Below are 110,361 nucleotides of genomic sequence, written 5' to 3'. Positions count from 1 at the left end.
CCACGGCAAAATGCGCGAGCGCCGCGACGGTTGCCGAAAGCGGATCTTCTGGACGGATGGCGACATAGGCACCGACCAGGCATGTGAGCGAGCAACCGAGCGCCGTCACCTTCGGCATCAGCACTGAGCCGCCGGAAAGCCTGACCGCATGGCGGCCATCGGTGACGAAGTCGGTCGCGCCGGTCACCGCAACAACGCATGCCTGACGCTCGGCCAGTTCATTTGCCGCTTCCTCGGCAAGCTCTACCGGATCGCGGCTATCGACGCCCTTCGCGCTGCTCGTGCCGCCTGCAAGGGAGATGATTTCGGAGGCGTTGCCGCGGATCACCGTCGGGGCGAGCGCCAGAAGCTCGGCTGTCGCCCTGCGGCGATAGGCGGTTGCGAAATGGGCGACCGGGTCGAGCACCCATGGCCGGCGGGCGGCAGTCGCCCCCCCGATCGCCGCCTTCATGCCGGCAATCCATTGCGGCGAGGCCGTGCCGATATTGACGGTGAGCGCACCGGCGAAGCCCGCGAATTCGCCGGCCTCCTCTTCCGCATGGACCATGGCAGGCGATGCGCCTGCGGCCAGAAGCACATTGGCGGCGATGTTCATCGCGACGTAATTGGTGATGCATTGCACCAATGGCGCGGCCTCGCGCATCTCGCGCAGCAGGTTTCCGGGAAACTGGATCTCGTTCATTTGCCCCTTTCAGGCGGGGCAAATCGGCAGGAACGCGACAGTCACGAAGACGGGTGAGCGGTCCCGAGCGACTCCCTCCGCCAGCATTATCTGGTTCAGGTTCGAAGGGTGCGTCTCAGCCCGTCTTGCGACGAGCGCCCCTGTCTCTCAACGATGCCGTTATAGACCGCGCCACGCCGGCTGTCACCCCGGGGGATAAAACTCAATCAGGACAGGCGTTCAGCGCGACATGCTTTGGAAAGCCGAACGGAAATGAACGCCCCTCTCCCCCACGCGGTTTTGAACCTCAAGCGTTTGCCGCCTCAGTCAAAACCGGCTATCTCCTTGCCAATCGCGATCACCTGCCTCGAGGAGCCGAAATTGACCACCAGCGGAACGACAGTCTTCGACAAGCGCTATGCCGGCTTTCTCTTCGACATGGACGGCACGCTGCTCAATTCCATTGCAGCGGCCGAGCGAGTCTGGAGCCGGTGGGCCGAACGACAGGGGCTCGATGTCGAGGCCTTCCTACCGACGATGCACGGCAAGCGCGGCATCGACACCATCCGAGGCCTTGGCCTGCCGGGCATCGATGTCGAAGCGGAAGCGCTGGAAATCGAGCGCGGCGAGATCGAGGATGTCGAGGGGGTCGTGCCAATTCCCGGCGCAGTCGATTTCCTCAACGCGCTGCCGTCGTCGCGCTGGGCCATCGTGACATCTGCGCCCATCGCGCTGGCGCGGGCGCGGATCGAGGCCGCCGGCCTGCCGCAGCCGCCAAGAATCATCACCGCAGAGGATGTGAAGATCGGCAAGCCGGACCCGGCCGGCTATCTGCTCGCAGCCCGAAATCTCGACGTGCAGTCGTCGCGCTGCCTCGTATTCGAAGATGTAACGGCAGGCGTGAAGGCTGCTGAAGCCGCAGGGGCTGATGTAATGGTGGTCACGGCTACCCACAGCCACAGGATGGAAACGTTCCACCCGACGATCGCCTCCTACGAAGGCATGACGGTGCATCTCGACGGCGCCGGCGAGATGCGGATCGTCAGGGAAGCCTGACCAGCCCCGTTACGAATTGTTTAAGCCGATATCACGCCGCCTTGGCGACGTGATATTCCTTGATCGCAACCATCTTGATGGCCGGAGAGCGCTCGGACTCGTAACGCAGCGAGAAACCGTCCTGCGCCATGAAGACCGGATCGCCGTCGAGGTCGCGGCAGATATCGCCGCGATGAGACGACATGAACTTGTCCAGATCGGCCACCTGCTCTGCGGAGATCCAGCGGCAGACCGAGAAGCGCGACATTTCAAAAGAAACCGGCAGGCCATATTCCGCCGACAGACGTTCCTTCAAAACGTCGAGCTGCAGCGCGCCGACGACGCCGACGATGGCGGGCGAACCGTCTTCCGGCTGGAAGAGCTGGACGACGCCCTCTTCGGCCATCTGCTGCAGGGCTTCCTTGAGCTTCTTCGCCTTCATCGCATCTTCCAGACGCACGCGGCGCAGGATTTCCGGCGAGAAGTTCGGCACGCCCTGGAACACCAGCGGTTCGCCTTCGGTCAGCGTGTCACCGATGCGCAGTGTGCCGTGGTTAGGAATGCCGACCACGTCACCGGCATAGGCCGTATCGGCAAGCTGTCGCTGGGAGGCGAAGAAGAATTGCGGCGCGGTGAGACCGAGCTGCTTGCCGGTGCGCGCGAGCCTTGCCTTCATGCCGCGTTCCAGCTTACCCGAGCAGATGCGGGCAAAGGCGATGCGGTCGCGATGGTTCGGGTCCATGTTGGCCTGGATCTTGAAGACGAAGGCCGTCATCTTGTCTTCCGCCGCATGGACGGTGCGGATATCGGCCACCTGATCGCGCGGCGGCGGCGCGAATGCGCCGAGAGCGTTGATGAGGTCGCGAACACCGAAATTCTTCAAGGCCGAGCCGAAGAAGACCGGAGTCATGTGCCCCTCAAGGAAAGCCTCGCGGTCGAAGGGACGGCAGGCCTCGCGAGCAAGTTCCAGCTCGTCGATGAAAACCTTGCGTTCGTTTTCCGGCAAATGATCTGCAACCGCCTGCGGTCCATTGACCGGCGTCGGCTCGACCTGCGTATCAGAGCCGCGATAGGTGTTGCCCGCGAGATTGTAGGAACCGCAGAAGGTCTTGGACCGGCCGACCGGCCAAGTGACGGGCGCGGTATCGAGCGCCAGCTTTTCCTCGACCTCGTCCAGGATCTCGAAGGGATCGCGGCTTTCGCGGTCCATCTTGTTGATGAAGGTGATGATCGGGATGTCGCGCATGCGGCAGACTTCGAAGAGCTTCAGCGTCCGCGGCTCGATACCCTTGGCGGCATCGATGACCATGACGGCCGCGTCGACGGCCGTCAGCGTGCGATAGGTATCGTCGGCGAAGTCCTCGTGACCGGGCGTATCGAGAATGTTGAAGACATTGCCTTCATATTCGAAGGTCATCACCGAGGTGACGACCGAGATGCCGCGCTCGCGCTCGATCTTCATCCAGTCCGAACGGGTCTGGATGCGATCCTTCTTGGCCTTAACCTCACCGGCGAGCTGGATCGCGCCGCCGAACAGCAGCAGCTTTTCGGTAAGCGTGGTTTTGCCGGCGTCCGGATGCGCGATGATCGCGAAAGTGCGGCGGCGGGATACCGCCTCTGCGAGCGTTTCAGCCATGAGTGTGAATCCTGTGGAATTGCCGCGTATCTAGCGACTAAAGGCCGGCAATGCAATTGACCTGCGGCTTTCGCGCGCAAACTAATGGAAGCATGAACATTCATAACGACATTCGCCCCACGCTCAAGCTCGTCCGCCTGCCTCATGGACAGGATTTGCCGCTGCCCGCCTACGAGACGGCAGGCGCCGCCGGCATGGATCTCAGAGCCGCCGTTTCCGACGATCAGCCGATGACGCTTGCGCCCGGACAGCGCGCGCTCGTTCCGACCGGCTTCGTCATGGAAATCCCGGAAGGGTTCGAGGCGCAAATCCGGCCACGTTCCGGCCTTGCCTTCAAAAACGGCATCACCTGCCTCAACACGCCCGGCACCATCGACAGCGATTATCGTGGCGAGGTGAAGGTGCTGCTGATCAACCTCGGCGACGAGCCTTTCGAGATCGCCCGCGGCATGCGCATCGCCCAGACGATCATCGCCCCGGTGACGCAGGTGCGGGTTCAGGAAGCGACCGAAGCATCCACCACCGATCGCGGCGCAGGCGGCTTCGGCTCCACCGGCGTGGCATGAACCCCTCTGACAAGGGCCTTGCTGACAGGTCGGGCCTCGTCTTCCGTCAGGATTATTTCGACGATCCGGCGGGATGGTCGGCGATCAAGACGCTGCTCATCGATATCTTCGATGTCGATATCAGTGCGCTCGACGGTTTGGGTGGCCATGACCGCACCAGCTTTCCTTCGGCCTATTTCGACGGCGACGGCCGCTGCATCGCCAATCTCAGCGCCTTTTCCATGCCGCTGATGATCGATGGACGCGCCATCAAGGCTGCCGGGTGGCAATCCGGCGCCGTGCGGCCGGAATATCGCGGCCGGGGCCTCTATCAGGATCTCATCCGCATCACGCTCGATCGTTGCGAAGAGCAGGGTCTGGAAGCCATCGTGCTCTACACGGACAAGCCCGGTCTCTATACGCCTCACGGCTTCCGCATCCTGCCGCAATACAGCTTCAAGGGGCCGGCACCGGCAATATCCGGAACGCCACGACCGGCGCGCCTGCTCGACATCGACAGGGATATCGATCTGCTGCGAAAGCTTCTGGCCGACCGGATGCCGGTTTCCGACCACTTTGCCGTTGCCGACCAGCGGCTGATGTTCCTGCTGAACTGCCACTTGATCGAGGATATTTCGCTTTCCCTGCTCGCCGATGGCAAAGCCGTCGTCGTGTGGCGGTTGGCGGATGACGGAGCGTTCCAGCTTCTCGACGTCGCTGGCTCCCACATTCCGCCGCTCGCAGAAATCATTGCCAGCCTCGGTATCGCTCCTGCTTCCGTCGAGGCATTCGTCACGCCGGATCGGCTTTCATGGGAATCCGAGGCCATTGCGGATACCGGATCGCAGGTCTTCATGATGCGCGCGCAGGACGAGATCTATCCGACCGGGCCGACCTGCATTTCGCCGATGGCGGAATTCTGAAAATCCCCTAACCGACCGGCGGTGGCAGGCGTCGCTTCACCGGGGTCGACTTGATCATCGACGTATTCGTCTGCGCCCGCTCCACGACGCGGTCGAGGATGCGATCCAGATCGGTCATGCTGCGCACGGCCATGCGGCAGATGAAGCAATCGTCGCCTGTCACCTTGTCGCATTCGGTGATCTCAGGCGTTTCCTGAATGATCCGCTCGACGATATGCAGCATGCCCGGCAGCGGGCGTACCCGGACAATCGCCTGCAGGGGATAACCGAGCGCCTCCAGCTCCACATCCGCGCTGTAGCCGGTGAGCACGCCCCGCTCCTCGAGCCGGCGAAGCCGTTCCGAACAACTGGGCGACGAGAGACCCGCCTTCGCCGCAAGTTCCTTCAGCGAGATGCGCGCATCCTCGGCCAGCGCCTCGACGATCCTGCGATCCGCAACATCAAGATAAAGATAAGTCTCCACGCTCCGTTCCCCTACGAAAATTAGTCGGAGGAGATTATCAGCCTAATCAAAGCACAGCAATATCGTGCAAGACCGCAATAGAATACGCCCATCGCAAAGGAGAGAACGATGGCTGACGCGTCACGACGGGGAATCTGGGAAATGACCGCCGCCATGGCGATGTCGGGAACCATCGGATGGTTCGTGGTGATGTCGGGCGAACCGCCCGTCAACGTCGTCTTCTGGCGCTGCCTGTTCGGTTTTCCGGCGCTGCTCCTGATCTGCCGGCTTGGTGGCCATCTGCGCCTCGATGCATTCGACAGACGACGGCTGATGCTGGCGATTGCGGGTGGCGTGGCGCTGGTCCTGAACTGGCTGGCGCTCTTTTCCGCCTACCCTCTTGCCTCCATTTCCGTCGCCACGATCGTCTACAACGTCCAGCCCTTCCTGCTGGTCGGCCTGGGCGTCGTGTTTCTCGGGGAGAAGATCTCGCGCAGCAAGGTCTTCTGGCTGGTCGTCGCCTTTGCCGGAACGGTGGCGATGACGATGGGTGGTGTTCAGATCGGAACGGCCGCGGGGTCGTTCGGATATATTCTCGGCATCCTGCTCTCGCTGACCGCCGCCTTCTGCTATGCGCTTGCCGCGCTCGCCGCCCGCCAGCTCAAGGGCACGCCGCCACAGCTGATCGCACTGGTTCAGGTGGCGACCGGGGCCGTCATGCTGGCTCCGCTTGCGGACTGGACATCGCTGCCTTCCACGCCGGCCACATGGTCGATACTCGCCACGCTCGGCTTTGTGCATACCGGTCTGATGTATGCCCTGCTCTACAGCGCCATCCAGCGGCTTCCGGTCGCGCTGACCGGCACGCTGTCATTTCTCTATCCGGTCGTCGCCGTGCTCGTGGATATCTTCGCCTTCGGCCACGTGCTAACCGCAACGCAGGCGGCGGGTGCTGCCGGCATCCTGCTTGCCGCCATCGCCGCCACGCTCAACTGGGCGCCGCCGTTTCTCAACACACCCCGCAGAAAGGAAAACCGTGCATGATCACCTGCAGCCTTCGCTACGTCATCGATCCCTACAAGCTTGCCGAATTCGAGCACTATGCGAAGCTCTGGATCCCTCTCGTCAACCGGCTTGGCGGCACGCATCACGGCTATTTCCTGCCGTCCGAGGGAGCGAACAACATCGCGCTTGCACTGTTCACCTTCCCTTCGCTTGCCGAATATGAAGTCTACAGGACACGCATGGCCGAAGACGAAGAGTGCAAGGCTGCCTTCGCCTATGCCGAGGAGACACGCTGCATCCTGAGCTACGACCGCAGCTTCATGCGCCCGCTCTTCTAAGCCTTCAGGGCATTTCCGGACGCAAAACCGGTTTCCGCTTTTGCAGGAATTGCTCTATCTTTTTGTTTTAACGCATTCTCCGAGCGCAAAAGCGACCTCGCTCTTGCTGGAAATGCTCTAGCGCTGCGCTTCCGTGGCCATCCGCAAGGCGAGCGCTGCAAGCACCGTGCCCATCAGCCAGCGTTGCACGACCATCCAGAAGGGACGGCCCGCAAGGAAGATGGCAATGGATCCCGCCATCAGCGCAATCATGGAATTGACCGTGACGCTGATGGCGATCTGCGTGCTCCCCAGCACCAGCGACTGCAGCAGAACGCTGCCCTTGGCGGGATCGACGAACTGCGGCAGCAGCGAAAGATAGAGAACGGCGGCCTTCGGATTGAGAAGGTTGGTCACAAGGCCCATGGCGAAGAGTTTGCGGGGGCTATCCTTCGGCAGGTCGCGCACCTGAAAGGGCGAACACCCGCCCGGCTTCAGCGCCTGCCATGCCATCCACAGCAGATAGGCGGCACCTGCGAATTTCAGAACATCATAGGCGAAAGGCACGGCCATGATGAGGACGGTGATGCCGAGCGCCGACATCAGCATGTAAAAGACGAAGCCGAGCGCCACGCCGCCGAGGGAAACGAGACCTGCGGCCGGTCCCTGGCAGATGGATCGCGACACCAGATAGATCATGTTCGGCCCCGGCGTCAGGACCATGCCGAGGCAGATCAGGGCAAAGGCGAGGATAGCAGGCAGGGAGGGCATCGGAAATCCATTTGGAGACGTCGGGCAAAGGTGGGCGCAGCGACCCTATGCAGGGCGCGATGTCAGCCGCAAGTGCAATCCTGTCACCATTGCAAGTTTGGGCGCATAGGGGTACGTCCTCAACAAAGGCCGGAGCGAATACCGGCAACCGAAGTCGCGGCCTCTTCCCAGGGGGGCCAATGAGTTCGGACGAGTTGAGGAGGAAACCATGACCCCTGCCACCCTGCTCGCCTATGGTGGCGCGCTCTTCATTGCCGCCGCCATTCCCGGCCCCGGCATGACGGCAATCGTTGCGCGCGCGCTCGGCTCCGGTTTCCGGCCGACATTCTTCATGGGGCTCGGTCTCATTCTCGGCGATCTCTGCTACCTGACCGCGGTCGTTCTCGGCCTCGCACTGGTGGCGCAGACCTTCACCACGCCGTTTCTCGTCATCAAATATCTGGGCGCGCTCTATCTCTGTTACATCGCATGGAAGCTCTGGACCGCCGGGCTCCTGCCGCAGAAGATCGAGGCGCAGCGCGCAACGCATGCCGGCATGTTGTTCCTCTCCGGTTTCCTGCTGACGCTCGGCAATCCGAAGACCATGCTGTTTTATGTCGCGCTGGTCCCCACACTCATTCCCCTCCAGCAGATCGGATGGCAGGATTACGCCGTTCTTGCCGGCACGACATTTGCGGTGCTGATGGCGGTACTGCTGCCATACATCCTGCTTGCCTCGCAGGCGCGGGCGCTGCTGAAGAAGCCTGCGGCCCTCAAGACCCTGAACCGGTCGGCGGCCAGCGTTCTGGCCGGCACCGCCGCCTATATCGCTGCCCGCGCATAGAGCATTTCAGGCGATGACGGAATCGCCTGAAGTGCTCTATCTTCATTGTTCTTGGCAATTCCGGGCGCAAAGCCGCACACCTTTGCTGGAATTGCTCCGACTGGAATGACCTTCGCCACCGGGACGCCAGGTCGCAGCGTTTTTTCCAGACTATCGCCCGCAAGCGGATGAAGGCTTCTGGTAGGGGGCACTATTTGACCCTATTGTGATTTCCAATCAGAGGCTTTTCCAAGGAGCAATATCATGTCGGAAGCCAAGAAGCCGGGCCGCGGCCGCGTCTACAAATCGATTACCGAGACCATCGGCGACACGCCGCTCGTGCGTCTGGACAAGCTCGCGAAGGAGAAGGGCGTAAAGGCCAATCTTCTTGCCAAGCTTGAATTCTTCAACCCGATCGCCTCGGTGAAGGACCGTATCGGCGTCGCGATGATCGAAAGCCTCGAGGCTCAGGGCAAGATCGCGCCCGGAAAGACCACCCTCATCGAGCCGACCTCCGGCAACACCGGTATCGCACTCGCCTTTGCCGCCGCGGCGAAGGGCTACAAGCTGATCCTGACCATGCCGGAAACCATGTCGATCGAGCGCCGCAAGATGCTGGCTCTACTCGGCGCCGAACTGGTCCTGACCGAGGGTCCGAAGGGCATGAAGGGCGCAATCGCCAAGGCTGAGGAACTGGCCGCGACGCTGCCGGATGCCATCATTCCCCAGCAGTTCGAAAATCCTGCCAATCCGGAAATCCATCGAAAGACGACCGCCGAGGAAATCTGGAACGACACCGATGGCCAGGTCGACATCTTCGTCGCCGGCATCGGCACAGGCGGCACGATCACTGGCGTCGGCCAGGTGCTGAAGGCGAAGAAGCCTTCGATCAAGGTCATCGCCGTCGAGCCCGCCGACAGCCCGGTCCTCTCCGGCGGCAATCCCGGCCCCCACAAGATCCAGGGCATCGGCGCGGGCTTTGCGCCTAAGATCCTCGACACCACGATCTATGACGAGATCGTGCCTTCCACCAATGACGAGGCTTTCGAAACGGCCCGCCTCGTGGCGCGCCTCGAAGGTGTGCCGGTCGGCATTTCTTCCGGTGCAGCACTTTCCGCCGCGATCAAGGTCGGCAGCCGCGAGGAAAACGCCGGAAAAACCATCGTCGTCATCATCCCCTCCTTTGCCGAACGCTACCTGTCGACGGCGCTCTTTGCCGGTCTCGGCGAATAACAGTTCGTCCAGCTTGAGCGGCATCAGGGGGCGCTTGACGGCGCCCCTTTCGCTTTCCGCTCGGCTCTCTTGCCGACCCGCTCACTCACGCAGCGGCAGACAGCCGCTCCGACGGGATACGGTAGGAAATCGCCTCGGCCAAGTGAATGCGCCCGAGCATCGCCGAGCCGTCGAGATCGGCAAGCGTCCGCGCCACCTTCAGCACCCGATGATAGGCCCGGGCGGAGAACCGGAACTTCTCCGCGGCATCCCTCAGGAGCTGCGTACCGCCAGCATCCAGTTCCGCGATTTTCTCGATCGTCGCCGTGGAGCAACGGGCATTGGTCGATATTCCCGGAGTACCCGCCGCCGCAAAACGCTCCCGCTGCCGTTCGCGGGCGGCGAAAACCCGGCGAGCAACATCCTCGCTGCGCTCTGCCGCCATCGGCTTGATGAGGTCGGTCGCCGAGACCGCCGGCACATCGATGCGGATATCGATGCGGTCCATCAGCGGCCCGGAAATCCTGCCCTGATAATCGGTGAGGCAACGCGGGCCGCGGGCGCAGGTATGCCCGGGTTCACCAGCCATGCCACAGCGGCAGGGGTTCATTGCCGCCACCAGCTGGAAATCGGCCGGATAGGCAACCCGGTGATTGGCCCGCGCGATGATGCATTCGCCGGTTTCCAAAGGCTGGCGCAGCGCATCCAGCACCTGCGGCGAAAATTCCGGGAACTCGTCGAGAAAAAGCACCCCGTGATGGGCAAGCGAGGCTTCGCCCGGCCGTGCGCGCAGGCCGCCACCGACAAGGGCTGCCATGGTGGCGGAATGGTGCGGTGTACGGAACGGCCGTCGGTCGGAAAGCTTGCCGCCCGAGAGCTGACCGGCAACGGAATGCACCATGGAAACATCCAGCAGCTCGGCCGCGGAAAGCGGCGGCAGGATGGACGGCAGGCGGGCCGCAAGCATCGACTTGCCGGAGCCGGGAGGCCCGACCATAAGCAGGTTATGGCCGCCGGCGGCGGCGACTTCCAGCGCCCGCTTGGCGCTCTCCTGTCCCTTGATGTCGGCGAGATCAGGCAGATTGGCAGCAGGAGCGCGGATCGCCGGCTCGGGCCTCGACAGGACCTGCGTGCCACGGAAATGATTGGCAAGCGCAATCAGGCTGCGGGGCGCAAGGATATCGATGTCCGAGCCAGCCCACGCCGCTTCCGCGCCGCTTTCGCCCGGGCAGATCAGGCCCTTGCCCATGGCATTCGCGCCGATTGCCGCCGGAAGAGCACCGGCGACGGCAGCGATCGTGCCGTCGAGATTGAGTTCACCAATCACCACGAAACCCGAAAGCGCTTCGGCGGGTATGGCGCCGAGTGCGGCCATCAGGCCAAGCGCGATCGGCAGGTCGAAATGCGAGCCTTCCTTGGGAAGATCAGCGGGGGCGAGATTGACCGTTACGCGCTTGGGTGGCAGTGCCAGTCCCGAGGCATGAAGCGCCGCCTGCACGCGTTCCCGGCTTTCGGCCACCGCTTTGTCGGGCAGGCCGACGATCTGCATGCCGATCTTGCCCGGCGCGACCATCACCTGAACATCAACCGGAACGCCCTCTATGCCCTGAAATGCAACCGTACTGACACGCGCCACCATTGCCCGTTCCCCTGCTCGCCCCGAAGCCTGCAATGCCCACGCAACTACATCTTGCGCGGGCTGCCGATTGCAATCTTGCACGATCGCAACGCAAAAACAAGAACATTAACGGAACAAACTCCCGTCAAAGTCGGAAACAGGTTGTTTCAGGTTGTAATTGGCGAACAAAACCGGATCGCAGGCAGCTGCGATCCGGAGGGCGGTCAGGCGCGCTTCTTTTCGATGGCGTCCCAGAGGAGTGCCGCAATGTCGGCGCCGCCGAATTTCTTCACTTCGCGAATACCGGTCGGAGAGGTGACGTTGATCTCGGTCATGTAATCACCGATGACGTCGATGCCGACCAGCAGGAAGCCGCGCTCCCTCAGCGCCGGACCGATGCGGGCGCAGATTTCCCTTTCGCGCGCAGTAAGTTCCGTTGCCTCGGCGCGACCGCCGACATGCATGTTCGAGCGGCTGTCATGCTCGGCCGGCACCCGGTTGATGGCGCCGACCGGTTCGCCGTCGATCAGGATGATGCGTTTGTCGCCCTTGCGCACCGCCGGCAGATAGGCCTGGGCGATGAAGGGTTCGCGGAACATCTGGTGGAACATCTCGATCAGCGACGAGAAGTTGCGGTCGTCGCGGGAGGAATGGAAGACGCCGGCGCCGCCATTGCCGTAAAGCGGCTTCAGGATGATATCGCCCATCTCCTCGCGGAAGCGGGCGATCTCGCCTGCATCGCGGGTAATCAGCGTCTTCGGCATCAGGTCGGCAAATTCGGTGACGAAGATCTTCTCCGGCGAATTGCGCACCCAGGCCGGATCGTTCACGACCAGCGTCTTCGGATGAATGCGCTCGAGCAGATGGGTCGAGGTGATGTAGGCCATGTCGAAGGGCGGGTCCTGACGGAGCAACACCACATCCATGGTCGAGAGATCGACCTGTTCGGCGTCCCCGAGGCTGAAATGATCGCCCTTCACATCGCGCAATTGCATGGGCTGAACGGTCGCAAGGATGCGACCGTCACGCATGCTGAGCTGGTTCGGCGTGTAATGAAACAGCCGGTAGCCGCGAGACTGCGCCTCCAGGCTCATCGCAAAGGTGGAATCGCCCGCGATATTGATGGTGGAGACGTGGTCCATCTGGACCGCGACATTGGTAATCTTCGCCATAACCCTGCCCCTGTTGAAAGCCCTGGAGATTTAGGCCTCCTCAGCGTCAAAGGCAACGTCCGGCCGGCTTCAATTTTGCTGATCGGCGGATCAGCCGAGCACGCTCTTGGCCGTCGGAGAACGCAAGGCGTTGCGGATGCGATAGAGTGTCGCGAGCGGTTCGGGAAAAGGCTTGCGCAGGAAGGCGATCTTGCGGACATAGTCATCGACGCGCCATGTCGCCCAGGTGCCGCCGCGAAAATAGGCGATATCGCCTGCCCGCAGGATGCGCTCCGTGCCGTCCTCAGCTGTCACATGCACTTCGCCTTCCTGGATCACCACGGTTTCGTCCCAGCCGAAATACCAGCGGAATTCGCCTGCGGTGCAATCCCATACGGCCGTGGAACTGGCTTCGTCCGTGCTCGATGAATGGTCGCCTACGCGAGCGACCGGCGTTCCGCGAATGATCCACTCCGGATTGATCGGTGCGGGCTTCAGCGCGAGATGGCCGCTATGCGCCGAAACCACCGGCGGCATTTCGCTGGCGCGTGGCTGCCGCGGCATGGTCATCAGCACGCCGGCCATGCCGGCAATCAGAAGCTTCAAAGGCATTTCCGTTCCCATGTGATTGTGCGATTGCGGGAACGCTACCCTAGAGCGGTTATATTACCGTTTGCGGGATCGCTAGAATTGTAACGATCCCGCAATGCGGCGCTGATTTGCAACGCCCCAAGCGACGCTGGCGATCAGGCAGGACGTTCAGGCGGGCGATACCTCGATCACCGGATTTACCTCACCGGCAAGCGGCAGCCCTGCCGTCGGCGTTGCGATCCGGCGGCCGTTTTCCCGGTCGAAGAAGTGCAATCGCTGCGGCGAGACCGTCAGGCGCATATCCGCCGGGATTTCCATGCCGAGAGCGATCACGGCAGTCACGATCTGGCCTCCAACGAGACCGTGGACGAGGCGATGAGCGCCGAGCTCCTCGACGTAATCGACCTTGAACGGCAGCGATGGTTCGGCTCCGGTTGCCGGCATCAGGTCTTCCGCCCGGACGCCCACGGTCACGCCGCCGCTGACGGGAAGGTCGTTCCCGAAATCGACCGTCGTTTCACCTATGGATAGCCTGCTGGCTTCCGCGGTCGCCTGAACGAGGTTCATCGCGGGAGAACCGATGAAGCTCGCGACGAAGGTGGAGGCGGGACGATGATAGACCTCGAGCGGCGTGCCGATCTGCTCGATGGCGCCGCCGTTCAACACCACCAGCCGGTCGGCAAGCGTCATGGCCTCGAGCTGGTCATGGGTCACGTAGATCGCGGTCGTGCCGAGGCGGCGCTGCAGCTTGCGGATCTCGCCGCGCATGGTGACACGCAGCTTGGCGTCGAGGTTGGAAAGCGGTTCGTCGAACAGGAAGACCGCGGGCTTTCGCACGATGGCGCGGCCCATGGCGACGCGCTGGCGCTGGCCACCGGAAAGTGCGCGCGGCTTGCGCTTCAGATAGGGCTCGATTTCCAGCATGCGGGCGGCTTCCGCCACGCGCGTCTCGATCTCCGCCTTCGGAGTCTTGCGGTTCTTCAGGCCGTAGGCGAGGTTGTCGTAGACCGTCATGTGCGGGTAGAGCGCATAGTTCTGGAACACCATGGCGATGTCGCGATCGGCGGGCTCGATCCGGTTGACGATTCGGTCGTCGATGCTGACGGTCCCCTCCGATATAGTCTCCAGCCCGGCGACCATGCGCAGCAGCGTGGACTTTCCGCAGCCCGAGGGACCGACGAGCACGATGAACTCACCGTCGGCGATATCGATGTCGATGCTTTTGACGGCCCTGACGCCGCCGTCGTAGATCTTCGAGACCTGGTCGATTTGAATGGAAGCCATGGGCTCAACCTTTCCTACTTGTCGGTTTCCGTCAGGCCCTTGATGAACCAGCTCTGGAAGATCACCACGACGATGACAGGCGGCAGCATGGCGAGTACGGCCATGGCGAAAGCCTCGTTGTAATCGGGAATCTGCGAGCCGACCCAGACCTGAAGGATCTGCTTGATGCCGCGCATCAGGGTGTAGAAGCTTTCGTCCGTCGTCATCAGCAGAGGCCAGAGATACTGGTTCCAGCCGTAGACGAACATGATGATGAAGACCGCCGCGATCATGGTGCGCGACAGCGGCACCAGCACGTCGAAGAAAAACTTGATCGGCCCGGCGCCGTCGATGCGCGCGGCCTCCAGCAGCTCGTCCGGCACCGACTTGAAGAACTGCCGGAAGAAGAAGGTGCCGGTCGCCGACGCCAGGAGCGGCAGGATCAGGCCGGTATGGGTGTTCAGAAGCCCGAGCTGGCTCATCACCTGATAGGACGGCATGATGCGCACTTCGAGCGGCAGCAGGAGCGTCGTGAAGATCAGCCAGAAGGCGAGCGTCGCGAACCGGAAGCGGAAATAGACGATGGCATAGGCCGCCATCATCGACAGCACGATCTTGCCGACGGCAAAGCCGACGCCGAGGACCAGCGAATTCCAGGCCATCGTCAGGCCAGTCACCTTACCGGTGAAGCCGCCGCCATGGAACAGCACCCTGCTATAGGTCTCGTCGAACTGGTCGCCGATCGACAGCATCAGGCCCTTGGAGTGAATTTCCGCGGCACTGTGGGTGGAGGTGGTGAAGGCGACCACCAGCGGCCCGAGCATCAGGACAACGCCGGCAATCAGGATCAGGTGGTCGAAGAACTTGGTTCTGTACATGCGCCTCTCCTCAACCGTAGTGAACGCGGCGTTCGATGAAGCGGAACTGGATCAGCGTCAGCACCAGAACCACGACCATAAGGATCACCGACTGGGCCGAGGACGCACCAAGGTCGTTGCCGCGGAAGCCGTCGAGATAGACCTTGTAGACGAGGGTGATCGGATTGTTGGCCGCCTTGTCCTTCACGATGACGTCGATGACGCCAAAAGTGTCGAACAGCGAATAGGTCATGTTGATGATCAGCAGGAAGAAGGCCGTCGGCGTCAGGAGCGGCAGGATCACCGTCCAGAAACGCCGGGTTCCCGATTTGCAGTCGATCGCCGCAGCCTCGCGAATGGAGGTCGGAATGCCCTGCAAGCCCGAGAGGAAAAAAATGAAATTATAGGGGATCTGGTTCCACACCGCGACGGCCACCATGGCGAAGGCGGTGTCGAAGTAGTTGATCCCGACCTTCATATGCCAGCCGAACAGCGAGACAAATTTCACGAAGGGGCCGATATGCTGGTCGAAGAACATCATGCCGATCAGGCCGGCCACCGGCGGGGCGATGGCGTAGACCACGATCAGAAGAGTGCGGTAGGCAGATTGGCCGCGGATGACGGCATCGGCCTTCAGCGCCAGGAGCATGCCGAGCGACAGCGTGAGGAAGGTCACGATCAGGCTGTAGGCGATCGTGAAACGGGCGACCTTCAGATATTCCGACGAGTTCAGCGCGTCGGTGTAATTGCTGAAACCGACGAAGCTTGCACCGAAGCCGAAGGGGTCCTCGATGAAGAACGAGGAATGGATTGCCTGCGCCGACGGCCAGTAGAAAAAGATCACAATGATCGCAAACTGCGGCAGCAGGAACAGATAGGGCAGAAATCGCGAGGAAAACTGGACGCGCTTCATCGGGTGCCTTTCAAAGCAAACCCCGGGGGCGAAGACCCCCGGGAGTTCATCACATCAGGTTCCGGAAATCAGCCGGCCGTCTTGGCGAAGCGGGCGAGCAGCTCGTCGGCTTCCTTCTTGATGGTTTCCATCGCGTCCTTCGGCGTGGTTTCGCCGGAGAAGATGCGGTTGTATTCGCGTTCCATCACCGAGCGGATCTGCGGGTAGAAACCCAAGCGGTAGCCCTTGTCCCACTCGGCGCCCGGCAGTGAAAGCTGCTGGATACCGACTTCGGCGGCCGGCTTCTCGTTGTAGTAGCCTTCCTTCTTGGCCAGCTCGTAAGCTGCCTTGGTGATGGCGACGTAGCCGGTCGACTGGTGGTAGAACTTCTGGATCTCGGCCGAGGTCAGGAAGTGGAAGAAGGAAGCAACGCACTTGTTTTCGGCTTCCGGCTTGCCGGCCATTGCAAACAGCGAAGCGCCGCCGATGAAGGTGTGCACGCCTTCCGGAATGATCGACTTCCAGTAGGGCAGGAAGGTTGCCGAGAAGGGCATGGTCGCGGTCTTCTGCAGGCCGCCGAACGAGCCCGAGGAGCCGATCCAGAGGGCAACCTTGCCTTCTTCGAAGGGCTTCTGGTTGTCGTTCCAGCCGGCGCCGTAGTAGCCGAACAGGCCCTGATCGTACCAGGCCTTCAGCTTTTCATACATCATGACGTGGTTCGGGTCGGTGACGTTGATCTTGGTGTCAACGACACTGTCGTAACCATTGTTGTTCGAAGCGAACTGCAGGTTATGGCGCGAGAAGAAGTTCTCTGTGAATTCCCAGGTGAGCTGGGTCTGGACCAGCGGGATGTAACCGGCTTCCTTGAGCTTCGGAGCGATGGCTTCGAACTCTTCCCAGGTCTTCGGCGCTTCGACACCGGCCTTCTTCAGGGCGTCGGTGTTCATGTACATGATCGGAGCCGAGGAGTTGAACGGCATGCCAACGAACTTGCCGGTGGAGTCGGCGTAGAAGTAGCGGACGCCTTCGATGAAGTCTTCGCGGCTGAAGTCGTAGCCGGCCTGCTTGATCAGGTCTTCAGCCGGAATGACGGCGCCCTTGGCGTTGATGATGGTGGCGGCGCCTGCGTCGAAGACCTGCAGGATGTTCGGCTGTTCGCCGGAACGGAAGGCCGCGATGCCGGCCGACAGGGCTTCTTCATAGGAGCCCTTGGAAACCGGCGTCAGCGCGCATTCGCTCTGGGCTTCGTTGAACTTCTGGGCAACTTCGTTGATGACTTCGCCGTTACGGCCGCCCATGCCATGCCACCAGGTGATGTTGGTCGCAGCAAGCGAGGTGCTTGCGGTCATGGACAGGGCCAGAGCTGCCAGTGAAAGCTTCTTGAACATGGATAAATCCTCTCCGCCAGTGTTGGGGTGAGGACTGCATTATTCGGCTTCTGTGACGCGCCCTTGAAAGTTACATGACAGAGAAATGACAATCCCCATTCCCATGTCGCGGATAGGTCAGGTGGTCAGAAAGCGTCCATGAAATGCTTCGGCCAGCGACCGGGAACGATGGCGACGATGTCGCATCGCACCGAAAGGGCAGCCGCATCCCGCTGGCGTGATAGCCAGTGATCGCCCGCGGACCGGATGCGCTGCTGCGAGGAAAAGCCGACCGCATCGACTGACTGGGCGGCGGACCGCCGGGCCTTCACTTCCACCAGGGCAATCAGCCCTCCCCTGCGCGCGATGATATCGACCTCTCCGCCCCGGCTGCGGTAACGCATGGCGACGATGCGGTATCCCTTCAGCAGGAGATAGAGGGCCGCGACATATTCGGATAACCGGCCGCGCCGTTCGGCCTTCACCCGTCCACGATCCGGACCGGGGCGTATGTTGCGCCGCTTCCCCGATCGTATCTCGCTCATGCCGCGCCCTTGAGATCGAGCAGGCGCTGATAGAGTTCCTTGCGGGGAAGGCCGGTGATCTTCGATGCTTCCGTCGCAGCCCTGGCGGTCGGAAGACTGCTCGCGAGTTCGAGAAGGAGGCCGTCCACCTCGCTCGCATCGGGTGCGGCCTTCTCCAGCGGCGGGCCAATGACCAGAACCACCTCACCCTTTACCGTCTGGTCGGCATAGGAGGCGGCGAGATCGCCGAGTGTCCCGCGCCGGAATTCCTCGAAGGTCTTGGTCAGCTCCCGGCAGACGGAGGCCGGGCGCTCCGAACCGAACACGTCGGACGCGGCGACAAGCGTATCGCCGATGCGATGGGGGCTTTCGAAGAAGATCAGCGTCGCCGGCACATCGGCCAACTCCGCCAGACGGTCGCGCCGCGCCTTGTCCTTGGTCGGCAGGAAACCCGCGAACAGGAAGGCGTCGTTCGGCAGACCGGAACCGACCAGCGCCGCGAGCGGGGCGGAAGCGCCGGGGATCGGCACCACGCGGTGGCCGGCCTCGATCGCCAGTTGCCCAAGGCGGTAACCAGGATCGGAGACAAGCGGCGTGCCCGCATCCGAAACCAGCGCGACAGACTTACCCGCCTCGAGCGCCGCAATCAGCCGAGGTCCGGCCTCTGTGGCATTGTGTTCGTGATAGGCGAATGGACGGTTCTGGATGCCATAGCGGTCGAGAAGCACGCGGGTGACGCGGGTATCCTCGCAGGCGAGAACGTCGGCACCGGCCAGTGTTTCCAGCGCCCTCAGCGTGATATCGCCGAGATTGCCGATCGGGGTCGCGACCAGATAAAGCGCCGGCTGAAGTGGCCGGGCCGCGACACGCGTATCGTTAACCCGATAGGTCCGTTCGCTGCCGTTTTCGTCGTTCCTGTCGCCCGTCACTTTGCTTTCCATTCACGCCTTCATATCGATCACCCTTTATCGCTCTGCCTCTGCCAGGGGGCAAGGCAATCCTTTGCTCTGTGGATTAACGTTGATCGTATCGAATCGACGCAAGGTGGACACCGTCCCTCTTGCAATCCATGCGCAATTGCTGCCATTTTGCCCGTCCACATCATCCGGCCGCAACCTGCTGCCGGGAAGAGCATTGCGGTCCGCCCAAGGCCGCGACAGGTCGAAAGCGGTAGCGTCATGCGTATTACTCTTGAACGGTCCAACCTTCTCAAATCGCTGAACCATGTTCATCGCGTGGTCGAACGTCGCAACACGATCCCGATCCTGTCGAACGTGCTGCTGCGGGCCGAAGGCGCAAGCCTTGCCATGAAGGCGACCGACCTCGATCTGGAAATCACCGAAGCCACTCCGGCCATGGTCGAGCAAGCCGGCGCGACCACGGTTCCGGCGCATCTGCTCTATGAAATCGTCCGCAAGCTGCCGGATGGCGCAGAAGTTCTGCTCGCCACCAATCCTGACGGCTCGTCCATGACGGTTGCTTCCGGTCGTTCCAAGTTCTCGCTCCAGTGCCTTTCGGAAGCCGACTTCCCCGACCTGACAGCAGGCAACTTCACCCATGCCTTCAAGCTCAAGGCTACCGACCTGAAGATGCTGATCGACCGGACACAGTTCGCCATCTCTACGGAAGAGACGCGCTACTATCTGAACGGCATCTTCCTGCACACCATCGAGGCCGGCGGCGCGCTGAAGCTGCGCGCCGTCGCAACCGACGGCCACCGGCTGGCCCGCGCCGACGTCGAGGCTCCCTCGGGCTCCGAAGGCATGCCGGGCATCATCATTCCGCGCAAGACCGTCGGCGAGCTGCAGAAGCTGGTCGACAACCCGGAAATGATCGTCACGCTCGAAGTGTCCGACGCCAAGATCCGCCTGACGATCGGCTCGATCGTCATGACCTCGAAGCTGATCGACGGCACCTTCCCGGACTATCAGCGCGTCATCCCGACGGCGAACGACAAGGAAATGCGCGTCGATTGCCAGACCTTCGCGCAGGCCGTCGACCGCGTCTCGACGATTTCCTCGGAGCGCGGCCGCGCCGTGAAGCTCGCCCTTTCCGATGGCCAGTTGCTGTTGACGGTCAACAACCCCGATTCCGGCAGCGCAACCGAAGAGGTGGCCGTCGGATACGAGAGCGACGGAATGGAAATCGGCTTCAACGCCAAGTATCTGCTCGACATTACCGCCCAACTTTCCGGCGACGATGCGATCTTCCTGCTCGCCGATGCCGGCTCGCCCACGCTCATTCGCGACACCGCAGGTGATGATGCGCTCTACGTGCTGATGCCTATGCGTGTATGACGGTAACTATTCCTTTGGATTTTTTCCTATCCGCGCCAATGCGCCTTGTTTTTGCGACATATTGCTCCAACATTCGCACATGCGGATGAGCCGCATTTAGGCTGGCATGGAGGCGTGGCAATGGCATTGCGCTTGAAAGAGCGGTTCGAGAAGAAGTTCGACGACGAAATCCGGTTCTTCAAAGGTATGATGCAGGGGCCGAAAACGGTCGGCGCCATCGCACCCACTTCGTCGATCACGGCACGGCGCATGGCCAGTGTCGTCGATACCCCCCATACCGGACTGCCGGTGCTGGAACTCGGGCCGGGTACGGGCGTTATCACCAAGGCGATCCTTGCCCGCGGCGTGAAGCCCGAGGACATCGTTTCCGTTGAATATTCCGAAGACTTCTACCGCCACCTGACGCGCACCTACCCCAAGGTCCGCTTCGTTCATGGCGACGCCTTCAACCTCGGTAAGACGCTCGGCGCCCTGTCGGACCAGAAGTTCGATTCCGTCATCTCGGCGGTTCCGCTCCTCAACTTTCCCATGGACGCGCGCATCAGCATGCTCGAAGACCTGCTCGACCGCGTTCCGGCGGGCAGGCCTGTCATGCAGATTTCCTACGGTGCGGTTTCACCGATCATCGCCCGTCCGCATAGCTACCATATCCAGCACTACGACTTTATCGTCCGGAACATTCCGCCGGCGCAGCTCTGGGTCTATAGCCGGGCATAATCGACCATGTTCGCACTTTATATCACGCACCCGCAGGTGAAGATCGATCCTGGCGTGCCTGTTCCCCAGTGGGGATTGTCGGACATCGGCGCGGAAAGAGCTCGTGCTGCCGCCACCCTTCCCTGGGCCGGCCGATTGAAACGCATCGTCTCCAGCGCCGAGGTCAAGGCGATGGAGACGGCAGCGATCCTCTCGAAAGCCTCAGGCATCGGTTATGAAAGTGTCGAGATCATGCATGAAAATGATCGGTCGGCCACCGGTTTCCTGCCGCCGCCGGAGTTCGAGAAGGCGGCCGACTGGTTTTTCGCCCATCCGACCGAAAGCTTCCACGGCTGGGAAAAGGCAGCGGATGCGCAACGGCGGATCGTCGATGCCGTGGAGACTGCGCTGGCCGGTCATGATCCTTCCGCTCCGATTGCTTTTGTCGGCCATGGCGGCGTCGGAACGCTGTTGAAATGCCATCTTGCCGGCCTTCCCATCGCGCGCAGCAAAGACCAGCCGGGCGGCGGAGGCAATCTTTTCGCCTTCTCCCTTGCGGATCGGCGCATCACATGCGACTGGACGCCCATGGAAACCTGGCAGGAGGAGTGGACCGTTGACCGCACGTGAACGCCTGATCGTCGGACTGGACGTGCCGACACTGCGCGAAGCCGAAACCATCGTCGACAAGCTGGCGGACGACATTCTCTTCTACAAGATCGGGTATCAGCTCGCCTTCGCCGGCGGTCTCGAATTCGCCCGCGATCTTGCCGCCAGCGGCAAGAAGATCTTCCTCGACATGAAGCTGCTCGACATCGACAACACCGTTGCCTCGGGCGTCGAGAACATCGCGAAGATGGGCATGTCCATGCTGACGCTGCACGCCTATCCGAAAGCGATGCGGGCGGCGGTCGAGGCGGCCAGGGGCTCCGGCCTTTGCCTGCTCGGCGTAACCGTGCTCACCTCCATGGACGAGCAGGACCTGATCGACGCCGGCTACGAATACGATCCCCATACGCTGGTATTGAAGCGGGCCGAACAGGCGTACATCGCCGGCATGGGCGGCATCGTCTGTTCGGCGGAAGAAGCCTCCGCCGTGCGCAAGATCATCGGCCCGGACATGGCGCTGGTAACCCCGGGCATCCGGCCGGCCGGCGCGGACAAGGGCGACCAGAAGCGGGTGATGACGCCCGCCGATGCGCTGAAGGCGGGCTCCAGCCACCTCGTCGTCGCCCGGCCGATCGTGAAGGCGCCCGAACCGAAGGAAGCCGCCCGCGCAATCCTTGCCGAAATGGACGCAGCGCTTGCCTGAGGGCGCAGTTGGCGGAATCAAAAGCCGGGAAGGTCCACGAAGTCATCCGCGCTGAAAGCGCAAGCAGGGAGAGAGAACATGCCCAAAGGTTACTGGATCGCCCGTGTCGATGTTCGGGATCCCGAGCGCTACAAGGACTATGTGGCAGCCGCAAAACCCGCCTTCGAAAAGTACGGCGCGAAATTCCTCGCGCGCGGCGGCGCTTTCACGGAACTCGAGGGAAAGGCACGCGGCCGCAACGTCGTCATTGAGTTTCCGTCCCATCAGGCAGCCGTCGACTGCTACAACTCGCCCGAATATCAGATCGCCGCCAAAATCCGTCAGGAAGTGGCCGATGCGGAGATGGTCGTCGTCGAAGGCGCATGAGACGATCGGAAGCATGCAATGGCGGAGGATGGCTCTTTCGCTGACAAAGGGATTCGGCTAAGAGACGAAAAGACCATAGCGCATTCCGCACCAGCCTTTTCATGGAGCCCATCATGACCCTGTCCAACCTGCCGCCGCTCGTCACCGTGTTTGGGGGATCGGGCTTCGTCGGGAGGCATGTCGTCAGGGCGCTGGCTCGCCGCGGCTACCGCATCCGGGTCGCCGTGCGCCGGCCGGACCTCGCCTTTCATCTGCAGCCGCTCGGCAATGTCGGGCAGATCTCGTTCACCCAGGCGAACCTGCGTTACCGCGCCTCCATCGACGCCGCCGTGCAGGGCGCAGACCATGTCGTGAACTGCGTCGGCATCCTCTTTGAAAGCGGCCGCAACAACTTCGGCTCTATCCAGGAGTTCGGCGCCCGCGCCGTGGCCGAGGCCGCCCGTTCGGTCGGCGCGAAGTTCACCCATATCTCGGCCATCGGCGCCGATGCCAATTCCCCGTCGCTTTACGCCTCCACCAAGGGCAAGGCCGAAGCCGCTATCTTCTCGATCCTGCCCGATGCCGTCATCATGCGTCCGTCGATCATCTTCGGTCAGGAAGACGGCTTCTTCAACAAGTTCGCCGGCATGGCCCAGAACCTGCCCTTCCTGCCTCTCATCGGCGGCGGCAAGACCCGGTTCCAGCCTGTTCATGTCGAGGACGTCGCCGAGGCAATCGCCCGGTCGGTGGACGGCAAGCTTGCCCGTGGCAAGATCTACGAACTCGGCGGCAAGGAGGTGCTGACCTTCCGCCAGTGTCTCGAGACGATCCTCGAGGTCGCCAACCGCAAGCGCCCGTTCGTCCCGATGCCCTTCGCCATCGCCTCGCTGATCGGCTCCATCTCGTCCGCGATCCCCTTCGTCAAGCCGGCGCTTACCAGCGACCAGGTCAAGCTCCTGAAGGTGGACAATGTGGTTTCCGACGCCGCCAAGGCCGAGGGACGCACTCTCGAGGGCATGGGAATCAATCCCGCGGCGCTCGCCTCGATCCTGCCGACCTACCTCGTGCGCTACCGTCCCCACGGCCAGTTCAACGGTGCCGGAAAGGCTGCCTGACGGCAGCCTGAGGCTTTTTGGCCCGTCCCAGCGTTGCACAAAAGACGCAGCCGAAAAATAGCTGCGTTAACGGGGAATTCAGCAAGATATTCTATTGATGAGAGTGTCGGCAATGCGTAAACACTCGACCCGTTCGCGCCTCGCGCTGCTGCCGGCGACGACTCACAGCATCACTCTCAAGAGGCCTCTTCATGGGTAAGTCTATCGCACTGTTTTTTGCGTGTGCGGCACTGGTGATCCTCGCCGGATCTTTCGTGGCACCTTCGACTGTCGCAGCCCGCAAGGGCAACTGTGCCCCCGCTTATGGCGTCGATCCCTGCAGCACCGGCGCCATCGCCGTTACCCAGTAAGCCTCTCCCAGATATTCATATGAAAAAGGCCGGACATTCGCCCGGCCTTTTGTCGTTTCGGGATGTCGCGCCCGGTCAGTAACCGAGCGCCAGAGCCACCAGGCCGATGGAGCCGATGGCGATACGCCACCAGGCGAAGGGCGCATAGCCACGCTTCGAGACGAAATCCAGCAGCGCACGCACGACCAGCAGAGCCGAGACGAAGGCCGCGATGAAACCGATCGCGATGATGGCGGTATCGTCGAAGCTCAGGGCGTTCCTGTTCTTGTAGAGATCGAGCGCGAAGGCGCCAACCATGGTCGGCATGGCCAGGAAGAAAGAGAACTCCGCGGCAGAACGCTTGTCAGCGCCCAGCAGCAACGAACCGACGATGGTTGCGCCCGAGCGGGAGACGCCGGGGATCATCGCCACACACTGGCAGAGGCCGATCTTGAAGGCGAGCGGCATTGGATAGGTGAGCGCGTTCTTGTAGCGGGGGGTCAGATGCAGGCGATCGACCCACAGCAGCACGAAACCGCCAAGGATCAGCGTAATGCACATCAGCGCGGGGGTCTCGAACAGCACCGACTTGATAAAGTCATGCGCAAGAGCGCCGATCACGGCTGCCGGGAGGAAGGCAACGAGGATCGACAGGACGAAGCGACGGCTGGCGGGGTCCGACGGCAAGCCGATGGCGATGAGGAACAGCTTGCGGAAATAGACGCTCAGGATAGCGAGGATAGCTCCGAGCTGGATCAGCACGGCGAAGGTATTGCCCGGCGACTTGAAGCCGAGAAAGTGCCCTGCTAGCAACACATGCGCTGTCGACGACACGGGGATAAACTCCGTGAGGCCCTCGATCAGGCCGAGGAAAAGCGCGCTGAGAATTGATTGATCTTCCATGGGGTTTCCTTGAGGGGGAGGGACAGGAAAGCGATTTGCTTGTATTGCGCGAACCAAGCTCATATAGCTTGGAAGCCGTGGTCATGACCAGCCGCTCTACGCATCATGCCGGAACCAACAGCCCATAGAATTCGAGTAACAATGCCGACGTTGTATCATCATTCCATGTCCACCGCGTCCCGGTTCATCCGGCTGGTACTTGCCGAATACGGCTTTCAGGTGGACCTGGTGGAAGAGCAGACCTGGGAAAAGCGGCGGGAGTTTCTCTCGCTCAATCCGGCCGGCACCCTGCCGGTCTATGTCGATGACAATATGCGTACGCTCTGTGGGCCGACGGTCATCAGCGAGTTTCTCGACGAGACCCATGGCGTACTGAAGCGCGATCGCCGGCTTCTGGCCGAGGATCCCTTCCAGAGGGCGGAAATCCGCCGGCTGACGGAATGGTTCCTGCAGAAGATGGAGCACGACGTCACCAAGCCGCTGGTGCGCGAGCGGGTCCACAAGCTGCTGATCCCCAACGGGCTCGGCGGCGGTGCGCCCGATTCCAAGATCCTGCGGACCGCGCGCACCAATATCCGCCAGCATATGAAGTATCTGAGCTGGCTCGCGGGATCCCGCACATGGCTCGCTGGCGACCGGCTGAGCTATGCCGACCTTGCCGCCGCATCGGCCATCTCGGTGCTCGACTATCTCGGCGAGATCGAATGGTCGGAATTCCCCATCGCCAAGGAATGGTATCAGCGCATGAAATCGCGCCCCTCCTTCCGGCCGATGCTGGCCGAGCGCATTCGCGGCCTTACCCCGGTCTCGCATTACGCGGACCTGGATTTCTGACGGGGGCGGCAATGCCTGCGCCTGCACCCGACAATCGGAACGACAGGCGGCGCGCCGGGCTGACGGCATTCATGAAGAGCGAGGCGGCGGTGCAGGGGTTTTCCGTCTGCCGCATCACCCTGCCCGATTCCATACCGGAAGCGCCGGAACGACTCGCAGCCTTCATCGCTGCGGGCCAACATGGCACCATGGCCTGGATGGAGGAAACGCAGGCGCGTCGCGCCGATCCCCGAGTGCTGTGGAGCGAGGTCCGCTCTGTGGTGATGTTCGGCCTGAATTACGGGCCGAATGAGGATCCCCGCCACCTGCAGACAAGACCGGACAGGGGCGCCATCTCCGTCTATGCGCGCAATCGCGATTATCACGACGTGATGAAAGGCCGGCTGAAAGAGGTTGCGACACGCTTTGCCGCGCGCGCCGGCGCGGATGTGAAGGTTTTCGTCGATACCGCGCCCGTGATGGAAAAGCCGCTGGCAGTGGCAGCCGGACTCGGATGGCAGGGTAAGCACACCAATCTGGTCAGCCGTGAATTCGGCTCCTGGCTTTTTCTCGGCAGTCTTTTCACCACTGCCGAACTCGATATCGATACGCCGGAGATCGATCATTGCGGCTCCTGCCGCGCCTGCCTCGGAGCCTGCCCGACCGATGCCTTTCCGGCTCCTTACCAGATCGATGCACGGCGCTGCATTTCCTATCTCACCATCGAGCACAAGGGCGTCATAACGAAGGAATTGCGACCGGCCTTCGGCAACCGGATCTATGGCTGCGACGACTGCCTTGCCGCCTGCCCGTGGAACAAGTTCGCCCAACAGGCCAGCGAGATGAAGCTGAAGGCGCGCGAAGATCTCCTGGAGCCGGAACTGCGCTTCCTCCTCTCTCTCGATGACGCCACATTCCGCACCTTCTTCAGCGGCTCGCCGGTGAAGCGCATCGGCCGCAACCGCTTCATCCGTAACTGTCTGATCGCTGCCGGCAACTCCGGCAGCGCGGAATTCGCCGACATCTGCTTTACCCTCATGGACGACGAGGCGGCGGAGGTGCGTGGAATGGCAGTCTGGGCGCTTTCACGCCTGCTGCCGACGGAGACGTTCAAGACGCTGCGGGAAACGCGGCTCAATATAGAAGAAGACGCAGACGTGCGGCAGGAATGGAACTGAGGGACAATGGCGATGCATATGATGATCTTCGGCGCGGGCTATTCCGGCAAGGCAATCGGCGCGCTCGCCGCATCCCAAGGCCATGACGTCTCCGGCACGACCCGCAGCGCCGAAAAGGCAGAGGCACTCTCCGCATCCGGCATCCGTCCTCTTATCTTCGACGGCACGACGCTGACCGAGGAACTGAAGAGCGAATTCGCCAAGGTCACCCATCTGGTTCAGTCTATCGCACCGGGCCGTGACGGCGATCCGCTTCTCCGCCTGCTGGGCAACACGTCGCTTTCCGAAGCCATGCCGTCGCTGGAGTGGATCTCATATCTTTCCACCGTCGGCGTCTATGGCGACCATGGCGGCGCCTGGGTGGACGAGGAAACGCCAGCCAAGCCCGTGTCACAGCGTTCCGTCGAGCGGGTGGAGGCGGAACAGGCCTGGCAGTCGCTGGCCGAGGCCTCCGGCCTGCCGCTCGCCATTCTCCGGCTTTCCGGCATCTACGGCCCGGGCCGCAACGCCTTCGTCAATCTCTCCAATGGCACCGCACGCCGTCTTATAAAGAAGGATCAGGTGTTCAACCGCATCCGGGTGGAAGACATCGCGGCGGCTGCGGCATTCCTCGGCGAGCGACGTATTGGCGGCATATATAATGTCACCGACAGCGAGCCCTGCCCCCCGCAGGATGTCGTTTCCGAGGCGGCGAGGTTGATGGGCGTAGAGCCGCCGGCCGAGCAGTCCTTCGAGACAGCGGAACTGACGCCGATGGCGCGGTCATTCTACGGCGAGAACAAACGGGTTTCCAACGCCCGTATCCGCTCACTCGGCTTCCGGTTCCAATACCCGGATTACCTGATATCGCTCGCCGAGATGTGGTCCGAAAACCGCTGGAACAAATAGGCCGCAGGCCTCGTTTACCCCGGTTGAGCACACGCTGAGAGAGTGTCGATAAAGACGCTCGCCCCTGAATCACCATAATTAGGGCGGCAAATATGGCGTGGCGGATTTTTTTTGCGCGATTTTCTTCGTGATCGCTTCATTTTGGGATTCATCTGAAATTCCATTCCATTTATCGCCTGTAAATAAACGATTTTTTCTGGATTATTTATAAACCGTTAATTCGACGATTCGAGTTGCGTAATCACGAATGTTACAGTCTGTAATGTTACGTGATCGACATGAGGCACGTTTTTGCCATTTTTTCCCATGCTTAAGCCCCGCCACGCAAAAACTTTGCGGAGTTCAACAACAAGGGAAATGCAAATTGACGAAGATCCGGCGCTCTACCTTCACCTCGGCAATGATTGTCGCGCTCACGGCTTTCGCCCCGCTCTCGGCTCATGCAGCCTCTTCATGCGGTGGCGCATCCTGGTATGCACTCAGATCCAAGACTGCTTCCGGTGAACGTATGAACCCGTCGAATCTGACTGCGGCCCACAAGTCGCTGCGCTTCGGCACCAAGCTGAAGGTCACCAACGCCAGGAACGGCAAGAGTGTCGTCGTGCGCATCAACGATCGCGGCCCGTTCATCCGCGGCCGGGTGCTCGACCTCTCCAAGGCTGCAGCCCAGAACATTGGCATGATCAGTTCCGGCCACGGCAAGGTCTGTTACGAAGTCATCGGCTGATTGGCTGATATCCGCAAAGTGGTGCCGACGCACCGCTTCTGAGGCGGGACGCTTGCTCTTGCCCGCGTTCGCCGCTACCACGCTCTCTTCGAAATGAGGAGAATGAACATGCGTCTGGGCGGCCGACTTGCCGGTGCGATCGAGGTTCTGAACGATATTGAAACCCGCCGCCGTCCGGTTGCGGATGCGTTGAAGGACTGGGGGCTCGCCCATCGTTTCGCCGGATCTGGCGACCGCGCCGCCATCGGCAACATCGTCTATGACGCCCTGCGCATGAAACTTTCCCATGCCTGGCTGATGGACGACGACAGTGCCGCGGCACTCGGGTGGTCGGTGCTGCTGCGTCAGTGGGGTTATACCGCAGAAGCCTTGGCCGCCGAATTCGACGGCGACAACTTCGCTCCCCAGCCTTTGACGGCGGACCATCTGTCCGCCTTTTCCAGCCGCAGACTGGAAGACGCCCCACTCCATATACAGGGTGACATTCCGGATTGGGTTGAACCCTCCTTCGAGAAGGCCTTCGGCGAAGGCTGGCTTGCGGAAGCAAAGGCGCTTGCCGAACGACCGACACTCGATCTGCGCGTCAACACCCTGAAATCAACCCGCGAGAAGGTCCTGAAGGCGCTCGACCGCGCCGGCGCCCAAGCCGCGGCAATCGCACGCTTCGGCATGAGGGTCGCGGCCGGCGAGGGACCGTCGAGACTTCCCAACGTCACGGCCGAACTCAGCTTCCAGAAGGGCTGGTTCGAAGTGCAGGACGAGGGCTCCCAGATCGTTGCCGATCTCGTCGATCCCCGCGAGGGAGATCAGGTGCTCGACTTCTGCGCCGGCGGCGGTGGCAAGACGCTCGCCATGGCGGCGGCCATGCACAACAAGGGTCAGGTCCACGCCTATGATGCCGACCGCAAGCGTCTCGCGCCGATCATCGAACGGCTGAAGCGCGCCGGCACCCATAACGTTCAGGTTCATGACAGCCTAAAGGCGCTCGGCGGCCTCACGGGCCGGTTCGACCGCGTTCTCGTCGATGCGCCCTGCACCGGCACCGGCACATGGCGCAGACGACCCGACACCAAATGGCGTCTGACGGCGCGCAATCTGCAGGAGCGCGTCAGCCAGCAGCAGGAGGCGCTGACCGAGGCGGCGGATTATGTCCGCCCCGGCGGCCAGCTTATCTATGTGACCTGCTCGCTGCTGCCGGAGGAAAACGACGCGCAGGTCACGGCCTTTTGCGAAAACAATCCGGAATTCGAGATCGCGCCCGCGCTCGAAACCTGGGACAAGCTGTTTGGCGCCGCCGCGCCGCGCCCCCTGTCGTTGAACGGTCGCACCATCACGCTCAGTCCCGCCTCGACAGATACCGATGGTTTCTTCTTCTGCCGGATGACACGCAAGACCTGAGAAAACAGCCGCTCCCGGGCCCATGGTTGACAAACGTCAGAAACAGCGCCACGCGCTGTTTCTAGACTATTTGACACCAGTTTATTTTTCCGCCAAGACAGGCTCGTTCGTTTCAAGGGATTGGCGCCGAAGCGTCAAAGGAGAGACCATGACCCGGAAAACTGTGATCGGCGCTTCGCTTGCGCTGCTGGTTGCCTCGGCAGCCTTCGTCGCCGGCCCGGCAGCCGCCGCGACCGACGAAGCCGCCGTACTCAAGCATTATGCCGAACTGGCGCATGCGAAGTACGAGGATTCGCTCAACACCGCGAAGGCTCTGGATACGGCAATCGACGCCCTCATCGCCGCGCCGAGCGAAGACACCTTGAAGGCTGCGCGCGCCGCCTGGATCAAGGCACGCGTTCCCTACCAGCAGTCGGAAGTCTACCGCTTCGGCAACCCGATCGTCGATGACTGGGAAGGCAAGGTCAACGCCTGGCCGCTGGATGAAGGCCTGATCGACTATGTCGACGCTGCCTACGGTACCGAAAGCGATGAGAACTCGCTCTACGTCGCCAACGTGATTGCCAACAAGCACATCAAGATCGGCGGCAAGGACGTCGACGCAACCAACATCACGCCCGAATTCCTCTCCGAGACGCTGCATGAAGCCGGCGAGATCGAAGCGAACGTCGCGACCGGCTACCATGCCATCGAATTCCTGCTCTGGGGCCAGGACCTGAACGGCACCGGTCCCGGGGCCGGCAACCGCCCCTACACGGACTACGACACCAAGAACTGCACCGGTGGCAATTGCGATCGCCGCGCCGCCTATCTCAAGGCCGCCTCCACCCTGCTCGTCTCCGACCTGCAGGACATGGTCACCGCCTGGGCTGCCGACGGCGAAGCCACCAAGCATGTCGAAGCCGACCCGAAGGCGGGCATCACAGCCATCCTGACCGGCATGGGCTCCCTCTCCTACGGCGAGCTTGCCGGCGAGCGCATGAAGCTCGGCGTGCTGCTGCACGATCCGGAAGAAGAGCATGATTGCTTCTCGGACAACACGCACAACTCGCATCTCAACGATGCGATCGGCATCGCATCCGCCTATACCGGCGAATACACCCGCGCCGACGGCACCAAGCTGACCGGCCCGTCGCTTTCGGAACTCGTCGCCGCCAAGGATCCGGCGCTCGATGCGGAAATGAAGGCGAAGCTCACCAAGACGCTCGACGCGATGCACGCCATGGCCAAGCGCGCCGAGACCGTGGAAGCCTACGACCAGATGATCGGCGAAGGCAATGCGGAAGGCAACGCCACCGTACAGGCCGCCATCGATGGCCTGATCGACCAGACGAAAACCATCGAGCGCGTCATTGCGTCGCTGGATCTCGGCACGGTTGAGCTTGAAGGTTCCGACAGCCTCGATAATCCTAACGCCGTGTTCCAATAAGACAAAGGCGGGCCACCGGACAGCATCCGGTGGCCCGGTCACATTGACGATGCCCGGTTCCTTGCTTCGCGCCATGAGACGCGCCCTTCTCGCAGGCTTCTGCACGATTGCCCTAACGGCCCCGGTGGCCGGCGAGGAAGCGCCCCCGCAACGGACCGACCTCTCGGCCAAGGACCTGAAACGGGTCCTCAAGGTCACCGAACCAACCACTGATTTTTCCAAACCGGAACAGTTCGAGCCGATGCAGGGCGGGGCCGGCACGTCGACCAAGCCGATCAACGGCGACTCCTTCTCGCATTTTTCCGCCAATATCACCTTCTCCGAGGAGGAGACCTTCAAGCTCGGCAATGCGCTGTTTCGCAAGTTCTGGGTTTCCTCCCCCTCGTCCACGCAGGCTTCCGACGGTCTGGGTCCGCTGTTCAATGCGCGCGCCTGCCAGAACTGCCATCTGAAGGATGGGCGCGGTCGGCCGCCGGAAGGCAATGCCGACGCGACATCGATGTTCCTGCGGCTTGCCCGCCCGGCCCGTACCGACGAGGAGCGCCAGGCGGTCGCCGATCTCAAGGCGGTCAATTTTCCAGACACCATCTACGGCGCTCAGCTGCAGGACATGGCCGTGCCCGGTATCCCGGCAGAGGGCCGGATGGTCATCACTTATACGGAAGAGCCGGTGACGCTTGCGGGCGGCGAGACCACGATGCTGCGCAAGCCCGCCTATAGCGTTGCGGACCTGAATTACGGGCCGCTCGAAGCGGATACGACCCTTTCCCCACGCGTCGCCAACCAGATGCCGGGTCTCGGCCTGATCGAGGCCATTGCCGATGCCGACATCCTGGCGAAGGCCGATCCCGATGACCGCGACGGCGACGGCATTTCCGGCCGCGCCGCCCGCGCCCGCGATCACCGGACCGGCGAGATGAAGCTTGGCCGCTTCGGCTGGAAGGCGCAGAACGCCTCGGTTCGCGACCAGAGTTCGAGCGCATTTGCCGGCGATATCGGCATTTCGACGCCCGATGCGCCCCGCCACTATGGTGACTGCACCGAAGCGCAGGAGAAATGCCGCTCCATGCCGAACGGCGTGCAGGCGCGGCTCGGCGATACGGAAGCGCCGGATCCCGTGCTCGACCTCGTCACCTTCTACTCGGAAAATCTCGCCGTACCGGCGCGCCGCAATGTCGGCGATGCCACGGTGCTCAAGGGCAAGTCGCTGTTTTACGGCGCCGGCTGCGCCTCCTGCCACACGCCGAAATACGTGACCCGCCGGGATGCTGCGAACAAGGCGCAGTCGTTCCAGCTCATCTGGCCCTATTCGGACTTTCTGCTTCATGATATGGGCGATGGACTGGCGGATGGCCAGCAGGTCGGCGACGCCTCCGGCCGGGAATGGCGGACGCCTCCTCTCTGGGGTATCGGCCTGACCGAGGTGGTGAACGGCCATACCTTCTTCCTGCATGACGGGCGGGCCCGCAACCTCACGGAAGCGATCCTCTGGCATGGGGGAGAAGCCCAGCCTGCCCGTGATCGTTTTGCCAGCCTGACACCCGAAGAACGCAAGGCGCTCGTCACCTTTCTGGAGTCCCTATGAAGCGGAATGCCCTTCTCCTCCTCGCCGCAATGCTTGCCACACCCGCCGCGGCGCAGGATGCTACGCTCGCCGCGCCGAGACTTCATGAGGAAGCCATTTCCACCGTGCTGGAGAAGGCAGTCGACGGCTTCATTCGCCCCGGCTACCGCAATTTCCGCGACCATGCAGATGCAATGGGCGCCGCCATGCAGACGCTCTGCTCCGCACCCTCGCAGCAGAACCTCGATGCCGCAAAGACTGCCTTTGGCGAAACCGTTACCGCATGGTCCCATATCGAAATCGTTCGCATTGGCCCGGTGATCGAGGATAACCGCTTCGAGCGCATCCTGTTTTATCCCGACCGCAAGAGCACCGGCCTGAAGCAGGTGCAGGCGGTTCTCGCCAAGCCTGACGAAACGGCAACGAGCGTCGACACGCTGAAGGACAAGAGCGTCGCTATGCAGGGTCTGGGCGCGCTGGAATTCGTGCTCTACGGCACCGGCTCGGAGGTTCTTGCGACCGAAAAGGACGGCTTCCGTTGCCGTTACGGCACCGCGATTGCCGGCAATCTCGAACGGCTCGGTGGCGAACTGGTCGATATCTGGGACAAGCCGGACGGCATTCAGGACGCTTGGAAGCATCCGGGACCTGACAATCCGGTCTTCCGCGATGGTCGGGAAGCGATCACCGCCCTGCTCGGCATTCTGGTGCATGGCGCCGAGGCCGTGCGCGACCAGCGTCTCGAGACCTTCTACAAGGGCGAGGCCAACAACACCTTCCCGAAACAGGCGATCTACTGGCGTTCGCAGAACACCTTCAAATCGGTCGCCGACAACATCGATGGCATCCGCACGCTGCTCGACAGTTCCGACATGGTCGAGTTGCTGAACGAGGACGTCCGCTCCACCGTTTCGTCGATCAATTTCGTCGCCAAATCGCTGGAACGCGTAGCGATGGACATCAATCCGGACGTCGAGGTTGCGGTCACCGATCCTGCCCAGCGAGCAAAGCTCGACTTCCTGCTCCTGAACGGCAAGGACCTGATCCTCCGCCTCAACAACGATTATGGCGGCGCCGTGGGGCTCGGCGCGGGCTTCTCCTTCTCCGACGGGGATTGACATGGCCCGGCGCGCGCTGATCGATCGGCGTCTCTTCGTCAAGGCCGCCGGCCTTGCCTTCCTGCAATCGCTGACGCCGCGCGCGGCCTTTGCGCTGGAGCGGACGGACGCCGTTTTCGCCTCCGGCTTTCGCGCTCCGGACGGCCATTACGGTATCGGTCTCGTCAGCGAGGACGGAACCTTCATCGACGAAATACGGCTGCCGGACCGCATCCACGGCCTCGGCCATAGTGCCGCAACGGGGCTGACCGTCGCCTTTGCCCGCCGCCCCGGCACCTTTGCCGTTATCTTCGACAGCCTGAAGCGTACGGAACCCGTCATCATCTCCGCGCCGGAGAACCGCCATTTCTTCGGGCATGGCAGCTTTTCGCCGGATGGCCGCCTGCTTTACGCCAGCGAGAACGATTTCGACGCCAATCGCGGCATGATCGGCGTCTATGATGCCCGTGACGGTTTCCGCCGCGTTGGAGAATTTCCCGCACATGGCGTCGGCACCCATGACATGACGGTCAGCGATGACGGCCGGTTTCTCCTTATCGCCAATGGCGGCATCGAGACCCATCCCGATTTCGGCCGCACCAAGCTCAATCTCGATCACATGGAGCCGTCGCTGGTCATCGCCGACGCAAAAACCGGCGAACTCATCGAGAAGCATGCGATGCCGGACAAGCTGCGTCAGCTCTCCACCCGCCATCTCGACATCTCTGCCGACGGGCGCGTCTGGTTCGCCTGCCAATATGAAGGCCCGCGCAACGACCTGCCGCCGCTCGTCGGCCATTTTGCCCGGGGAGAAGATGTCACCTTCATCGATCTTCCCGAAGAGACGACGACGGGGCTTGGAAATTATGTCGGGGCCATCGCCGTCAACCGCGGCAAGGGGCTGGTCGGGTTGGCGTCGCCCCAAGGTGGCTTCACGGTGACGCTCGATGCGAAGACCGGCAAGGTGATCTCGCAGGCGAGAGTTGCCGACGCAGCAGGCATCGCCGCCGGCAAGGAGGGCTTTGCCGTTTCTTCCTATGACGGCAGTTTCGAGAAAACCCGCAGCCCGGTCGCCTGGGACCAGCATATCGTCCGCATCGCCGCCGGCTAATCACTTCATGTTTGTCGGTCCGCATCTTGGCGGACGGCGCCAGCGCGCTATCTTCCTTCCATGCGCAGGCTCATCATCCATCTGGTCTTCATCGTTGTCGTCGTCGGCTTCGGCGTGCTTTCCGGCCTCTCCAACATGCCGGGAGAGTGGTACCAGTCGCTGGCAAAACCGTTCTTCAATCCACCATCATGGATTTTCGCGCCGGTCTGGACCGTGCTTTACGTGCTGATTGCCATTGCCGGCGCACGCATATGGGAAAAGGCGCCGGCGTCCGCCGCCATGCAGATCTGGTTTGCGCAGATGATCCTCAATCTGGTCTGGTCGCCCACCTTCTTCGGTCTGCAAGCTCCGGGGCTGGCGCTGATCGTCATCGTCGTCATGCTTCTTGCCATTCTCGGCTTCATGCAGCAGGCAGAACCGATCGACCGTCCGGCGAGCCTCCTGTTTGCCCCTTACGCGTTATGGGTCGCCTTTGCGACGCTGCTCAACGCATCGATCTTCTTGATGAACTGATTTTGGATTTCGCCCTCTTCTGCCGCTTGCCGAAGCGCATGGGGCGTGCCAATTTCGCACCTGCGAGAGGGGCCTGACTTATGAGTGAAATCAACAGCGACGGGGTGAGCGAGCGGATCCGGCAGAGCTTTGGCCGCCAGGGCGCCATGCGCACGCTCGGTGCGGAACTCACCCGCATCAACCAGGGCGTGGTCGAGATAGAACTGCCCTTCGACGAGAAGCTGACGCAGCAGCACGGCATCCTGCATGCAGGCGTGATCTCGGCGGCGCTCGATACCGCCTGCAATTATGCGGCCTATACGGTGATCGACGCCGAGGCCGCCATGCTGACGATCGAATTCAAGGTGAACCTGATGTCACCGGGACGCGGCGAGCGCTTCCTGTTCCGCGGTGAGATCACCAAGCCCGGCTCGACCATCATCGTCGCGGACGGGCGCGGCTACGCGCTCAGCGACGGTCCCGCCAAGCTGATAGCCTCGATGACCAGCACGATGATGGTCGTTCGGGGTCGAGAAGGTATTTCCGGATGACATTCGAACTCAAGTCGGTTTCAGGCAAGTCCGTCCTCTTCGTCATGGCGGTGGATGCGGAATACGGGCCTTTCCTGCGTTCGCGCATCGATCCGCTGATGACCGGCGTGGGCCCGGTGGAAGCGGCGATCGTGCTGACGCGGACGCTGGCAAAGCTGGAGGAAGAGGACGAACGCCCAGATCTCATCGTTTCGCTCGGCTCCGCCGGGTCAAACAGGCTGGAACAGACCGAGGTCTATCAGGTCTCGTCGGTCGCCTACCGGGACATGGATGCTTCGCCGCTCGGTTTCGAGAAGGGTCGCACACCCTTTCTCGACCTTCCGGCGGCTGTCGAACTGCCGCTGCGCATTCCCGGCATTCCGGCGGCAAGCCTTTCCACCGGCGCGAACATCGTCTCCGGTCCGGCCTACCAGTCGATCTCGGCCGATATGGTCGACATGGAAACCTTTGCCGTGCTTCGCGCCTGTCATGCCTTCAACCTGCCCCTGATCGGGCTCAGGGGCATTTCCGACGGCCGCGAGGACCTCGCCCATGTCGACGACTGGAAACAATACCTGCATGTGGTCGACAGGAAGCTGTCGCTGGCTGTCGACGGGCTGTTCGACGCACTGGAAGATGGCGTCTTCTGGTTCTGAACCACGGAAAAGAGCGCTAAAGCAATTCCAGTAAAAGTGGGAACCGGTTTTGCGTCCGGAATTGCGAAAAAATTACGAGATAGAGCATTGGAGGCGATTTTGTTATCGCCGGAAACGCTCTGACACGCCCGAATTACGGACAATCGGCACAATTCTTCGATTGAAAGAACCGCCGCTTTTCTTTAAAGGCTCGCCATGACCCAGACAGCACATCCCGACAGCGTTCTCATCATCGATTTCGGCAGCCAGGTGACACAGCTCATCGCCCGGCGCGTCCGCGAAGCGGGCGTCTATTGCGAGATCGTTCCCTTCCAGTCCGCCGAGGAAGGCTTCGCCCGGCTGAAGCCCAAGGCAGTGATCCTGTCCGGCAGCCCGGCATCGACCCTCGACGAGGGAAGCCCGCGCGCGCCGCAGGTGATCTTCGACAGCGGCCTGCCGATCTTCGGCATCTGCTACGGCCAGCAGACGATGTGCATGCAGCTCGGCGGCAAGGTCGAGGGTGGCCATCACCGCGAATTCGGCCGCGCCTTCCTTGAGATCGACAAGGAATGCGCGCTGTTCGAGGGGCTCTGGTCCTCCGGTTCGCGCCATCAGGTATGGATGTCCCACGGCGACCGTGTCACCGCGATCCCGCCGGGCTTCGAGGTGGTCGCCACTTCTTCCAACGCACCCTTCGCCTTCATCGCCGATGAGAAGCGCAAGTATTACGCCGTGCAGTTCCATCCGGAAGTGGTGCACACGCCGGATGGCGCCAAGCTGATCGGCAATTTCGTGCACAACATCGCCGGCATCAAGGGCGACTGGACGATGTCCGCCTACCGCGCCAAGGCCGTCCAGCAGATCCGCGATCAGGTCGGCGACAAGAAGGTCATCTGCGCGCTTTCCGGCGGCGTTGACTCTTCCGTTGCCGCGCTGCTGATCCACGAGGCCGTCGGCGACAATCTCACCTGCATCCTCGTCGACCACGGCCTGATGCGCAAGGACGAGGCGGCCAACGTCGTCGCCATGTTCAAGGAACACTACAACCTGCACCTCATCCACGTCGACGCCGTCGACCGCTTTGTCGGCGAACTGGAAGGTGTCAGCGACCCGGAAACCAAGCGCAAGATCATCGGCCGCCTGTTCATCGAAACTTTCGAGGAAGAGGCCAAGAAGCTTGGCGGCGCGGAATTCCTCGGCCAGGGCACGCTCTATCCCGACGTGATCGAGAGCGTCTCCTTCACCGGCGGCCCCTCGGTCACCATCAAGTCACACCACAATGTCGGCGGTCTGCCCGACCGCATGAACATGAAGCTCGTCGAACCGCTGCGCGAACTGTTCAAGGACGAGGTCCGTGTGCTCGGCCGCGAACTCGGCCTGCCGGACAGCTTCATCGGCCGTCACCCCTTCCCGGGGCCGGGCCTCGCCATCCGCTGCCCCGGCGGCGTTACCCGTGAAAAACTCGACATCCTGCGCGAAGCCGATGCCATCTATCTCGACGAGATCCGCAAGGCAGGCCTCTACGACGCGATCTGGCAGGCTTTCGCAGTGCTGCTGCCGGTCCAGACCGTCGGTGTCATGGGTGACGGTCGTACCTACGAATTCGTCTGCGCGCTGCGCGCCGTGACCTCCGTCGATGGCATGACCGCGGATTTCTATCACTATGACATGGAATTCCTCGGCCGCGCCGCGACCCGCATCATCAACGAAGTGCGCGGCATCAACCGCGTCGTCTACGACGTAACCTCGAAGCCCCCGGGCACCATCGAGTGGGAGTGATCCCAACCGATCATCATTGTTAAAAAGCATTGCGGCCGGGAACCCTGTTTCCGGCCGCAATGCTTATTGTGGTTATAAAAGGTTCCGGGAGCGGCGTTCGGTCACACAAATCTATGCGTGTTGATGCTGCCTTAGGACCTTGTGGAAGTATAGACTTAAGGAATCCGGTTGCGTTCCGGCCACGGCAACCGGGTTGATGCTGACGACACAGGCAAGGACCAGTCACGGTGACTATCGCATCCATCGGCACGCCCCCGCTTTCCGTAAGCGACTATATTTTCCGCAAGATCGTGACGGAAATGGAAGACGGGATCATTGCGCTCGACGAGCAGGGGATCATCCGATACTGCAACCCATCGATAGAAGGCCTTTTCCTGCACGCGCCCGAAAGGCTCATCGGCCGGCCGCTGGAAGTCATTCTCCCTCCGCGCTACCGGAAAAATCATCACCATCACCTCTTGGACTTCGCAAGCGGGCCGACCGATGCGCGTTACATGGGAAGCCGCAGCTCCTTCATTGTCGGCTACCGGGCGGACGGGACGGAGGTCAATCTCGGCGCGACGATCCTGCGCATGCGCGCCGAAAACGGCATGATCTTCGTCGCCGTTCTGCGGGATCTCACCGAGCGGCATGGATACCAGCACGAGCTGGAACGACTGGCAAACACAGACCCGCTGTCCGGCCTCAACAATCGCCGCGCCTTCACCAATCTGGCTGCACCGGAAATTGCTCGTTGCCGGGACATTCACGCGCCCGTTTCCATCGTGCTGTTCGATGTCGATCACTTCAAGGCGATCAACGACCAGTATGGACACGATGTCGGCGACACGGTGATCTGCGAGTTCGCCGATGTTCTGAAATCGGTGACTCAGGCCGACGATCTGCTGGCGCGCTGGGGCGGGGAGGAATTCATCCTGTTCATGCCGGAAACAGGCCTCGTCCGCTCGGGGGCGATTGCGGAAATGGTCCGGCGCAGCATTCAGGTTCTGGAGTTCGGCCAGCCCAATGGCCTCCGTCTGCACCTGACAGTCAGCGCCGGCGTCATATGTTCCAACGACGCGGACGAGACGCTTGATAACATGATCCGCCGCTCCGATCACGCGCTCTATGCCGCCAAGGAAGGCGGCCGGAACCGCGTGACGCTGGCCGGTCCCCGGGAAGCTCTCGCGGCACTCGCCTGATTCCCGGCACCCGTCCTGAGCCGGTATTCGTGTGGAAGAACAGAGAATGCGACGAATCAACTCATGAAACTGATCGGACAGCGATCGCGCACGCAGACGTTTTCATCGCAGACGCGGCAGACGACGTTCTGGTCGTCACCTAGATCGACGAGGGCGGGCAGCACCTTTTCGGCCAGATGGCCGAGCAGATGAATTTCCTCCTCGCTCAACGCTGCAAAGGCGCGGTCCGTCACGCTTCGGCGCGCCTGAACGCTCCGCTCATAGAGTGACCGGCCCTTCTCCGTTAGGGTCAACGTCTTGGCGCGACGGTCACCCTCCATCGGCTCTCCCCGACGAACCAGATCGTCGCCTTCCAGCTGGTCAATCAGCCTGACCGTGGCGGAATGGGAAAGGCCGATGATCCGGCGGAGCGCCTCGACCGTATGCCCGGAGCCAAGACCTATCTGGATGATCGCGGCAACCGCGCTGGGACCAAGCCCCGTCTCGGTAGAAAAAGCCCGCTCCATCTTGTCGACGAGAGCAAGACTCATCGCTCCGAAGATGTTTTCAAACCTGAATTTCTCTTTCTCGTCGATCACGCGGCACCTCTATATGTATATTGCATATATTGCCCGCGAATGACAGCTATGAGCGATGGAAAGGTTTGAGCCGGCCTCATTTTCCTTCACCCTCCGCCATGCTATCTGCAACCGATCACGAGTCAGGGATAAAGCCGAACCATGCCCACCACGATCTACGGCATCAAGAATTGCGACACCATGAAGAAGGCCCGTGTCTTTCTGGACGAGCACGGGGTGGAATATGCCTTCCACGACTATAAGGCTTCCGGCATCGACCGGCCGCATCTCGAGCGCTGGTGCCGCGAAGCGGGGTGGGAAACCGTTCTCAATCGGGCCGGCACGACCTTCCGCAAGCTGCCGGATGCGGCGCGGGAAAATCTGGACGAGGCGCGAGCCATCGAACTGATGTTGGAGCAGCCATCGATGATCAAGCGACCCGTTCTGGAAAAGGACGGCCGGCTGCTGATCGGCTTCAAGCCAGAAACCTACGAACGCTTCCTTGCGGAGTAAGAACTGCCATGTCGAAGACCACTCGCGCCACGCAGGCGCTCGCCAAGGAAGGCATCGCCTTCACCGTTCACACCTATCAATACGACCCGGATGCCGAGCGGATCGGGATGCAGGCAGCGGAAGCGATTGGCGAAGAGCCTCGTCGCGTGTTGAAGACGCTGATGGCCGAACTCGATGGCAAGCCGGTCTGCGTCGTCGTTCCCTCCGACAGGGAGGTCAGCATGAAGAAGCTTGCCTCTGCCCTTGGCGGCAAGTCGGCGGCGATGATGAAGCCCGCCATGGCGGAGAAACTCACCGGCTATGTCGTCGGCGGCATCAGCCCCTTCGGCCAGAAGAAGAAGGTGCCGACCGCAATCGAGATCGCCGCGCTCGATGAGCCGCATGTCTTCATCAACGGCGGCCAGCGCGGGCTGCAGGTGAAGCTTGACCCGAAGGATGTTCAGCGCGCGCTGGGAGCGGTTGCCGCCCCCGTCGTCGCCTGAGTTGCCGTAAGCCGCACCTTACTTCCAGGTCGCGGCCCAGTCCCTCAGAGCGTCCCTGGCCGTGACAGGCCATTCCTTGACCTCCGGCCGGACGATAATCTTCTGGTCCTGCGGCTTCCACGCGAGATAGACCCGCGTCGTGGCGGGATCGGCCGCCACCAGCGCCTCGACGCCACCGCAATTGTGCGGCTGGCAAGCGGTGCCGATATAGAAACCGTTCTTCATCTCACCGCTGCCGACGCCGGTGATGATCTGCTTGTAGTTTTCCGCGTCGTTACCGAGCATGCCTTCCATCTGCGTGGCGATCTCGGCGTAGCCGAAGAGATCGCCGGGATGGCCGGGAGCGGCTGCCGCAAGTTCCCGCCACCCCTTGGCCGCATCCGGCACGAAGGCCACCGCATCCAGCGTCTTGAAGCCGCCGGTCGGATCCCAGCTCCAGCGTTCGCCGTCCCGACCCGGCAAGGGTGGTGCTTCGAAGACCAGCCTGCTCTCTTCCTCCTTCGCCGTGACCGGCATGCAGGTATCGAGCGGCTCTTCGAAGTTCGGAGCGCCGCCCTTCGGCAACATCAGGACAAAAGGCGAGCCGGCACAGGCATTACCGCCAGCCGAGGAATCGCCGATCACTACCGGCATGCCGGCAACGAGCGCGACCTGCGTGACCGAGACATAGATGTTGGTGTGAAGCGCCTTGCCATCGACCTTGAGCGTCTCGCCATCGTCATTGCTGTCAATCGTCACCTCATGGCCGAACATCGTCATGCGGAATTCGCTTGCCGAGGCGGCGTTCAAGAACACAGGCGCCGTCGCCAGCAGCAGTGAAAAGGTTGCCCCGGCCAGATACCGGACTGCCGGACCCTTGCCGTCGCCCTGGTCTTGCCTTTCGCCATTTTTCCACCCCCGCGCTTCAATTTCGCCTCAAAGCAATCTACGTTGAGATCTTCAATGCAAACAACCATCAGGCCTAATTCCATGACATTCCTGCCCGAATTCGAAACTGCCGTCGACCCTGTCCGCCTCGATAAACTCGCCGAAGTCGCGGTCAAGGTCGGCCTGCAGTTGCAGCGGGATCAGGATCTGGTGATCACCGCGCCGCTCGCCGCCCTGCCGCTGGTGCGCCTCATCACGCAGCATGCCTACAAAGCCGGCGCCGGCCTCGTCTCAACCTTTTATGCCGACGAAGTGGCAACTCTTGCGCGCTATGAAAATGCGCCGGATGGCAGCTTCGACCGGGCATCCGACTGGCTCTACGAGGGCATGGCGAAGGCCTATCAGAAGGGTGCTGCCCGCCTTGCGGTCGCCGGAGACAATCCGATGCTGCTCTCGGCTCAGGATCCGGCCAAGGTCGCCCGCGCCAACAAGGCCAATTCGATCGCCTACAAGCCGGCGCTGGAGCATATCTCCAATTTCGATATCAACTGGAACATCTGCTCCTATCCGAACCCCTCCTGGGCAAAGCTGGTTTTCCCCGACCTGCCGATCGCGGAAGCCGTCGCCAGGCTCGCAGACGCAATCTTCGCCGCTTCGCGCGTCGATGAAGCCGATCCCATTGCTGCCTGGGCCACCCACAACGCCAACCTTCGCAAGCGTTCCGGCTGGCTGAACGGCGAACGCTTCGCCGCGCTGCATTTCACCGGTCCCGGCACGGACCTGACCGTCGGCCTTGCGGACGGCCATGAATGGCATGGCGGCGCATCGACCGCCAAGAATGGCGTGACCTGCAATCCGAACATCCCGACCGAAGAGGTGTTCACCACGCCGCATGCGCTGAAGGTCGAGGGAACAGTGTCCAGCACCAAGCCGCTTTCCCATCAGGGCACGCTGATCGACAATATCCAGGTCCGCTTCGAGGGCGGCAGGATCGTCGAGGCGAAGGCTTCCAGGGGTGCGGAAGTGCTGAACAAGGTGCTGGACACCGACGAGGGGGCACGTCGTCTCGGCGAGGTGGCGCTGGTGCCGCACTCGTCGCCGATATCGGCCTCGGGCATTCTGTTCTACAACACCCTGTTCGATGAGAACGCCTCCTGCCACATCGCGCTCGGCCAGTGCTATTCGAAGTGCTTCCTCGACGGCGCCTCGCTCAGCCCCGAACAGATCAAGGCACAGGGCGGCAATTCCAGCCTGATCCACATCGACTGGATGATCGGTTCCGACAAGGTTGATATCGACGGTATCAGCGCCGATGGCGCGCGCGTGCCTGTCATGCGCAAGGGCGAGTGGGCCTGAGTATCAGGGGATAAGGGCCGGCCTCGATCTCTGTCGAGGCCGGAGATCAGCCATCAGGCCTGTCTCGCCTTACGATTGGCATAGCGACGGTCGCGTTCGGCCTTGCGCGCCGCCTCGTCTTCCAGCACCCGGGAAATGCGGTTCTTTTCAGCTGCTTCGCGCGCATCTATCTCGGCGCGTGCGGCTGCCGCAATCGCGGCTTCACGCTCCTCCGCCTCGGCGCGGATACGCTCCCGTTCCTCGGTCTTTACACGTTCACGCTCGGCGCGTCGTCCCTCGCGGGCTGCCGCGATGGCCACGCGCTCAGCCTGACGGGCAAGCTGGGTCGGCTCCGCTGCCGCCTTGGCAGCACGATACGCCTGAAGAAGAGCTGCTTTCGCGTCGGCAGCGCTGCCGCGACGCTCGGAAACTTCGTTATTTCTGATATTTCTCAAATCTCTATTCCAGTTGGGGTGTCGAGCCGACCGAAGGTCAGGCCTTTCTGACACGTTTCGAAACGGGGCCGGTCTTCGACTTCATGCTATCCTGCAATTCCTTGGCAAGGCGGGCTTCCCGCAACCGCAGGGTCTTTTCCTCGCGAGCAAGCACGATCGTGTCGAGTTCTTCGAAAGCGCGTTCACGTGCGAAGAATTGCGATTGCTCCCTGCCAAAGGCAATTTCTGCCTGCTGGCGGGATTTGCTGTGCGTCTCTGTCATGCTCATCCTCACTCTCCGCGGCTCGGCTCAGCGAGCGGCAATAAAAAAGGCCAGGCTATTGGCCTGACCTTCGTTGGGATCATGCTTTCGACAGTGCCAGTACATCCGTGGTCAAAGGAAAGCAGATACCGATTTAAGCAGCCTGGAGATTGCAGGCCGACATCTTGCCGGACTTGTTGTCGCGCTCCATGTCGTAGCCGATCTTCTGGCCCTCGACGATTTCGCGCATGCCAGCGCGTTCAACGGCGGAGATATGGACGAATGCGTCCGGGCCGCCATTGTCAGGCTGAATGAAGCCGAAGCCCTTGGTGGAATTAAACCATTTAACTGTGCCAGTGGTCATGATGAACCCTTTCATAGCATATTGAGTGACCACAACGCGGATGCGCTGCGGATTAAGATAGCGATTTTTGAAAGGAAGGTTCGTTCAGGGCGCAGATGTCAAATGCGCGGTAACCAAAGCTCAGCAAGCAAACATCGATAAACTGTAAATAGAGACAGGCGCACCAATTGTCAACCTTTGGTTTTTCGATTGCGCCTTTTGATCCCATCGGGCGCTCCGGCCGCCCGGTCGCGCGCCGTCATGCCGGCTTGGCTGCAACCGCTGGCAATCCCACCGGATGGGCCATCCGGACACCGACTTGCACCAGCAGGAAACGGAGCGACACGGACACTTCGTCCCCGTCGCTACCACCGCGGAAGGGAGATCGACTATCGAGCAAAACTCACTCAGTAATAGTAGACGATCTTGCCGCCGTTCATGGCAGTCTGCACCCAGACCACATTGCGCGGGCTGATATTGCGTCGCTCCAGGGCTGACAGAAGGTTGGGGTCGTTCATGATCATCGCCTGAGCCTGTCGAATACGGGCCGGCGTCGCATACAGCACAGCCTGAGGCAGGCTATCGCCAGCGTGGCTGGGCCGATGCACGATCTGGACTGCAGTCACGCCGTCATTGTAGCTCCTGCCGAACAGAATGGAGGACAGGCCGTCATCGGCAAAAGCGGGAAGTGCGCCGGAGGTCAGCAGCGCAAGACCGGCAAAAAGGGCGGCAGAAGTTTTCTTCATGACATGTTTCTCCTTGGCGCATGAATCGGGGTCCAGGACATCCCGCGCCACACTATTAAACCTTATCGGCATCCAAAATAGTGAACGAAACGACGAAATTAAACACCAGCCGTCACACGCCGCTGCAAATAGTCGTGCGCGATGAAATCCGGCCACCGTGCTGCCCATGGGCCTGCAAGGTCAAAGGCGGGAGAGCGCCTGCTTGACCTTGCCGATGAACCGTCCGCATCTTTCCTCCGTGACGCGGTCCATGTCATGCAGCGAGAACATGCGGAAATCGAGACCGCGGGAACAGAAGGCGGCCACGCCGCGCTTCAGGATGCGCCGGACCGGATTGCCCATGTAGAAATGCACGACCCACCAGGGGGAGCCCGTGGTAGTGACGACCCAGAATGTGCGGATATTGCCGAGCTTCGGCACTAGCCGGCCCCCTTCAGGATCGTGATCGAAGGCCACGCCCGGTACGAAGACACGGTCGATGAAGCCCTTGAGGATTGCCGGCAGGTTGAACCACCATTGCGGAAAAACGAGAATGAGCCCATCGGCCGCGCGAAGCCGCTCGACCAGTGACTCAACACCGGAGAAATCGTAGGGCGGCTGCATGTAGCTCGCCCGCTCGGCTGCGGTGAGCCGCGGGTCGAAATCCTCGGCATAGAGGTCGAGCAGGTCGACGCTGTGCCCCTTCGCTTCCAGCGTTTCCCTGATCCCCCGTGCCATCGCGGCGGCAAAGCTCTCCGCCAGGGGATGAGCGAGCACAACAAGAAAGCGCCGTCCGCTCATCAGAAGAGGCTCCCCTGCCCGCTCGGCGGTTCGGTTTTCCTTGCCGCGCGGCTCGCTGACGCCGGCTTCGCCTGCGCCGGGCCAGGTGATGGAGGAGCGGGCGGCGTTCCGTCTCTCTCGCCCGTTATCGCAGCGACACGTCCGTCAGCAAACTCGATCGAGATTGCATCCCCTGCCGACAGTGCGGCGGCGCGCGAAACAGGTCGGTCTTCGCCATCGCGGATGACTGCGTAACCACGCATCAGCACGTTCTTGTAGGAGAGCGACTGCAGCATGCGTTCATGCCCCGTCAGCGCCGCGCGCTGCGCCCTCAGTTCATTGCCGATGGCGCTGTCGGCTCTCAGCATGAGGCTCGACAGCCGGTCACGCCCGCGATCCGTATGCCCTTTAAGACGCGCTGGAACTGCCGTCAGGGCAGCATCGGCGCGGCCGATCCGGGTTCTCAGGCGGTCGATCATCCGCTCGATGATGCGTTCGGCGAGCGCCGACCGCTCGGCAACGGTCTGTCGCCGTTCCTGGATGCGGCGCACCAGCATATCGGGCCGAAGCGCGCTTGCCACGCGCTCGAAGCTTCGACGCTTGGCCATGGTGTTGAGCTCAAGGCTTCGGCCAAGGGCGGTCGCCGCCTCGTCGAAACGACGTCGCGGCAAAGCCAGCAACTGGTCGAGGGAGGGAAGCGCGCGGGCGAGCGCACGCAGGTTCTGCCGCCGCTGGTCCATCTGCCTTGCAAATGCGCCGGAATGACGGGCCGCGAGATTGGCCACCTGCGCAACCAGTTCCGCCTTGACCGGCACCGCCATTTCGGCGGCGCCGGTCGGTGTCGGCGCGCGCACGTCGGCGGCATAGTCGATCAGCGTCCAGTCGGTTTCGTGACCTACGGCGGAAATCAACGGAATTTGGCTTGCGGCCGCGGCCCTGACCACGATCTCGTCGTTAAAGCTCCAGAGGTCTTCGAGGCTGCCGCCGCCCCGCGCAACGATCAGCACATCCGGCCGCGGGATATCATCCCCGGGGCGCAGGGCATTGAAGCCGTTGATGGCGTTGGCCACCTCCTCGCCCGAACCCTCGCCCTGCACCTTGACCGGCCAGACGACGACATGCACCGGAAAGCGGTCGGAGATGCGGTGGAGGATATCCCGGATGACCGCCCCGGTCGGAGACGTCACGACGCCGATCACTTTGGGCATGAAGGGCAGCGGCTTCTTGCGCGCCGCGTCGAACAGACCCTCGGCGCCAAGCTTGCGCTTGCGTTCCTCGATCAGCGCCATCAGCGCGCCGGCGCCGGCCGGCTCCATCTGCTCGATAACGATCTGGTACTTGGACGAACCGGGGAAGGTGGTGATGCGCCCGGTGGCGATGACTTCCATGCCCTCTTCCGGCCGATATTTCAGCTTGGAAAAGGATCCTTTCCAGATCACCGCGTCTATGCGTGACTTGTCGTCCTTCAGGCTGAAATAGGCATGGCCCGACGAATGGGGACCGCGATAGCCGGAGATTTCGCCACGCACCCGCACATGGTCGAAGGCGGTTTCGATCGTGCGCTTGATCGAGCCCGACAGTTCCGAGACCGTGAACTCGGCGAGATTGCTGCGCGAATCGTCGTTGAAGAAACTGTTCATGCTTCTTCCCTAGCGCAAATTTCGGGGAAGTTCAGCAACGGGGTTTTCCAATCCCCGGCTTGCCGCTTCCGCAAAACCTCTCCTGTTTTCATGGTCTTGACTGCAAGACACGCGGTACGGACCGGATATTTTCGCTCGAAAACTGCGCCCGACCATCCCCGCCCGGCCATTTCAGGGGACAATGGGGCATCCACCAGCCCCAAAAGGAAACCCCGACATGACCGATCGCTTCTCCAACGTCCATCCCTCGCTCTCCGGTCCGGCCTCGACCGGCTTCGCTATCCTTCCCGACGACGACGTGGACCTCGTCGAGACCACCCGCGGCCTCTATCTCGGTTCGGGCGGAGATATAGCCGTCGTCATGGCATCCGGCGCGAGCATCGTACTCACGAGCGTTCCCGGCGGTTCGATCCTGCCGTTGCGGGTGAGCAGGGTGCTCGACACAGGCACGACGGCGGACGGCATCGTCGGCCTGGTCTGACCGATCGCCGCTCCCTTAAATCCGGGGCAGGCGGCCTTCCCGCCTGCCCCAACCCGGCCGGTTCCCTCCCCCGCGGAACCGTTCCTTTGCTTTTGTCAGGCAAGAAAGTGCAAGACCCTTGGCAAAATGCCGAAAAATCTGGCGCTTCCGGGTGAATTTCCGCTATGCCTCTTTGATGTGGATCAGGATGATTCCCGGCCGTTCGTGCCAGGATTTGTCATGATCAAGGGGTAGGGACAACTGTGATATTCTTCTCAACCATGGCGATTGGTATCGCCGCGGGAATGACGCGTTCGGCCTTTGCAATAGCGTTGGTTGCGCTTCTTATCCCGCTCGTCTTCGTGCTGGCGCTCGTCTTGCCGCCCGAGCCGGCATCGCTGCTGCCGCTCGCCATCGCGGTCATAGGTTTCAACATCGGGCTCGTCGATCTGTTGCTCGTGCTGTTTGCCTGTCGCAGACGGCCCGTGCTTTAGGGCCCCTTGCGTCCATACTCGTCTACATGCCAGGGACTAGCCGGTAGAGAACGAAGCCGGATACCGGGTCTTTCGGCAGGACCTGAAGATAGGCCGGAACCTCGCCCTTGGCCAAGGCGGCATATAGCCCGTCGGGCTCCAACGTCGAAACCATCTTCACCTGCGGATCCATCTTGCAATAGGCAATGACGGTTGCTCCCGAACTGCGTAGCAGAGGCAGCGCGGCCTCGGGCGTCGCCATACCGATGTGCAGTTCCGCCAGCATGCCGCCCTGATCGCGATGATAGGGCGCCGTCAGCACGCGATGCGGCGTATAGCGCAGGATCTTCACGCCCGCTTCCGATCCCGCAACGACGGTCGTCGGCTCCAGTTCGCCGAGTTGCATCAAGGCACGGGCGCTGGTGCAATCCTCACCCGGAACGGCGCTCTTCGAAATCTGCCCACGCAGGCGATTGATTACCCCGTCGGAACCTTCCGTGAAGAAGGTGCCGCCCAGCATCCATACGCTCGGCACGGCAAACAGCGTGGCGGCGGCAAAGGCGAGGCCTGCCCCCATATGCTCGGGATTGCGATTGGCATTGCGCCGCAATTCCGCAATCAGCACGGAGAGCGGCAGGATCGAAAGAAGATTGGCAAAGGCCGCGCCCCTAACCTGAACGAGCGCAATGGCCCAGCTCGCAAGGATGAGCGGCAGGAGAACGGCATGCGCTTCGACGCGGTCCCTGAGCACGATACGGGAAGCGCAGACGATGACCGCAAAGAAGCCGACGATATAATATCCGCCGAAGCTTCCCGGCTCGCGGTGCAGTTGCGCAAGGGCCGACTGCGCCTCGGTCACCTCGTTGAGCCACATCGTCACCATCAGCGGATCGAGATCGTTCAGCGGGTTCTGCAGGCATTGCGGCGCAAGCAGCAATGCCGCCGCCAGCACCACCACGCCATCGAATGCGAGAATGGCGAAACGCTTTCCGCGCGATCCTTCCGTGAAAAGGAACGTGGACAGGAAAAGCGCCACGCCGCCGACGGTCGCAATGCCGAAATATCCGAGCGAAAGGCTGTCACAGGTGACATTGGCGTAAAGACGGGGCGGCACCGTCAGGAAGAAGAAGGCGGACACGCAGAGCGCCAGGGTCAATCCGAAAGCACGAGCGGCTGCGGCATAGGCCGCTCCATGCCAGGCCCAGACCACCGCGACGACGAGGCAGACGACCGCGATCAGAGGGGTTGTTTCGGCCCCGATCGCAATGGCGAGCGCGCAGCAAAATCCGGCAAGTGCATAGCTTGCAGCCCGATGCAGCGGGTCGACCAGCATCGCCGCGATGGTCGCGACGAGAACGAGCTGGACATTGTGATGATCGAGCGCGCCGGGGAGGAAGCGGTTGGAGGTGACGACATAGACGCAGGCGAGACCCAGAGCGATGTGCATGGCCGGCGTGCCACCGAGACGCCTCGCGCCAAGGCCGATCGCCGCCAGCAGCGGCAGGATCAGGAAGACCGGCCAGACGAATAGGGCCGCAGCTTCAGCCTGTTCGGGCGCGAGAAACTGTCCGAATAGCAGGATGAGCGCGGCGATGGGCAGATCGATGAAGCGCGACCAGTGCATCGGCGTGCCGCCCGCCAGACCGAGCCGATACTGGGTCATGTCGAACCAGCCTTGCCCGCCGATGAGGTCGCGCACCTCGATCAGGCGCATCCAATCGTCATTGTCCGCGCCGACATAATCACTGGCGCCAGGCAGATGGATCAGAATGAGGGTAGCGACCACAACCATATAGTAGATCGGCAGAACCAGCCGGAGGCGTGTCCAGAACGGCTCTGTCGTTCCGACGGAAATGGCATGATCGGCCATGGGCATTCATTCCCCGCGAACCGGCCTCGCTCAGGAGAAATGGCCGGCAAGATCACAGATAGTGTCGATGCGGGAAACCTAGCTTTAACGTTCTCAAGAAATAGTAAAGCGCCGCCGTTCGCGTGACGGCAGAACCCTTTTCAAGCGAGAATTCCACATGCGCGGAACATGGCCTGACAATATCGAGGTGGCCGTTCTCCTGCCCTGCTACAACGAGGCAGCGACCATCGGCAATGTCGTGCGCAGCTTCCGCGAAGCGCTGCCGGATGCCCGCGTCTATGTCTACGATAACAATTCGACCGACAGCACCGCGCTGACCGCCATGCTGGCAGGCGCGACCGTGGTGCGAGAGCGCCGCCAGGGCAAGGGCCATGTCGTGCGCCGCATGTTCTGCGACATCGACGCCGACATTTATATCATGGCCGACGGCGACGGCACCTACGCGCCCGAGGACGCCGAGGAACTCATCCGCACCCTGATCACCGAACGCGCCGACATGGTTGTCGGCACGCGGCGCGGGGTGCATGCCGATGCCGGCCGTCAGGGCCACGCCTTCGGCAACCGCATGTTCAACTGGCTCTACCGCTTCCTGTTCGGCAATGATTTCACCGACATCCTGTCCGGCTACCGGGCCTTTTCGCGCCGTTTCGTGAAGAGCTTCCCCGCCGTTTCCGGCGGCTTCGAGATCGAGACGGAAATGTCGGTGCATGCGACCCGGCTGAAACTGCCGGTCTGCGAGCTAGAACTCGATTACGGCCGGCGTCCGGAAGGTTCGCACTCCAAGCTTTCGACCTTCCGCGATGGCGCGAAAATCCTCTGGATGTTCGCCATGCTGATGAAGGAAATCCGTCCCTTCGCCTTTTTCGGCAATATCAGCGCCGCTCTTCTGGCGCTGAGCGTCGGGTTCATGGTGCCAGTTCTCTTCGAATTCTTCGCCACGGGTTATGTCAGCCGCGTCCCGAGCTGGATTCTCGCCACAGTCCTGTTGATGATGTCGTTCCTGTCGCTGACGGCTGCGCTGATCCTGGATTCGCTCGCCCGCTCGCGCGCGGAACACCTGAGGATCCACTACATGAACCTGCCGGCCCTGCGCCCCGCGCTTTCCGAAAAGGCTGCCACGGACAAGCAGGGAATCAACGCCGCCCACAGCAGCAAGGCGGATGCCGCATGAAGAAGCTTCTGCGCTTCGGCATCGTCGGCACGGCGGGTTTCCTGATCGACGCGGCGGTGCTGATGCTGCTGCTCAAGACGACGCCACTCGGCCCTTTTCTCGCGCGCCTCGTCGCGATCGCCGTCGCCCTCGTCTGCACATGGTTTCTCAACCGCAGCTTCACCTTCGGGGCTTCACGCCATTCGATTGCCGTCGAAGGTTTCCGCTACGGTTCTGTGGGCATCACGTCTGCCGTGGTGAACTACCTGCTCTATTCGGCGCTGCTGATCTCGGCGCCGATGCTCACGCCGTTTGCGGCACTCGTGCTCGCCTCGATCGCCGCCATGGCCTTCAGCTTCTTTGGCTATTCCCGCTTCGTCTTCCGGCGCTGAGGGCGGTTTACACTGCTTCCCACCCGTCCCTTTCGCCGGCGCGGTAGATCGCGTCGATGAAGAGCTGGTTGGCGCGGGAGTTCTCGAGGCTCACGACATCGCTGTAATCACCGGTTTCCACGGCATGCGCAAAGGCCTCGGCCTCGCGGCGATACTGGCGGCTGTCCTGGAAACGGAAAATCTGCGACTCGGTGTGCGCCCGGTTGGTCAGTTCCACCTCTTCCGCGCCCCAGCGGTCGGCGTTGAAGGGCGAACGGACCTCGATGAAGCCTTCCGTGCCGTGAAACACCATGGTCTGGCGATTGGCCATCTGGGTGGAGACATAGAAGCTCAGCTCGAAACCGCCGAAATCGGCCTTGATGCTGGCATAGATGTCGGTGCCGAATTCCGGATCGCGCTCGACCACGGCCTGCACGCGCTGCGGCTCCGTACCCGTCGCAAACCGGGTCGAGATCGCCGGGTAGACGCCGATATCCGGCAGGCCGCCACCGCCGAGTTCGGGCTTGTTGCGCATGTTGGCAGGGTCGCGGTTGAAATAGGTGAAGGCGCCCTGCACATGCCGCAACTGCCCGATTGCACCTTCTGCCAGCAGCGAGCGCACCTTGCGCCACACGGGAGCGTAAGTCACCATGAACGCTTCGGTGACGAGAACGCCATTGCGGTCGCGGGCGGCAATGACGTCGTCGATCTCCGCGGCCTTGAGCGCCAGCGGCTTTTCACAGAGCACATGCTTGCCGGCATCGGCCGCCTTGATCGCCCATTCGACATGCTGCGCCGTCGGCACGGGAATGTAGACGGCGTCGATCAAATCGGACGCCAGCATTTCCTCATAGGAACCAAAGGCATGCGGCACGGAAAAGCGGTCTGCCATGGCACGGGCCTTGGCCAGATCGCGGCTCGCCACGGCGGTAACGACGCAGGTTTCCGCATCCTGTATCGCCGGAACCACCAGATCGCGCCCGATCTTAGCCGTCGACAGAATTCCAAAGCGCAGCATAGCTCTTCCTCCGCATTTAAATCGTTTCAGGTGGGCAACCTATTGGCGGAGGAGAGCCTTGGCAAGGTCATCTTCGGATAGGAGAGATCATCTCCTCAACCGGTCAATCGCCGCCGTCGCCGCCATCCGCGCCATTGTCGTCGGCTGGCGATCTATCCTTGTCGGCAGCGGATGCCGCTTCCCGATTGCTGCGCTCGAACATGAAAAGCAATTCGTAAGCGGCATAGGCGGATGCGCCGAAAAACAGGATGGCCCAGCCGGAGGCACCGTTCGAAAGCTCGACCAAACCCCAGGCGGCGGGGGCGACCACCGTCAGGATACGGCGCCAGAGCGGCTTGAAAAACGGATGCTTTGGGTCGAGAAATTTCACGCCGTCTCCTACTCCAGCCCGGCCTCCCTGCCATGGCTTCCTGCTGTTCGCCTCCGATCCTAGTAGCAGTGCGGAGCCTTCGTCCGCAAGGCGCGCCATCGCGACTGCCTCTCACAAGCTCGCGACGAAGCGGCTTGCCGCCGCCCTGAGGTCCTCGCCGCTGAAACCGGAGAAGCCGATGACGAGCCCCTGCCGGGGCTTTCCCGAAACGCTCATGGAGGACAAGGCCCGCACGCCCAGTCCCGCCGCCCTCGCCTTTTCCACCAGCGCCGTATCCTCGACACCTGCCGGCAACCGGGCGATGAGATGAAGTCCCTGATCGGGCGTCTCGACCTCGATACCCGCTCGTGGATTGGACAACAGCCCCGCGACCAGTTCGTTCCTCGCGGCCTCGGTGCGGCGACGGGCGCGGCGCAGATGGGCGGCGAAATGCCCTTCGCGCAGGAGATCGGTAAGGGCCGCCTCCGCCAGCGTCGGCGGATATCGGTCCGTGCGGCTCTTCAGCGCCACGGCCTTTTCCCGCAGGGGTGGCGGCACGACCATGTAGCCCATGCGGAGACCGGGAAAGAGCGCCTTGGAAAAGGTGCCGACATAGATGACGTGGCCCGTGTCATCCATGCCCTGCAGCGAGGTGAGCGGCGGTCCGGCATAGCGAAACTCGCTGTCGTAATCATCCTCGACGATCCAGGCGTCGTTGCGCCGCGCCCAGTCGATCAGCGCCAGCCTGCGCGGCATGGTCATGGTGACGCCCAGAGGAAACTGGTGCGATGGCGTGACATAGACGGCACGCGCCGAGGGCATCAGGCTTTCTCCCGCCACCGGATCCAGACCCTCGCCATCCACGGGAATACCCGAAAGCCGCATTCCGGCTTCAGCAAAAGCGGTCCGCGCCATGGGATAGCAGGGATCCTCGATCCACACGCCATCTCCCGGCTGCAAGGCGCTGCGGATGAAGAGATCGAGCGCCTGCTGGGTGCCATGGGTGATAACGACGGAGGCGCCATCACAGCGCACGCCGCGTGCCGTCCGCAGATAGCTGGCGACGGCTTCGCGCAGATCCGCCGAACCGCGCGGATCGCCATAATGGAAATGTTCGAAGCCCGGCCGCGCCAGATGCCAGGATAACAGTGCCCGGAACGTCTTCAGCGTACGGGCATCGGCAGTGGCGATCCCCAGCGTGCCCGGCAGGGGCGGCGCGATGTCGCCCGCCGCCTCCACGACCATATCGGGTGCGCGAAGGACTGGGACCTGCCCCGCCACGAAGGTTCCGGCACCCGTCCGCGCCTCGGCAAAGCCATCGGCAATCAGCATTTCGAAGGCGGCGACCACCGACCCACGAGAGACCTTCAGGCGGGCCGCAAGATCCCGCGTCGGGGGAAGCTTGGTTCCCGGCGTGATGCTGCCCGTCTCGATCAGTCGGCGGACGGTTCGGTAGAGCGCGGCCGTATGCGGCCCGTCATCCGGCAGGACCGGGATCAGGGCCGACCAGTCGGCCGGATTGGTCTTCATTTTTGACATGGAATTGGAGCTATTTCGAACCAATGTTCCTGCATAGATAGACCGACAGCATTGAGGAAGGCAAGTTCATGTCCACCAGCACCATCGAAGCCGAAACCGGCTCCTACCCCATAACCGACCGCAACCGCATCAAGCGCCTGCACGAGCGCGGCAGCTATGATCACGCCGCCGTGCATGCGATCCTCGATGCCGGCATGCTCTGTCATGTGGCCTACGTTATCGACGGCCAGCCCTTCTGCACGCCGACGATCCACTGGCGCGAAGGCGATATGCTCTACTGGCACGGTTCGTCCGCGAGCCGCATGCTGCGCCATCTCAAGACCGGAACGCGGGCCTGCCTGACGGTTTCGCATCTGGACGGGCTGGTGCTCGCCCGCTCCGGCTTCAATCATTCGGCAAATTATCGTTCGGCCATGTGCTTCGGCACCGCCCGGCTGGTCGAGGATCCCACGGAGAAGGAAAAGGCGCTGCGCGCCGTCATTGACCGCTTTTATCCCGACCGCAGCGCACTGCTTCGACCAACCACCGGGCAGGAGATCAAGGCGACGGCCGTCATAGGCATGCGGATCGAGGATGCTTCGGCCAAGGTCCGCGCCAAGGGCGTCGGCGATGACGAGGAAGATTACGGTCTGCCTGTCTGGGCCGGCGTCATTCCCGTCCGCACGGTGATCGGCGAGACGGAAGCTTCGCCACATCTTCCGGCCGGCGTGTCGAAGCCGGAAACGCTCTCGCTTTTCGGTGCCGGAAAGAGGCTGGACGACGCATTGATCGAGGCCCAGCGGCTCTATGAAGAGGCCGGCAATCGATAGGGCGCCAAGGTCTCACTTCCACTCGTGGGCGCGGTCTCCCTTACAGGGCCGCGCAGTCACGAAGACCGAAGCGTCAGCGGCCTTTTCGGCAAAGGCGCGCGCATCCTCATCATCGTTGAAACCGATGAAGACCATCAGCATGGAAAGCGCCTTGGGGTGTCCCTTCTTCCGATAGGAGAAGTTGACGGCGCAATGCGGGTACCCGGCATCCATCGCGTGGTTCTGCGAGGCATCCCCCGCAAGAGCGATGAACTGGCCGAGTGCCAAGAAACGATCGATCGCGGCGAAGGCCGTGGCCTGCGAGATCTGCTGGTTGGCGCCGGTGCTGGCGGAGCGGCCGTAATAAAGGCTGTCTGTCAGACCCTTCCGGCGCTTTGTTTCATAAACGATGAGACCGCCTGCGGCCGCCAGTTCCAGCCGCACGTCGAATGTCTGGAACTGTTCCGGCGAGCGGTCGAGCTCGGTGAACAGGCTTCTCAGATCCGCGACATAGTCAGCATAGAGTGCAATGGTCATGGAGCCTCGCCGGTCGTTTCGATCAAAAGAAGCGCCGCTCTAGCACGAGCCATCCGCCAGCGATACCGGGTCTTCACAGTGATGGTGCCCCACAAACGGAAACGGGAGCCCGGCAGATAGCCGGCCTCCCGTCGTTTCCTCTGGCCGTTCCGATACAACGGCCCGGAATGCCTCCGGCTGTTTACGCGCGCCGCTGGCTTGGCAGGCGCGGCAGGAGAATGGTCAGCAGGCCGAGAAGCGGCATGTAGGAGCAGATGCTGTAGACGAATTCGATGCCCTGCCTGTCGGCAAAGACGCCGAGGACGGCTGCGCCGATGCCGCCGAAGCCGAAGGCAAAGCCGAAGAACAGGCCGGCGATCAGCCCGACGCGGCCCGGCACCAGTTCCTGCGCGAAGACGACGATGGCCGAGAACGCGGAGGAGAAGATGAAGCCGATCACCACCACCAGCACCGAGGTCCAGAACAGGTCGGCATAGGGAAGCATCAGAGCGAAGGGGATGACCCCGAGGATCGAGAACCAGATCACCGCCCGCGAGCCGAAGCGGTCGCCGATCGGCCCGCCGAAGAAGACGCCGGCCGCCGATGCGCCGAGGAAGAGGAACAGCATGATCTGGGCATCCTGCACGCCCACCCCGAACTTGTGGATGGCGAAGAAGGTGAAATAGCTCGAAAGACTTGCCAGATAGGCATTCTTGGTCGCCGTCAGCACGATCAGGATGGCAAGCGTCCAGGCTACCTGATTGCGCGGCAGCGGCAGTGTACGGTTCGGAGACGGCCGGCCGGCATTGCTGCGGCGATGGCGCATGTACCAGACGCTGACGCCCGAAAGTACGCAGAAACCGAGAAGCGCGATGAGCGAGAACCAGCTCAGGACGCCCTGTCCACGCGGAATGACGATGAAGGCCGCAAGCAGCGGGCCGATGGCCGTGCCGGTATTGCCGCCGACCTGAAAGAAGGACTGCGCCAGACCATGGCGTCCACCGGATGCAAGCCGTGCCACGCGCGATGCTTCCGGATGGAAGATCGCCGAACCGATGCCGATCAGGCAGGCCCCGAGCACCAGCACGGAAAAATGGCTGGCATAGGCAAGGGTGATCAGGCCGGCGCAGGTGGACAGCATCGCCGCCGGCAGGGAGAAGGGCATGGGCCAGCGATCCGTGACAATGCCGACGGCCGGCTGCAGCAGCGATGCCGTGACCTGAAAGGCAAAGGTCAGAAGGCCGATCTGCACGAAGTCGAGGGCGTAATTATCCTTCAGAAGCGGGTAGAGCGACGTCAGAAGCGACTGCATGATGTCATTGAGCATATGGCAGAAGCTTGCGGCGAAAATGATGGAGAAGGCGGTCCTTTCGACCTGGCTTCCGGTGGCGGCTATACTGGCCATCCCTCTTGTCCCTTGTCTGTAATGATAAACCCGATCCGCTCATCCTCCTGCGCGGATTGATCGTCGTCATATCCGGCTTGTCACTGGCCCGCTTTTGTGTTCTGGTCGAATTCTTTCGTGAGTGGGCCAAATGCGCGTTATTGACCTCACCGGGGCGGCACAAAGCGTCGACCAGGACTATCACAACCAGAGTCTGATCTGGATCGATCAGGCAAACGAGCCGGTTCTGGCGCTTGGCCGCGTTTATCCCGCCGGTTTCAAGGTTTCCCTTCATTCGCACAGGCGCGCGCAGCTCTGGTTCGCGCGGCGCGGCATCGTGCTCGTCAGCACGGATGACAGGCGGTGGATGATCCCGCCCGGCCATGCCCTGATCATTCCCGCCGGCGTGGAACATTCCGCCGAGATGATCAGCGCCGTGGAGATGCGCTCCATCTATGTGAATGTCGCCAGCGACGAGGCCAGACGGCCGCGGGTGGTCGAAGTCACCCCGCTTGCGCAAAACCTGATCGAGGAACTGGTCGAGGAGGAGGACAGGCCGGTCAGGGAAAACCGACTGACGATGGTCACCGACCTGCTGCTCGACGAGTTCCGCCAATTGCCGGAACGGCCGCTCGGCCTGCCTTTTCCCAATGACCAGAGGCTGGCGCGGCTTTGCCGGCAATTCCTGAAAATTCCCTCGGCAACCGTCAGCATCGATGACTGGGCGCGGGACATGGGGATCGGCCGCCGCTCCTTCACGCGGCTGTTTCGGGCGCAAACCGGCATCAGCTTCGTGACGTGGCGGCAGCAGGCATGCCTTTTCGCATCCCTGCCGCGGCTGGCGGATGGAGAGGCAATCACCAATGTCGCGCTCGACGCCGGCTACGAAAACATCGCGGCCTTCTCCACCATGTTCCGGCGCATGCTCGGCCGCTCACCCAGCACCTATCTGAAAACGCGAACATCCTGAAGCGGGCCGACGCGGCGGCTCTGCAATCACGGTATCGGGCTTCCGCATCACGGCAAAAAGCCCCGGACCTTTCGATCCGGGGCTTTTGAATTCGTCAGCCGCGCGGTTCAGGCTCAGAGCGTGCCGGCGCGCTGCTGCAGCATCATGTAGGTGTCGAAGCCGTATTCGGCGACCTGAGCCCAGAGATAGGCGTCCTTCTTGAAGGCCTGCTGGCTGTCGTAGAGCTTCTTGAAGTTTTCGTTCTTGGCGCTGAGATCGGCATAGGTCTCGAGCGCTGCCTTGTGGCAGACGTCGAGGATATCAGAAGAAAAGGCACGAAGCTGCGTGCCTTCGGCAACGAGCTGGCGCAGGGCCGTGGCGTTGGACGCGTCATAGCGCGCAAGCATGCGGGCGTTCGCGGCAGCGCAGGCGTCGGTCAGCATGCGCTTGTAGTTTTCCGGAAGCTCGTTGAACTTGTCGAGGTTGAACATGGCGTGCACGGTCGGGCCACCTTCCCACCATGCGGGATAGTAATAATACTTGGCGACCTTGTAGAAGCCGAGCTTGTAATCGTCATAAGGACCGACGAATTCGGTGGCATCGATCGTGCCCTTTTCCAGCGCCGGATAGACGTCCGAACCGGCGATCTGCTGCGGCGTCACGCCGACCTTGCCCATGATCTCGCCAGCGAGGCCGGCGATGCGCATCTTCAGGCCCTTGAGGTCGTCGATGGTCTTGATTTCCTTGCGGTACCAGCCACCCATCTGGGCGCCGGTATTGCCGGCCGGCAGCGCATAGAGCTTGTAGCCTGCGAGGAATTCGTTGAGCAGTTCATTGCCGCCGCCGGCGGTGAACCAGGCATTGGTCATGCGGGCATTGAGGCCGAAGGGAATGGCCGTACCGAGCGCGAAGGCCGGGTCCTTGCCGATGTAGTAGTAGCAGCAGGTGTGCGCCATCTCGACGGTGCCGGCAGCGACCGCGTCTGCGGCCTGCAGTGGCGGCACAACTTCGCCTGCGGCAAAGGCCTGGATGGTGAAGTTGCCACCCGATGCTTCCGACACACTCTTGGCGATATCGGTCGCGGCATCGAAAATGATGTCGAGGCTCTTCGGGAAGGACGAGGTCAGGCGCCAGGTGATCTTGGGGTTTTCCTGCGCGATGGCCGGCGCGGCAAGTGCTGCGGAAGCTGCGGCACCCAGACCGACGGAGCCGGCCTGCTTGAAAAATTTACGGCGGTTCATGGTCATCGGCTCTGGTCGCTCCCTGTCATCGTGTTTCCTGCCAGCCTCCTGCGGCCGCGCGCTGTTAAGCATGCCCATCATCAGGTTGCAAGACCGATGGCGATCGGAATTGCGCGAGCAGGCCTCATAGTTTTCGTGAAATTGCGCCAAATAAGGACACAGGATCAAGAAAGCTGCGCGGAAGACTATCCGGCAGACGTCTTGCGTCGAGGGTCGTCGAAGGCCGGGTTGTAGAAAAGAGAGAGCACGAGGCTGCGGGCAATGCGCTCGGCCGTCGCCATGAACCAGGCCTGCGCCGCCTCGCTCGCCTGAAGATCGGCAAGCGTCGCGCGAAAAAGCGCGAGCCATTCGATGAACAATCCTTCCTCAATGCCTTCGACTCCGTGATGGGCCTGAACCGGCTTGCCGCCATAGGCGCCGTTCTTGAAAGCCACCGAAGTCCAGAAGGCCTTCATGCGCTGAAGATGCGCGGACCAGCGGCCGGCAAGCCGCGCGTCGAAAACGGGTCCAAGCGTCTCATGCGCCTGCACGCGGCCGTAAAAGGTCTCGACCAGACGGTCGATGAAGGCGGCATCGACGCCCATCGCCGCCATCTCGGCGGCAGCCCTTTCCAGTATGTCCGCCCGGTTGGCGGCCCTGCCGGCCAGATCGTTTTCCACGGACTTCTCCTTCACGTGTCCAGCCTTCTAATGCGCCTCGGGCTGACTTTCGTCAAACACAGGAACACGAGGCCTATCGTCGCATATGTGCTGCCCACACTGGCGCCGCCTCGCCGGGTCTGCGTCGATTGGCCCGCCAGCCAGCCCTTGACCAGCGATGGGGCGAATGTTTATTTTAGAATAATTCTAAAAATTGGAGTTTTCCATTCATGTTCCGCAGCCTCTTTTCGATGGCCAAGCGTTCCTTCGACAGCCTCAGCGAGCAGGAAATCCTGGCGCTGGCGATATCCTCGGAGGAGGATGACGCGCGCATCTATCTTGCCTATGCCGACCAACTTCGCGCGCAATATCCCCAGTCGGCGAAAGTGTTCGAAGACATGGCCGAAGTGGAGCAGACCCATCGCAACATGCTGATCGACATGCATCGCCAGCGCTTCGGCGAGCGCATTCCGCTGATACGGCGAGAGCATGTGGCCGGCTTCTACGAGCGCAAGCCGGACTGGCTGCGCGCCAATCAGTCGCTGGAGCAGATCCGCGCGGAAGCCGGCAAGATGGAGGAAGGCGCCTATCGCTTCTATGTCGAGGCGGAAAAGCGGACGAGCGATGCATCGACACGCAAGCTGCTCGGCGATCTTGCGCTGGCCGAACAGGGTCACGAGGAAATCGCCGCCATGCTCGGCGAGAAACATGTGCCCGGCGAAGTCGCGGCAGAGGAAAACGAAACGGCCCGCCGGCAGTTCATCCTGACCTATGTCCAGCCGGGTCTAGCCGGCCTGATGGATGGCTCCGTCTCGACGCTCGCGCCGATCTTTGCGGCGGCATTTGCCACCGGCGACACCTGGCAGACCTTCCTCGTCGGCCTCTCGGCCTCCGTCGGCGCCGGCATTTCCATGGGCTTCACCGAAGCCGCCCATGACGACGGCAAGATCTCCGGTCGCGGCTCGCCGATCAAGCGCGGTCTCGCGTCCGGCATCATGACCGCATTGGGCGGCCTCGGCCACGCCCTGCCCTATCTCATCCCGCATTTCTGGACGGCAACGCTGACCGCGGCGGTGGTGGTGTTCTTCGAACTCTGGGCCATTGCCTTCATCCAGAACAAATACATGGAAACGCCGTTCTTCCGTGCGGTCATGCAGGTCGTGTTCGGCGGATCGCTGGTGCTCGCCGCCGGCATCCTGATCGGGAATGGGTGAGGAGTGATCCGGCGCAGCCGGAGAAATCGATCCAGTGAATCGATTTCAACGACGAACGCCACGAGCACAAAGCGAGTGGCCGGGCGTATCCTGATCCCGACCACCCCACCAAACCCGCCCCCTCACCGCAGCAGTTTCAACGACCCCGTCAGCGACTTCACCCATTTCGACGGCCCGACAATACCGAGGCCGTCGATCTTTTCCTCGCCAAGATCCCTGCCCGGCATGGATGCCTCGTAGTCGGCATAGACGTGCAGCGCACGGGCGAAAGCCGGGAACGGGACAACCGCGCTCGCCGGACCGGCTCCATCCAGCGCCTTCAGCATCAGTCGGCGCAAGGTCTCATCATCCGCCTGAAGGATCGGCACCGGCAGGGTGGAACTGCTGTCGATCCGCCGTCCCTGCCCGTCCTCAAGCTGGCGCGCGGCCAACACAGGCAGCTTCGAACCGATCCCTATGGAGATAGCTCCGACGGTGTTGGCGAGAAGGCCCTGAGGCAATTCGGGGTTGACGACGATGGCAATACGAAGGTCTTCGGTCATTTCTGCTCCGGCATTGGGTTTTCAGGCAAAAACTAGTGCCGTGCGCCGGAAATTTCCTGCCTTTTATTGCCGCCTCAATCCATAATCAGGTAGATATTGCCGATTTATGGAAACATGGAGGTAGATCATGCCGAACGATCCTCTTGAAGCGGTCGATGTCAGGATACTGGAGGCGTTACAGACCGACGGACGGATGACCAACCAGACGCTATCGGAGGAGGTCGGGCTTTCGACCTCGCCATGCTGGCGGCGTGTGCGGCAACTGGAAGAGACCGGCGTTATCAAGGGCTATCGCGCCGAACTGGACCGGAAGAAGATGGGCCTCGGCGTACTCGCCTTCATTCGCGTCAAGATCGACAGCCACAGCGAACAGGAAGCGGAAGAATTTTCGGCCAGCGTCTCGAAGCTCAAGGAGGTCGTGGCCTGCTACAGCATTGCGGGCGACGCAGATTTCCTGCTGCAGGTCGTCTCGCCCGACCTCGATACCTATGCGGATTTCGCCATGGCGGTAGTGCGCCGCCTGCCCCGCATCAAGGAAATGCAGACGACCTTCGTGCTGAAGGAGATCAAGCCTTTCGAAGGCTTGCCTCTTTCATTCGCCCGGGGATAGCGGGAGCGCCGCTCCCGCCGTGAGCGCGCTTACTTCAAAGCGCCAACCATGACGTCGGTGGTGCCGTTCTCGATGGTGACCCAGCGACCCGTATCGAAGCTCGCCTGACGCTTCAGGTAGGTATAGGGCGTGTCCGTCCAGGGCTTCACTTCGTCGACGAGGTTGTCGAGAATGAAGTCGCCCTGGGCGGTGCGCAGCGTCAGGACAGCATGGCCTTCGCCATCGGGCTTGCGCACAACGGTAATCAGCAGATCGGCGGGAGAGAAGCCGGCATCCATGAGCTTGCGGCGCTTGAGGAGAACGAAATCCTCGCAATCGCCAGCGTCGGCGGGATAGGCCCAGACTTCCTCACGCCCGTAGATCTCCATATCGGTCATCGGCGTGATTGTCGTGTTCACGGACAGATTGATATCGCGCACGACCTCCCAGCCATGAGCGGTGACGCGCGCAGCCGAACCCGGCCTGAGGCGAATGCTGCACTCGTCGCGGTGGCTGCGGCAGAATTCATAATGGCCAATCGGCTGGGACGTGACATTGCCCGTCTGCATGGACAACTGGGTCTTCGGCGCCGTCAAGGCAGTGCTGGCTGGCGCCATGACCGCCAGCGAAACCACCAGCGCGGCAAGCGCGTTCGAACCGTTCATCATGAACTCGTCCCTTCATTCGTTAACAAAACGTTAAGGTTCAGAAGGGTTACGAGTCAATTACTGCGACGGGAGGCGCGTTAGGGATTTATCAACTATGGTTAAAATGCGACAGATCCGGGATTGGATCCGGGCACAATCAGGCCGGCAGCATGGCAACGACCGCCGCCTTCATGCGGGCGATATCTTCGGTCCGAGAAAGCCTGTGGTCGCCATCACGCACCAGCGTCAGCACAACATCGTCAGCCGGCAGGAATTCCATAAGCTTCAGCGCGTGCTTGTAGGGCACGTCGGGATCGGCCATGCCCTGCAGGATATGCACCGGGCAGCCGGTCTCGATGATGCCCTTCAGCACCTGGTTTTCCCGACCGTCCTCGATCAGGGCGCGGGTAAAGATGTTCGGTTCCGGGCTGTATTCGGAAGGCTCCTCAAAATAGCCGCGCTCGGAAAGAGACGTGCGCTCGGCTTCCGAGAGATTCGGCTCGATGAGGTCGATGGTGAAATCCGGCGCGGGTGCGATCAGCACCAGACCCGCCACCTTCGGCCCGCGGCCAAGCCTTGCCAGCTCCTGGATGACCCGGATCGCGATCCAGCCACCCATGGAGGAGCCGACCAGAACCACACTTTCGGGCGCGACATGCTCCAGCACGGCAAGCGCTTCCTCCGTCCAGCGGCTGATCGTGCCCTTGCGGAATTCGCCACCGGAGGCGCCGTGGCCGGAATAGTCGAAGCGGATCGCTGCAAGACCGTTTTCGGCTGCGAGTGCGTCGAGTTCGATCGCCTTGGTGCCGGCCATGTCGGAGCGGTAGCCGCCAAGCCAGACGAGCGCCGGTGTCGAAGGGGAAGCATTTCCGGCGGCAGGGCGCAGCAGCATGGCGATCGGCCGGGAATCATCCCCCTCGCCCACCGTCAGATGCGTTGCGACGATCCCGTTTTCACCCTCGGCCATACCCGTTCTCCTTCTTGCCTGCACCATGCGACGTTGCGGCCTGTAAAACACACTCGCGAATGAACGGACAACAGGTGATTTTCTATGACAGGCATGCTATTGACATAAAATCCGCAATCGCCATTTTGCCTGCGCACGAGATTCCAGCGCAGCGAGGACGTTGCGGCTATCCGGAACAGTTCGAGGAGAATACGACCATTCGCAGACCTTTCAAAGCCGACGCCCCCGTCAAGGATGGGCCGCGCTCCAACCGGGAAATCAGGATTCCCAAAGTTCAGTTGATCAATGAAGAAGGCGTGAATCTCGGTGTTGTGCCGACGGATCAGGCGCTGAAGATGGCGGAAGAAGCGGGTCTCGACCTCGTCGAGATCTCGCCCAATGCCGAGCCGCCGGTCTGCAAGATCCTCGACCTTGGCAAGCTGAAATACGCCAACCAGAAGAAGGCGGCGGAAGCGCGCAAGAAGCAGAAGATCGTCGAAGTCAAAGAAATCAAGATGCGCCCGAACATCGACACCCATGACTATGAGGTGAAGATGAAGTCGATGGCGCGCTTCTTTGAAGAAGGCGACAAGGTCAAGGTGACCCTGAAGTTCCGCGGCCGCGAAATGGCTCACCAGGAACTCGGCATGAAGCTCCTGATGCAGGTCAAGGAAGACACCCTGACGATTGCCAAGGTCGAAGCCGAGCCCAAGCTCGAAGGACGCCAGATGATGATGGTGCTCGCTCCGAAGTAAGTGTGCTCCAAGGCCCCATGAAAAAAGCCGCCCAGGGCGGCTTTTTTCATGACTTGCGCTGACAATCCGCTGACAGACAGACGGGCCATCCTGTCAGGACAACGAGTGCAAGGTGTTGTTCATCGAGATCATTCATGTTCAACATCGGAGGAAAAATGATGTTCGCCCTGCTGCGCAAACCCCTGCTCCTATCGAGCACCGCCCTGCTCTCCCTGACCCTGTTGCCCGCCATTGTCTCGGGCATTTCCCTTCCGCTGTCCTCCTCGATCATATCCGTCGCCTATGCCGACGATGATGGCGGAGACGATCATGGAGGCAACGACCATGGCGATGACAGCGGAAACGACAGTTCAGACGATAGCGGTGGTGACGACGATAGCAGAGATGATGCTTCCGACGACGACAGCGATAACGACGTCTCTGATGACGACAAGACGGACGACAGAGATATCCATGACGACCAGACCAGCAACCGCCGCGATCGCAATGTCGAGACCAGTCTGGTCGTCAACGAAACCCAACTGCGTGGCCTGACGAACGGAACGATGATCGCGGTAGACCAGAACGGTCGTCAACTGCGGGTCGAAATCGAACAGGAACGCGGCATGACCGAGGTCAAGTTCGCAGCTCCCAGAGGCACGGTCACGCGAGTTACTGTCGTCCCTGTAAACTGATTGCGCTTGAAATGGCCGCGGCGCAGCCGCCGGTGCTGCGCGCCATTTCTCCCCGCCCAGCCTCGGGCGGGGGTTCCTTTCGCCCCGGTGGCGCGGCAATGAAACAAACGCTACTCTCCACCATGAACCAGGTCCGAGGAGAAGCGTCATAGGCATGATGGCTATGGAAAGGCGACATTTCATCTTGTTGCTCGCAGCGGCGATGCCGCTTGCCATCACGCTTGCGCATGCCGGACCAGCCAGAGCCGACGACGACGGCGGCGATGACAGCGGCGGTGATGGCGACGGTGATGGCGGTGACGATAGCGGCGGCGGGAGCAATTCCGGATCCGAAGACAACGAGAGCAACAGCGGAAATAATGAGAGCAATGACAGCTCCGCTGGCGAAAGCGAAGCCGGCAAGAACGATCACGTCAAGGCGCGCGACGCCGTCCGCGAGGGACGCATCCTGCCGCTTCGCGAGATCCTTCGCCGTGTGAACGCCATGGGGGCCGGGCGCGTGATCTCCGTCGATCTCTCGCTCGAAAGCAAATCGCCCTTCTATACGCTCAAGGTCGAGAACGATAACGGCAGCGTGCGAACCCTTCGCCTCAACGCGGTGACCGGCCGCAAGCTGTCCCTGTTCGGGTGGTAACGCGATGCGACTGCTGCTCGCCGAAGACGATCGCGACATAGCAGATCACACCAAGGCCAAACTTGAGGCCGAGGGGTATCTCGTCGACCATCTCGCGACAGGTCCGGAAGTATGGGCCGAGGGTGAAACCGGCGACTATGCGGCGATCATTCTCGACCTCGGCCTACCCGGCATGGATGGCCTCTCCATATTGAAGCGCTGGCGGGCAGCTGGCCTCGACACGCCGATCCTCGTGCTGACGGCCCGGGGTTCATGGATGGAGCGGGTTGACGGCTTCGAGGCCGGTGCGGACGACTACCTGCCCAAGCCGTTCCGCAGCGAGGAACTGCTCGCACGTCTCAAGGCGTTGCTGCGCCGCGCACGGGGCAAGCCTTCCCCAGTCAACTCCGCCGGCCGGTTTGTCATCGATGACCAAACTCGCCGCGTTACCTATGACGGCCGTCCGCTCGAACTCACAACACTGGAATATCGCTTGCTGCAGCTTCTTGCCAGCGCCCCCGGTCGCGTCTTCGACCCCATCGAAATTGCTCGCCATGTCCAGGGCCGCGATGACGATGCCGCCAAGAACGCCGTCGAGGCAATGATCACAAGGCTCCGTCGCAAGACCGATCCGGAAGCGATCGAAACACGACGCGGCTTTGGTTACCTGTTGCCGGACAACCAGACATGATCCAATCCCTCCGGATCCGGCTCGCCGTCGGCGCCATGGTGGCGATCGTCTTCATCTTGCTGCTGGTGGGCTTCGGTCTCAGCCGCGTCTTCTCAAACTACGTTGCAGAGCGGTATCGGGTCGAATGCGCGACGATCATCGATCAGCTTGCAGCAGCTCTCGAGCTTCGCGACGGAAAAGCCGTTCTGGAAAAAACGCCGAGCGATCCCCGCTTCAACCTTCCGGGAAGCGGCCGTTATTGGCAGATAACGCCCGCGACGGGCGCCGCGCTGCGTTCGCGGTCGCTCTGGGACGTCGAACTGCCCGCCGACCTGCCACGAGCCGACCATGGCTTCATGGCCGCGGAAGGACCGGATGGCGCCGGCCTTCTCGTCTACAGACGCCAGATTGCGCTCGACGATGAAGGCGGATCCCACAGCTTCATGCTTTCGGCCGCGTTCGATAGAAACGAACTCGATGACGCCGTCGCACAGTTTCACAGCACGATGGCGCTGATGCTCGTTCTGACGGCAGCGGTTTTGGTCGCTGCCGCGATTTTCCAGGTTGGCGTCGGGCTTTCTCCCCTTGTGCGACTTCAGCAACGGGTCGGCCTTGTCCGCTCGGGACAGGCCAACTCGGTCGAGGATGTCGGCGCCTCCGAACTCCGGCCACTCGTGTCCGAACTGAACCTGCTGCTGACAGAGCGGGAAACCGCGGTGGAAAGGGCAAGGGCACGCGCGAGCGATCTTGCCCACGGACTGAAAACGCCGCTCACCGTGCTGCTGCAACTGACCGATCATCTGCCTCCGGCCCAGAAGAAGCTCGCGCGCCAGCAAGTGGACCTGGTTCGCCAACGCGCCGACCGTCAGCTTCAGTCGGCAAGGCTCGGCGTAGAACAGATGGCGCGGACGGACCTGGCTCCCCTGGTCGGCAAGCTGGTGAGCGTGCTGAAACCCGTCACCCAGTCCCGCGATGTCGATTGGGAAATCCATATCGTTGAGCGACTGACCGCCGACATGGATGCGGCCGATCTCGCGGAAGCGCTCGGCAATGTGCTTGATAACGCGGCACGCTATGCCCGCGGTCGGATTCATATAGCGGCCATTGTTGCGGATGGAGCAATCGTCATCACCGTCGAGGACGACGGACCCGGGATCGCTCTGCACGAACTCGCGACACTTCCCTCCAGGGGTCGGCACCTCGGGGCGGACGATGAGGGTTCCGGCCTTGGTCTGTCGATCACGGCGGAGATTCTTGCTGCCTATGCCGGCGCAATGGAGCTCGAAGGCTCCCGACTCGGCGGTCTGGCGGTCAGATTGAGGGTTCCGCTGCGCACGTAGCGGATTGCGAGGAGAGACAAAGCCCAAGAATCCGTCGACCCCCGTTGCGCTTTTTTCCCTTCGCGGTTATAAGCGCCCGTCCGAACGGTCCGGCAGGGCATGCCGTGGCCGTTTCTAATGCTTGAAAACCGGCTTTCGTCGGCTGGTCTTTCACAAAAACAATGGAGTAGCAAAATGCCCAAAATGAAGACGAAGTCCTCGGCCAAGAAGCGGTTCAAGATCACCGCCACTGGCAAGGTTGTCGCTGCGGCTGCCGGTAAGCGCCACGGCATGATCAAGCGGTCCAACAAGTTCATCCGCGATGCTCGCGGTACGATGATCCTCGCCGAAGCTGACGGCAAGAAGGTTATCAAGAACTACCTGCCGAACGGTCTCTGAGACCTTCCGCCCAACTGGACCAAGTTTAAGGAGATCATGACATGGCACGCGTAAAACGCGGCGTTACCGCCCACGCCAAGCACAAGAAGGTATTGAAGGCAGCCAAGGGCTTCTACGGCCGCCGCAAGAACACGATCCGCGCAGCAAAGGCTGCCGTCGATCGTTCCAAGCAGTTCGCCTACCGCGACCGCAAGGTCAACAAGCGCAACTTCCGCGCCCTGTGGATCCAGCGTATCAACGCTGCCGTCCGCGAATTCGGCCTCACCTACGGCCGCTTCATCGACGGCCTCAACAAGGCCGGTATCGAAGTCGACCGCAAGGTTCTGTCCGACATGGCCATCCATGAGCCGGCGGCTTTCGGCGCCCTCGTCGAAGCTTCCAAGAAGGCACTTGCCTACCTCAAGGAAAAGGGTACGGCCAACGAGTTTGAAAGCGCGGTCAAGTAAGCCAGCGCTTCCCAAGCTCATTGCACAATCCGATTGGGAAACCCGCGCTGGCAGGGCTGGCGCGGGTTTTTTCATATCATCGTCACGCCGGGACGTCAGGCTCGGCAGAGGAACCAGGGCAGGAAAGACAAGATGTCCGATCTCGACAGTCTGAAAATAGCGCTTCTTTCGGATGTTTCGGCCGCCGAAGACGAAGCCGCGATCGAGGCAGTGCGCGTTGCCGCGCTCGGCAAGAAGGGTTCGGTTTCCGAACTGCTGAAGACGCTGGGCAGCATGACGCCGGAAGAACGCCAGACGCGCGGTGCCGCAATCAACGCGCTGAAGAACGAACTGACCGAAAAGATCACCGCCCGCAAGAGCGAGCTGCGCGACGCGGCGATCAACGCCCGCCTGAAGGCAGAGACCGTCGATGTCAGCCTGCCGGTGCGCTCCTCGCCCGCTGAGCGCGGCCGCATCCATCCGATCAGCCAGATCGTTGACGAGATCACCGCCATCTTCGCCGACATGGGCTTCTCCATCGCCGAAGGCCCGGATATCGAGACCGACTACTACAACTTCACGGCACTGAATTTCCCCGAGGGTCATCCGGCCCGCGAGATGCATGACACCTTCTTCCTGTCGCCCGACGAGAACGGCGAGCGCAAGGTTCTGCGCACCCATACCTCGCCGGTGCAAGTGCGCACCATGGAAGCGCAGAAGCCGCCGATCCGCATCGTCATTCCCGGCAAGACCTATCGTCAGGACAGCGACGCCACCCATTCGCCGATGTTCCACCAGGTCGAGGGCCTCGTCATCGACAAGACCGCCAATGTCGGCAACCTGCGCTGGGTCCTCGAGGAGTTCTGCAAGGCCTTCTTCGAGGTCGACAAGGTGGTGATGCGCTTCCGCCCGTCCTTCTTCCCCTTCACGGAGCCGAGCTTCGAGGTCGACATCCAGTGCGACCGTTCCTCCGGCCCGATCGTCAAGTTCGGCGAAGGCACCGACTGGATGGAAATCCTCGGCTGCGGCATGGTTCATCCGAACGTGCTGCGCGCCGGCGGTCTCGATCCGGACGAATATCAGGGCTTTGCCTGGGGCATGGGCCTCGACCGCATCGCCATGCTGAAATACGGCATGCCGGACCTGCGTGACTTCTTCAACGCCGACGTGCGCTGGATGAGCCATTACGGCTTCCGCCCGCTCGACGTGCCGACCCTGTTCGGCGGTTTGAGCGCGTAACCACCGATAGTCCTGCGGAAGTCTTCTGCGATGAGCCAGACACCGACATACTATTTCGTGACCGATATCGAGACGAATGGGCCGGATCCCCTGCACCATTCGATGCTGAGCTTTGCCACCGTCGTCCTGCATTCCGATGGCGCGCTGTGCGGCGAGTTCGAAGCCGTGCTCCAGCCTCGTCCCGATCGTCAGACAGATGATCGGACCATGGGATGGTGGAAGACACAGCCGGAGGCATGGATGGCAGCGACGACTGATCCGGAAGACCCGGCAATCGTCATGAAGCGTTTCGTCGACTGGATCGAAAACTTCAGCGGACAGCGGGCCTTCGCGGCGAGACCGGTGATGTTCGACGGCTTGTGGATCGACCACTACCTGAAAACATTCGCCGATCGCTTCCTGCTCGATGCCGCGATCTGGGGCCATTGCGTCTTCAACCGCGCGCCGCTCGACATCGGTACCTACCTGCTCGGCGTCTTCGGCAAGACGGAACCGCCGGCAGGCCCAACTGAATTCCCCGCCGAGTGGCTCGGACATCATCCGCACACTCACCGGGCTATCGACGATGCGCGCGGATACGCGTCGCTTCTTTCAAAACTATTCGAGGTGGCTCGGGAGCTGCCGGCAAACCCGCTCGATTTTACAAGGGTGCAAAAATGAAATTCACACTCTCCTGGCTCAAGGATCATCTGGACACCGAAGCCACGCTCGACGAGATCTGCGAGCGCCTGACTGCAATCGGCCTCGAAGTCGAGGATGTCGATGACAAGGCGGCTTACAAGCCCTTCGTCATCGCCAGGGTTCTCTCCGCCGAGAAGCATCCGGAAGCCGACCGGCTGAAGGTTCTGGTCGTCGATGCTGGTGACGGCAAGCCGGTGCAGATCGTCTGCGGCGCGCCGAATGCGCGCGCCGGCCTCGTCGGTGCTTTGGCGCGTCCCGGAACCTATGTTCCCGGCATCGATGTGACGCTTTCGGTCGGCAAGATCCGCGGCGTCGAAAGCCACGGCATGATGTGCTCCGAAAAGGAGCTCAACATTTCCGACAATCATGACGGCATCATCGACCTGCCCGAGGACGCCCCGGTCGGCACCTCGTTCGCGTCCTATGCCGGCCTCGACGATCCGGTCATCGAGATCAACCTGACGCCGAACCGTCCGGATTGCACCTCGGTCTTCGGTATCGCCCGCGACCTCGCCGCTTCCGGCCTCGGCACGCTGAAGCAGCCGAAGGCACCCGACTTCAAGGTCGATGGCGAAACGCCGCATGACGTGAAGATCGTGCTGGACGACGAGCGTCTGTGCCCCGGCTTTGCCTATCGCCTCGTGCGCGGCGTGAAGAACGGCCCGAGCCCGAAGTGGATGCAGCAGCGGCTGCTCGCCATCGGCCTTCGCCCGATCTCGGCGCTGGTCGACGTCACCAACTACATGACCTTCGACCAGGGCCGTCCGATGCACGTCTTCGACGCCGACAAGGTCAAGGGCACACTCACCGTGCGCCGCGCGCGCGAAGGCGAGGAAATCCTCGCTCTCGACACCCGCACCTACAAGCTCAATCCTTCGAACGTCATCATCTCCGACGACAACGGTCCGGAATCGATCGGCGGCATCATGGGCGGCGAGCATTCCGGCTGCGACGAGAACACCGTCAACGTGCTGATCGAGTCGGCGCTCTGGGATCCGATCAACATCGCCAAGACCGGCCGCTCGCAGGGCATCATCACCGATGCCCGCTATCGTTTCGAACGCGGCGTCGATCCGGAATACATGGTGCCCGGCCTCGAACGCACCACCGAACTGGTGCTTTCGATGTGCGGTGGCACGGCGGCGGCCACCAAGGTCACCGGTTACAAGGGCCATGTCCGCAAGATCGTCGACTTCCCGTTCTCGGAGGTGAAGCGCCTCACCGGCCTCACGGTCTCCAACCAGGAAGCACGCACAATCCTCACCGGTCTCGGCTTCGAGGTGATCGGCGAAGGCGAGCAGGTCAAGGTTTCTGTTCCGTCCTGGCGTCCGGATGTCGACGGCAAGGCCGATCTTGTGGAAGAAGTCATGCGCGTGCATGGCGTCGACAACATCAAGCCCGAGCCGCTGGCACCCACCGGCTCCGTTAACGGCCGCATCCTGACGACGCTGCAGATCCGCACCCGCACCGCCAAGCGCACGCTTGCCGCACGCGGCATGCTGGAAGCCGTCACATGGTCCTTCATCTCCGCGGAACAGGCAAAGCTCTTCGGCGGCGGCAGCGCCGCGCTCAAGCTCGCCAACCCGATCGCCGCCGACATGTCGGACATGCGGCCTTCGCTGCTGCCCGGCCTGCTTGTCGCCGCCCAGCGCAATGCCGACCGCGGCTTCGGCGACGTTGCAATCTTCGAGGTGTCCGGCACCTATGAGAGCGATACGCCGGAAGGCCAGCGCCGCGTCGCCGGCGGCATCCGTCGCGGCACGGCCTCGCTTGCCGGCGCCGGCCGCATGTGGTCGAACGCCTCCAAGGGCGGCGGCAAGCCGGTCGACGTCTTCGACGCCAAGGCCGACGCGCTCGCAGTGCTTGAGGCCTGCGGCCTGCCGATGGGCAATGTGCAGATCGAGGCCGGCGCTCCGGCATGGTATCATCCGGGCCGCTCGGGCACGATCAAGGCCGGCCCGAAGGTGATCCTCGGCTATTTCGGCGAGTTCCACCCGAAGACGCTCGAGGCGCTCGATGTCTCCGGCGCTCTCTGCGGCTTCGAGGTCTTTGTCGACGCCCTTCCGGAACCGAAGAAGAAGGCGACCCGCACCAAGCCGGCGCTCGATCTTTCGCCGTTCCAGATGGTCAAGCGCGACTTCGCCTTCGTGGTCGACAAGACCATCGAGGCCGGTACGATCATCAAGGCCGCCGGCAGCGCCGACCGCAAGCTGATCACCGGCGTCAACGTCTTCGACATCTTCGAGGGCGCTTCAGTCGGCGAAGGCAGGAAGTCGGTCGCCATCGAGGTGCTGATCCAGCCGATCGACAAGACGCTCACCGACGAGGATTTCGACGCCCTCACCAAGAAGATCGTCGGCAACGTCGAAAAGACCACCGGCGGCAGCCTTCGGGCGTAAGGCTGATTGGATCCAAACAAAAAGCCCGTCGGGAAACCGGCGGGCTTTTCTCATTTCAGACCTTGAAAGCGGACCGGGCTTCGGCCTCACAGATTGAGCGCGTCCTTCAGCGTCAGCGCCTCGCCGATGCGAAGGTCGAGGTCGGCCTCGATATGGGCGATGTGGTGGAGCATGCATTCGGTGGCGCGGGCCACGTCCTTGTTCTCCAGAGCGTCGAGGATTTCGCCATGCTCGTCATGGCCGCAGCTCGAAACGCCGGTGCGGCCATAAAGCGCGATCACCAGCGATGAGCGGGCGACGAGTTCGTCCATGAATTTTTCGAGAATGGCATTGCCTGCGACCCTGGCCAGCATCAGGTGAAAATCGCCTGATGCCTTAATCTCGGCGCGCCGGGCGCTCGCTCCACGCTCGCTGCGAAAGCGTTCCTCTTCCCTCAACTGTTCACGAAAACCGGCGATATCGGCTGCGGTGATCCGCTCGGCTGCAGCCGCGACGATACCGGGCTCGATCAGCCGGCGCGAGGCGAAGACCTGCATGGCCTCTTCCGGCGAGGGATTGGAGACGAAGGCGCCGCGATTGCGTTCGGTGCGCACCAGTCCCTCGAAGGCCAGCATCTGCAGCGCATAGCGAACCACGGTGCGGCTGACATCGAACAGCGTGCCGACTTCGGCTTCTGAAAGCTTCGTGCCGGGCGCCAGACGCCGGTCGACGATGGCATCGCGCAACTGGTCGCGGATGGCGCGTGCGCGATCCTCCTGATTGGGATCGATCAGGCTCTGGGTTCCGGGAGCGGGCGACATGTCTTCTTTGCGCATGCGGCCTTTTTATCGTCAATGCGATGCAATGGGAACAGAAAGGTGGCGCTGATTAAGCAAAATGATTGTCGACAATTTCATCCATGGATCGAACACAATAGCATCTTTTTTATGCATACACAGACCGGAGGCGCACAACCTTCCGGCACAACCCAAGGACACGCACGCGATTCCAGACACTTAGGCGGCAAATTGCAAACTGGCACGGCTCATGCATCTGAAATTCCCATGCAGAGGGGTAAATCATGACGAAAGCCGCAGAGATCGATATCGCCGCAGTCTCCAAGGTATACGGAACGACCACCGCAGTGCATGCGATCAGCCTGAAGATTCCGGCGGGCACCTATTGCTGCCTGCTCGGTCCTTCGGGCTGCGGCAAGACCTCCACGCTCAGGATGATTGCCGGTCATGAAAGCGTTTCGAGCGGAGACATCCTGCTCGGCAACGCCAATGTCACGGATCTGCCACCAGCCAAGCGCGGCACGGCAATGATGTTCCAGTCCTATGCGCTGTTCCCGCATCTCGACCTCGTCGACAACGTCGCCTTCAGCCTGAAGATGAAAGGTGTCGAGAAGGAGGCCCGACGGCGCGAAGCACTGGAAATGCTGAAGCTGATGCAGCTCGAGCCCTATGCCACCCGCCGGCCGGCGCAGCTTTCGGGCGGCCAGCAGCAGCGCGTGGCGCTTGCCCGCGCGCTCATCACCAAGCCGGAAGCGCTGCTTCTCGACGAGCCGCTTTCGGCGCTCGACCCCTTCCTGAAGATCCGCATGCGCGCGGAACTGAAGAAGCTGCAGACGACGCTCGGCATCAGCTTCATCCACGTCACCCACAGCCAGGAGGAAGCCATGGCGCTTGCCGACCTGATCGTGGTGATGAACGAGGGCCGCATCGAACAGGCCGCCCATCCGCGCACCGTGTTCGAACGCCCCGCAACAGCCTTCGTTGCCCGTTTTATGGGCGATCATAACGTAATCTCGGGCAAGATCGCCGCATCGGGCGAGGATGGCCCGGTGATCGAGGTCATCGGTGGCGGGCGCTTTGTCGCCCGAGGCGCCGCGCCGGAGACGGGCACGGCCGCCGATATCGCGGTGCGCACCGACCGCGTGCGCATCGGGCAGGAATTCACCGAAGGCCTCGGCTTCACCGGCATCGTCTCGAATATCGAATATCGCGGCTCGTCCGTGAAGCTTTCGCTTTCCGGCGCGGGCATCGAGGACTTCACGGCCATCGTCAGCGATGCGGACTTCTTCGCAAGCCCCGTCAAGGTGGGCGATGCCGTGCCGCTTTCCTGGCCGGCGGAAGATGCCATCGTGCTCGGCCGCCTGCAGCATTGAGCGCGCATAAACCAGAAACAACCAACCAAAACCTCAGAGGAGAACTGGGCCATGACTGAGAAGACCAAGACCGAAACCGGCGGAATGACCCGCCGCAATCTCTTGAAGACCGGCGCGGCCGCCGCCGGCCTCGCCGCCGGCTCCGGCGTCATCACCGGCTTCCCGACCATCTGGGCACAGTCGAACATCACGCTGCGCCAGTTCGGCACCGGCGTCTCGAACATCAACGCCATCGCCGAGCAGTGCAAGAAGGACCTCGGCATCACGCTCGAAATGACGGCAACAGATTCGGACGCCGCCGCCCAGCGCGCCGTCACCCAGCCGAAGTCCTACGACATCGCCGATATCGAATACTGGATCCTGAAGAAGGTCTATCCGACCGGCGTGATCCAGCCGATGGAAACCAAGAAGCTGAAGTATTACGACAAGGTCGTGCCGCTGTTCAAGAACGGCAAGCTGCTGCCTGACAGCGTGATTGCCCAGGGTACCGCGCCGCACACGGTCGGCTATGTCGAAAAGCCCGGCGACAAGACCTTCGCCAAGGCCGAAACCGAATACTTCACCATGATGCCGACGATCTACAACGCCGACACGCTGGGCATCCGCCCCGACCTCGTCGGCCGCGAGATCACCACCTGGGCCGACATCATGGACCCAGCCTTCAAGGGCAAGACCTCGATCCTCAACATCCCCTCCATCGGCATCATGGACGCCGCCATGATCATGGAAGCGATGGGCAACATCAAGTATGCCGACAAGGGCAACATGACCAAGGAAGAGATCGACAAGACGATCGACTTCCTCATCAAGGCCAAGCAGGACGGCCAGTTCCGCGCCTTCTGGAAGTCCTTCGACGAGTCGGTCAACCTGATGGCCTCGGGTGAAGTCGTCATCCAGTCCATGTGGTCGCCGGCCGTCGCCGCCGTCCGCTCCAAGGGCATCGCCTGCAAGTACCAGCCGCTCAAGGAAGGTTATCGCTCGTGGGGCGGTGGTCTGGGTCTTGCCTCGCACCTCAGCGGCGCGCAGCTCGATGCAGCCTATGAATACATCAACTGGTACACGTCCGGCTGGGTCGGCGGCTACCTCAACCGTCAGGGCTACTATTCGGCCTGCATGGAAACGGCAAAGGGCTTCATGACCGCCGACGAATGGGGCTACTGGATCGAGGGCAAGGCCGCCGCTGGCGACATTCTCTCGCCGGAAGGCAAGGTCATGGAAAAGGCCGGCGCCATCCGCGACGGCGGCTCCTTCGAGGAACGCATGGGCAAGGTCGCCTGCTGGAACTCGGTCATGGACGAAGACCGCTACATGGTCCGCCGCTGGAACGAGTTCATCGCGGCATAAGGGATAATCCCCTCCCCACAAGGGGGAGGGGATTCCAGAACATCCCGTCACCGGGGTGGTGGATGCAAGGTCACAACACGGTGTCTCCCCCCTTGTGGGGGAGATGGCCGCAGGCCAGAGGGGGTCCAAAGCGGGACCTTCGTTGGGACATGCAGACAATCGAGCCAACACGGAGAGACAGACGATGAACACAGTGCGATTTATCGGCGTCGGCGAGGAAAAGCCGAAACGCGAAATCCGTCTGCCTGCCTGGCTCCCCGCTTATCTGCAGGCCGCGCCGCTGGCGCTGATCCTCGGCTGTTTCCTGCTCCTGCCGATCCTGATGATCGGCATCGTCAGTTTCTGGGATTACGACTTCGCCCAGATGTATCCCGATTTCGTCACCTTCAACTATACCGAAACCCTCGGCTCGTGGGTGACATGGAAGACCTATCTCAACACGCTGAAATTCGCGCTCATCGTCTGGGCGATCACCGTTTTCATCGGTTTCTGGGTCGCCTATTTCCTCGCCTTCCACATCCGCACCACCACCATGCAGATGGTGCTTTTCCTCGTCTGCACCGTGCCGTTCCTGACGTCCAACATCATCCGCATGATCTCGTGGATCCCGGTGCTCGGTCGCAACGGTCTCGTCAACAGCAGCCTAATCGGCACCGGCGTTATCTCTCAACCGATCGAATGGCTGCTCTATTCCGATTTCGCGGTGGTGCTCGCCATGGTGCATCTCTACACGCTGTTCATGGTCACGCCGATCTTCAACACCATGATGCGCATCGACCGCGCTCTGGTGGAGGCCGCGCGCGACGCCGGCGCTTCCGGCCGGCAGATTCTCACCAATGTCATCATTCCCTTGTCCAAGCCCGGCATGGCGATCGGCACGATCTTCGTGGTGACGCTGGTCATGGCCGATTTCTCGACCGTTCAGGTGATGTCCGGCGGCCAGAGCGCCTCGGTGGCGCTGATGATGAAGAACCAGATGTCGCTGCTGCAATATCCGGCCGCCGCCGCCAATGCGGTGATCCTGCTGGTGCTTGTCCTCCTGATGGTCGCCGCCATCCTGCGCGTCGTCGATATCCGCAAGGAACTCTGAGATGAATTCCGAAAAACGCTCCCGCGAATTCTACGTTCTCGCCGCCTTCTTCGTGCTGTTCGTGCTGTTTCTCTACGGACCGCTCTCGGCGATCCTGATTCTGTCCTTCCAGGGCGAAAATGGCGGCCTGACCTTCCCGCTGAACGGGGTATCCGTGCACTGGTTCGGCAACCTGTTCGAACAGCAGGCGGTCGGCGATTTCGGCGGCTCCTTCCGCCGCTCGCTGGCGCTCGGCCTGATGGTCATGGTCGTCACCGTCGTCGTCTCGCTGCTGGCAGGCCTTGCCTTCCGCCGCAAGTTCATTGGCGCCACCGCCCTGTTCTATCTGTCGGTCGCAAGCCTCGTCGTGCCTTCCATCATCATCTCGCTCGGCATCGGCGTGGTCTTCAGTCAGGCCGGACTGCAGCCCGCATGGTATTCGTCGGCCTTCGGCGCGCACCTCACCTGGACGCTGCCGTTCGGCGTGCTGATCATGTTCGCCATCTTCAACCGCTTTTCGCCGTCCTACGAGGAAGCCGCCCGCGACCTCGGCGCCAACGCCTGGCAGACCTTCCGCCATGTGGTCCTGCCGATGATCGCACCGAGCCTGATCGGCGTCGGCCTGTTCGGCTTTACACTGTCCTACGATGAGTTCGCCCGCACGCTGATGACATCCGGCACCTACAACACCCTGCCGCTGGAGATCTACGGCATGACCACCAACGTCACGACGCCGGTGCTCTATGCGCTCGGCACCGTGACCACCGTCTTCTCCTTCCTGGTAATTGCCGGCACGCTCGGCCTGATCGTCGCCATGAACCGTCGCAGGGCACGCGGCTGATGCGCATACTCGTCGTCAATCCCAACACAACCCGCAGCATGACGGCGACGATCGCCGATGCCGCCCATCGCGTGGCAAACCCCGGTACGGAGATCGTCGCCGTCACCTCTTCAATGGGTCCGGTTTCCATCGAGGGCTATTATGACGAGGCCTTCGCCGTCCCCGGCCTGCTGGTCGAGATCGCCCGGGCGGAAAAGGCCGGGGCATCGGCTGCGATCATCGCGTGCTTCGACGATACCGGCCTCGATGCCGCCCGCGCGCTTGCCCATATGCCCGTGATCGGCATCTGCGAGGCAGCACTTGCCGCTACCTCCTTCATCGCCCAGCGTTTCTCGATCGTCACCACCATGGAGCGCTCGCGCCTGCCGCTCGAACATCTGGTCCATCGCTACGGCATGAGCGGCCGCGCCAAGGTGCGCGCCGCCGATATTCCCGTGCTTTCACTGGAAGACCCTCAATCGAACGCACGCGACCGGCTGCGCAACGAGATCGCCGTGGCGCTGCGCGAGGACAAGGCGGAAGCCATTGTGCTCGGTTGCGCCGGCATGGCAGATCTGACGGCCGAACTTAGGCGCGAATTCGGCGTTCCGGTGATCGACGGTGTCGCCGCCGCCGTGAAGCAGGCCGAGGCACTGGTAGCGCTGGGTCTTTCGACTGCCAAGCGCGGCGTCTATGCCTCGCCGATCAACAAGACCTATACCGGCGCGCTCGAAGCCTTCGCCCCGGCTGTAATGGCCGGGATATGAGCATGCCGGCCACCGAGATCCGCCCGCTTTCACCAGCGGAGGTCGCCACGCTGGTCGGCTGGGCCGGTGACGAAGGCTGGAATCCGGGGCTTGCCGATGCGAGTGCTTTCCACGCCGCCGATCCGCAAGGTTTTCTCGGCTGCTTCGTGGATGGCGTGCTTGCCGCGGGCATTTCGGCGGTCGCCTACGGCACGGATTTCGGTTTCATCGGCCTCTACATCTGCCATCCGGATTACCGCGGCAAGGGTTATGGCCGGCAGGTCTGGGATGCCGGAATAGCCCATCTCGAGGGACGGACCATCGGTCTCGACGGCGTTCCCGAACAGCAGGCGAATTATGCCAGCATGGGCTTTGTGCCGACTTACCAGACCTTCCGCTGGAGCGGCCGAGTGACAACGCCATCCCCATCGTCGCCGTCCGCATCGACCATCAAGGTTTGCGCGGCAACACCCGACCTGCTGCCAGCCATCGGAGCCTTCGACAGCCGGTTTTTTCCGGCAGAGCGCAGCGCCTTCCTCACTGAATGGCTTTCCGCTCCCCGCGAAACCTTCGTCGCCACCACCGCCGCAGGCATAGCCGGCTATGCAGTCTTGCGACGCTGCCTTGTCGGCTACAAGCTCGGTCCGCTTTTCGCCGTCGACAACGATGCGGCCGACGCCCTGCTTGATGCCTGCCTGCTACGCATTGGCGCCGAGGAATTGCAGATCGACGTGCCGGAGGCGCAGGAGACCTTTTCCGCCCGTCTCGACCGGCTTGGCTTCACACGCGGCTTCGCCACCCGCCGCATGTATCGCGGACCGGCGCCGGCAGTGGAGCAGTCCGGCGTCTACGGCGTTACAACGCTGGAACTTGGCTAGAGCCACCCCGACTTCAGGGAGCAATCCCGGCAAGGACACGAGCTGTCTTGGATTCCGAAGATATTGGCTTGTGGCTCCCCCCCTGCCCCGCCGGGCATCTCCCCCTCGAGGGGGAGATCGGCAGAACGGCTGACCTCTCTGCCTCCCCAATTTTTTCCCCCACATGTCAAAAGTGTTTTCGCTAGAGAGGGAGCGAGAGGCGGCGACTATCCGATCTCCCCCCTTGAGGGAGAGATGCCCGGCAGGGCAGAGGGGGGTAAACCCAAGAACGTCGCCGCTTCAGATGTCAGAGGTTCGTCATCGCCAGCGAAGCGTCGCTGTAGCGCTTGCCGGCCACCTTGTCGGGCGAGAGCGCCGTTGACAGGCGGGCGAGTTCCTCGGCCGAAAGTGCGATGTCTGCAGCGGCGGCATTTTGCTCCAGATGCGGGATCTTGCGAGCGCCTGGGATCGGCACGATGTGCTTGCCCTGATGCAGCACCCAGGCGAGCGCCAATTGTGCGGCCGTCACGCCCTTCTCTCCGGCCATCGCGGTCAGGAGATCGATCAACGCCTCGTTGGCGGAGAGGTTTTCCGCCTGAAACCGGGGGAGCTGCGAGCGGAAATCATCAGCTCCGATGTCCTCCGGCTTGCGGATCGCTCCCGTCAGCATACCGCGTCCGAGCGGGCTGTAGGGCACGAAACCGATGCCGAGTTCGCGGCAGGTGGCGAGCACACCGTTTTCTTCCGGATCGCGGCTGAACAGCGAATATTCGCTCTGCACGGCGGCGATCGGATGAACGGCGTGGGCGCGACGGATGGTGGCGGCACCCGCCTCGGAAAGTCCAAGGGCGCGGACCTTGCCCTCGGCCACCAGTTCGGCCATCGCGCCAACCGTATCCTCGATCGGTACGGAGGGGTCGACGCGGTGTTGGTAATAGAGATCGATGACATCGGTGCCGAGCCGCTTCAGCGAAGCCTCGGCCACGGCCTTGACATGTTCGGGACCGCTGTCGACGCCAACGATATTCTGACCATGCGGCTTGCTGTCGTCGATCCTGAAGCCGAACTTGGTGGCGATCACCACCCTGTCGCGCACGGCCTTGAGTTCGCGGCCCACGAGGATTTCATTGTCATAGGGGCCATACATTTCTGCGGTGTCGAAGAAGGTAACGCCAAGTTCGACGGCGCGGTGCAGGGTGGCGACGGCCTGCTTTTCGTCGGTTGCGCCATAGGCGTAGCTCATGCCCATGCAGCCGAGGCCGAGGGCGGAAACGGAAAGACTACCGAGCTTGCGGGTTTCCATGAAAGGCTCCTTTGATCGAGCGTTTATCCTTTTGATGTCCGCAAATTGCGGCCGGGAGGCGGTCTGCAGCGGACAAGTGGCAAGGTAGGCCATGATTGCCGCTCTGATAATTGCTGCAAAGCGGCTCACTTTATTCTATCAAATAGAACAATGAACCGGATCCAGCTTTCCCAGCTTGCAGTCTTTGCCGCCGTTGCGGAGCATCGCAGCTTCCGCAAGGCAGCCGACGAGCTGGCGATTGCGCCTTCGGCGGTCAGCCATGCCGTCGCGTCGCTGGAGGCAAGCCTCGGCATCCGGCTTCTGGCGCGCACCACCCGTAGCGTCGCGCCGACCGAGGAGGGCCGGAGGCTGCTCGACAGCCTGGCTCCAGCGCTTCACGATATCGATGGTGCTATCGCGGCCCTTGCCGACAGCCGCGCCGCACCGGCCGGCCTCCTGAAGATCACCATGCCACGTCCGGCAGCCGAATATCTGATCGCGCCGCGTCTTGGCGATTTCCTTGCGCGTTATCCCGATATCACCGTCGAACTTGTAACCGACGACATCTTCGAGGACATCGTCGTGCAGGGATACGATGCCGGAATACGGCTTGGCGAAAGCCTCGAGGCCGACATGATCGCGGTGCGCGCCTGCGGCCCCTTGCGCGGCGCGGTCGTGGCGACGCCGGGCTATTTCGCCGATCATCCGAAGCCCGCCCATCCGCGCGATCTGGCCGATCATCGCTGCATCCGCCGACGCTTTTCCAGCGGCCGCCTCTATCGCTGGGAATTCGAGAACGACGGCCGTCCGCTCACGGTTTCCGTCGATGGCCCGCTGATCCTGCCGGATGACAAGCTCATCCTTTCGGCCTGTCTCGACGGCGCTGGGCTCGCCTATCTGTTCGATGCCCGCATCCACGAGGAGCTTCAAAGCGGGCAGCTGGTCAGGGTGCTGGAAGACTGGTGCCCACCCTTCGAAGGCTTTTACATCTATTATCCATCGCGCCGGCAGATGCGGCCGGCGCTCAGAGCCTTCATCGATTTCTTCCGGCATACGGACTGACAACAGACGTCAGTCGAGTGTCAGCCGATAGCGCACGTGCCCGTCTTCACGGGCGTAGGTGTCATAGAGCTTTCGCGCCTGTTCATTGTCGCGGTCGGTGTGCCAGTAGAGGCGGGACCAGCCCTTCTCCCGCGAAATCCCGATCAGGTCGTCGATCAGCGCCCGGCCAATACCATGGCCGCGAAACCGCTCGTCGAGATAGAGATCTTCCAGATAGCAGTCCGGCGTCTTCACCCAGGTCGAATGATGGTAGTGATGGATGGCGAAGCCGGCGAGTTCCCCGTCTACGACCGCCACCCGCATGGCAACGCGGGACTGCGGATCGAGGATACGGGACCAGGTGCTCGCGACGACATCCTCGCCGAGCGTCACCTTGTAAAAGGCGAGATAGCCGGCCCAGAGGCGGCGCCACGCCGCCTCGTCTTCCGGCCGCACGTCACGGATCTCAAACGACATAGCCTCAGGCACCCGCCGCGGTCAGAAGCGCCATCTGCGCATCGGAAAGCTGCAGCTTGCCGGCCGCGATCATGCTTTCAAGCTGGCGCAGGCTGGTGGCGCTGGCGATCGGCGCGGTGATGCCCGGGCGCGCGGCAACCCATGCGATCGCGATCGCGGCAGGCGTCGCCCCCGTTTCCTTCGCCACCTGATCGAGCGCGGCCAGAATGCGGAAACCCTTGTCGTTCAGGTAATCGTTGACGCGGTAGCCGCGGGCCGCACCCTCGGTATCCTTGGCTTCGCGATACTTGCCCGTGAGGAAGCCGGCGGCCAGCGCGTAGTAGCTGATGACGCCGATATCCTCTGCGATGCAGAGATCGCCCAGCGCACCCTCGAACTTGTCACGGGTGTAGAGATTGTATTCCGGCTGGATCACGTCGTAGCGCGGCAGGTTGTTCGCCTTGGACACCTCGAAGGATGCGGCAAGCTGACCGGCATCGAAGTTGGAGCAGCCGATGGCGCGCACCTTGCCCTGCTCCTTCAGCCTGGAGAAGGCGCCGAGCGTTTCCTCATGGGGTACGCCCGTATCCGGGGCGTGGGAGAGATAAAGGTCGATGTAATCGGTCTGCAGCCGGCAGAGCGAAGCCTCCACGGCTTCCGCGATCCACTTGGCGCTGAGCCCCGTCTTGCGTCCCCTGTTGTCGAAGCCGACCTTGGTAACGATCACCGCCTTGTCGCGGGCAACATGGCCGCGCTTCAGCCAGTTGCCGATCACGATTTCGCTTTCGCCGCCTTCATGGCCGTCCACCCAGGCGGAATAGACATCGGCCGTGTCGATGGCGTTGTAGCCAGCATCGAAAAAGGCGTCGAGCAGGTCGAAGGAGGTCTTCTCGTCTGCCGTCCAGCCGAACACGTTGCCGCCGAAAACGACCGGGGAGATCGAAAGGCCGGTACGGCCGAGTGCGCGCATCTGCATGAAATAACTCCGGAATCTTGAAAACGACCATGAAGGTCAGGCAGGTATTGCGCAAGGTTAGCAACCGGAGAGACGATCCACCATTCAATTTCTGTGATCCGACATTCGCGACGGCGGGCGAAAGCCTCTCCGTCCAAAAAAGCTGTCTTCACCCTTCCCCGTATCTCTCCCTGCGATACTGGCTCGGCGGCAGGGGCTGATGTTCGGCCCAGACGCGACGCAGATGGCGGGTCGAGGAGAAGCCTGCGCGTTCCGCAACGCTTTCCATATCGAGACGGGTCTGGGAAAGGAGATCGCGGGCGAGCGCCACCCGCATGGTGTTGACGTATTCCGTCACCGACAGGCCGGCATGTTCGCGAAAAAGCCGTGTCAGATGGCGTTCGCTGAGCGCGCCGAGACGCGCGAGATCGCCAAGGCTCCAGTCCCGCGCCGGCTCCTGCATCACCGCATCCTGAATGCGATGAATGGCCGGATGAATGTGGTTGCGGCCGGAGAGCCAGGGCGACAATTGCGGATCCGACCCGCTCCGCCTCAGATAGATCACCATGCGACGGGCGGCGGCGAGTGCAACTCGCGCCGAAGTGAGCCGCGCCACCACATGCAGCATGAGATCGATGCCGGTGGAAATGCCGGCGCTGGAAAAACGGTTGCCGTCCTCGACATAGAGGCGGTTCTCCAGCACGTTCGCGCTCGGCGCAAGCGCCTGAAGCTCCTCGATGCAATCCGAATGGGTGGTGCATTGCCGGCTATCCATCAGCCCGGCAGCACCTGCGAGCAATGCGCCGGAACACACCGTCACCAGCCGCGTATCGTCCGTGACGACCCCACGCAGCCAGTCTCTCAGGCGCTGAAGCTCTGGATCGCTGCGCAATTCCGCGAGCCCGACCGAAAGGCTGCCGGAGATGACCAGCATCGCCCCCGGCGGCAATCGCTCCGGCAAGGGTTCGAGGCCGTCGATCTTCAACCCGATCGAGGTCGTCTGGCTCGGCCTGTCGGAAATGTAGTGGCAGTCGAAATGCAGATCGCTCTGCTCGAGATTGGCATAGCGCAGCACTTCAAGCGGCCCGGCGATGTCGATCAGCAGCGCCTCCGGCGGCACAAGCGTGAACACCGGAACGGTCTGCGTTTCTCCCGCCGGGCCGCTTTTCGTCATGCGGCGAGCGCCTTCTTGCCGAGCGCTTCCTCGACAGTTGCGATGCGGGCGAAACGGCCTGAAAGCACCAGTTCGGTGCGCTTGCGGATTGCATCGGCATCGAAAGTCTCGCCCGAGGCATGGGTCATGGGGAAGGTCAGAGTCGCCTCGGAAACGAAATCGACGTCCCAGCCGAGATCGGAGGCATGCCGCGTGGTCGTCTCACAGCATTGCTCGGTGCGGATGCCGGATACGATCAGCCGGCGAATGCCGTTTTCCACCAGCCAGACATCGAGGCCGGAACCGACCAGCGCCGAATGCCTGTGCTTGTGGAAGGTGACGTCGGGTTCGAGCCGCAGTTCGGCAAGCGTGCGCACGAAGCCGCTTTCGAGCGTAAAGGGTTCATCGGCGTCGACATGGAAGATACGCACGATCGGAATGCCGGCGGCGCGGGCGCCGTCGATCAGCGCCTGCTGGCGCTCAAAGTAGGTCGCGGCCTTCGCCTGATCCCAGTAAGGCCGCTGACGGAAGGATTCCTGCGCGTCGATGACAATCAATGCGGTGTTGATATCGGACATTTCTCGTTCTCCATGGGTTCAAGGATAGCCGAGAATATCCCTTGCAACATAGGGAAAAAGCACCGTACTGGACGAATGGCGGACATATCCGGCCAAAATATTCGGCTCCGGGATCGACGTCCCGAAGCCGTTTTTTCATGACGCCGTCAGTGGCAGCAGCCGCTCTTCGTTTCCGTTGTCGAGCAGCAGCCGGCGTCGCGATTATCCCGACTGTGGGCGTTCTTCTCCGGCGGCAGGTCCATGGCGATATTCGAGGCGAAGAAGCCGTTCGGCTTCAGGGTAAAGCCCGCATATTCCACCGGCATGATCGGAAAGTCTTCCGGCTTACAGACATGGGTGTGGCCGAAGGAATGCCAGACGACCAGATCGGCGTTCTCGATCGGACGGTTGGCCGTCACGTATTTCGGCAGTCCGTCGCCGCCGGCATGGACGTTCGGATAATCGCCGCTTGCGTATTTCTCCGCCGGGTCGAAGGCCGTCACCCAGATGTGCTTCCTGGCGAAGCCGCCACGGCTTGCGACCGTCGATCCCTCCTGCGCCAGCATCAACGGCGAGGGCATGGCGACCAGCTTGTAGCCCGGTGCCTTGCCGACGCTGTTTTCGACATTGGGATTCTGGATCTTCCAGTAGCGTCCGGTCTCGCCCTTGGCGATGGAGGGCGAATCGAGTTCCCGCTTCAGCACCCGGCTCTTCGTATCGAAGACGTTGCCGTAAGGGTTGTCGTCGCCCCAGGGGCGCGGCACGAATTCGTGCTCCGTCACCGTGTTGCCGCCGCCGTCGACATCCATGTGCAGGCGGGCGTTGAAGAAATGCTGGTGGGTCGGACCGCCGAGATTGTCGTCGACCATGCCGCCCCAGGGATAGGCCTCGCCGGTCGCGATCGCCTTGGTCTGGATGATGCCCGTGAGCTTGGCCTCGAGCTGGATCGTTCCGTCCTGATAGAGATACCAGTAGAAGCCGTAGTCGTAATTGCCGACGGTGGCGAAGAAGGAAATCACCAGACGCCGCGAACGGCGCACCTCGTGGATGCCGTTCCTGAATTCGTTGTGCTTCCATAGGATACCGAAATCCTCCTCGTGCATGCAGATAGCGTTCTTCATGACGAAGGGCTGGCCGAGGTCGTCGGCGGCCGGCACGTCGAAATAATGGATGAGACCGAGGCAGTCGCAGCCGAGTTCGAGGCAGTTCGCCAGCCGGCCGAGACCGTATTCGCCGGCGTCGAAGGCGCTCTTCCAGTAGTGGTTCGCGGTCGGATCGGCATAGGGCACCACCATTTCGGTGACGCTGGCGCGGAAAATCACCGGGCGATGCCTGTCCTTGTCCTTGATGCCGAGTTCGTGCAGCACCAGCCCCTCGCGCGGGGTGAAGCCGAGGCGGAAACTCCAGCCCTGCCACTCGACCTTCCATCCGTCGACGGTGAAACTCGGCCCTTCCGGCTGCACGATATGCAGAGGCTTCAGGTCCTTGCGGGTTTCCGGAAAGGTCTCGCGGCCGTAATTGCGCTTCTTCTTCGGAACCGGCACCACCTTCTCGTCGTCGACAAGGTCGACCACCCGGTTCTCGATCAGGTCGACCACGGCCACAACGCCTTCGATCGGATGGGCATAACCGTTGTCGCGGATATCCTCCCGCCAGTAGGAAACGGCACGCACGATGCGCCGGCCCTTTTCGAAATCGCGACCGAAATAGCCTGATGAGAACGGGTCGATCTGGACGAGGGGAATATCCTCGTCGGTAATGCCGCGCTTCTTGACAGCAGCGATCCAGCGGGGATCGGACTTGACGGTTCCTTCCACGGTCTCGAATTCGCAGAGCATGACCGGCGGCTGGCCGTAGGGCGCCTCGTCGAGCGGCAGGCGCTTGAAGTCCGCAACCTTGCCGTCAGTGAGGTTGATGATGGCCTCGAAGGTCTGACCGTCGGCGATATCCATGGTCAGGATGAATGCGAGGCGTGGCAGCTCGCCCCCGGCACGCCAGGTGGCGACCGCCGCCTTGTCCGGCTCCTCCAGCCGGACGATCGGAAAGCGGAAGGTTTCAGCCAGCGCCCGATCGTCCCTGAGGATCGCCACGGCGGCGGCGATTTCCTTGAGGCTCAGGGGATCGAGCGGATGGGTTTTGACTGTGACGATGGCGTCCATGAGTTCTTGCCTTTCGGAGGGAGGAAGCAGCGCGCGTCAGGCGCGCGCCGCATTGGCGGCTCAGGAGCGGCCGGCGCAGATTTCCGTTTCCGCGGCACGGTCGCCATGGATGCAGAAGATCGAGCAGAAGGCGTGGGCCTCGGCGGCTACCACCAGGGTTGCGGCAGTCAGCGCGGCGAAGGCGAAAGCGAGCAGCCGGTCGGCCGGATTGAAATGCTGGAGCGCGGTCATTCGAATACCTTTCCAAGGGATGCATAGTGTTCGGGGCGGGCCTTGCTGATCCAGACGGCGAAGGCAGCGCCGGCGAGACCGACCGCGACCATGGCGTAAGGGAAGCTCGCGACGATCGGGCTTTCGCTGCCGGAGAGAAGAGAGAGGTTGGACGTGACAAGCAGCAACGAGCCGAGGAGCCCGATCAGCGCTACTGCCGGAGCAACCATTGTGGTCCAGACGCCGTAGCCGGTGGCGTTGCGGCGGAAGAACAGGATGATGGCGACCGAGACGAGCGCCTGCACCGCGAGGATGCCGATAACGGCAAGGGCCGACATCCAGGAGAAGACAACAGCATACGGGTCGGCGCCGGCCAGGATGAAGAGCAGCAGGATGGCGGCTGCCACCGCGCTCTGCACGAGGCCCGCGACATGGGGAGAGCCGTGTTTTTCATGCACCTTTCCGAGTGCACGCAGCGCCAGACCTTCCCGGCCGAGCGCAAAGAAATAGCGGTTCAGCGTGTTGTGGAAGGAAAGCACGCAGGCGAACAGGCTGGTGATCAGCAGCACGTTCATGATCTGGCTGGCCCAGGCGCCGAGGACTGCGTCGGAAGCGGCGAAGTAGAAGGTTTCAAGGCCTGCAGCCGCGGTTTCCTGCACTTTGGTCGGACCGTAGAACTGGACGATGGCCCAGGTGGAGAAGGCGTAGAAAAGGGTGATCAGCAGCACGGCGACATAAGTTGCGCGCGGAATGGTCTTTTCCGGATTTTCGGCCTCTTCGCCGAAGATCGCGGTCGCCTCGAAGCCGATGAAGGAACCGACGACGAAGACCAGCGCCACACCGAGACCCGGCGAAAACACGGTCGCCGGAGCAAAGGAAGTGAAGCCGATGCCTTCCGGCCCGCCGCCGGCAAACAGGATACCGAGGTCGAGCAGCAACAGGATGGCGATCTCGGCGATCATGCACACCCCGAGGATCGCACCGGAAAAGGCGATGTTGCGCTGGCCGCAGACCATCACCACCAGCAGGGCCACATAGGCCCAGACCCACCAGGGCAGATCCAGACCGAGCGGCGCGATGGCGCCGGCCATGAAGACGCCGAACAGCGCATAGACGGCGATCTGCACGGCGCTGTAGGTGACGAGCGCCATCAGCGCCCCGCCGACACCGGCCGGCTTGCCGATGCCCTGGGTGATGTAGGTGTAGAAGGCGCCCGCGCCGCCGACGTGCCGGCCCATTGCCGTGAAGCCGACGGAGAAGACAAGGTAGAGCAGCCCGGCGAGCACGAAGGCGCCGGGCACGCCGGCACCGTTGCCGAAGGCGAAGGCGGCGGGCGAAGCGCCGACGACCGCTGTCAGCGGAGCGGCGGCGGCAACGACGAAAAAGACGATATGGGCGAGGCCGACCGAGTTCTTCGCGAGGCGCTCGGCGGGTATGGGCATACTTGCTTCCAAAGTCATGGGAACCCCTCTTGTGCTTGATTTTGGTCAAGAGGGTACGTGCGACAATCTGGCCCCGAAATTGCAGTTTGTGCCAATGATTCGATAAATTGCGCCACATGGCCGGCTGGAGACGCATAAAATGGCATCTGCACCGCAAATGATCAGTCGCATGCCCGCGATCGCTTCAATTCGTGCCTCGGTTCTGGAGCCGCTGGTGCAACAAATCGACCGGCGATCCGGAAAAACCGATGTCCTGCTGGCCACCCACGGCATTCTCCGCTCCCAGCTGGAGGATCCCTATGCCATGGTGCCGATCGCCCGTTATGTCGCGCTTTTCGAGGATGCGGCGCTCATCACCGGCGAAAGCACGCTCGGCGCCCGGATGGGAACGATGTTCAAGCCGAGCGATATCGGTCCGATCGGCGTGCTGTTCTCGATCTCGCCCACCATCCGCAGCGGCTTCCAGCGTATGGCCAAGTATGTGAACACGGTGCAGGGGGCCACCAGTTCAGGCGTGTTAGAGGAGGACGGAAACCTGGTCTGGAGCTACCGTCTGGAGGACCCGAGGATGTGGCCGCGGCGGCAGGATAGCGAATTCACGCTCGCCGCCTCCTGCCAGCTCGTGCGCTCCTGTTTCAGCAAGGGCTGGAAGCCGATGGAGATCCATTTCGAACATGCAGCCCCCCGCGACCGCTCGACGCTCGAGCGCATCTTCCGTGCGCCGATCCGCTTCGGCCAGTCCGGCAACCGCATCATCGTTTCGGCGGAGGACGCCAACCGCTTCTACCGTCAGGAGGATGCCGGCCTTGCAGCCGTGCTGGAGCGCCATGTGGCCGATCTCGCCGGCAGCGAAGTGCCGACCGACCGGATGACGGAGAAGGTGCGTGCGCTGATCGGCATCCATATCGGCCACAAGCCGATCACCCTGCCCGCCATCGCCGGCGACCTGAAGATCTCCGTCAGGACGCTGCAACGACGGCTCTCCGAGGAAGGCACGTCGCTGCGCGAACTGGTGCGCGACTACCGCCAGACGCTCGCCGCCCTGCAGGTGCGCGCGCATGTGCAGAAGTCGCGCATGGCCGAGGCACTCGGTTATGCGGATTCGACCGTTCTCTGGAGAGCCCGGAAAGGATGGACGGAAAACGCCTCCTGAAACATCCGCCGCGAACTCGCGGTTATCCCGCGGCGCCAGTCACCGATGCACCCGGCTGCGATGCCCCGGGCATCCATGCGATCATTCCTTCTGTCCGGGCGCGCACCTCCGGCGGCGCAAGGCAGGTTGCCAGGGCTTCATAGCCCGGCGCGCCCGGACGCGGCACGACCTGCATCGGCAGGCTGTGATTGGCCGGGCAGAAGATCACGGTTTCCGATGGGGTGATCGTCGCCAGATCCAGAATGACATTTGAGCGCGTCAGCAGGAAGAGCGGCGGCGCATCCGCCGTTCTCCGCCGGAGAAGGCCGCGCAAGGCAAGCTGTGATCGTCGATCGAGGTCCTGCTCGACCATATCGATGACGACAGCTCCCGGTTCCCTGTCCTCAAGCGCGGCCACAAGGGCCACGTGCGCCGCTGTTTGCGGCACCCCCTCCGCGGCAAGATTTTCGAGCACGGCATCGACCCGCCGGCGAAGCCCGCCGTCCGCATCCATGCGCGCCTCTGCGCATCCACCCGCCGCCCTGTCGAGGCCGACGAATTTCGCTCCATCGAGGCCTTTCGCAATGGCATGGGCAAGCCGCGTCTTGCCGCTGCCGAGCGGGCCGACCACGTAGTTGATGGCCCTGATGTCGAACAGGTCGAAGCGCTCGCCGTTCCACGGCCAGGGGAGATCGACGGAAAGCCACGGCGGCGCCGTCGACGGCATATCGTTCAACTCCGCAAGCGAGGGGATGCGACCATGCGCCAGTTCCGACCGAGCGTAATGAACTCGGGCCACCGTTGCGGCAAGGGTACTTGCCTGCTTCTCCAATGCGGTCTGTCGGGCGGCCAACACGCGGTCGAGCACGTCGCCGTCGCCGTTGAGGATCGTTGCGGCTTCCGCAAGGCTGACACCCAGCGATCGCAGTGCTACGACCGCGCCCGCGCGCTTCATCTCTTCCGGCCCATAGGTTCGCCATCCCGCGGCCGTCCGATCCGGCGTGATGAGGCCATGGCGTTCGTAAAGGCGCAAGGCCTTGGGGGAAATGCCGAGGCGGCGCGCGGCCTCGGCGGAATTCAGAAAGGAAGCATGGGAGCGCACGAATCATCTCCTTCGGGGTTGACCGCCTCCTTATCCGGCCTGTCCTAGGGGCAGGGTCAAGCCGGTCATTCCCTCGCTAGCCTTCCAACCCCTTCAGCACGTTGGCGACGTTGAGGCCGATTTCCGGCACGCCGTAGCCGCCTTCCATCACGGTGAGCACCGGCAGACCGGTTGCAGCCACCATCTGGCCCATGCGGATATAGTCCGGCGTGGTCAGCTTGAAGAAGCTGATCGGGTCCTTCTCGAAGGTATCGACCCCGAGCGACAGCACGATGGCCTCGGCACCATAGGCCTCGATCCGCTTCAGCGCATCGGCAAGGGCTTCCGACCACACGTCGAAGGGCGTGCCGGCCGGCATCGGATAGTTGGCGTTCAGCCCCTCGCCCGCGCCTTCGCCGGTTTCGTCGGCATAACCGAGGAAATAGGGGAAGGCATCGGCCGGATCGCCATGCAGGGAGGCGAAGAAGATGTCGCCGCGATGATAGGTGATATCCTGCGTGCCGTTGCCGTGGTGGAAGTCGACATCGAGGATGGCCACCTTCTTCGCGCCATGGTCCAAGAGGCGCTGGGCGGCAACGGCGGCATTGTTGATGAAGCAGTAGCCGCCGAAGAGATCGATGCCGGCGTGATGGCCCGGCGGGCGGCAGAGCGAGAAAGCGAAGCGATTGCCCTCCTTCAGCCAATCGGCGCCCGAAAGCGCGACGTTCATCGACGACAGCGCCGCCTCATAGGTGCCCTTGGAGATCGAGGTCTCGACGGAATTGGCATAATAGCCGACGGCGCCGTCGATATTGCGCGGCGCGCGGTTACGGCTGCGGCGATAGGCATAAGCCGTCGGGATCGCCTCTCCGGGATAACCCGCCTCGGTCCAGCGGTCCCAGCAGGTGCGCAGGAATTCGAGGAAGTTCTCGTCATGCACCTTTCTCGCGGTATCGAGACCATATTCCGCCGGGGCGACCACGTCGGAAAAACCCGCTTCCTTCACCGCCGCCAATATCCATTCTGCCCGGAACGGCCCCTCGAAAGGCTTCACCAGCAGGCCGCCGTGCAGCTCCGTCTTGGCATCCCTAAGCTTATGTTTTTCGGAATAGAAAACCCGCATTTCGTTCCCTCTGTTTTCACGGTCGGCGGAAGCTAGCGCTGCCCGTCGCGGCAGGCAAGCGAAGAGAGACGTGCAATCCCGCCTACCCGCACCGGACTTGACGGCTGGCAATTCCATCGCTATTTGGAAACGATCATTTCCAAATAGCCCAAAGATACGGTTCGATCATGTCCGCCACCAGTCACCGCACCGCCGGCCGTCCCCGGGAGTTCGACATCGACGCAGCGCTCGACGCGGCCATCGTCGTCTTCACCGAACGCGGCTATCACGGCACCTCGATTGCCGATCTGAAAGCCGCCATGGGCCTGACGGCCGGCAGCATCTACAAGGCTTTCCAGGACAAGAAGTCGATCTTCCTTGCGGCTTTCGATCGCTACAAGCAGGTGCGCAATGCCCTGCTCGAAGCCGAACTCGCACCGCTCACGACCGGCCGCGACAAGGTGCGCGGCATGCTGCGTTTCTATGCTGCGGCCGCCTGCGGCGAGACCGGACGCCGCGGTTGCCTTGCCATCGGCGCTGCCGTGGAACTGACGCTTTTCGACGCCGATGTCGATGGACGGGTCGCCCTCTCGCAGGCCCGCACGCTGGAGCAGATCCGCGGCTTCATCCGCGACGGACAGGCGGACGGCTCGATCTCGTCCGATGTCGACGTCGATACGGCCGCGCTCGCCGTCATGGCCTTTCTCCAGGGCATCCGCATCGTCGGCAAGACCAGCCCGAAGCCGGCGGCCACCCACGCCGCCGCTGATGCGCTCCTCAGAATTCTCGATTGACCCTCTCCCCTCCCCCAAAGGACCGACCCCCAAGGAATTCCCGATGACCAGCATATCCGCCAGCCCAACCAAAGCCTCCGGCATCTCGGCCGGAATGACCTTCGTCATGGCTGCCGCCTGCGGCCTGATCGCCGCCAACCTCTATTATGCGCAGCCGCTCGCCGGCCCGATTGCCGATGCCATCGGCCTGCCGGTGCATGCCACCGGCCTGATCGTGACACTGACGCAGATCGGTTACGGGCTCGGCCTGCTCTTCCTCGTGCCGCTGGGTGACCTTGTCGAAAACCGCCGGCTGATCCTCACCATGATCGGCGTCGTCACACTTTCGCTGATCGCGGCCGGTCTTTCCTCCACGCCCGGCCCCTTCCTCGCGGCATCGCTTGCCATCGGCCTCGGCTCGGTCGCGGTTCAGATGATCGTGCCGTTCGCCGCCAATCTGGCACCGGATTATGCCCGAGGCCGGGTGGTCGGCAATGTCATGAGCGGCCTGATGGTCGGCATCATGATGGCGCGGCCGGTCGCGAGCTTCCTCGCCCGCTTCACCTCCTGGCACGCGGTGTTCTTCCTCTCGGCCGGCGTCATGGTGGCGCTCGCCGCCGTGCTCGCCACGCGTCTGCCGGAGCGCCGTCCGACGACCCAGCTCGGCTATCTCGGCCTGCTTCGCTCGATGGGCCGCCAGCTTGCCACGCAGAAGGTGCTGCAGCGCCGTGCCGCCTATCAGGCCTTTCAGTTCGCCGCCTTCAGCCTGTTCTGGACGGTCACGCCGCTCTATCTCGCCGGCCCCGCCTTCAATCTCAGCCAGGCGGGCATCGCCCTCTTTGCGCTGGCCGGCGTTGCAGGTGCCATCGCCTCGCCGATGGCCGGGAGGCTGGCCGACAGGGGTCTCGGCAAGCCCGCAACCGCGCTCGGCATCGCCAGCGTCGCGGCAGGCTACCTCGTCACCCATGTCGCGCCCGAAGGCAGCACGCTCGCACTTGCGCTGCTGACGCTCGCCGCCATCCTCGTCGATTTCGGGGTGAGCATGACGCTCGTAACAGGCCAGCGCGCCATCTACGAACTCGGCGCGGAACTGCGCAGCCGACTGAACGGCCTGTTCATGGCGATCTTCTTCACCGGCGGCGCCGTCGGCTCGGCCGTCGGCGCATGGGCCTATGCGGAAGGCGGATGGTCGCTTGCCTCGATGATCGGCCTTGCCCTTCCGGTTATCGCCTTCCTCTATTTCCTGACGGAAAAGCGCGCGACCGCCTGACAGGATTTGATCGCAGGCGGACAGGATCGCGTTCGGGGACGCCCTCGAACGCGATCCAGGTCGCGAAACACTGCGGCGGCATGAAGAAAGAGCCATCTCCAGCAAAACAGGACGAGGCTCCCATGCGACTGAAACTTTCCCTCCTTGCCTTCCTTCTAACCGTTACCCCAGCCTTCTCCGGCGAGACGGTCGGCATCCAAAAGATCAGCGTGGTTTCACCCGAGCGAGACCGCTCGCTGGCGGTCACCGTCTGGTATCCATCCACGGGTGGCGGCGAAGAGATGATCGCCGGCGAGAACCGCATCTTCGAGGGATCTCCCGCCTTGAGGAACGGCTCCATCAGGCAGGGCCGCTTTCCGCTCGTGCTCCTGTCCCATGGCTCCGGGTCCCGCGTCGAGGGCATGGCGTGGATCGCCACGCAGCTCGCAGCGGCCGGCTTTATCGTCGCCGGCCCCAACCATCCCGGCACCACAAGCGGCGATTCCACGCCTGCCGCCACACCGAAGATCTGGGAACGCACCCAGGATCTTTCGGAGATCATCACTGCATTGACCGCCGACAGCCGCTTCGAAGCCGCCATCGACCCGGATCGCATCGGCGTCCTCGGCTTCTCTCTCGGGGGCAGCACGGCGATGGAACTTGCCGGCGCGCGCGCCGATCTCGATGCCTTTGCCCGTTATTGCGACACCTATCCCGAAATGATGGATTGCCGATGGTTCCGTGGCGGGCGCGGCTTTGCCGACAATGAGGAGGTCACGGTGGAAAAGCTGGATCTGCGCACGATCGACCGGACCCGCTTCGAACAATCGAACCGCGATCCGCGCATCGTCTCGGCCGTGCTGGTCGATCCGGGCCTTGCCACCGTGTTCAAACCGGAAAGCGTGGAGGCCATAGACATTCCGCTGACCTTCATCAATCTCGGCAGCGCGGGCGAAATCCCGGTCGCGGTGCTATCGGATAACCTGGCGAAGCAGGTGCCAAATGCCAGCTATGCGCAGGTGGACAATTCCGATCATTTCAGCTTCCTGCCTGTCTGCAAGCCGGGTGCCGCCGGTTTCCTGGCATCCATCGGCGAACCCGACCCGATCTGCAATGAGAACCCGAAGAGATCGCGCGCGAGCATCCACGAGGAACTGACGGGCCTGATCGTCTCCGCCTTCGAACGCACGCTGCAGGCCGGACAATGAGCCTTCAGCCGACGCGCTTCCAGAAGAAGGTGGTGTCGCAGTAGCGGCCATCGGGGAAGAGCGCGTAGTCGGGAATGACACCGCTTCTGGTCCAGCCGAGCTTTTCGTAGATCTGCTCGGCCAGTTCCCCGGTCGCGGTGTCGAGCACCAGCAGGCTGCGGCCCTGCTTCGCAGTCTCCGCTTCCGCCGCCTGCATCAGCAGCTTCGACAGGCCAAGGCCGCGCGCGCGGCGATGCACGAGCAGCTTCATCAGGTCGGCGCGGTGCGGCTGGTTCGGCTTCAAGGCAAAGCCGATCTGCACCGTGCCGCTGACGCGACCGTCCACCTCGGCGACGAAGAGCAGAACTTCACGCCGGCCGACGGCCGCGGCCACGCCCCGCCAGTAGAGTTCGCCATCTTCCGGCGTAAATGGCGACATGAAGCCCACGGAAGCGCCGCCCTCGACGCAATCCGCCAGCACCTCGCAAAGGTCCGGCAGGGCGGCAAGCGCCTGTTGTTCGTCGAGCATGCGGATCGTGACCATGGGAGCATCTCCGGGAGGCAGGAATTATCGGTGGCCGAGGTCGATGACGACGGCATAGCGGGCGGGTTTCGAGGTGGCGTTGCGAAAGCCGTGGACATCGCCGACATTCATGAAGACGCAGTCTCCGGGCCGAAGCGTGTAGATCGTCTCGCCGACCGTCAGTTCCATCTCGCCTTCGAACAGCCAGACATGCTGCCACTGGACGCGGCTGGCCTGTTGCCCCTCGAAACGCACTTCGGCACCGGGCGGAAACTCCACCTCGACCACATCCACCCGCGAACCGGTGCCGCCGGGCGAGACGGCGCGGCGGAGGTAACCACTTTCCGGATCGCGCCAGATCGGCTGGTCCTCTCGTCGGGCGATCGGTGAGGGCTCCGGCCCTGCGCTTGCAAAGAAAACCGAGAGAGAAACACCAAGCGCCGAGCAAAGCCGTGCCAGCAGAGCCGCTGTCGGACTTGCCTCGGCACGCTCGATGCGGGAGATCATCGCCCGGCTGACGCCGGAAAGCTCGGCCAACTGGTCGAGCGTCAGGTTGCACTCACCCCGGAGGCGCTTCACCCGCTCTCCGACCGTCTTCTCGAAATATGCATCCATTGATTCCATTATTAGAGAATGCATTTCTCATATACTGGAGTCAAGCGACAAACAAAAAGGCGGAGGTCACAATGACCGCCCGCCCTTCGATGAGTGCCGATATAACCCGGCGCCTGCCCGTTCAGCCCTGAACCTGACGGATCCAGTCCGGGAGGCTGTAGTAGTTGGAGATGCGGGCAACCTTGCCGTCCTTCAGTTCGAAGAAGGCGCCGGCCGGCAGCTTGTAGGTTTGGCCGTTGGCTTCCGGCAGTCCTTCGTCGGTCGCGAGATATTCGCCGTTGACGATGAATTCGGCAGCGCCCCGAGTGCCGTCCTCGCTTGTCATGATGACCATGTCGGTCAGCGTTTCCTTGTAGCAACGGTTCATGTGGTCCATGAACTTTGCGAAGGTCTCCTTGCCGATCTGCCGGTCGCCCTGGTTGATGTCGTGGGCAACATCGTCGGTCAGAAGCGCCAGGAAGCGCTCCATGTCCTGGGCGTTGAAGGCATCGTAATAGGCGCGGATGGTGTCGGCGGCGGTCATGCAGAACTCCCTGGCATATGCAAACTTGGATCGAATGATTCGAGACGTTATAAACGCCTCCAAACCGTTAGAAGACAATCTATGACTCTGGAAATCAAATCCTTTTCGGGCAGCGACGCCAGCCCCTTCTTTGACGACCTGGCCCGGCTTCGGATCACCGTCTTCCGCGATTTCCCCTATCTCTATGACGGCGACCCCGCCTATGAGCACAAGTATCTGGCGACCTACGCGAAGTCGGAAGGCTCGGTTTTCGTGCTGGCCTTCGACGACGAAAGGGTCGTCGGCGCGGCGACCGGCATGCCTATGACGGCTGAAACCGACGAGGTGAAGGCACCGTTCATCGCCACCGGGCATGACCCGCAGGACTTCTTCTATTTCGGTGAAAGTGTGCTTCTCTCCAGCTACCGAGGGCGCGGCATCGGGGTGAAATTCTTCGAGGGACGCGAGGCGCAGGCCAGAAAACTTGCCCTTTCCTTCTGCACCTTCTGCGCGGTCGAGCGGCCGGTCAACCATCCGCGCCGGCCTGCGGATTACGTGCCCCTCAACGGTTTCTGGGCAAAACGCGGCTACACGCATCACCCCGAGCTTCGGACCACGTTCTCCTGGCGGGATCTCGACGAAACCTCGGAAAGCCCGAAACCCCTCTCCTTCTGGATCCGCGACATCCGCTGAACCCCAACGGCGGGGACCGCTGCACCTGCGCAGCGCTGATGCCTGTCATGACGTTTCCTGTCGCGAACGCGCCGCAGCCCGCGCTTGCCTTGCCGCAATCCTGCCCCTAATCAGTAGTGTATCGCGCTGGCTATCCCGGCTTCGACGATTCGATCCTTTCCAGCCCATCCAGCGCAGATTTCATGTCCGAGCATCCGGCCCACAACGCCTCTCTCATTTCCATCTTCAGCATCATCGCCTCGATGTGCGTGGTCGCCATCGGCAACGGCATGATGTTCGCCTATATTCCCTTCATGCTGTCGACGACGGATGCGCCGTCGTGGTCGGCGGGTGCGGCGGTGACGGCATCGGCTGCCGGCGGCCTGATCGGCTGCTTCATCACGGGACCGCTGATCCGCCGGGTCGGACATGCGCGCGTTTTCGCCTGCTCCATGGCGTTGGTGGTGCTGAGTTGGGTCACGGTCGGCTTCGGTCTCGATCCACTGGCCTGGATCTTCGCCCGCGGTCTTTACGGCGTGGCCGGCAATGTCAACTTCATCATCTCGCAGAGCTGGCTCAACCATGCCGCCGCCAATTCCTGGCGCGGCAAGGCGATGTCTGCCTTCTACATGATCTATATCTTCGGGTTGGGACTCGGCGCCTGGGTGTTCGGGCAGATGCCGGTCACTGGCAATGTCGTTCCGCTGATCGCCGTCGCCTTCACGGCCATCGCCATACTGCCCATCGGCCTGACGCGCCTGCCCAATCCACCGCCGCCGGCGCATGTCAGCGTCGACGTGAAGATGGCGTGGCGTGCATCGCCGGTCGGCCTCGTCGGCGTTCTCGCCGCAGGCGGGCTTTCGATGATGGTGCAGGGCTTTGCGCCGATCTATGCCGCCGGCAACGGGGTCGGCCAGCAGGACGTGGCGCTGCTGATGTTCGTCATGCAGTTCGGCATCGTCTTCATCCAGTATCCCATGGGCATCGTATCGGACCGGATCGACCGGCGTCTGGTGCTGCTCCTCACTGCCGGGCTCATCGTCGTGGTCGGACTTGCGGCGCTCGTCGTGCCCTTCTCGCACTTTGTCCTTCTGATGCTGATCTTCTCGATTTTCGCGGGCTCCGTCGAAACCGTCTATTCGATCGCCAATGCGCACGCCAACGACCGCACGGCGCCGGAGGATTTCGTGTCGCTTTCGTCCACCATGCTGCTTGCATGGTCGGCGTCCGCCGTGTTCGTCCCGCTTCTGGTCACGACGCTGACGCCGGTGCTCGGCGAACAGACCTTCATTTACGGCGCGATCCTCGTTGCAGCGGCCTACGGCCTCTTCGTGGTGGCCCGCGTCCGGGTCCGTGCGCCCGTTCCGGCCAGCGACGCGGAAAGCTTCGAATTGATGAGCGCGCAGGTTCCCCATGCCGGAGCACTGATCGAGACGGCGGAGAATGAGGGAAAACCGGCTGCAGCCCCCGGCCCGCAAGGGGAAAGATAGTCCTGCCGGCGCATTCTTTCCCCTTTGCGGGTTTCGCTACCGCTGCTATATGCGCAAGCCATGAGCACACAGAACCGCACGCCCCTCGACCATATCCGCAATTTCTCGATCGTCGCGCATATCGACCATGGAAAGTCGACGCTTGCCGACCGGCTGATCCAGCTGACCGGCGGCCTTGCCGAACGCGAGATGTCGGAACAGGTTCTGGACTCGATGGATATCGAGCGCGAACGCGGCATCACCATCAAGGCCCAGACGGTGCGTCTGCACTACAAGGCCAATGACGGCGACACCTATATCCTGAACCTCATCGACACGCCCGGCCACGTCGACTTCGCCTATGAAGTGTCGCGCTCGCTGTCGGCCTGCGAAGGCTCGCTGCTCGTCGTCGACGCTTCGCAGGGCGTGGAAGCCCAGACGCTCGCCAACGTCTATCAGGCGATCGACAACAACCACGAAATCGTCACGGTCCTCAACAAGATCGACCTGCCGGCGGCGGAGCCCGACCGCATCAAGGAACAGATCGAGGAAGTGATCGGCATCGATGCTTCGGAAGCAGTGCTGATCTCGGCCAAGACCGGCCTCGGCATTCCTGATGTTCTGGAAGCGATCGTGCACAAGCTGCCGCCTCCGAAGAGCGAGCTTGGCGACAAAGGTCCACTGAAGGCGCTTCTGGTCGATAGCTGGTACGACACCTATCTCGGCGTCATGGTTCTGGTGCGCATCCTCGACGGCGTCCTGACCAAGGGCCAGACGATCCGCATGATGGGCACGGACGCCAAGTACACAATCGAACGTGTCGGCGTGCTGACACCGAAGATGGTCAATGTCGACAGCCTCGGCCCCGGCGAGATCGGCTTCATCACCGCCTCGATCAAGGAAGTGGCCGATACCCGCGTCGGCGATACCATCACCGAAGACAAGCGCCCGACGGCACACGCCCTTCCGGGCTTCAAGCCGGCCCAGCCGGTGGTGTTCTGCGGTCTCTTCCCGGTCGATGCCGCGGACTTCGAAGACCTGCGTGCCGCCATGGGCAAGCTGCGCCTCAACGACGCTTCGTTCTCCTTCGAAATGGAAAGCTCGGCAGCGCTCGGCTTCGGCTTCCGCTGCGGCTTCCTCGGCCTCCTGCATCTGGAAATCATCCAGGAACGTCTCGAGCGCGAATTCGACCTCGACCTGATCGCAACCGCTCCTTCGGTCGTCTACCAGTTGACCATGACCGACGGCACGGAGCGCGAACTGCACAATCCGGCCGACATGCCGGATGTCGTGAAGATCGCTGAAATCCGCGAACCGTGGATCAAGGCGACGATCCTGACGCCGGACGATTATCTCGGCGGCATTCTCAAGCTCTGCCAGGATCGCCGCGGCATCCAGACGGAACTGACCTATGTCGGCAAGCGCGCCATGCTCTCCTACGAACTGCCGCTCAACGAAGTGGTGTTCGACTTCTACGACCGCCTGAAGTCGATCTCGAAGGGCTATGCCTCGTTCGACTACCACCTGCACGGCTATCGCGAGGGCAACCTCGTGAAGATGTCGATCATGGTCAATGGCGAGCCGGTCGACGCGCTGTCGATGCTGGTCCACCGTTCGGCTGCAGAAAAGCGCGGACGCGACATGTGCGAAAAGCTGAAGGACCTGATCCCGCGGCACATGTTCAAGATCCCGATCCAGGCGGCCATCGGCGGCAACGTCATCGCCCGCGAAACCATCTCCGCCATGCGCAAGGACGTGACCGCGAAGTGCTACGGCGGCGACGCCACCCGCAAGCGCAAACTTCTGGACAAGCAGAAGGAAGGCAAGAAGCGCATGCGCCAGTTCGGCAAGGTCGACATCCCGCAGGAAGCCTTCATCGCCGCCCTGAAGATGAAGGACGACTGAGGGCTTTCCGTCCGGGCCAGCAAGGCTTATCCTTGGCTCTGTTGCACCGGAGATGGCCATGGCTTCCCAGCCGAGAAAGACTGCCGCAGTTCCCTTGGATCAGTCGCTGATCGCGGAAGCCCGCGATCTTTCGATCGACGTGTCGCATGCCGCCGAGGAGGGTATCGCGCAGGCGATCAAGGCCGAAAAGGAACGGCGCTGGCGGATCGAGAATGCAGACGCGATCCGGGCCGCAAACGAATATGTGGAAAAACACGGTCTGCCGCTGGCGAAATATCGGCAGTTCTGATGGCCCGTTTCAAGGTCTATCGACTGAAGAACGACAGATCGCTTGTCATCGATCTCCAGAGCAATCTGCTCGACAATCTTGAGACCCGCGTGGTCGCACCGGTCGTAAGCTTGCATCTGATCAGCAAATATGTTGCTCGGCTCAATCCCCGGTTCGAAATTGAGGGCGTCATCTGTGTTATGCTGACTGAGTTCATCGCAACTCTGCCCGCAAGCGAAATCGGCGAACAAGTCGCCGATCTCTCCGACAAGGCCGACGATATCATAGCCGCCACCGATTTCCTCTTTCAGGGCTTTTGACGGGCGCGGTTCAACGCACGCCCTTTTCCAACGTCCCTCAATCCCAGGCGATATCGAACTTCAGCCTGGCATTACCGCTGGTCATGGAGTGGCCGGTGATGTCGCAGTTGGTCTTGGAGCGGATCGGGGCCGCTCCTTCCAGCGTGAACTGAGACATGCCGTACATGACGTGGTAGCGGCCGCGCACGGGATATTCGGTCGCGTCGCATCCCTTCTTGAAGGTGTGGGCAACGCCGTCGATCGAGGCGCCGTCGGGATTGTTCATGTCCCAGGGCTTGCCGCGGAAGAGCACGGTGCCGCGCTTCACGGTGCCGGCGATCGAGTTCTTGGGATGGTCATAGACGATGACGCCCTTCGCGCCGTCGACGATCATGATGGAGCCGTTGTGGTCATAGGGAATGCCATCGAGGGAGGCGACGTCGATCACCTCGACCGGAGAGAGCGTGCCAATGCCGTTTCCGCCCGAATGGCTCGCCGGTTTCGGCTTCGCCACACCACTCGCCAACCCGCTCGGCACGGCGTTGTCGCGCAGTCCCTCGGCATAGACGAGCTTTCCGTCCTCGCAGGTGCGCCAGATGCCGTAGCTGCCCTCATGGTAACGCCAGACGGGAAAGCAGAAACCGGGGCCGAGGATCTCGACATCCGGCCAGTCGCTATCGGTGCGCGGATGGAAGGCGAGATCGGAACCGGGGAACCCGAAGGTGTCGGTCCAGCCGCCCTTGCCGTCGGAAATCAGCAGGCTGATTTCAGAGCCGGCATGGCCGAAACAGCTGGCAGCGCCGCTCGCCTGCTGATGAACGATGATCTCGTCGATGGCATCGCCGTTGATGTCCTTGATCTCGTAGGGAAGCTCGAGCTTCGAGCCGTTCGATTCGGGGCAAAGCCGGGCTTCCGGCGTGTCGAGTGTGGCGATCGCGGCGTCGATCTCCGCTTGGGTCCAGGCAAAGGCAGGCGTGGCGGCAAGAAGCGCCAGCGCGCCCGCCATTCCCGTCAGCACTCCCCAGATGGAATTCGTGTTCGCCGCGTCCCGCTTCATCATTGCCCGCATGATCTTCCTCTTCAGTTTCCGGCGCGACACTGGCCGGCAAAACTGAGCGAGGCCTTAACGAAGAGGGGAAGCGTGGTTACAGGCTTTCCAGCCTCCTAACCGTACGGATCGCATTCGACCGATCGACGCGTAGCCATGCATCTTGTGCTTCCTCAAATTGCATTCTAAGTATTCTTGACAGTTGTCGGGCGAAAGCAGCGCCGACGTCGGTGTCCGGAGGAAACATGCACAAGTTCAAGATCTTGAAGAATGAAAAGGGCGCTTTCCGCATCCAGTTCGTCTACAATTCGGAAGTCATGGTCTGGTCTGAAAACTACGCATCCAAGGCAAGCGCCAAGAATTGCATCGACTCGATCAAGAAGAACGCCCCCGACGCGGCCATTGTCGACCTGACGAAGGAAGAAACCGGCAGCGGCTATCGCTTCGAAATCGATGAGGCGAAGAACGGCGAAACCTTCGTCCGCTTCCGGGCATCGAACGGCGAGATCATGGTCCGGTCCGAGACCTACTCGTCGAAGTCCAGCGCAAAAAACTGCGCCGAATCCATCAAGAAGAATGCTCCCGAGGCTCCGGTCGAAGACGAGACGGTCATCGCCTGAGCCTATTCAACGGATCGCTGCATGGGCTTTCGGGCCGGTCATGAGACCGGCCGCATGAGAAGTGCGGATATATCCCGCCTCAGTCATTGCCTTCCTTGAGCTCGCGGAAGCGAGCCTCGAATTCGCGGCGGAGCGTACGGCGCACTTCGGCCTGGCGCGCGCGCCGGCGTTTTGTTTCTGTTTCAAGCGCAAGTTCCGGAACCGGCGTCGGCTTGCCCTCCGCGTCGACCGCCACCATGGTGAAATAACAGGAATTGGTGTGCCGCCGCTCGCCGGTGCGCAGATCCTCGGCCTCGACGCGGATGCCGATTTCCATTGAGGTGCGGCCGGCGAAGTTGACCGAAGCCGAGAAGGTCACCAGTTCGCCCACATGGATCGGCTGGCGAAACACCACCTGATCGACCGAGAGCGTCACGGCATATTGCTGGGAAAAGCGCGAGGCACAGGAATAGGCCACCCGGTCCAGCAGGTTCAGCAGCGCGCCGCCATGCACCTTGCCGGAAAAATTCGCCATGTCCGGCGTCATCAGCACCACCATTTCCAGCTGGCTTGGATCATGGGCTCGGTCCATCGGATGTCCTTTCGCAATTGCAGTGCCGGGCAGTGTCTTGCGAAGAAGTAACCGCAGCTTGCCGGATCGGAAAGGGGGCGGATCGATTTTGCCGTCAACCGGGATGGTACACACCGTCATCAACCTTGCCCTACGTTCCTTCGGCCCGCCCCCTTTGCAGGCAATGCCTTCCAAGAGCCGCCGGCGAAAAAGCCCCTCACCCCTGCTGCCCCTCTCCCCGCAGGCGAGGAGCGGGAACGGAAGCGTTGCGGCTCGTCCCGCGTCTGTTCTGCGCCGTGCCCCAGACCCCTTCTCCCCGCCCGCGGGGAGAAGGTCCCGGCAGGGGGATGAGGGGCAGGCTTCACCTCGTTTCGCGGTGCCCCCCTTTCTTCCCCGTTTTCCCTCCAAATCCCCGCGCTCTGTGCCTGGCCTAGAATGGCCCCGTCCCGTCGCGGTTACACCGGTTTGCGTTGCCGGCGAGGCGGGACCGGTGATCCGGCTGTCTGTTCGAAACGCGGAACAGGCTCCGGGGGCTGGATGAGAATGGTCTCCCTCTCGCCTGAAACAGGGCGGGGCGTGCCTGCAGGGCACACATGACTGGACCGGCGACTGGCCGCCAAAACGGCCTTTCGTGGCGTCACGAACGAGAATGTTCGCGAGCGCAACCCTGGGAAAGGTGCCGTCATCCGCGCAGAGAGACCGAGTTCGTCCGGAAAAACACACCGAACGGGGCGCCGGAAGGTGTCACATATTTTTACTTTACGAGGCAGCTTCCAGCGCCCCGACCGATCCCTTGGCCGAAAGGCCGGAAAGGGAACCGAAATGATCCAACCACGGCGGGAGACCGCGCGTGAAGGTTTCGGCATGTCCGGTTAGCGGTGAATCGGGGACGCGTGGCGAACAGGAATCGGACAGGGGACCTGCACAACAGGGATAGAGAGCCTGCTATGAACCCCGAGAGACGATTACACCCAGCCGACGGCCTGGCCTGTCAGGGCAACGGCGAAGAAGACCAGAAAGCCGGCTGCGACACGTCCGATCAGAGCCGGATGACGCCGGCTGATCAGGCCAAGGATCGCGGCACCAAAGCTCAGCCAGAGACTTGCGACCACGAGAATCAGCCCGGCAAAAACGCCGAGATAGGCAAAGGTCGCGGGGAAGCCGACGGGTGGCACCAGCACAAGGCCAATGATCAGCCCCTTCGGGTTCATCACCGTCGTCCAGTAGACGGCGCGTGCACCGATGTAACTCTCGCCAGACTGCCCGACAGGCATGACCCAGAGCTTGGCGGCGAGCGTCAGCACCCAGGCGGCGGCGCAGAGCCGCACGACATTGGCAGCCAGCGGCTGACTTTCCAGCCAGGGGCCTGCAAACGTCACCAGCGGTATGACTGTCGTCATGTAACCGGCAATCTCTCCCCCCATCAGCGGCAGGGAGCGCCGCACGCCTTTCGCCGCGCCGGAAAGCGCCAGCAGGGTATTGGTCGGCCCGGGCGTCAGCAACAGAAGAAGCACGGCGGCGGCAAAGGCAACAAGGCTCATCGGTGTTTTCCAGAGGGCAGAACGGATGTCACCATAATGCAGACGATGCGCTGTGAATTGACACGGGTCAATGTTTCGGCGGTTTTCGTTTTCTCATGTGCGCGTCAACGGTCTTGCCGGATTGCCGACAACGGTTTCGCCCGCCGGAACGTCGCGGGTCACCACGGCGCCCGCGCCGACGATCGCACCGTCGCCGATGGTGATGCCGGCAAGAATGACCGCCGCCCCGCCGATCCATACGTCACGGCCGATGGTGACTGGCCTGGCGATCTCGATGCCCTCGGCGCGCAAGGCCGTCTCCTTGTGGTGTTCGGCGCAATAGATCTGCACCGCCGGTCCCAGCATGGAGCCATCGCCGATCGTAACCGCGGCACTGTCGAGGATGACGCAACCGGCGTTGAGATAGACGCGCTTGCCGAGCGTGATGTTGAACCCATATCCGCAATGAAACGGCGCTTCGATGAACGCGCCTTCGCCGAAACCGGCAAAGAGCGATACGAGTTCCGGCGCTGCGGACCCGCGCGCCGCCGGCGGCAGGGTGTTGTGACGATGAACCGCCTCTCGCGCCGTGTTGCGCAGAAGGTCGAGTTCCGGATCGATGCAATTGTACCAGAGGCCGGCGGCCATCTTGTCCCGTTCGCTTGCCGTCATCGCCCTCTCTCGCCCTTGGATCGTCATACAGAGCCGTTCGGCCTGTCATCAGATGCGGGATACCCAGGCACGGGCAATCGCAAGGCCGGCGGCTTCAGCGGCCGCTCCCTGCGTCTCAGCATATTGCGGATGACGGATAAGCCAGCCGGGCTCCTTGCGCTCGACCAGTTCCGGGAACAGGCGGTTCCATTCCGCGACAACCGAACGGTTCGCCTCGAAATGAAACTGCATGCCATAGGCGGCACGTCCCACGCGAAAGGCCTGATTGGCGGCAACGCCATTGCCGGCGAGATGCACGGCGCCGGACGGAAGCGTGAAGGTATCGTCGTGCCACTGGAAGGACAGGAAGTCTCCACCCGCCTGTTCGGCGGCGGAGATCACCGGGTCGTCTTTGCCCTCGCTCGTCTGGGAAATGCTGCGCCAGCCGAATTCGGGGGCGGCACCGATCAGGTTTTCAGCGCCATAGGCCCGGGCAAGAATCTGGCTGCCGAGGCAGATGCCAAGCACGGCCTTGCCGGCATCCGCATATTCGCGCATCAGCGTCGCAAGCACCGGCAGGTAAGGGTGCTTTTCGTCGTCACGGGCATTCTGCTCGCCGCCGAGCACAACGAGAGCGTCATGCGCGTCAACGCTCGCCGGCAACGGTTCTCCGGCATAGGCGCGGATAACCTCGACAATCGCTCCCGCCTCGGCCAGCGCCACGCCCACCTGGCCCGGATCCGAATATCCGGTGTTCTCGATAATCGCCACGCGCATGGTCCGTCTCCCGCCGATTCGTTCGGCGAGGAGATGACCACGGCGGACGGCGCTCTTCAAGCCTGTGAGCGCCCAGTCAGCGGCCGGGCTTCAGAAGACTTTCCCGAGACGCGCATCGACCGAATGGCGATTGCCGCCCCGGAAGGCGAAGAACAGGAAGATCGCCGCCCAGAGGATCGATTTTTCCGCGCCGCCCAGCCCCTCGGCCTTCACGATCCCATGGAAATAGACCGTGACCAGCAGCACGATCATTGCCGCGAAGGAGGCTGGACGGGTGAAGAGCCCGATGGCAACCAGAATGCCGCCGAAGAATTCGGTTGCCGAAAGAAGCGGAGACCAGAAGATACCGGGGTAAAATCCGAGGCTCTCGACCATTCCCACGGCGCCGAAGGGGTTTATGATCTTGCCGTAACCATGGGTGACCAGAAGAACGCCTGCGAGCACACGAAGCACGGTTTCCACCGTCTCGTAACCTCCGGCGTAGACGGGCTGAAGCTGGGGCACGATCAGCCGATCGCGATCGGCGGGGTTGGACATATCGGCACTCCTTGTTCCGTTTTCCGGGTTTTGTTTTCCGGGTCTTGGTATCCTGTGATTATGCTAATGGCCGGGGCGGCAGACTTGCTCAAGCGGCCCACGGTAAAACATGATTATTTAGGTTAACTTTTTCGTGAAGACGAGTGATGAGGAACGGAAAAACGATGAGTGAGAAGCCGCGGGTCACGATACTTTACTGCACGCAGTGCAACTGGTTGCTGCGCGCAGGCTGGATGGCGCAGGAGCTGCTGCAGACGTTTCCGGAAAGTCTTGGCGAGGTGGCGCTCATTCCCGGCACCGGCGGCAATTTCGAGATCCGGGTGAATGGCGACCTGATCTGGGAGCGCAAGCGCGATGGCGGTTTCCCCGGTCCGAAGGAATTGAAGCAGCGGCTTCGCGACATCATCGAGCCGGAGCGCGATCTCGGCCATACGGACCGGGTGAAGGCGGCCACGGGCGGAAGCGGTGCCTCGGACGAGAATTGAAAAAGGGGCAAGCTTTCGCCCACCCCTTTCCGGATTGCAATCAGACCGGTCAGTAATAGGGAGACCGGCAGACCTTGAAGTAACCGCTCGAGGACAGGAACCTGTTCGTCTGCGGGTTATAGGACTGGTAGCGGTCGAGGCACCAGCGCACGTGGCGGTTCCAGTTGCGTCCCGGCGGCATGCCATAGGCCGGCGGCGGAGGAGGACGACGGTAGACCGGTGGCGGCGGCGGCGGCGGACGGCGATAATAACCGTCGTCCCAGCCCGGCGGGCGCCGACGGGGGTAGTCATCGTCCCAACGGGGCGGCGGCGGGCGACGATAGCCATCGTCCCAGCCCGGCGGCGGCGGTGGCGGACGGTAGCCCGGCGGACGGCGGGTTTCGTAGCAGCCATATGCATCGCAATAGGTCTGCACCTTGACGACCCCGGACCGCTCTGCAGCGGCCGGCGCGACCTCAGTCATCGGCATTGCCGCCTGCGCTGCCACAGACGACAATCCGACAAGGCCCAGTTGGGCCCCCAGAAGGATTTTTCCAAACAATCTGATCATGTTACCTCCAGCCAGAAGACTTGCCCGCCATCGACGGACATCGGGAGCGCCCTTCCCCGCATCGGCAATCGCAGCAGTCACGGCTTTCTCTCCAGCCGTTTTTCTGCCTGCCGCCCGGAAAACGACGCCTGGCGTCATCATCCCCCGAGCGTGTTCAATCCTCCGCGACATCATGGCTTTTCCAAGACTGTCCGCCCCGGTATTCCGGGCCTCTTTCATACCGTTCGGAATCTTTGACACGAAAACTTCAAAAAGTCGGTTGACAGTCGGAGTCGGCCCCTTTAAACGGCTCTTCGTCGCCCAGATGGCGGAATTGGTAGACGCGCCAGCTTCAGGTGCTGGTACCCGAAAGGGTGTGGAGGTTCGAGTCCTCTTCTGGGCACCATTCCATTTTGAGAAATATGGTTTTCTCAATAGTTTCAAGGATTAGGCAATCCTTCCGGTACACAGCGAAGTACACGGAAGGTCTGCATGGGCCTCTTCCTGAAACATAAGGTCCTCGCCAAAGGAGGACCATTTCGCTACCGCCCGTGCATCGCGAAAGGTACTGCGGCAGCGGCCGTCAGAATGGGGCTCAAGCGGCTCCTCGGCCATGCGAAAAGATGACCTGAAAGCCTTCACCAGGATCAATGGCAGTTACGATCGGTTGATCGTTGAGGCCGATGGCCGCATCCGGATTTCCGGCAATGCTTACCCTTCCGTCATGCAGAATCCGACCCATGGTGCATCCCTCCATTCCTGGCTGAAGATGCACCATCAGAGGCCGGAACCAGACACCAGCTCGCCAGGATACCTTGCGTCAGCCAATCGGCGGATGAGCTTCCAGCAACGGGATGTCGATGCCGATCTGGGTCAGGGGCTTGCAAACGTAACCGTACTTCGCCAGATCCTGCGCACATTTCTGAATCGTCAATACACCGCCGACAAAATGGGGTTCGATGATGATTCGCGGCTTCAGTCGATGCAGTATTTCGGCGTTTTCGAAGATCACCGCCTCTGCGCCTTCAACGTCGCATTTTATGAAATCGAGCCGTTCCAGGCTCTTCATCGCGGCGATGGCATCAAGGGTCAGGGATTTGACGAACACGACATCGCCGCGTCGTCCACCGACGATTTGCGAGGCGCTGGACCCCATATTGCCCTCGGAGGAGAACTCCAATCCGTCACAATGGCTCCAGACTGCAGCATGGATGAGCTCGATGTCGTTTGCGGTCCGCTGCTTGTAGTGTCTGAAATTCTTTTCGATCGCGGCGACATTCTGGGCGTCGGCATCGACCGCGATCACGGTTCCCGTTGGCCCGACGATGTCCTTGAACATGATGGAGGTGAGGCCTGCATAGGCGCCGAGATCGAGGACCACGCAGCCCGGGCTCAGCTTT

Annotated in this window: 122 protein-coding genes, 1 tRNA gene and 1 riboswitch (2 of these 124 cut by a window edge); of the genes, 68 read left to right on the top strand and 55 right to left on the bottom strand. The window is 62.2% G+C overall.

All coding sequences use genetic code 11. The features are described 5' to 3' along the window. Positions 1–682: the 5' portion of a hydroxyethylthiazole kinase gene (gene thiM, locus NBH21_RS14515; protein WP_250913995.1), read on the bottom strand. The gene continues 122 nt to the left of window position 1, outside the view; the window shows 682 of its 804 coding nt (coding positions 1–682); its start codon is at positions 680–682; its stop codon lies off the left edge, out of view. A 55-nt stretch (positions 683–737) separates the two neighbouring features. Beyond that, positions 738–834: riboswitch (TPP riboswitch) on the bottom strand. A 208-nt stretch (positions 835–1,042) separates the two neighbouring features. Here thiM and NBH21_RS14510 point away from each other — a divergent pair. Next, positions 1,043–1,717 carry an HAD-IA family hydrolase gene (locus NBH21_RS14510; protein WP_250913996.1) on the top strand — a complete coding sequence of 225 codons (675 nt, stop codon included), beginning with the start codon at positions 1,043–1,045 and terminating at the stop codon, positions 1,715–1,717. A 31-nt stretch (positions 1,718–1,748) separates the two neighbouring features. Here the strand turns inward: NBH21_RS14510 and NBH21_RS14505 are convergent, their stop codons facing one another. Beyond that, on the bottom strand, positions 1,749–3,332 hold the full coding sequence (locus tag NBH21_RS14505; RefSeq protein WP_250913997.1) for a peptide chain release factor 3: 1,584 nt from the start codon (positions 3,330–3,332) through the stop codon (positions 1,749–1,751). Positions 3,333–3,424: 92 nt separating this feature from the next. On the opposite strand from NBH21_RS14505, the gene dut reads away from it, so the two are divergent. Both dut and NBH21_RS14495 read left to right on the top strand, forming a co-directional pair. Continuing rightward, the gene (dut, locus tag NBH21_RS14500) at positions 3,425–3,898 is read left to right on the top strand and encodes a dUTP diphosphatase (protein WP_250913998.1); all 474 of its coding nucleotides are present in this window, start codon (positions 3,425–3,427) and stop codon (positions 3,896–3,898) included. Continuing rightward, positions 3,895–4,800: a GNAT family N-acetyltransferase gene (locus tag NBH21_RS14495; RefSeq protein ID WP_250913999.1), complete on the top strand. Its 906-nt coding sequence runs from the start codon at positions 3,895–3,897 to the stop codon at positions 4,798–4,800. Before dut ends, NBH21_RS14495 begins: the two co-directional genes overlap by 4 nt. Positions 4,801–4,807: 7 nt before the next feature. Here the strand turns inward: NBH21_RS14495 and NBH21_RS14490 are convergent, their stop codons facing one another. After that, positions 4,808–5,263 (bottom strand): Lrp/AsnC family transcriptional regulator, encoded by a 456-nt coding sequence (locus tag NBH21_RS14490; RefSeq protein ID WP_250914000.1) that lies wholly within the window; start codon positions 5,261–5,263, stop codon positions 4,808–4,810. A gap of 108 nt (positions 5,264–5,371) precedes the next feature. On the opposite strand from NBH21_RS14490, the gene NBH21_RS14485 reads away from it, so the two are divergent. Beyond that, positions 5,372–6,286: a DMT family transporter gene (locus NBH21_RS14485; RefSeq protein WP_250914001.1), complete on the top strand. Its 915-nt coding sequence runs from the start codon at positions 5,372–5,374 to the stop codon at positions 6,284–6,286. After that, positions 6,283–6,585: an NIPSNAP family protein gene (locus NBH21_RS14480; protein ID WP_250914002.1), complete on the top strand. Its 303-nt coding sequence runs from the start codon at positions 6,283–6,285 to the stop codon at positions 6,583–6,585. Before NBH21_RS14485 ends, NBH21_RS14480 begins: the two co-directional genes overlap by 4 nt. Positions 6,586–6,702: 117 nt before the next feature. Here NBH21_RS14480 and NBH21_RS14475 read toward each other — a convergent pair whose 3' ends face one another. Beyond that, positions 6,703–7,335: a LysE family translocator gene (locus NBH21_RS14475; RefSeq protein WP_250914003.1), complete on the bottom strand. Its 633-nt coding sequence runs from the start codon at positions 7,333–7,335 to the stop codon at positions 6,703–6,705. Between the two features lie 208 nt (positions 7,336–7,543). Here NBH21_RS14475 and NBH21_RS14470 point away from each other — a divergent pair, with 208 nt between their 5' ends. Both NBH21_RS14470 and cysK read left to right on the top strand, forming a co-directional pair. Beyond that, positions 7,544–8,158, top strand: coding sequence for a LysE family translocator (locus NBH21_RS14470; protein WP_250914004.1), 615 nt, complete (start codon positions 7,544–7,546; stop codon positions 8,156–8,158). 243 nt (positions 8,159–8,401) lie between these two features. Beyond that, entirely contained in the window at positions 8,402–9,370 is a 969-nt protein-coding gene (cysK, locus tag NBH21_RS14465; protein ID WP_250914005.1) for a cysteine synthase A, read from the top strand. Between the two features lie 85 nt (positions 9,371–9,455). Here cysK and NBH21_RS14460 read toward each other — a convergent pair whose 3' ends face one another. The 9 genes from NBH21_RS14460 to rsmI all read right to left on the bottom strand — a co-directional run bounded on the left by NBH21_RS14460 (position 9,456) and on the right by rsmI (position 18,553). Continuing rightward, positions 9,456–10,988 carry a YifB family Mg chelatase-like AAA ATPase gene (locus tag NBH21_RS14460; protein ID WP_250914006.1) on the bottom strand — a complete coding sequence of 511 codons (1,533 nt, stop codon included), beginning with the start codon at positions 10,986–10,988 and terminating at the stop codon, positions 9,456–9,458. Positions 10,989–11,191: 203 nt separating this feature from the next. Further along, positions 11,192–12,139 carry a glutathione synthase gene (gshB, locus tag NBH21_RS14455; protein WP_250914007.1) on the bottom strand — a complete coding sequence of 316 codons (948 nt, stop codon included), beginning with the start codon at positions 12,137–12,139 and terminating at the stop codon, positions 11,192–11,194. A gap of 90 nt (positions 12,140–12,229) precedes the next feature. Then, positions 12,230–12,730 carry a cupin domain-containing protein gene (locus NBH21_RS14450; RefSeq protein WP_425340422.1) on the bottom strand — a complete coding sequence of 167 codons (501 nt, stop codon included), beginning with the start codon at positions 12,728–12,730 and terminating at the stop codon, positions 12,230–12,232. Between the two features lie 147 nt (positions 12,731–12,877). After that, positions 12,878–13,993 (bottom strand): sn-glycerol-3-phosphate import ATP-binding protein UgpC, encoded by a 1,116-nt coding sequence (locus NBH21_RS14445; RefSeq protein ID WP_250914008.1) that lies wholly within the window; start codon positions 13,991–13,993, stop codon positions 12,878–12,880. Between the two features lie 14 nt (positions 13,994–14,007). After that, positions 14,008–14,850, bottom strand: coding sequence for a sn-glycerol-3-phosphate ABC transporter permease UgpE (ugpE, locus tag NBH21_RS14440; protein ID WP_250914009.1), 843 nt, complete (start codon positions 14,848–14,850; stop codon positions 14,008–14,010). Between the two features lie 10 nt (positions 14,851–14,860). Further along, on the bottom strand, positions 14,861–15,742 hold the full coding sequence (locus NBH21_RS14435; protein ID WP_250914010.1) for an ABC transporter permease subunit: 882 nt from the start codon (positions 15,740–15,742) through the stop codon (positions 14,861–14,863). Positions 15,743–15,810: 68 nt separating this feature from the next. Next, a complete protein-coding gene (locus tag NBH21_RS14430; RefSeq protein WP_250914011.1) occupies positions 15,811–17,109 on the bottom strand; it encodes an extracellular solute-binding protein in 1,299 nt (432 codons plus the stop codon). A 125-nt stretch (positions 17,110–17,234) separates the two neighbouring features. Continuing rightward, positions 17,235–17,633, bottom strand: a complete 399-nt coding sequence (locus NBH21_RS14425) for a YraN family protein (RefSeq protein ID WP_250914012.1) — start codon at positions 17,631–17,633, stop codon at positions 17,235–17,237. After that, entirely contained in the window at positions 17,630–18,553 is a 924-nt protein-coding gene (rsmI, locus tag NBH21_RS14420; RefSeq protein ID WP_250914013.1) for a 16S rRNA (cytidine(1402)-2'-O)-methyltransferase, read from the bottom strand. The genes NBH21_RS14425 and rsmI overlap by 4 nt, the downstream gene beginning before the upstream one ends. 237 nt (positions 18,554–18,790) lie before the next feature. On the opposite strand from rsmI, the gene dnaN reads away from it, so the two are divergent. From dnaN to NBH21_RS14385, 7 genes are all read left to right on the top strand, one after another. Further along, on the top strand, positions 18,791–19,909 hold the full coding sequence (gene dnaN, locus NBH21_RS14415; protein WP_250914014.1) for a DNA polymerase III subunit beta: 1,119 nt from the start codon (positions 18,791–18,793) through the stop codon (positions 19,907–19,909). Positions 19,910–20,029: 120 nt separating this feature from the next. Continuing rightward, positions 20,030–20,626: a phospholipid N-methyltransferase PmtA gene (gene pmtA, locus NBH21_RS14410; protein WP_250914015.1), complete on the top strand. Its 597-nt coding sequence runs from the start codon at positions 20,030–20,032 to the stop codon at positions 20,624–20,626. A 6-nt stretch (positions 20,627–20,632) separates the two neighbouring features. After that, on the top strand, positions 20,633–21,235 hold the full coding sequence (locus NBH21_RS14405; RefSeq protein WP_250914016.1) for a histidine phosphatase family protein: 603 nt from the start codon (positions 20,633–20,635) through the stop codon (positions 21,233–21,235). Then, on the top strand, positions 21,222–21,917 hold the full coding sequence (gene pyrF, locus NBH21_RS14400) for an orotidine-5'-phosphate decarboxylase (RefSeq protein ID WP_250914017.1): 696 nt from the start codon (positions 21,222–21,224) through the stop codon (positions 21,915–21,917). The genes NBH21_RS14405 and pyrF overlap by 14 nt, the downstream gene beginning before the upstream one ends. 78 nt (positions 21,918–21,995) lie before the next feature. After that, positions 21,996–22,283, top strand: a complete 288-nt coding sequence (locus NBH21_RS14395) for a DUF1330 domain-containing protein (protein ID WP_163902983.1) — start codon at positions 21,996–21,998, stop codon at positions 22,281–22,283. A gap of 113 nt (positions 22,284–22,396) precedes the next feature. After that, positions 22,397–23,377 carry a complex I NDUFA9 subunit family protein gene (locus NBH21_RS14390; protein ID WP_250914018.1) on the top strand — a complete coding sequence of 327 codons (981 nt, stop codon included), beginning with the start codon at positions 22,397–22,399 and terminating at the stop codon, positions 23,375–23,377. Between the two features lie 191 nt (positions 23,378–23,568). After that, on the top strand, positions 23,569–23,727 hold the full coding sequence (locus NBH21_RS14385; RefSeq protein WP_099056316.1) for a hypothetical protein: 159 nt from the start codon (positions 23,569–23,571) through the stop codon (positions 23,725–23,727). A 75-nt stretch (positions 23,728–23,802) separates the two neighbouring features. Here NBH21_RS14385 and NBH21_RS14380 read toward each other — a convergent pair whose 3' ends face one another. Continuing rightward, a complete protein-coding gene (locus NBH21_RS14380; protein WP_250914019.1) occupies positions 23,803–24,609 on the bottom strand; it encodes an undecaprenyl-diphosphate phosphatase in 807 nt (268 codons plus the stop codon). Between the two features lie 141 nt (positions 24,610–24,750). Here NBH21_RS14380 and NBH21_RS14375 point away from each other — a divergent pair, with 141 nt between their 5' ends. The 14 genes from NBH21_RS14375 (at position 24,751) to NBH21_RS26160 (ending at position 39,431) form a co-directional block, all read left to right on the top strand. Next, entirely contained in the window at positions 24,751–25,443 is a 693-nt protein-coding gene (locus tag NBH21_RS14375; protein ID WP_099056314.1) for a glutathione S-transferase family protein, read from the top strand. 11 nt (positions 25,444–25,454) lie between these two features. Next, positions 25,455–26,600: a tRNA epoxyqueuosine(34) reductase QueG gene (gene queG / locus NBH21_RS14370; protein ID WP_250914020.1), complete on the top strand. Its 1,146-nt coding sequence runs from the start codon at positions 25,455–25,457 to the stop codon at positions 26,598–26,600. 12 nt (positions 26,601–26,612) lie between these two features. Then, a complete protein-coding gene (locus NBH21_RS14365) occupies positions 26,613–27,488 on the top strand; it encodes an SDR family oxidoreductase (protein WP_250914021.1) in 876 nt (291 codons plus the stop codon). Positions 27,489–27,852: 364 nt separating this feature from the next. Then, entirely contained in the window at positions 27,853–28,215 is a 363-nt protein-coding gene (locus tag NBH21_RS14360) for a septal ring lytic transglycosylase RlpA family protein (RefSeq protein ID WP_113446997.1), read from the top strand. Between the two features lie 108 nt (positions 28,216–28,323). Further along, complete coding sequence (locus NBH21_RS14355; RefSeq protein WP_250914022.1) at positions 28,324–29,613, top strand: RsmB/NOP family class I SAM-dependent RNA methyltransferase; 1,290 nt, start codon at positions 28,324–28,326, stop codon at positions 29,611–29,613. Positions 29,614–29,761: 148 nt separating this feature from the next. Then, positions 29,762–31,042: an imelysin family protein gene (locus NBH21_RS14350; RefSeq protein ID WP_250914023.1), complete on the top strand. Its 1,281-nt coding sequence runs from the start codon at positions 29,762–29,764 to the stop codon at positions 31,040–31,042. 49 nt (positions 31,043–31,091) lie between these two features. After that, the gene (locus NBH21_RS14345; RefSeq protein ID WP_250914024.1) at positions 31,092–32,627 is read left to right on the top strand and encodes a di-heme oxidoreductase family protein; all 1,536 of its coding nucleotides are present in this window, start codon (positions 31,092–31,094) and stop codon (positions 32,625–32,627) included. Next, positions 32,624–33,724, top strand: a complete 1,101-nt coding sequence (locus NBH21_RS14340) for an imelysin family protein (protein ID WP_250914025.1) — start codon at positions 32,624–32,626, stop codon at positions 33,722–33,724. Before NBH21_RS14345 ends, NBH21_RS14340 begins: the two co-directional genes overlap by 4 nt. 1 nt (position 33,725) lies before the next feature. Then, the gene (locus tag NBH21_RS14335) at positions 33,726–34,814 is read left to right on the top strand and encodes a DUF1513 domain-containing protein (RefSeq protein WP_250914026.1); all 1,089 of its coding nucleotides are present in this window, start codon (positions 33,726–33,728) and stop codon (positions 34,812–34,814) included. Between the two features lie 60 nt (positions 34,815–34,874). Beyond that, a complete protein-coding gene (locus tag NBH21_RS14330; protein ID WP_250914027.1) occupies positions 34,875–35,327 on the top strand; it encodes a TspO/MBR family protein in 453 nt (150 codons plus the stop codon). 80 nt (positions 35,328–35,407) lie between these two features. Next, positions 35,408–35,857, top strand: coding sequence for a PaaI family thioesterase (locus NBH21_RS14325; protein WP_099056305.1), 450 nt, complete (start codon positions 35,408–35,410; stop codon positions 35,855–35,857). Further along, positions 35,854–36,492, top strand: a complete 639-nt coding sequence (locus NBH21_RS14320; protein WP_250914028.1) for a 5'-methylthioadenosine/S-adenosylhomocysteine nucleosidase — start codon at positions 35,854–35,856, stop codon at positions 36,490–36,492. Before NBH21_RS14325 ends, NBH21_RS14320 begins: the two co-directional genes overlap by 4 nt. Before the next feature lie 195 nt (positions 36,493–36,687). Further along, on the top strand, positions 36,688–38,250 hold the full coding sequence (gene guaA, locus NBH21_RS14315) for a glutamine-hydrolyzing GMP synthase (RefSeq protein WP_250914029.1): 1,563 nt from the start codon (positions 36,688–36,690) through the stop codon (positions 38,248–38,250). Positions 38,251–38,477: 227 nt separating this feature from the next. Then, a complete protein-coding gene (locus tag NBH21_RS26160) occupies positions 38,478–39,431 on the top strand; it encodes a sensor domain-containing diguanylate cyclase (RefSeq protein ID WP_250914030.1) in 954 nt (317 codons plus the stop codon). A 56-nt stretch (positions 39,432–39,487) separates the two neighbouring features. Here the strand turns inward: NBH21_RS26160 and NBH21_RS14305 are convergent, their stop codons facing one another. Then, entirely contained in the window at positions 39,488–40,009 is a 522-nt protein-coding gene (locus tag NBH21_RS14305; RefSeq protein ID WP_250914031.1) for a MarR family winged helix-turn-helix transcriptional regulator, read from the bottom strand. A gap of 141 nt (positions 40,010–40,150) precedes the next feature. Between NBH21_RS14305 and NBH21_RS14300 the strand changes: the two genes are divergently transcribed. Both NBH21_RS14300 and ybaK read left to right on the top strand, forming a co-directional pair. Next, the gene (locus NBH21_RS14300) at positions 40,151–40,501 is read left to right on the top strand and encodes an ArsC family reductase (RefSeq protein WP_250914032.1); all 351 of its coding nucleotides are present in this window, start codon (positions 40,151–40,153) and stop codon (positions 40,499–40,501) included. Between the two features lie 8 nt (positions 40,502–40,509). Further along, complete coding sequence (gene ybaK, locus NBH21_RS14295) at positions 40,510–40,983, top strand: Cys-tRNA(Pro) deacylase (protein ID WP_250914033.1); 474 nt, start codon at positions 40,510–40,512, stop codon at positions 40,981–40,983. Between the two features lie 18 nt (positions 40,984–41,001). On the opposite strand, the gene NBH21_RS14290 is transcribed toward ybaK, so the two are convergent. Continuing rightward, positions 41,002–41,778 (bottom strand): hypothetical protein, encoded by a 777-nt coding sequence (locus tag NBH21_RS14290; protein ID WP_250914034.1) that lies wholly within the window; start codon positions 41,776–41,778, stop codon positions 41,002–41,004. A gap of 174 nt (positions 41,779–41,952) precedes the next feature. Here NBH21_RS14290 and NBH21_RS14285 point away from each other — a divergent pair, with 174 nt between their 5' ends. Beyond that, complete coding sequence (locus NBH21_RS14285; RefSeq protein ID WP_250914035.1) at positions 41,953–43,206, top strand: aminopeptidase; 1,254 nt, start codon at positions 41,953–41,955, stop codon at positions 43,204–43,206. Between the two features lie 53 nt (positions 43,207–43,259). Here NBH21_RS14285 and NBH21_RS14280 read toward each other — a convergent pair whose 3' ends face one another. The 6 genes from NBH21_RS14280 to xseA all read right to left on the bottom strand — a co-directional run bounded on the left by NBH21_RS14280 (position 43,260) and on the right by xseA (position 47,369). Beyond that, complete coding sequence (locus tag NBH21_RS14280) at positions 43,260–43,640, bottom strand: DUF6481 family protein (RefSeq protein ID WP_250914036.1); 381 nt, start codon at positions 43,638–43,640, stop codon at positions 43,260–43,262. Between the two features lie 37 nt (positions 43,641–43,677). Continuing rightward, positions 43,678–43,902, bottom strand: coding sequence for a hypothetical protein (locus NBH21_RS14275; RefSeq protein WP_250914254.1), 225 nt, complete (start codon positions 43,900–43,902; stop codon positions 43,678–43,680). Between the two features lie 133 nt (positions 43,903–44,035). After that, positions 44,036–44,245 (bottom strand): cold-shock protein, encoded by a 210-nt coding sequence (locus NBH21_RS14270; protein WP_007605510.1) that lies wholly within the window; start codon positions 44,243–44,245, stop codon positions 44,036–44,038. Between the two features lie 386 nt (positions 44,246–44,631). Continuing rightward, entirely contained in the window at positions 44,632–44,970 is a 339-nt protein-coding gene (locus NBH21_RS14265) for a hypothetical protein (protein ID WP_250914037.1), read from the bottom strand. Positions 44,971–45,150: 180 nt separating this feature from the next. Then, entirely contained in the window at positions 45,151–45,750 is a 600-nt protein-coding gene (locus NBH21_RS14260) for an NAD(P)H-dependent oxidoreductase (protein ID WP_250914038.1), read from the bottom strand. Beyond that, complete coding sequence (gene xseA / locus NBH21_RS14255) at positions 45,750–47,369, bottom strand: exodeoxyribonuclease VII large subunit (RefSeq protein WP_250914039.1); 1,620 nt, start codon at positions 47,367–47,369, stop codon at positions 45,750–45,752. Before xseA ends, NBH21_RS14260 begins: the two co-directional genes overlap by 1 nt. Positions 47,370–47,586: 217 nt before the next feature. Here xseA and NBH21_RS14250 point away from each other — a divergent pair, with 217 nt between their 5' ends. Continuing rightward, a complete protein-coding gene (locus tag NBH21_RS14250; RefSeq protein WP_250914040.1) occupies positions 47,587–47,850 on the top strand; it encodes a spike base protein, RCAP_Rcc01079 family in 264 nt (87 codons plus the stop codon). A gap of 242 nt (positions 47,851–48,092) precedes the next feature. After that, on the top strand, positions 48,093–48,323 hold the full coding sequence (locus tag NBH21_RS14245) for a hypothetical protein (protein WP_250914041.1): 231 nt from the start codon (positions 48,093–48,095) through the stop codon (positions 48,321–48,323). Positions 48,324–48,345: 22 nt separating this feature from the next. Here the strand turns inward: NBH21_RS14245 and NBH21_RS14240 are convergent, their stop codons facing one another. Then, a complete protein-coding gene (locus NBH21_RS14240; protein ID WP_250914042.1) occupies positions 48,346–50,172 on the bottom strand; it encodes a hypothetical protein in 1,827 nt (608 codons plus the stop codon). 157 nt (positions 50,173–50,329) lie between these two features. On the opposite strand from NBH21_RS14240, the gene NBH21_RS14235 reads away from it, so the two are divergent. Then, a complete protein-coding gene (locus NBH21_RS14235; protein ID WP_250914043.1) occupies positions 50,330–51,343 on the top strand; it encodes a glycosyltransferase in 1,014 nt (337 codons plus the stop codon). Then, positions 51,340–51,714, top strand: coding sequence for a GtrA family protein (locus NBH21_RS14230; protein ID WP_250914044.1), 375 nt, complete (start codon positions 51,340–51,342; stop codon positions 51,712–51,714). Before NBH21_RS14235 ends, NBH21_RS14230 begins: the two co-directional genes overlap by 4 nt. A 7-nt stretch (positions 51,715–51,721) precedes the next feature. Here NBH21_RS14230 and NBH21_RS14225 read toward each other — a convergent pair whose 3' ends face one another. The 3 genes from NBH21_RS14225 to pdxR all read right to left on the bottom strand — a co-directional run bounded on the left by NBH21_RS14225 (position 51,722) and on the right by pdxR (position 54,599). Next, positions 51,722–52,711 carry a Gfo/Idh/MocA family protein gene (locus NBH21_RS14225; protein ID WP_250914045.1) on the bottom strand — a complete coding sequence of 330 codons (990 nt, stop codon included), beginning with the start codon at positions 52,709–52,711 and terminating at the stop codon, positions 51,722–51,724. Positions 52,712–52,814: 103 nt separating this feature from the next. Next, on the bottom strand, positions 52,815–53,081 hold the full coding sequence (locus NBH21_RS14220; protein ID WP_250914046.1) for a hypothetical protein: 267 nt from the start codon (positions 53,079–53,081) through the stop codon (positions 52,815–52,817). Positions 53,082–53,192: 111 nt separating this feature from the next. Then, on the bottom strand, positions 53,193–54,599 hold the full coding sequence (gene pdxR, locus NBH21_RS14215; RefSeq protein ID WP_250914047.1) for a MocR-like pyridoxine biosynthesis transcription factor PdxR: 1,407 nt from the start codon (positions 54,597–54,599) through the stop codon (positions 53,193–53,195). A 68-nt stretch (positions 54,600–54,667) separates the two neighbouring features. Here pdxR and NBH21_RS14210 point away from each other — a divergent pair, with 68 nt between their 5' ends. Then, a complete protein-coding gene (locus tag NBH21_RS14210) occupies positions 54,668–55,408 on the top strand; it encodes a pyridoxamine 5'-phosphate oxidase family protein (protein WP_250914048.1) in 741 nt (246 codons plus the stop codon). 12 nt (positions 55,409–55,420) lie between these two features. Here NBH21_RS14210 and NBH21_RS14205 read toward each other — a convergent pair whose 3' ends face one another. Beyond that, positions 55,421–55,924 carry a hypothetical protein gene (locus NBH21_RS14205; RefSeq protein ID WP_250914049.1) on the bottom strand — a complete coding sequence of 168 codons (504 nt, stop codon included), beginning with the start codon at positions 55,922–55,924 and terminating at the stop codon, positions 55,421–55,423. Between the two features lie 181 nt (positions 55,925–56,105). Next, on the bottom strand, positions 56,106–57,308 hold the full coding sequence (locus tag NBH21_RS14200) for an MFS transporter (RefSeq protein WP_250914050.1): 1,203 nt from the start codon (positions 57,306–57,308) through the stop codon (positions 56,106–56,108). Positions 57,309–57,438: 130 nt separating this feature from the next. Between NBH21_RS14200 and NBH21_RS14195 the strand changes: the two genes are divergently transcribed. Then, positions 57,439–58,257: an AraC family transcriptional regulator gene (locus tag NBH21_RS14195; protein ID WP_250914051.1), complete on the top strand. Its 819-nt coding sequence runs from the start codon at positions 57,439–57,441 to the stop codon at positions 58,255–58,257. Between the two features lie 113 nt (positions 58,258–58,370). Here NBH21_RS14195 and NBH21_RS14190 read toward each other — a convergent pair whose 3' ends face one another. Next, the gene (locus NBH21_RS14190; RefSeq protein ID WP_250914255.1) at positions 58,371–59,477 is read right to left on the bottom strand and encodes a TRAP transporter substrate-binding protein; all 1,107 of its coding nucleotides are present in this window, start codon (positions 59,475–59,477) and stop codon (positions 58,371–58,373) included. 185 nt (positions 59,478–59,662) lie between these two features. After that, positions 59,663–60,136 (bottom strand): group III truncated hemoglobin, encoded by a 474-nt coding sequence (locus tag NBH21_RS14185; protein WP_250914052.1) that lies wholly within the window; start codon positions 60,134–60,136, stop codon positions 59,663–59,665. 209 nt (positions 60,137–60,345) lie between these two features. Here NBH21_RS14185 and mbfA point away from each other — a divergent pair, with 209 nt between their 5' ends. Then, positions 60,346–61,329 carry an iron exporter MbfA gene (gene mbfA, locus NBH21_RS14180; protein WP_250914053.1) on the top strand — a complete coding sequence of 328 codons (984 nt, stop codon included), beginning with the start codon at positions 60,346–60,348 and terminating at the stop codon, positions 61,327–61,329. 122 nt (positions 61,330–61,451) lie between these two features. Here the strand turns inward: mbfA and NBH21_RS14175 are convergent, their stop codons facing one another. After that, complete coding sequence (locus tag NBH21_RS14175) at positions 61,452–61,871, bottom strand: DUF2000 domain-containing protein (RefSeq protein WP_250914054.1); 420 nt, start codon at positions 61,869–61,871, stop codon at positions 61,452–61,454. 127 nt (positions 61,872–61,998) lie between these two features. Between NBH21_RS14175 and NBH21_RS14170 the strand changes: the two genes are divergently transcribed. Then, on the top strand, positions 61,999–62,481 hold the full coding sequence (locus NBH21_RS14170) for an Lrp/AsnC family transcriptional regulator (RefSeq protein WP_250914055.1): 483 nt from the start codon (positions 61,999–62,001) through the stop codon (positions 62,479–62,481). A 29-nt stretch (positions 62,482–62,510) separates the two neighbouring features. Here the strand turns inward: NBH21_RS14170 and NBH21_RS14165 are convergent, their stop codons facing one another. Together NBH21_RS14165 and NBH21_RS14160 are read right to left on the bottom strand one after the other, a co-directional pair. Beyond that, entirely contained in the window at positions 62,511–63,128 is a 618-nt protein-coding gene (locus NBH21_RS14165; protein WP_250914056.1) for a transglutaminase-like cysteine peptidase, read from the bottom strand. A 136-nt stretch (positions 63,129–63,264) separates the two neighbouring features. Continuing rightward, positions 63,265–64,074: an alpha/beta hydrolase gene (locus NBH21_RS14160; protein WP_250914057.1), complete on the bottom strand. Its 810-nt coding sequence runs from the start codon at positions 64,072–64,074 to the stop codon at positions 63,265–63,267. A 197-nt stretch (positions 64,075–64,271) separates the two neighbouring features. Between NBH21_RS14160 and infC the strand changes: the two genes are divergently transcribed. From infC to pheT, 10 genes are all read left to right on the top strand, one after another. Further along, positions 64,272–64,808, top strand: a complete 537-nt coding sequence (gene infC / locus NBH21_RS14155) for a translation initiation factor IF-3 (protein WP_250914256.1) — start codon at positions 64,272–64,274, stop codon at positions 64,806–64,808. A 155-nt stretch (positions 64,809–64,963) separates the two neighbouring features. Continuing rightward, positions 64,964–65,482: a hypothetical protein gene (locus tag NBH21_RS14150; RefSeq protein ID WP_250914058.1), complete on the top strand. Its 519-nt coding sequence runs from the start codon at positions 64,964–64,966 to the stop codon at positions 65,480–65,482. A gap of 154 nt (positions 65,483–65,636) precedes the next feature. Continuing rightward, positions 65,637–66,116 (top strand): PepSY domain-containing protein, encoded by a 480-nt coding sequence (locus NBH21_RS14145; protein ID WP_250914059.1) that lies wholly within the window; start codon positions 65,637–65,639, stop codon positions 66,114–66,116. 4 nt (positions 66,117–66,120) lie between these two features. Further along, positions 66,121–66,786: a response regulator transcription factor gene (locus tag NBH21_RS14140; RefSeq protein WP_250914060.1), complete on the top strand. Its 666-nt coding sequence runs from the start codon at positions 66,121–66,123 to the stop codon at positions 66,784–66,786. Then, a complete protein-coding gene (locus NBH21_RS14135; protein WP_250914061.1) occupies positions 66,783–68,105 on the top strand; it encodes a sensor histidine kinase in 1,323 nt (440 codons plus the stop codon). The genes NBH21_RS14140 and NBH21_RS14135 overlap by 4 nt, the downstream gene beginning before the upstream one ends. 174 nt (positions 68,106–68,279) lie before the next feature. Beyond that, positions 68,280–68,483 (top strand): 50S ribosomal protein L35, encoded by a 204-nt coding sequence (gene rpmI, locus NBH21_RS14130; RefSeq protein WP_099056273.1) that lies wholly within the window; start codon positions 68,280–68,282, stop codon positions 68,481–68,483. A gap of 41 nt (positions 68,484–68,524) precedes the next feature. Continuing rightward, complete coding sequence (rplT, locus tag NBH21_RS14125; protein ID WP_099056272.1) at positions 68,525–68,929, top strand: 50S ribosomal protein L20; 405 nt, start codon at positions 68,525–68,527, stop codon at positions 68,927–68,929. Positions 68,930–69,061: 132 nt separating this feature from the next. Then, on the top strand, positions 69,062–70,147 hold the full coding sequence (gene pheS, locus NBH21_RS14120; RefSeq protein WP_250914062.1) for a phenylalanine--tRNA ligase subunit alpha: 1,086 nt from the start codon (positions 69,062–69,064) through the stop codon (positions 70,145–70,147). A 30-nt stretch (positions 70,148–70,177) separates the two neighbouring features. After that, positions 70,178–70,807 (top strand): 3'-5' exoribonuclease domain-containing protein, encoded by a 630-nt coding sequence (locus NBH21_RS14115; protein WP_250914063.1) that lies wholly within the window; start codon positions 70,178–70,180, stop codon positions 70,805–70,807. Next, positions 70,804–73,227 (top strand): phenylalanine--tRNA ligase subunit beta, encoded by a 2,424-nt coding sequence (pheT, locus tag NBH21_RS14110; protein WP_250914064.1) that lies wholly within the window; start codon positions 70,804–70,806, stop codon positions 73,225–73,227. Before NBH21_RS14115 ends, pheT begins: the two co-directional genes overlap by 4 nt. Positions 73,228–73,313: 86 nt before the next feature. Here the strand turns inward: pheT and NBH21_RS14105 are convergent, their stop codons facing one another. Then, complete coding sequence (locus NBH21_RS14105) at positions 73,314–74,042, bottom strand: GntR family transcriptional regulator (RefSeq protein ID WP_237351699.1); 729 nt, start codon at positions 74,040–74,042, stop codon at positions 73,314–73,316. Between the two features lie 245 nt (positions 74,043–74,287). On the opposite strand from NBH21_RS14105, the gene NBH21_RS14100 reads away from it, so the two are divergent. From NBH21_RS14100 to NBH21_RS14075, 6 genes are all read left to right on the top strand, one after another. Continuing rightward, positions 74,288–75,376 carry an ABC transporter ATP-binding protein gene (locus NBH21_RS14100; RefSeq protein WP_250914065.1) on the top strand — a complete coding sequence of 363 codons (1,089 nt, stop codon included), beginning with the start codon at positions 74,288–74,290 and terminating at the stop codon, positions 75,374–75,376. A gap of 51 nt (positions 75,377–75,427) precedes the next feature. Next, positions 75,428–76,720, top strand: a complete 1,293-nt coding sequence (locus NBH21_RS14095) for an ABC transporter substrate-binding protein (protein ID WP_250914066.1) — start codon at positions 75,428–75,430, stop codon at positions 76,718–76,720. A gap of 184 nt (positions 76,721–76,904) precedes the next feature. Beyond that, positions 76,905–77,810 (top strand): ABC transporter permease, encoded by a 906-nt coding sequence (locus tag NBH21_RS14090; RefSeq protein WP_250914067.1) that lies wholly within the window; start codon positions 76,905–76,907, stop codon positions 77,808–77,810. Between the two features lies 1 nt (position 77,811). Next, a complete protein-coding gene (locus tag NBH21_RS14085) occupies positions 77,812–78,630 on the top strand; it encodes an ABC transporter permease (protein ID WP_250914068.1) in 819 nt (272 codons plus the stop codon). After that, complete coding sequence (locus tag NBH21_RS14080) at positions 78,630–79,376, top strand: aspartate/glutamate racemase family protein (protein WP_250914069.1); 747 nt, start codon at positions 78,630–78,632, stop codon at positions 79,374–79,376. The genes NBH21_RS14085 and NBH21_RS14080 overlap by 1 nt, the downstream gene beginning before the upstream one ends. A 2-nt stretch (positions 79,377–79,378) precedes the next feature. Continuing rightward, entirely contained in the window at positions 79,379–80,233 is an 855-nt protein-coding gene (locus NBH21_RS14075) for a GNAT family N-acetyltransferase (protein ID WP_250914070.1), read from the top strand. Between the two features lie 286 nt (positions 80,234–80,519). Here NBH21_RS14075 and NBH21_RS14070 read toward each other — a convergent pair whose 3' ends face one another. Then, positions 80,520–81,515: an aldo/keto reductase gene (locus NBH21_RS14070; RefSeq protein WP_250914071.1), complete on the bottom strand. Its 996-nt coding sequence runs from the start codon at positions 81,513–81,515 to the stop codon at positions 80,520–80,522. 150 nt (positions 81,516–81,665) lie between these two features. Between NBH21_RS14070 and NBH21_RS14065 the strand changes: the two genes are divergently transcribed. After that, a complete protein-coding gene (locus NBH21_RS14065) occupies positions 81,666–82,556 on the top strand; it encodes a LysR family transcriptional regulator (RefSeq protein WP_250914072.1) in 891 nt (296 codons plus the stop codon). Between the two features lie 9 nt (positions 82,557–82,565). Here the strand turns inward: NBH21_RS14065 and NBH21_RS14060 are convergent, their stop codons facing one another. From NBH21_RS14060 to NBH21_RS14030, 7 genes are all read right to left on the bottom strand, one after another. Next, positions 82,566–83,012, bottom strand: a complete 447-nt coding sequence (locus tag NBH21_RS14060; protein WP_113447038.1) for a GNAT family N-acetyltransferase — start codon at positions 83,010–83,012, stop codon at positions 82,566–82,568. Between the two features lie 4 nt (positions 83,013–83,016). After that, positions 83,017–83,967, bottom strand: a complete 951-nt coding sequence (locus NBH21_RS14055; RefSeq protein WP_250914073.1) for an aldo/keto reductase — start codon at positions 83,965–83,967, stop codon at positions 83,017–83,019. Positions 83,968–84,115: 148 nt separating this feature from the next. Beyond that, positions 84,116–85,120, bottom strand: coding sequence for a GlxA family transcriptional regulator (locus NBH21_RS14050; RefSeq protein ID WP_250914074.1), 1,005 nt, complete (start codon positions 85,118–85,120; stop codon positions 84,116–84,118). Next, entirely contained in the window at positions 85,117–85,677 is a 561-nt protein-coding gene (locus NBH21_RS14045) for an isochorismatase family protein (protein ID WP_250914075.1), read from the bottom strand. Before NBH21_RS14045 ends, NBH21_RS14050 begins: the two co-directional genes overlap by 4 nt. 146 nt (positions 85,678–85,823) lie before the next feature. After that, a complete protein-coding gene (locus tag NBH21_RS14040; RefSeq protein ID WP_250914076.1) occupies positions 85,824–87,815 on the bottom strand; it encodes a primary-amine oxidase in 1,992 nt (663 codons plus the stop codon). Between the two features lie 60 nt (positions 87,816–87,875). Beyond that, positions 87,876–88,046 carry a hypothetical protein gene (locus tag NBH21_RS14035; protein ID WP_250914077.1) on the bottom strand — a complete coding sequence of 57 codons (171 nt, stop codon included), beginning with the start codon at positions 88,044–88,046 and terminating at the stop codon, positions 87,876–87,878. Then, positions 88,043–89,485 carry an APC family permease gene (locus tag NBH21_RS14030; RefSeq protein WP_250914078.1) on the bottom strand — a complete coding sequence of 481 codons (1,443 nt, stop codon included), beginning with the start codon at positions 89,483–89,485 and terminating at the stop codon, positions 88,043–88,045. Before NBH21_RS14030 ends, NBH21_RS14035 begins: the two co-directional genes overlap by 4 nt. Positions 89,486–89,606: 121 nt before the next feature. On the opposite strand from NBH21_RS14030, the gene NBH21_RS14025 reads away from it, so the two are divergent. Continuing rightward, positions 89,607–90,620 carry an AraC family transcriptional regulator gene (locus tag NBH21_RS14025; protein WP_250914079.1) on the top strand — a complete coding sequence of 338 codons (1,014 nt, stop codon included), beginning with the start codon at positions 89,607–89,609 and terminating at the stop codon, positions 90,618–90,620. 22 nt (positions 90,621–90,642) lie between these two features. Here the strand turns inward: NBH21_RS14025 and NBH21_RS14020 are convergent, their stop codons facing one another. Together NBH21_RS14020 and NBH21_RS14015 are read right to left on the bottom strand one after the other, a co-directional pair. Beyond that, positions 90,643–91,701 (bottom strand): MerR family transcriptional regulator, encoded by a 1,059-nt coding sequence (locus NBH21_RS14020; RefSeq protein ID WP_250914080.1) that lies wholly within the window; start codon positions 91,699–91,701, stop codon positions 90,643–90,645. A 76-nt stretch (positions 91,702–91,777) separates the two neighbouring features. Beyond that, on the bottom strand, positions 91,778–92,803 hold the full coding sequence (locus tag NBH21_RS14015) for a histone deacetylase family protein (protein ID WP_250914081.1): 1,026 nt from the start codon (positions 92,801–92,803) through the stop codon (positions 91,778–91,780). A 167-nt stretch (positions 92,804–92,970) separates the two neighbouring features. Here NBH21_RS14015 and NBH21_RS14010 point away from each other — a divergent pair, with 167 nt between their 5' ends. From NBH21_RS14010 to NBH21_RS14000, 3 genes are all read left to right on the top strand, one after another. Continuing rightward, positions 92,971–93,576, top strand: a complete 606-nt coding sequence (locus tag NBH21_RS14010) for a TetR/AcrR family transcriptional regulator (RefSeq protein WP_250914082.1) — start codon at positions 92,971–92,973, stop codon at positions 93,574–93,576. 43 nt (positions 93,577–93,619) lie between these two features. Next, positions 93,620–94,825 (top strand): MFS transporter, encoded by a 1,206-nt coding sequence (locus NBH21_RS14005; RefSeq protein WP_250914083.1) that lies wholly within the window; start codon positions 93,620–93,622, stop codon positions 94,823–94,825. A 122-nt stretch (positions 94,826–94,947) separates the two neighbouring features. Further along, on the top strand, positions 94,948–96,012 hold the full coding sequence (locus NBH21_RS14000) for an alpha/beta hydrolase family protein (protein ID WP_250914084.1): 1,065 nt from the start codon (positions 94,948–94,950) through the stop codon (positions 96,010–96,012). 4 nt (positions 96,013–96,016) lie between these two features. On the opposite strand, the gene NBH21_RS13995 is transcribed toward NBH21_RS14000, so the two are convergent. The 3 genes from NBH21_RS13995 to NBH21_RS13985 all read right to left on the bottom strand — a co-directional run bounded on the left by NBH21_RS13995 (position 96,017) and on the right by NBH21_RS13985 (position 97,652). Beyond that, positions 96,017–96,535, bottom strand: coding sequence for a GNAT family N-acetyltransferase (locus NBH21_RS13995; protein ID WP_250914085.1), 519 nt, complete (start codon positions 96,533–96,535; stop codon positions 96,017–96,019). 24 nt (positions 96,536–96,559) lie between these two features. Further along, positions 96,560–97,129, bottom strand: coding sequence for a helix-turn-helix domain-containing protein (locus NBH21_RS13990; protein ID WP_250914086.1), 570 nt, complete (start codon positions 97,127–97,129; stop codon positions 96,560–96,562). 121 nt (positions 97,130–97,250) lie between these two features. Then, on the bottom strand, positions 97,251–97,652 hold the full coding sequence (locus tag NBH21_RS13985) for a ketosteroid isomerase-related protein (protein WP_250914087.1): 402 nt from the start codon (positions 97,650–97,652) through the stop codon (positions 97,251–97,253). Positions 97,653–97,733: 81 nt separating this feature from the next. Here NBH21_RS13985 and NBH21_RS13980 point away from each other — a divergent pair, with 81 nt between their 5' ends. From NBH21_RS13980 to NBH21_RS13960, 5 genes are all read left to right on the top strand, one after another. Next, positions 97,734–98,324 (top strand): GNAT family N-acetyltransferase, encoded by a 591-nt coding sequence (locus NBH21_RS13980; protein ID WP_250914088.1) that lies wholly within the window; start codon positions 97,734–97,736, stop codon positions 98,322–98,324. A gap of 182 nt (positions 98,325–98,506) precedes the next feature. After that, positions 98,507–99,793 carry an MFS transporter gene (locus tag NBH21_RS13975; protein WP_250914089.1) on the top strand — a complete coding sequence of 429 codons (1,287 nt, stop codon included), beginning with the start codon at positions 98,507–98,509 and terminating at the stop codon, positions 99,791–99,793. Positions 99,794–99,853: 60 nt separating this feature from the next. After that, positions 99,854–101,677, top strand: coding sequence for a translation elongation factor 4 (lepA, locus tag NBH21_RS13970; protein ID WP_250914090.1), 1,824 nt, complete (start codon positions 99,854–99,856; stop codon positions 101,675–101,677). A gap of 58 nt (positions 101,678–101,735) precedes the next feature. Then, positions 101,736–101,966, top strand: coding sequence for a type II toxin-antitoxin system CcdA family antitoxin (locus NBH21_RS13965; protein ID WP_250914091.1), 231 nt, complete (start codon positions 101,736–101,738; stop codon positions 101,964–101,966). Further along, entirely contained in the window at positions 101,966–102,265 is a 300-nt protein-coding gene (locus NBH21_RS13960; RefSeq protein WP_250914092.1) for a CcdB family protein, read from the top strand. The genes NBH21_RS13965 and NBH21_RS13960 overlap by 1 nt, the downstream gene beginning before the upstream one ends. Before the next feature lie 37 nt (positions 102,266–102,302). Here NBH21_RS13960 and NBH21_RS13955 read toward each other — a convergent pair whose 3' ends face one another. Next, positions 102,303–103,313, bottom strand: coding sequence for a hypothetical protein (locus NBH21_RS13955; protein ID WP_252759576.1), 1,011 nt, complete (start codon positions 103,311–103,313; stop codon positions 102,303–102,305). Between the two features lie 224 nt (positions 103,314–103,537). On the opposite strand from NBH21_RS13955, the gene NBH21_RS26245 reads away from it, so the two are divergent. After that, the gene (locus NBH21_RS26245) at positions 103,538–103,912 is read left to right on the top strand and encodes a YegP family protein (RefSeq protein ID WP_425340421.1); all 375 of its coding nucleotides are present in this window, start codon (positions 103,538–103,540) and stop codon (positions 103,910–103,912) included. Positions 103,913–103,991: 79 nt separating this feature from the next. Here the strand turns inward: NBH21_RS26245 and NBH21_RS13940 are convergent, their stop codons facing one another. The 5 genes from NBH21_RS13940 to NBH21_RS13920 all read right to left on the bottom strand — a co-directional run bounded on the left by NBH21_RS13940 (position 103,992) and on the right by NBH21_RS13920 (position 107,947). Beyond that, positions 103,992–104,483, bottom strand: a complete 492-nt coding sequence (locus NBH21_RS13940) for an acyl-CoA thioesterase (protein ID WP_250914094.1) — start codon at positions 104,481–104,483, stop codon at positions 103,992–103,994. Between the two features lie 944 nt (positions 104,484–105,427). Then, positions 105,428–106,003 (bottom strand): LysE family translocator, encoded by a 576-nt coding sequence (locus NBH21_RS13935; RefSeq protein ID WP_250914095.1) that lies wholly within the window; start codon positions 106,001–106,003, stop codon positions 105,428–105,430. A gap of 93 nt (positions 106,004–106,096) precedes the next feature. After that, positions 106,097–106,654 (bottom strand): sugar O-acetyltransferase, encoded by a 558-nt coding sequence (locus tag NBH21_RS13930; protein WP_250914096.1) that lies wholly within the window; start codon positions 106,652–106,654, stop codon positions 106,097–106,099. A gap of 48 nt (positions 106,655–106,702) precedes the next feature. Beyond that, entirely contained in the window at positions 106,703–107,410 is a 708-nt protein-coding gene (locus tag NBH21_RS13925; protein WP_250914097.1) for a type 1 glutamine amidotransferase, read from the bottom strand. A gap of 90 nt (positions 107,411–107,500) precedes the next feature. Continuing rightward, positions 107,501–107,947, bottom strand: coding sequence for a DoxX family protein (locus NBH21_RS13920; RefSeq protein WP_250914098.1), 447 nt, complete (start codon positions 107,945–107,947; stop codon positions 107,501–107,503). A 164-nt stretch (positions 107,948–108,111) separates the two neighbouring features. On the opposite strand from NBH21_RS13920, the gene NBH21_RS13915 reads away from it, so the two are divergent. Continuing rightward, the gene (locus tag NBH21_RS13915) at positions 108,112–108,432 is read left to right on the top strand and encodes an Rdx family protein (protein WP_250914099.1); all 321 of its coding nucleotides are present in this window, start codon (positions 108,112–108,114) and stop codon (positions 108,430–108,432) included. A 49-nt stretch (positions 108,433–108,481) separates the two neighbouring features. Here the strand turns inward: NBH21_RS13915 and NBH21_RS13910 are convergent, their stop codons facing one another. Next, a complete protein-coding gene (locus NBH21_RS13910; protein WP_250914100.1) occupies positions 108,482–108,982 on the bottom strand; it encodes a BA14K family protein in 501 nt (166 codons plus the stop codon). A gap of 298 nt (positions 108,983–109,280) precedes the next feature. Between NBH21_RS13910 and NBH21_RS13905 the strand changes: the two genes are divergently transcribed. After that, positions 109,281–109,367 (top strand) — tRNA-Leu (locus tag NBH21_RS13905). Positions 109,368–109,781: 414 nt separating this feature from the next. Here the strand turns inward: NBH21_RS13905 and NBH21_RS13900 are convergent. Further along, positions 109,782–110,361, bottom strand: partial view of an FkbM family methyltransferase gene (locus tag NBH21_RS13900; protein ID WP_250914101.1) — the 3' portion only. The gene runs 368 nt beyond the window's last position; 580 of the gene's 948 nt are visible here — the last part of the coding sequence; its start codon lies off the right edge, out of view — the gene reads right to left on this strand; it ends in the stop codon at positions 109,782–109,784.

The sequence above is a fragment of the Ciceribacter sichuanensis genome (genome assembly GCF_024055605.1).
In the GTDB taxonomy this organism is placed as follows: domain Bacteria; phylum Pseudomonadota; class Alphaproteobacteria; order Rhizobiales; family Rhizobiaceae; genus Allorhizobium; species Allorhizobium sichuanense.
Note: the sequence above shows the minus strand (reverse complement) of the source record. Positions and strands in the feature narration are given on the sequence as shown.

Bases quoted from the DNA above. Each gene is read 5' to 3' on its own strand.
- NBH21_RS14065 (WP_250914072.1), top strand. From the start codon at position 81,666: ATGAACCGGATCCAGCTTTCCCAGCTTGCAGTCTTTGCCGCCGTTGCG.
- NBH21_RS14165 (WP_250914056.1), bottom strand. From the start codon at position 63,128: ATGATGAACGGTTCGAACGCGCTTGCCGCGCTGGTGGTTTCGCTGGCG.
- NBH21_RS14395 (WP_163902983.1), top strand. From the start codon at position 21,996: ATGCCCAAAGGTTACTGGATCGCCCGTGTCGATGTTCGGGATCCCGAG.
- ugpE (WP_250914009.1), bottom strand. From the start codon at position 14,850: ATGTACAGAACCAAGTTCTTCGACCACCTGATCCTGATTGCCGGCGTT.
- NBH21_RS14485 (WP_250914001.1), top strand. From the start codon at position 5,372: ATGGCTGACGCGTCACGACGGGGAATCTGGGAAATGACCGCCGCCATG.
- NBH21_RS14350 (WP_250914023.1), top strand. From the start codon at position 29,762: ATGACCCGGAAAACTGTGATCGGCGCTTCGCTTGCGCTGCTGGTTGCC.
- pheT (WP_250914064.1), top strand. From the start codon at position 70,804: ATGAAATTCACACTCTCCTGGCTCAAGGATCATCTGGACACCGAAGCC.
- NBH21_RS14045 (WP_250914075.1), bottom strand. From the start codon at position 85,677: ATGTCCGATATCAACACCGCATTGATTGTCATCGACGCGCAGGAATCC.
- NBH21_RS14285 (WP_250914035.1), top strand. From the start codon at position 41,953: ATGACATTCCTGCCCGAATTCGAAACTGCCGTCGACCCTGTCCGCCTC.
- NBH21_RS14375 (WP_099056314.1), top strand. From the start codon at position 24,751: ATGCCGACGTTGTATCATCATTCCATGTCCACCGCGTCCCGGTTCATC.
- NBH21_RS14105 (WP_237351699.1), bottom strand. From the start codon at position 74,042: ATGCGCAAAGAAGACATGTCGCCCGCTCCCGGAACCCAGAGCCTGATC.
- xseA (WP_250914039.1), bottom strand. From the start codon at position 47,369: ATGAACAGTTTCTTCAACGACGATTCGCGCAGCAATCTCGCCGAGTTC.
- ybaK (WP_250914033.1), top strand. From the start codon at position 40,510: ATGTCGAAGACCACTCGCGCCACGCAGGCGCTCGCCAAGGAAGGCATC.
- NBH21_RS13935 (WP_250914095.1), bottom strand. From the start codon at position 106,003: ATGAGCCTTGTTGCCTTTGCCGCCGCCGTGCTTCTTCTGTTGCTGACG.
- NBH21_RS13975 (WP_250914089.1), top strand. From the start codon at position 98,507: ATGTCCGAGCATCCGGCCCACAACGCCTCTCTCATTTCCATCTTCAGC.
- NBH21_RS14095 (WP_250914066.1), top strand. From the start codon at position 75,428: ATGACTGAGAAGACCAAGACCGAAACCGGCGGAATGACCCGCCGCAAT.
- NBH21_RS14175 (WP_250914054.1), bottom strand. From the start codon at position 61,871: ATGACCGAAGACCTTCGTATTGCCATCGTCGTCAACCCCGAATTGCCT.
- NBH21_RS14270 (WP_007605510.1), bottom strand. From the start codon at position 44,245: ATGACCACTGGCACAGTTAAATGGTTTAATTCCACCAAGGGCTTCGGC.
- dnaN (WP_250914014.1), top strand. From the start codon at position 18,791: ATGCGTATTACTCTTGAACGGTCCAACCTTCTCAAATCGCTGAACCAT.
- rsmI (WP_250914013.1), bottom strand. From the start codon at position 18,553: ATGGAAAGCAAAGTGACGGGCGACAGGAACGACGAAAACGGCAGCGAA.
- NBH21_RS14150 (WP_250914058.1), top strand. From the start codon at position 64,964: ATGATGTTCGCCCTGCTGCGCAAACCCCTGCTCCTATCGAGCACCGCC.
- NBH21_RS14030 (WP_250914078.1), bottom strand. From the start codon at position 89,485: ATGACTTTGGAAGCAAGTATGCCCATACCCGCCGAGCGCCTCGCGAAG.
- rplT (WP_099056272.1), top strand. From the start codon at position 68,525: ATGGCACGCGTAAAACGCGGCGTTACCGCCCACGCCAAGCACAAGAAG.
- NBH21_RS14015 (WP_250914081.1), bottom strand. From the start codon at position 92,803: ATGCGGGTTTTCTATTCCGAAAAACATAAGCTTAGGGATGCCAAGACG.
- NBH21_RS13925 (WP_250914097.1), bottom strand. From the start codon at position 107,410: ATGCGCGTGGCGATTATCGAGAACACCGGATATTCGGATCCGGGCCAG.
- NBH21_RS13915 (WP_250914099.1), top strand. From the start codon at position 108,112: ATGAGTGAGAAGCCGCGGGTCACGATACTTTACTGCACGCAGTGCAAC.
- NBH21_RS14200 (WP_250914050.1), bottom strand. From the start codon at position 57,308: ATGGCCAGTATAGCCGCCACCGGAAGCCAGGTCGAAAGGACCGCCTTC.
- NBH21_RS14235 (WP_250914043.1), top strand. From the start codon at position 50,330: ATGCGCGGAACATGGCCTGACAATATCGAGGTGGCCGTTCTCCTGCCC.
- NBH21_RS14380 (WP_250914019.1), bottom strand. From the start codon at position 24,609: ATGGAAGATCAATCAATTCTCAGCGCGCTTTTCCTCGGCCTGATCGAG.
- NBH21_RS14160 (WP_250914057.1), bottom strand. From the start codon at position 64,074: ATGGCCGAGGGTGAAAACGGGATCGTCGCAACGCATCTGACGGTGGGC.
- NBH21_RS14055 (WP_250914073.1), bottom strand. From the start codon at position 83,967: ATGCAGATGCGCGCACTCGGCCGTACCGGCCTTTCGATCTCCCCGGTC.
- NBH21_RS14460 (WP_250914006.1), bottom strand. From the start codon at position 10,988: ATGGTGGCGCGTGTCAGTACGGTTGCATTTCAGGGCATAGAGGGCGTT.
- NBH21_RS14140 (WP_250914060.1), top strand. From the start codon at position 66,121: ATGCGACTGCTGCTCGCCGAAGACGATCGCGACATAGCAGATCACACC.
- NBH21_RS14100 (WP_250914065.1), top strand. From the start codon at position 74,288: ATGACGAAAGCCGCAGAGATCGATATCGCCGCAGTCTCCAAGGTATAC.
- NBH21_RS14335 (WP_250914026.1), top strand. From the start codon at position 33,726: ATGGCCCGGCGCGCGCTGATCGATCGGCGTCTCTTCGTCAAGGCCGCC.
- NBH21_RS14085 (WP_250914068.1), top strand. From the start codon at position 77,812: ATGAATTCCGAAAAACGCTCCCGCGAATTCTACGTTCTCGCCGCCTTC.
- NBH21_RS14450 (WP_425340422.1), bottom strand. From the start codon at position 12,730: ATGCCTTTGAAGCTTCTGATTGCCGGCATGGCCGGCGTGCTGATGACC.
- NBH21_RS14275 (WP_250914254.1), bottom strand. From the start codon at position 43,902: ATGACAGAGACGCACAGCAAATCCCGCCAGCAGGCAGAAATTGCCTTT.
- NBH21_RS14495 (WP_250913999.1), top strand. From the start codon at position 3,895: ATGAACCCCTCTGACAAGGGCCTTGCTGACAGGTCGGGCCTCGTCTTC.
- NBH21_RS13920 (WP_250914098.1), bottom strand. From the start codon at position 107,947: ATGTCCAACCCCGCCGATCGCGATCGGCTGATCGTGCCCCAGCTTCAG.
- NBH21_RS13995 (WP_250914085.1), bottom strand. From the start codon at position 96,535: ATGGTCACGATCCGCATGCTCGACGAACAACAGGCGCTTGCCGCCCTG.
- NBH21_RS14080 (WP_250914069.1), top strand. From the start codon at position 78,630: ATGCGCATACTCGTCGTCAATCCCAACACAACCCGCAGCATGACGGCG.
- NBH21_RS14250 (WP_250914040.1), top strand. From the start codon at position 47,587: ATGACCGATCGCTTCTCCAACGTCCATCCCTCGCTCTCCGGTCCGGCC.
- lepA (WP_250914090.1), top strand. From the start codon at position 99,854: ATGAGCACACAGAACCGCACGCCCCTCGACCATATCCGCAATTTCTCG.
- NBH21_RS14090 (WP_250914067.1), top strand. From the start codon at position 76,905: ATGAACACAGTGCGATTTATCGGCGTCGGCGAGGAAAAGCCGAAACGC.
- NBH21_RS14050 (WP_250914074.1), bottom strand. From the start codon at position 85,120: ATGACGAAAAGCGGCCCGGCGGGAGAAACGCAGACCGTTCCGGTGTTC.
- rpmI (WP_099056273.1), top strand. From the start codon at position 68,280: ATGCCCAAAATGAAGACGAAGTCCTCGGCCAAGAAGCGGTTCAAGATC.
- NBH21_RS14205 (WP_250914049.1), bottom strand. From the start codon at position 55,924: ATGACCATTGCACTCTATGCTGACTATGTCGCGGATCTGAGAAGCCTG.
- NBH21_RS14135 (WP_250914061.1), top strand. From the start codon at position 66,783: ATGATCCAATCCCTCCGGATCCGGCTCGCCGTCGGCGCCATGGTGGCG.
- NBH21_RS14480 (WP_250914002.1), top strand. From the start codon at position 6,283: ATGATCACCTGCAGCCTTCGCTACGTCATCGATCCCTACAAGCTTGCC.
- NBH21_RS14325 (WP_099056305.1), top strand. From the start codon at position 35,408: ATGAGTGAAATCAACAGCGACGGGGTGAGCGAGCGGATCCGGCAGAGC.
- gshB (WP_250914007.1), bottom strand. From the start codon at position 12,139: ATGGCGAAGATTACCAATGTCGCGGTCCAGATGGACCACGTCTCCACC.
- NBH21_RS14190 (WP_250914255.1), bottom strand. From the start codon at position 59,477: ATGAACCGCCGTAAATTTTTCAAGCAGGCCGGCTCCGTCGGTCTGGGT.
- NBH21_RS13940 (WP_250914094.1), bottom strand. From the start codon at position 104,483: ATGGACCGAGCCCATGATCCAAGCCAGCTGGAAATGGTGGTGCTGATG.
- NBH21_RS14170 (WP_250914055.1), top strand. From the start codon at position 61,999: ATGCCGAACGATCCTCTTGAAGCGGTCGATGTCAGGATACTGGAGGCG.
- NBH21_RS14060 (WP_113447038.1), bottom strand. From the start codon at position 83,012: ATGTCGTTTGAGATCCGTGACGTGCGGCCGGAAGACGAGGCGGCGTGG.
- NBH21_RS14225 (WP_250914045.1), bottom strand. From the start codon at position 52,711: ATGCTGCGCTTTGGAATTCTGTCGACGGCTAAGATCGGGCGCGATCTG.
- NBH21_RS14230 (WP_250914044.1), top strand. From the start codon at position 51,340: ATGAAGAAGCTTCTGCGCTTCGGCATCGTCGGCACGGCGGGTTTCCTG.
- NBH21_RS14070 (WP_250914071.1), bottom strand. From the start codon at position 81,515: ATGGAAACCCGCAAGCTCGGTAGTCTTTCCGTTTCCGCCCTCGGCCTC.
- NBH21_RS14240 (WP_250914042.1), bottom strand. From the start codon at position 50,172: ATGGCCGATCATGCCATTTCCGTCGGAACGACAGAGCCGTTCTGGACA.
- queG (WP_250914020.1), top strand. From the start codon at position 25,455: ATGCCTGCGCCTGCACCCGACAATCGGAACGACAGGCGGCGCGCCGGG.
- NBH21_RS13960 (WP_250914092.1), top strand. From the start codon at position 101,966: ATGGCCCGTTTCAAGGTCTATCGACTGAAGAACGACAGATCGCTTGTC.
- NBH21_RS14195 (WP_250914051.1), top strand. From the start codon at position 57,439: ATGCGCGTTATTGACCTCACCGGGGCGGCACAAAGCGTCGACCAGGAC.
- NBH21_RS13955 (WP_252759576.1), bottom strand. From the start codon at position 103,313: ATGCGGGCAATGATGAAGCGGGACGCGGCGAACACGAATTCCATCTGG.
- NBH21_RS13985 (WP_250914087.1), bottom strand. From the start codon at position 97,652: ATGACCGCCGCCGACACCATCCGCGCCTATTACGATGCCTTCAACGCC.
- NBH21_RS13990 (WP_250914086.1), bottom strand. From the start codon at position 97,129: ATGGATGCATATTTCGAGAAGACGGTCGGAGAGCGGGTGAAGCGCCTC.
- NBH21_RS13980 (WP_250914088.1), top strand. From the start codon at position 97,734: ATGACTCTGGAAATCAAATCCTTTTCGGGCAGCGACGCCAGCCCCTTC.
- pheS (WP_250914062.1), top strand. From the start codon at position 69,062: ATGTCCGATCTCGACAGTCTGAAAATAGCGCTTCTTTCGGATGTTTCG.
- dut (WP_250913998.1), top strand. From the start codon at position 3,425: ATGAACATTCATAACGACATTCGCCCCACGCTCAAGCTCGTCCGCCTG.
- NBH21_RS14365 (WP_250914021.1), top strand. From the start codon at position 26,613: ATGCATATGATGATCTTCGGCGCGGGCTATTCCGGCAAGGCAATCGGC.
- NBH21_RS14040 (WP_250914076.1), bottom strand. From the start codon at position 87,815: ATGGACGCCATCGTCACAGTCAAAACCCATCCGCTCGATCCCCTGAGC.
- NBH21_RS14145 (WP_250914059.1), top strand. From the start codon at position 65,637: ATGATGGCTATGGAAAGGCGACATTTCATCTTGTTGCTCGCAGCGGCG.
- NBH21_RS14320 (WP_250914028.1), top strand. From the start codon at position 35,854: ATGACATTCGAACTCAAGTCGGTTTCAGGCAAGTCCGTCCTCTTCGTC.
- cysK (WP_250914005.1), top strand. From the start codon at position 8,402: ATGTCGGAAGCCAAGAAGCCGGGCCGCGGCCGCGTCTACAAATCGATT.
- NBH21_RS14425 (WP_250914012.1), bottom strand. From the start codon at position 17,633: ATGAGCGAGATACGATCGGGGAAGCGGCGCAACATACGCCCCGGTCCG.
- pmtA (WP_250914015.1), top strand. From the start codon at position 20,030: ATGGCATTGCGCTTGAAAGAGCGGTTCGAGAAGAAGTTCGACGACGAA.
- NBH21_RS14345 (WP_250914024.1), top strand. From the start codon at position 31,092: ATGCCCGGTTCCTTGCTTCGCGCCATGAGACGCGCCCTTCTCGCAGGC.
- NBH21_RS13965 (WP_250914091.1), top strand. From the start codon at position 101,736: ATGGCTTCCCAGCCGAGAAAGACTGCCGCAGTTCCCTTGGATCAGTCG.
- NBH21_RS14260 (WP_250914038.1), bottom strand. From the start codon at position 45,750: ATGAGCGGACGGCGCTTTCTTGTTGTGCTCGCTCATCCCCTGGCGGAG.
- NBH21_RS14005 (WP_250914083.1), top strand. From the start codon at position 93,620: ATGACCAGCATATCCGCCAGCCCAACCAAAGCCTCCGGCATCTCGGCC.
- NBH21_RS14435 (WP_250914010.1), bottom strand. From the start codon at position 15,742: ATGAAGCGCGTCCAGTTTTCCTCGCGATTTCTGCCCTATCTGTTCCTG.
- NBH21_RS14505 (WP_250913997.1), bottom strand. From the start codon at position 3,332: ATGGCTGAAACGCTCGCAGAGGCGGTATCCCGCCGCCGCACTTTCGCG.
- NBH21_RS14025 (WP_250914079.1), top strand. From the start codon at position 89,607: ATGGCATCTGCACCGCAAATGATCAGTCGCATGCCCGCGATCGCTTCA.
- NBH21_RS14470 (WP_250914004.1), top strand. From the start codon at position 7,544: ATGACCCCTGCCACCCTGCTCGCCTATGGTGGCGCGCTCTTCATTGCC.
- NBH21_RS26245 (WP_425340421.1), top strand. From the start codon at position 103,538: ATGCACAAGTTCAAGATCTTGAAGAATGAAAAGGGCGCTTTCCGCATC.
- NBH21_RS14265 (WP_250914037.1), bottom strand. From the start codon at position 44,970: ATGAAGAAAACTTCTGCCGCCCTTTTTGCCGGTCTTGCGCTGCTGACC.
- NBH21_RS14115 (WP_250914063.1), top strand. From the start codon at position 70,178: ATGAGCCAGACACCGACATACTATTTCGTGACCGATATCGAGACGAAT.
- NBH21_RS14445 (WP_250914008.1), bottom strand. From the start codon at position 13,993: ATGGCTTCCATTCAAATCGACCAGGTCTCGAAGATCTACGACGGCGGC.
- NBH21_RS14475 (WP_250914003.1), bottom strand. From the start codon at position 7,335: ATGCCCTCCCTGCCTGCTATCCTCGCCTTTGCCCTGATCTGCCTCGGC.
- NBH21_RS14300 (WP_250914032.1), top strand. From the start codon at position 40,151: ATGCCCACCACGATCTACGGCATCAAGAATTGCGACACCATGAAGAAG.
- NBH21_RS13910 (WP_250914100.1), bottom strand. From the start codon at position 108,982: ATGATCAGATTGTTTGGAAAAATCCTTCTGGGGGCCCAACTGGGCCTT.
- NBH21_RS14405 (WP_250914016.1), top strand. From the start codon at position 20,633: ATGTTCGCACTTTATATCACGCACCCGCAGGTGAAGATCGATCCTGGC.
- NBH21_RS14075 (WP_250914070.1), top strand. From the start codon at position 79,379: ATGCCGGCCACCGAGATCCGCCCGCTTTCACCAGCGGAGGTCGCCACG.
- NBH21_RS14210 (WP_250914048.1), top strand. From the start codon at position 54,668: ATGTCCACCAGCACCATCGAAGCCGAAACCGGCTCCTACCCCATAACC.
- NBH21_RS14000 (WP_250914084.1), top strand. From the start codon at position 94,948: ATGCGACTGAAACTTTCCCTCCTTGCCTTCCTTCTAACCGTTACCCCA.
- NBH21_RS14330 (WP_250914027.1), top strand. From the start codon at position 34,875: ATGCGCAGGCTCATCATCCATCTGGTCTTCATCGTTGTCGTCGTCGGC.
- guaA (WP_250914029.1), top strand. From the start codon at position 36,688: ATGACCCAGACAGCACATCCCGACAGCGTTCTCATCATCGATTTCGGC.
- NBH21_RS14385 (WP_099056316.1), top strand. From the start codon at position 23,569: ATGGGTAAGTCTATCGCACTGTTTTTTGCGTGTGCGGCACTGGTGATC.
- pdxR (WP_250914047.1), bottom strand. From the start codon at position 54,599: ATGTCAAAAATGAAGACCAATCCGGCCGACTGGTCGGCCCTGATCCCG.
- NBH21_RS14355 (WP_250914022.1), top strand. From the start codon at position 28,324: ATGCGTCTGGGCGGCCGACTTGCCGGTGCGATCGAGGTTCTGAACGAT.
- NBH21_RS13930 (WP_250914096.1), bottom strand. From the start codon at position 106,654: ATGACGGCAAGCGAACGGGACAAGATGGCCGCCGGCCTCTGGTACAAT.
- NBH21_RS14035 (WP_250914077.1), bottom strand. From the start codon at position 88,046: ATGACCGCGCTCCAGCATTTCAATCCGGCCGACCGGCTGCTCGCTTTC.
- NBH21_RS14340 (WP_250914025.1), top strand. From the start codon at position 32,624: ATGAAGCGGAATGCCCTTCTCCTCCTCGCCGCAATGCTTGCCACACCC.
- mbfA (WP_250914053.1), top strand. From the start codon at position 60,346: ATGTTCCGCAGCCTCTTTTCGATGGCCAAGCGTTCCTTCGACAGCCTC.
- NBH21_RS14430 (WP_250914011.1), bottom strand. From the start codon at position 17,109: ATGTTCAAGAAGCTTTCACTGGCAGCTCTGGCCCTGTCCATGACCGCA.
- NBH21_RS14010 (WP_250914082.1), top strand. From the start codon at position 92,971: ATGTCCGCCACCAGTCACCGCACCGCCGGCCGTCCCCGGGAGTTCGAC.
- NBH21_RS14390 (WP_250914018.1), top strand. From the start codon at position 22,397: ATGACCCTGTCCAACCTGCCGCCGCTCGTCACCGTGTTTGGGGGATCG.